Origin of the sequence: Paraburkholderia sp. CNPSo 3076 (genome assembly GCF_026343935.1) — a bacterium.
Lineage (GTDB): Bacteria > Pseudomonadota > Gammaproteobacteria > Burkholderiales > Burkholderiaceae > Paraburkholderia > Paraburkholderia nodosa.
In genome coordinates this window covers 1-114,606 of record NZ_JAPMAL010000011.1, presented here as the reverse complement: position 1 = coordinate 114,606, position 114,606 = coordinate 1, and the positions used below count along the sequence as shown (strand labels likewise).

General features: G+C 63.7%; 101 protein-coding genes and 5 pseudogenes (1 of these 106 only partly in view). 54 read left to right on the top strand and 52 right to left on the bottom strand.

Going from position 1 to position 114,606, the window contains the following annotated elements; genetic code table 11:
• Both M3A49_RS14715 and M3A49_RS14710 read left to right on the top strand, forming a co-directional pair.
• Positions 1-2,648 carry the 3' end of a trifunctional serine/threonine-protein kinase/ATP-binding protein/sensor histidine kinase gene (locus tag M3A49_RS14715; RefSeq protein ID WP_266229277.1) on the top strand. The gene continues 2,863 nt to the left of window position 1, outside the view, so only the last 2,648 of its 5,511 coding nucleotides appear in the window; its start codon lies off the left edge, out of view; it ends in the stop codon at positions 2,646-2,648.
• A gap of 269 nt (positions 2,649-2,917) precedes the next feature.
• Entirely contained in the window at positions 2,918-4,435 is a 1,518-nt protein-coding gene (locus tag M3A49_RS14710; RefSeq protein WP_266229276.1) for a CoA-acylating methylmalonate-semialdehyde dehydrogenase, read from the top strand.
• A gap of 105 nt (positions 4,436-4,540) precedes the next feature.
• Here the strand turns inward: M3A49_RS14710 and M3A49_RS14705 are convergent, their stop codons facing one another.
• From M3A49_RS14705 to M3A49_RS14690, 4 genes are all read right to left on the bottom strand, one after another.
• Positions 4,541-4,930 carry a nuclear transport factor 2 family protein gene (locus M3A49_RS14705; RefSeq protein WP_266229275.1) on the bottom strand — a complete coding sequence of 130 codons (390 nt, stop codon included), beginning with the start codon at positions 4,928-4,930 and terminating at the stop codon, positions 4,541-4,543.
• On the bottom strand, positions 4,908-5,942 hold the full coding sequence (locus M3A49_RS14700; protein ID WP_375541705.1) for an LLM class oxidoreductase: 1,035 nt from the start codon (positions 5,940-5,942) through the stop codon (positions 4,908-4,910). The genes M3A49_RS14705 and M3A49_RS14700 overlap by 23 nt, the downstream gene beginning before the upstream one ends.
• 102 nt (positions 5,943-6,044) lie before the next feature.
• Complete coding sequence (locus M3A49_RS14695) at positions 6,045-6,944, bottom strand: LysR family transcriptional regulator (RefSeq protein ID WP_266229274.1); 900 nt, start codon at positions 6,942-6,944, stop codon at positions 6,045-6,047.
• Positions 6,945-7,037: 93 nt separating this feature from the next.
• Entirely contained in the window at positions 7,038-7,958 is a 921-nt protein-coding gene (locus M3A49_RS14690; protein ID WP_266229273.1) for a LysR family transcriptional regulator, read from the bottom strand.
• A gap of 142 nt (positions 7,959-8,100) precedes the next feature.
• On the opposite strand from M3A49_RS14690, the gene M3A49_RS14685 reads away from it, so the two are divergent.
• The 9 genes from M3A49_RS14685 to M3A49_RS14645 all read left to right on the top strand — a co-directional run bounded on the left by M3A49_RS14685 (position 8,101) and on the right by M3A49_RS14645 (position 20,775).
• Complete coding sequence (locus M3A49_RS14685; RefSeq protein ID WP_266229272.1) at positions 8,101-9,330, top strand: MFS transporter; 1,230 nt, start codon at positions 8,101-8,103, stop codon at positions 9,328-9,330.
• 75 nt (positions 9,331-9,405) lie between these two features.
• Positions 9,406-12,594, top strand: a complete 3,189-nt coding sequence (locus tag M3A49_RS14680) for an efflux RND transporter permease subunit (protein ID WP_266229271.1) — start codon at positions 9,406-9,408, stop codon at positions 12,592-12,594.
• A complete protein-coding gene (locus M3A49_RS14675; RefSeq protein ID WP_266229270.1) occupies positions 12,584-13,762 on the top strand; it encodes an efflux RND transporter periplasmic adaptor subunit in 1,179 nt (392 codons plus the stop codon). The genes M3A49_RS14680 and M3A49_RS14675 overlap by 11 nt, the downstream gene beginning before the upstream one ends.
• Complete coding sequence (locus M3A49_RS14670; protein ID WP_266229269.1) at positions 13,755-15,179, top strand: efflux transporter outer membrane subunit; 1,425 nt, start codon at positions 13,755-13,757, stop codon at positions 15,177-15,179. Before M3A49_RS14675 ends, M3A49_RS14670 begins: the two co-directional genes overlap by 8 nt.
• Positions 15,180-15,206: 27 nt before the next feature.
• The gene (gene dxs / locus M3A49_RS14665; protein WP_266229268.1) at positions 15,207-17,000 is read left to right on the top strand and encodes a 1-deoxy-D-xylulose-5-phosphate synthase; all 1,794 of its coding nucleotides are present in this window, start codon (positions 15,207-15,209) and stop codon (positions 16,998-17,000) included.
• 123 nt (positions 17,001-17,123) lie between these two features.
• A complete protein-coding gene (locus tag M3A49_RS14660) occupies positions 17,124-17,324 on the top strand; it encodes a hypothetical protein (protein ID WP_028202259.1) in 201 nt (66 codons plus the stop codon).
• A 296-nt stretch (positions 17,325-17,620) separates the two neighbouring features.
• On the top strand, positions 17,621-19,486 hold the full coding sequence (ilvB, locus tag M3A49_RS14655) for a biosynthetic-type acetolactate synthase large subunit (protein WP_266229267.1): 1,866 nt from the start codon (positions 17,621-17,623) through the stop codon (positions 19,484-19,486).
• 183 nt (positions 19,487-19,669) lie between these two features.
• Positions 19,670-20,311 (top strand): DsbA family protein, encoded by a 642-nt coding sequence (locus M3A49_RS14650; RefSeq protein ID WP_266229266.1) that lies wholly within the window; start codon positions 19,670-19,672, stop codon positions 20,309-20,311.
• Positions 20,312-20,412: 101 nt separating this feature from the next.
• On the top strand, positions 20,413-20,775 hold the full coding sequence (locus M3A49_RS14645) for a nuclear transport factor 2 family protein (protein ID WP_266229265.1): 363 nt from the start codon (positions 20,413-20,415) through the stop codon (positions 20,773-20,775).
• Between the two features lie 66 nt (positions 20,776-20,841).
• Here the strand turns inward: M3A49_RS14645 and M3A49_RS14640 are convergent, their stop codons facing one another.
• Together M3A49_RS14640 and M3A49_RS14635 are read right to left on the bottom strand one after the other, a co-directional pair.
• Positions 20,842-21,549, bottom strand: coding sequence for an SDR family NAD(P)-dependent oxidoreductase (locus M3A49_RS14640; protein ID WP_266229264.1), 708 nt, complete (start codon positions 21,547-21,549; stop codon positions 20,842-20,844).
• A gap of 174 nt (positions 21,550-21,723) precedes the next feature.
• On the bottom strand, positions 21,724-22,686 hold the full coding sequence (locus M3A49_RS14635) for a GlxA family transcriptional regulator (protein WP_266229263.1): 963 nt from the start codon (positions 22,684-22,686) through the stop codon (positions 21,724-21,726).
• Between the two features lie 329 nt (positions 22,687-23,015).
• Here M3A49_RS14635 and M3A49_RS14630 point away from each other — a divergent pair, with 329 nt between their 5' ends.
• The 3 genes from M3A49_RS14630 to M3A49_RS14620 all read left to right on the top strand — a co-directional run bounded on the left by M3A49_RS14630 (position 23,016) and on the right by M3A49_RS14620 (position 25,398).
• On the top strand, positions 23,016-23,675 hold the full coding sequence (locus M3A49_RS14630; RefSeq protein WP_266229353.1) for a response regulator transcription factor: 660 nt from the start codon (positions 23,016-23,018) through the stop codon (positions 23,673-23,675).
• A gap of 204 nt (positions 23,676-23,879) precedes the next feature.
• Complete coding sequence (locus M3A49_RS14625; protein ID WP_266229262.1) at positions 23,880-24,224, top strand: response regulator; 345 nt, start codon at positions 23,880-23,882, stop codon at positions 24,222-24,224.
• Positions 24,225-24,423: 199 nt separating this feature from the next.
• The gene (locus tag M3A49_RS14620) at positions 24,424-25,398 is read left to right on the top strand and encodes a LysR family transcriptional regulator (protein ID WP_266229261.1); all 975 of its coding nucleotides are present in this window, start codon (positions 24,424-24,426) and stop codon (positions 25,396-25,398) included.
• A gap of 607 nt (positions 25,399-26,005) precedes the next feature.
• Here the strand turns inward: M3A49_RS14620 and M3A49_RS14610 are convergent.
• Positions 26,006-27,421, bottom strand: a complete 1,416-nt coding sequence (locus M3A49_RS14610; protein WP_266229352.1) for a PLP-dependent aminotransferase family protein — start codon at positions 27,419-27,421, stop codon at positions 26,006-26,008.
• Between the two features lie 451 nt (positions 27,422-27,872).
• On the opposite strand from M3A49_RS14610, the gene M3A49_RS14605 reads away from it, so the two are divergent.
• The 7 genes from M3A49_RS14605 to M3A49_RS14575 all read left to right on the top strand — a co-directional run bounded on the left by M3A49_RS14605 (position 27,873) and on the right by M3A49_RS14575 (position 32,433).
• The gene (locus M3A49_RS14605; RefSeq protein ID WP_028202250.1) at positions 27,873-28,076 is read left to right on the top strand and encodes a DUF2970 domain-containing protein; all 204 of its coding nucleotides are present in this window, start codon (positions 27,873-27,875) and stop codon (positions 28,074-28,076) included.
• Between the two features lie 187 nt (positions 28,077-28,263).
• The gene (locus M3A49_RS14600) at positions 28,264-28,428 is read left to right on the top strand and encodes a hypothetical protein (protein ID WP_266229259.1); all 165 of its coding nucleotides are present in this window, start codon (positions 28,264-28,266) and stop codon (positions 28,426-28,428) included.
• A 61-nt stretch (positions 28,429-28,489) separates the two neighbouring features.
• Positions 28,490-28,645 (top strand): hypothetical protein, encoded by a 156-nt coding sequence (locus M3A49_RS14595; RefSeq protein ID WP_266229258.1) that lies wholly within the window; start codon positions 28,490-28,492, stop codon positions 28,643-28,645.
• A gap of 190 nt (positions 28,646-28,835) precedes the next feature.
• Positions 28,836-29,147: a DUF485 domain-containing protein gene (locus M3A49_RS14590; protein ID WP_266229257.1), complete on the top strand. Its 312-nt coding sequence runs from the start codon at positions 28,836-28,838 to the stop codon at positions 29,145-29,147.
• Positions 29,144-30,814: a cation/acetate symporter ActP gene (actP, locus tag M3A49_RS14585; RefSeq protein ID WP_266229256.1), complete on the top strand. Its 1,671-nt coding sequence runs from the start codon at positions 29,144-29,146 to the stop codon at positions 30,812-30,814. The genes M3A49_RS14590 and actP overlap by 4 nt, the downstream gene beginning before the upstream one ends.
• Positions 30,815-30,837: 23 nt before the next feature.
• Positions 30,838-31,392 (top strand): cytochrome b, encoded by a 555-nt coding sequence (locus tag M3A49_RS14580; RefSeq protein WP_266229255.1) that lies wholly within the window; start codon positions 30,838-30,840, stop codon positions 31,390-31,392.
• A gap of 3 nt (positions 31,393-31,395) precedes the next feature.
• On the top strand, positions 31,396-32,433 hold the full coding sequence (locus M3A49_RS14575) for an NAD(P)H-dependent flavin oxidoreductase (RefSeq protein ID WP_266229254.1): 1,038 nt from the start codon (positions 31,396-31,398) through the stop codon (positions 32,431-32,433).
• Positions 32,434-32,457: 24 nt separating this feature from the next.
• Here the strand turns inward: M3A49_RS14575 and M3A49_RS14570 are convergent, their stop codons facing one another.
• Positions 32,458-33,408, bottom strand: a complete 951-nt coding sequence (locus M3A49_RS14570; RefSeq protein WP_266229253.1) for a LysR family transcriptional regulator — start codon at positions 33,406-33,408, stop codon at positions 32,458-32,460.
• A gap of 113 nt (positions 33,409-33,521) precedes the next feature.
• On the opposite strand from M3A49_RS14570, the gene M3A49_RS14565 reads away from it, so the two are divergent.
• The gene (locus M3A49_RS14565; protein WP_266229252.1) at positions 33,522-34,187 is read left to right on the top strand and encodes an MOSC domain-containing protein; all 666 of its coding nucleotides are present in this window, start codon (positions 33,522-33,524) and stop codon (positions 34,185-34,187) included.
• A 126-nt stretch (positions 34,188-34,313) separates the two neighbouring features.
• On the opposite strand, the gene M3A49_RS14560 is transcribed toward M3A49_RS14565, so the two are convergent.
• The 4 genes from M3A49_RS14560 to coxB all read right to left on the bottom strand — a co-directional run bounded on the left by M3A49_RS14560 (position 34,314) and on the right by coxB (position 39,302).
• Entirely contained in the window at positions 34,314-35,639 is a 1,326-nt protein-coding gene (locus M3A49_RS14560; RefSeq protein ID WP_266229251.1) for a ferric reductase-like transmembrane domain-containing protein, read from the bottom strand.
• Positions 35,640-35,737: 98 nt separating this feature from the next.
• On the bottom strand, positions 35,738-36,076 hold the full coding sequence (locus M3A49_RS14555; RefSeq protein ID WP_266229250.1) for a hypothetical protein: 339 nt from the start codon (positions 36,074-36,076) through the stop codon (positions 35,738-35,740).
• A complete protein-coding gene (gene ctaD, locus M3A49_RS14550) occupies positions 36,073-38,610 on the bottom strand; it encodes a cytochrome c oxidase subunit I (protein WP_266229249.1) in 2,538 nt (845 codons plus the stop codon). Before ctaD ends, M3A49_RS14555 begins: the two co-directional genes overlap by 4 nt.
• Positions 38,607-39,302 (bottom strand): cytochrome c oxidase subunit II, encoded by a 696-nt coding sequence (coxB, locus tag M3A49_RS14545; protein ID WP_266229248.1) that lies wholly within the window; start codon positions 39,300-39,302, stop codon positions 38,607-38,609. The genes ctaD and coxB overlap by 4 nt, the downstream gene beginning before the upstream one ends.
• A gap of 51 nt (positions 39,303-39,353) precedes the next feature.
• Here coxB and M3A49_RS14540 point away from each other — a divergent pair, with 51 nt between their 5' ends.
• Positions 39,354-39,866, top strand: a complete 513-nt coding sequence (locus M3A49_RS14540; protein WP_266229247.1) for a DUF2231 domain-containing protein — start codon at positions 39,354-39,356, stop codon at positions 39,864-39,866.
• Here M3A49_RS14540 and M3A49_RS14535 read toward each other — a convergent pair.
• Together M3A49_RS14535 and M3A49_RS14530 are read right to left on the bottom strand one after the other, a co-directional pair.
• Entirely contained in the window at positions 39,830-40,342 is a 513-nt protein-coding gene (locus tag M3A49_RS14535) for a CopD family protein (RefSeq protein WP_266229246.1), read from the bottom strand. The two genes, M3A49_RS14540 and M3A49_RS14535, sit on opposite strands and share 37 nt — an antisense overlap.
• Positions 40,339-40,995, bottom strand: coding sequence for a cytochrome c oxidase assembly protein (locus M3A49_RS14530; protein WP_266229245.1), 657 nt, complete (start codon positions 40,993-40,995; stop codon positions 40,339-40,341). Before M3A49_RS14530 ends, M3A49_RS14535 begins: the two co-directional genes overlap by 4 nt.
• Positions 40,996-41,798: 803 nt before the next feature.
• On the opposite strand from M3A49_RS14530, the gene M3A49_RS14525 reads away from it, so the two are divergent.
• The 12 genes and pseudogenes from M3A49_RS14525 to M3A49_RS14470 all read left to right on the top strand — a co-directional run bounded on the left by M3A49_RS14525 (position 41,799) and on the right by M3A49_RS14470 (position 55,945).
• The gene (locus tag M3A49_RS14525; RefSeq protein WP_266229244.1) at positions 41,799-42,911 is read left to right on the top strand and encodes an efflux RND transporter periplasmic adaptor subunit; all 1,113 of its coding nucleotides are present in this window, start codon (positions 41,799-41,801) and stop codon (positions 42,909-42,911) included.
• On the top strand, positions 42,908-45,979 hold the full coding sequence (locus M3A49_RS14520; protein WP_266229243.1) for an efflux RND transporter permease subunit: 3,072 nt from the start codon (positions 42,908-42,910) through the stop codon (positions 45,977-45,979). Before M3A49_RS14525 ends, M3A49_RS14520 begins: the two co-directional genes overlap by 4 nt.
• A complete protein-coding gene (locus tag M3A49_RS14515) occupies positions 45,979-46,506 on the top strand; it encodes a Na+/H+ antiporter subunit E (RefSeq protein WP_266229242.1) in 528 nt (175 codons plus the stop codon). Before M3A49_RS14520 ends, M3A49_RS14515 begins: the two co-directional genes overlap by 1 nt.
• Positions 46,499-46,723, top strand: a pseudogene (locus tag M3A49_RS14510) (monovalent cation/H+ antiporter complex subunit F); the annotation flags it as partial. The gene M3A49_RS14515 and the pseudogene M3A49_RS14510, both read left to right, overlap by 8 nt.
• Before the next feature lie 56 nt (positions 46,724-46,779).
• Positions 46,780-47,073, top strand: coding sequence for a monovalent cation/H(+) antiporter subunit G (gene mnhG, locus M3A49_RS14505; protein ID WP_028202235.1), 294 nt, complete (start codon positions 46,780-46,782; stop codon positions 47,071-47,073).
• Entirely contained in the window at positions 47,070-48,014 is a 945-nt protein-coding gene (locus M3A49_RS14500) for a hydrogenase subunit MbhD domain-containing protein (RefSeq protein WP_266229241.1), read from the top strand. The genes mnhG and M3A49_RS14500 overlap by 4 nt, the downstream gene beginning before the upstream one ends.
• Positions 48,011-48,361 (top strand): NADH-quinone oxidoreductase subunit K, encoded by a 351-nt coding sequence (locus M3A49_RS14495; RefSeq protein ID WP_266229240.1) that lies wholly within the window; start codon positions 48,011-48,013, stop codon positions 48,359-48,361. Before M3A49_RS14500 ends, M3A49_RS14495 begins: the two co-directional genes overlap by 4 nt.
• Positions 48,358-49,872 carry a complex I subunit 5 family protein gene (locus M3A49_RS14490; RefSeq protein ID WP_266229239.1) on the top strand — a complete coding sequence of 505 codons (1,515 nt, stop codon included), beginning with the start codon at positions 48,358-48,360 and terminating at the stop codon, positions 49,870-49,872. The genes M3A49_RS14495 and M3A49_RS14490 overlap by 4 nt, the downstream gene beginning before the upstream one ends.
• Positions 49,873-49,919: 47 nt before the next feature.
• Positions 49,920-51,521 carry a proton-conducting transporter membrane subunit gene (locus M3A49_RS14485; RefSeq protein ID WP_266229351.1) on the top strand — a complete coding sequence of 534 codons (1,602 nt, stop codon included), beginning with the start codon at positions 49,920-49,922 and terminating at the stop codon, positions 51,519-51,521.
• 70 nt (positions 51,522-51,591) lie between these two features.
• Positions 51,592-53,058: an efflux transporter outer membrane subunit gene (locus M3A49_RS14480; RefSeq protein ID WP_266229238.1), complete on the top strand. Its 1,467-nt coding sequence runs from the start codon at positions 51,592-51,594 to the stop codon at positions 53,056-53,058.
• Positions 53,059-53,244: 186 nt separating this feature from the next.
• Positions 53,245-53,751: a hypothetical protein gene (locus tag M3A49_RS14475; protein ID WP_266229237.1), complete on the top strand. Its 507-nt coding sequence runs from the start codon at positions 53,245-53,247 to the stop codon at positions 53,749-53,751.
• 508 nt (positions 53,752-54,259) lie between these two features.
• Entirely contained in the window at positions 54,260-55,945 is a 1,686-nt protein-coding gene (locus M3A49_RS14470) for a sialidase family protein (RefSeq protein WP_266229236.1), read from the top strand.
• Positions 55,946-56,050: 105 nt separating this feature from the next.
• Here the strand turns inward: M3A49_RS14470 and M3A49_RS14465 are convergent.
• Positions 56,051-56,224, bottom strand: a pseudogene (locus tag M3A49_RS14465) (DUF1289 domain-containing protein).
• Positions 56,225-56,402: 178 nt separating this feature from the next.
• Here M3A49_RS14465 and M3A49_RS14460 point away from each other — a divergent pair.
• Positions 56,403-56,813, top strand: a complete 411-nt coding sequence (locus tag M3A49_RS14460) for a hypothetical protein (RefSeq protein ID WP_266229235.1) — start codon at positions 56,403-56,405, stop codon at positions 56,811-56,813.
• 110 nt (positions 56,814-56,923) lie between these two features.
• Here M3A49_RS14460 and M3A49_RS14455 read toward each other — a convergent pair.
• Positions 56,924-57,164 (bottom strand): annotated as a pseudogene (locus M3A49_RS14455) (tyrosine-type recombinase/integrase); the annotation flags it as partial.
• Between M3A49_RS14455 and M3A49_RS14450 the strand changes: the two are divergent.
• Positions 57,129-57,439, top strand: a pseudogene (locus tag M3A49_RS14450) (hypothetical protein); the annotation flags it as partial. The pseudogenes M3A49_RS14455 and M3A49_RS14450 overlap by 36 nt on opposite strands.
• Positions 57,440-57,622: 183 nt before the next feature.
• Here the strand turns inward: M3A49_RS14450 and M3A49_RS14445 are convergent.
• Positions 57,623-58,747 (bottom strand): sensor histidine kinase, encoded by a 1,125-nt coding sequence (locus tag M3A49_RS14445; protein ID WP_266229234.1) that lies wholly within the window; start codon positions 58,745-58,747, stop codon positions 57,623-57,625.
• 575 nt (positions 58,748-59,322) lie between these two features.
• On the opposite strand from M3A49_RS14445, the gene M3A49_RS14440 reads away from it, so the two are divergent.
• Positions 59,323-59,775 (top strand): MarR family winged helix-turn-helix transcriptional regulator, encoded by a 453-nt coding sequence (locus M3A49_RS14440; RefSeq protein WP_266229233.1) that lies wholly within the window; start codon positions 59,323-59,325, stop codon positions 59,773-59,775.
• A 14-nt stretch (positions 59,776-59,789) separates the two neighbouring features.
• Positions 59,790-61,013, top strand: a complete 1,224-nt coding sequence (locus tag M3A49_RS14435) for an MFS transporter (RefSeq protein ID WP_266229232.1) — start codon at positions 59,790-59,792, stop codon at positions 61,011-61,013.
• 42 nt (positions 61,014-61,055) lie between these two features.
• Here M3A49_RS14435 and M3A49_RS14430 read toward each other — a convergent pair whose 3' ends face one another.
• Positions 61,056-62,411 carry an MFS transporter gene (locus M3A49_RS14430; RefSeq protein WP_266229231.1) on the bottom strand — a complete coding sequence of 452 codons (1,356 nt, stop codon included), beginning with the start codon at positions 62,409-62,411 and terminating at the stop codon, positions 61,056-61,058.
• A gap of 573 nt (positions 62,412-62,984) precedes the next feature.
• On the opposite strand from M3A49_RS14430, the gene M3A49_RS14425 reads away from it, so the two are divergent.
• Together M3A49_RS14425 and M3A49_RS14420 are read left to right on the top strand one after the other, a co-directional pair.
• On the top strand, positions 62,985-64,544 hold the full coding sequence (locus M3A49_RS14425) for a methyl-accepting chemotaxis protein (protein ID WP_266229230.1): 1,560 nt from the start codon (positions 62,985-62,987) through the stop codon (positions 64,542-64,544).
• 53 nt (positions 64,545-64,597) lie between these two features.
• Complete coding sequence (locus M3A49_RS14420) at positions 64,598-65,695, top strand: lactonase family protein (RefSeq protein ID WP_266229229.1); 1,098 nt, start codon at positions 64,598-64,600, stop codon at positions 65,693-65,695.
• A gap of 25 nt (positions 65,696-65,720) precedes the next feature.
• On the opposite strand, the gene M3A49_RS14415 is transcribed toward M3A49_RS14420, so the two are convergent.
• The 4 genes from M3A49_RS14415 to M3A49_RS14400 all read right to left on the bottom strand — a co-directional run bounded on the left by M3A49_RS14415 (position 65,721) and on the right by M3A49_RS14400 (position 70,313).
• Positions 65,721-67,016 (bottom strand): MFS transporter, encoded by a 1,296-nt coding sequence (locus M3A49_RS14415; protein ID WP_266229228.1) that lies wholly within the window; start codon positions 67,014-67,016, stop codon positions 65,721-65,723.
• Between the two features lie 133 nt (positions 67,017-67,149).
• Positions 67,150-68,388: an MFS transporter gene (locus tag M3A49_RS14410; RefSeq protein ID WP_266229227.1), complete on the bottom strand. Its 1,239-nt coding sequence runs from the start codon at positions 68,386-68,388 to the stop codon at positions 67,150-67,152.
• On the bottom strand, positions 68,361-69,152 hold the full coding sequence (locus M3A49_RS14405; protein WP_254353885.1) for a DeoR/GlpR family DNA-binding transcription regulator: 792 nt from the start codon (positions 69,150-69,152) through the stop codon (positions 68,361-68,363). Before M3A49_RS14405 ends, M3A49_RS14410 begins: the two co-directional genes overlap by 28 nt.
• A 126-nt stretch (positions 69,153-69,278) precedes the next feature.
• The gene (locus tag M3A49_RS14400) at positions 69,279-70,313 is read right to left on the bottom strand and encodes a LacI family DNA-binding transcriptional regulator (RefSeq protein WP_266229226.1); all 1,035 of its coding nucleotides are present in this window, start codon (positions 70,311-70,313) and stop codon (positions 69,279-69,281) included.
• 251 nt (positions 70,314-70,564) lie between these two features.
• Here M3A49_RS14400 and M3A49_RS14395 point away from each other — a divergent pair, with 251 nt between their 5' ends.
• From M3A49_RS14395 to M3A49_RS14380, 4 genes are read left to right on the top strand one after another with little or no spacing between them, the layout of a single operon-like run.
• Positions 70,565-71,623: a fatty acid desaturase gene (locus M3A49_RS14395; protein ID WP_254353889.1), complete on the top strand. Its 1,059-nt coding sequence runs from the start codon at positions 70,565-70,567 to the stop codon at positions 71,621-71,623.
• Positions 71,624-71,673: 50 nt separating this feature from the next.
• Entirely contained in the window at positions 71,674-71,997 is a 324-nt protein-coding gene (locus M3A49_RS14390; protein ID WP_254353891.1) for a Rieske 2Fe-2S domain-containing protein, read from the top strand.
• A 55-nt stretch (positions 71,998-72,052) separates the two neighbouring features.
• Complete coding sequence (locus M3A49_RS14385; protein ID WP_416338957.1) at positions 72,053-73,087, top strand: sugar ABC transporter substrate-binding protein; 1,035 nt, start codon at positions 72,053-72,055, stop codon at positions 73,085-73,087.
• A 17-nt stretch (positions 73,088-73,104) separates the two neighbouring features.
• Positions 73,105-74,352: an NAD(P)/FAD-dependent oxidoreductase gene (locus M3A49_RS14380; protein ID WP_266229225.1), complete on the top strand. Its 1,248-nt coding sequence runs from the start codon at positions 73,105-73,107 to the stop codon at positions 74,350-74,352.
• Between the two features lie 100 nt (positions 74,353-74,452).
• Here M3A49_RS14380 and M3A49_RS14375 read toward each other — a convergent pair whose 3' ends face one another.
• From M3A49_RS14375 to M3A49_RS14330, 10 genes are all read right to left on the bottom strand, one after another.
• Entirely contained in the window at positions 74,453-75,583 is a 1,131-nt protein-coding gene (locus M3A49_RS14375; RefSeq protein ID WP_266229224.1) for a patatin-like phospholipase family protein, read from the bottom strand.
• Between the two features lie 143 nt (positions 75,584-75,726).
• Positions 75,727-76,467, bottom strand: coding sequence for a GGDEF domain-containing protein (locus M3A49_RS14370; RefSeq protein WP_416338956.1), 741 nt, complete (start codon positions 76,465-76,467; stop codon positions 75,727-75,729).
• 22 nt (positions 76,468-76,489) lie between these two features.
• Complete coding sequence (locus tag M3A49_RS14365) at positions 76,490-76,876, bottom strand: DUF1987 domain-containing protein (protein WP_254353895.1); 387 nt, start codon at positions 76,874-76,876, stop codon at positions 76,490-76,492.
• A gap of 18 nt (positions 76,877-76,894) precedes the next feature.
• Positions 76,895-77,458: a SiaB family protein kinase gene (locus M3A49_RS14360; protein WP_254353897.1), complete on the bottom strand. Its 564-nt coding sequence runs from the start codon at positions 77,456-77,458 to the stop codon at positions 76,895-76,897.
• 14 nt (positions 77,459-77,472) lie between these two features.
• Positions 77,473-78,588, bottom strand: coding sequence for a SpoIIE family protein phosphatase (locus M3A49_RS14355; protein WP_416338958.1), 1,116 nt, complete (start codon positions 78,586-78,588; stop codon positions 77,473-77,475).
• 295 nt (positions 78,589-78,883) lie between these two features.
• On the bottom strand, positions 78,884-79,192 hold the full coding sequence (locus M3A49_RS14350) for a non-heme iron oxygenase ferredoxin subunit (protein ID WP_028202215.1): 309 nt from the start codon (positions 79,190-79,192) through the stop codon (positions 78,884-78,886).
• 43 nt (positions 79,193-79,235) lie between these two features.
• Positions 79,236-80,306 carry a fatty acid desaturase family protein gene (locus M3A49_RS14345; protein ID WP_266229222.1) on the bottom strand — a complete coding sequence of 357 codons (1,071 nt, stop codon included), beginning with the start codon at positions 80,304-80,306 and terminating at the stop codon, positions 79,236-79,238.
• A 131-nt stretch (positions 80,307-80,437) separates the two neighbouring features.
• On the bottom strand, positions 80,438-81,559 hold the full coding sequence (gene alr, locus M3A49_RS14340; RefSeq protein ID WP_266229221.1) for an alanine racemase: 1,122 nt from the start codon (positions 81,557-81,559) through the stop codon (positions 80,438-80,440).
• A 133-nt stretch (positions 81,560-81,692) separates the two neighbouring features.
• Complete coding sequence (locus tag M3A49_RS14335) at positions 81,693-82,295, bottom strand: alpha/beta fold hydrolase (protein WP_266229220.1); 603 nt, start codon at positions 82,293-82,295, stop codon at positions 81,693-81,695.
• A 37-nt stretch (positions 82,296-82,332) separates the two neighbouring features.
• Positions 82,333-83,226 carry a LysR family transcriptional regulator gene (locus M3A49_RS14330; protein WP_266229219.1) on the bottom strand — a complete coding sequence of 298 codons (894 nt, stop codon included), beginning with the start codon at positions 83,224-83,226 and terminating at the stop codon, positions 82,333-82,335.
• 102 nt (positions 83,227-83,328) lie between these two features.
• On the opposite strand from M3A49_RS14330, the gene M3A49_RS14325 reads away from it, so the two are divergent.
• The gene (locus tag M3A49_RS14325) at positions 83,329-83,754 is read left to right on the top strand and encodes a VOC family protein (RefSeq protein ID WP_266229218.1); all 426 of its coding nucleotides are present in this window, start codon (positions 83,329-83,331) and stop codon (positions 83,752-83,754) included.
• A gap of 21 nt (positions 83,755-83,775) precedes the next feature.
• Here M3A49_RS14325 and M3A49_RS14320 read toward each other — a convergent pair whose 3' ends face one another.
• Both M3A49_RS14320 and M3A49_RS14315 read right to left on the bottom strand, forming a co-directional pair.
• Positions 83,776-84,891 (bottom strand): linear amide C-N hydrolase, encoded by a 1,116-nt coding sequence (locus tag M3A49_RS14320; protein ID WP_266229217.1) that lies wholly within the window; start codon positions 84,889-84,891, stop codon positions 83,776-83,778.
• A 360-nt stretch (positions 84,892-85,251) separates the two neighbouring features.
• Positions 85,252-85,557 (bottom strand): hypothetical protein, encoded by a 306-nt coding sequence (locus M3A49_RS14315; RefSeq protein ID WP_266229216.1) that lies wholly within the window; start codon positions 85,555-85,557, stop codon positions 85,252-85,254.
• A gap of 351 nt (positions 85,558-85,908) precedes the next feature.
• On the opposite strand from M3A49_RS14315, the gene M3A49_RS14310 reads away from it, so the two are divergent.
• Positions 85,909-88,113 carry a TonB-dependent siderophore receptor gene (locus M3A49_RS14310; RefSeq protein WP_266229215.1) on the top strand — a complete coding sequence of 735 codons (2,205 nt, stop codon included), beginning with the start codon at positions 85,909-85,911 and terminating at the stop codon, positions 88,111-88,113.
• 62 nt (positions 88,114-88,175) lie between these two features.
• Here the strand turns inward: M3A49_RS14310 and M3A49_RS14305 are convergent, their stop codons facing one another.
• From M3A49_RS14305 to M3A49_RS14260, 10 genes are all read right to left on the bottom strand, one after another.
• Positions 88,176-88,841, bottom strand: coding sequence for a DUF2278 family protein (locus M3A49_RS14305; protein WP_266229214.1), 666 nt, complete (start codon positions 88,839-88,841; stop codon positions 88,176-88,178).
• 93 nt (positions 88,842-88,934) lie between these two features.
• On the bottom strand, positions 88,935-89,237 hold the full coding sequence (locus M3A49_RS14300) for a RidA family protein (protein WP_266229213.1): 303 nt from the start codon (positions 89,235-89,237) through the stop codon (positions 88,935-88,937).
• A gap of 55 nt (positions 89,238-89,292) precedes the next feature.
• Entirely contained in the window at positions 89,293-90,474 is a 1,182-nt protein-coding gene (locus tag M3A49_RS14295; RefSeq protein ID WP_266229212.1) for an NAD(P)/FAD-dependent oxidoreductase, read from the bottom strand.
• Positions 90,467-91,897, bottom strand: coding sequence for an FAD-dependent oxidoreductase (locus M3A49_RS14290; RefSeq protein ID WP_254353919.1), 1,431 nt, complete (start codon positions 91,895-91,897; stop codon positions 90,467-90,469). Before M3A49_RS14290 ends, M3A49_RS14295 begins: the two co-directional genes overlap by 8 nt.
• Positions 91,887-92,261 (bottom strand): (2Fe-2S)-binding protein, encoded by a 375-nt coding sequence (locus tag M3A49_RS14285; RefSeq protein WP_028202201.1) that lies wholly within the window; start codon positions 92,259-92,261, stop codon positions 91,887-91,889. Before M3A49_RS14285 ends, M3A49_RS14290 begins: the two co-directional genes overlap by 11 nt.
• 7 nt (positions 92,262-92,268) lie before the next feature.
• Positions 92,269-93,411 (bottom strand): NAD(P)/FAD-dependent oxidoreductase, encoded by a 1,143-nt coding sequence (locus M3A49_RS14280; protein ID WP_254353921.1) that lies wholly within the window; start codon positions 93,409-93,411, stop codon positions 92,269-92,271.
• Positions 93,408-94,205: an ABC transporter permease gene (locus M3A49_RS14275; protein ID WP_028202199.1), complete on the bottom strand. Its 798-nt coding sequence runs from the start codon at positions 94,203-94,205 to the stop codon at positions 93,408-93,410. The genes M3A49_RS14280 and M3A49_RS14275 overlap by 4 nt, the downstream gene beginning before the upstream one ends.
• 11 nt (positions 94,206-94,216) lie before the next feature.
• Positions 94,217-95,089: an ABC transporter permease gene (locus M3A49_RS14270; RefSeq protein WP_254353924.1), complete on the bottom strand. Its 873-nt coding sequence runs from the start codon at positions 95,087-95,089 to the stop codon at positions 94,217-94,219.
• A complete protein-coding gene (locus tag M3A49_RS14265) occupies positions 95,076-96,146 on the bottom strand; it encodes an ABC transporter ATP-binding protein (RefSeq protein WP_266229211.1) in 1,071 nt (356 codons plus the stop codon). Before M3A49_RS14265 ends, M3A49_RS14270 begins: the two co-directional genes overlap by 14 nt.
• A gap of 49 nt (positions 96,147-96,195) precedes the next feature.
• Entirely contained in the window at positions 96,196-97,263 is a 1,068-nt protein-coding gene (locus M3A49_RS14260) for an ABC transporter substrate-binding protein (protein WP_266229210.1), read from the bottom strand.
• A 180-nt stretch (positions 97,264-97,443) separates the two neighbouring features.
• Between M3A49_RS14260 and M3A49_RS14255 the strand changes: the two genes are divergently transcribed.
• Positions 97,444-98,391 carry a LysR substrate-binding domain-containing protein gene (locus M3A49_RS14255; protein ID WP_266229209.1) on the top strand — a complete coding sequence of 316 codons (948 nt, stop codon included), beginning with the start codon at positions 97,444-97,446 and terminating at the stop codon, positions 98,389-98,391.
• A 9-nt stretch (positions 98,392-98,400) separates the two neighbouring features.
• On the opposite strand, the gene M3A49_RS14250 is transcribed toward M3A49_RS14255, so the two are convergent.
• Entirely contained in the window at positions 98,401-99,330 is a 930-nt protein-coding gene (locus M3A49_RS14250) for a LysR family transcriptional regulator (protein ID WP_266229208.1), read from the bottom strand.
• A gap of 127 nt (positions 99,331-99,457) precedes the next feature.
• On the opposite strand from M3A49_RS14250, the gene M3A49_RS14245 reads away from it, so the two are divergent.
• From M3A49_RS14245 to M3A49_RS14235, 3 genes are all read left to right on the top strand, one after another.
• The gene (locus M3A49_RS14245) at positions 99,458-100,408 is read left to right on the top strand and encodes a hydroxymethylglutaryl-CoA lyase (RefSeq protein ID WP_266229207.1); all 951 of its coding nucleotides are present in this window, start codon (positions 99,458-99,460) and stop codon (positions 100,406-100,408) included.
• Between the two features lie 16 nt (positions 100,409-100,424).
• Complete coding sequence (locus tag M3A49_RS14240; RefSeq protein WP_266229206.1) at positions 100,425-101,576, top strand: CaiB/BaiF CoA transferase family protein; 1,152 nt, start codon at positions 100,425-100,427, stop codon at positions 101,574-101,576.
• 163 nt (positions 101,577-101,739) lie between these two features.
• Positions 101,740-103,179: an MFS transporter gene (locus M3A49_RS14235; RefSeq protein ID WP_266229205.1), complete on the top strand. Its 1,440-nt coding sequence runs from the start codon at positions 101,740-101,742 to the stop codon at positions 103,177-103,179.
• A gap of 43 nt (positions 103,180-103,222) precedes the next feature.
• Here M3A49_RS14235 and M3A49_RS14230 read toward each other — a convergent pair whose 3' ends face one another.
• The 7 genes from M3A49_RS14230 to tssK all read right to left on the bottom strand — a co-directional run bounded on the left by M3A49_RS14230 (position 103,223) and on the right by tssK (position 111,542).
• Positions 103,223-103,561: a DUF2322 family protein gene (locus tag M3A49_RS14230; RefSeq protein ID WP_266229348.1), complete on the bottom strand. Its 339-nt coding sequence runs from the start codon at positions 103,559-103,561 to the stop codon at positions 103,223-103,225.
• A 219-nt stretch (positions 103,562-103,780) separates the two neighbouring features.
• The gene (tssE, locus tag M3A49_RS14225; protein WP_266229204.1) at positions 103,781-104,212 is read right to left on the bottom strand and encodes a type VI secretion system baseplate subunit TssE; all 432 of its coding nucleotides are present in this window, start codon (positions 104,210-104,212) and stop codon (positions 103,781-103,783) included.
• 13 nt (positions 104,213-104,225) lie between these two features.
• On the bottom strand, positions 104,226-106,952 hold the full coding sequence (gene tssH / locus M3A49_RS14220; protein ID WP_266229203.1) for a type VI secretion system ATPase TssH: 2,727 nt from the start codon (positions 106,950-106,952) through the stop codon (positions 104,226-104,228).
• Positions 106,953-107,103: 151 nt separating this feature from the next.
• Positions 107,104-107,589, bottom strand: coding sequence for an Hcp family type VI secretion system effector (locus M3A49_RS14215; RefSeq protein ID WP_266229202.1), 486 nt, complete (start codon positions 107,587-107,589; stop codon positions 107,104-107,106).
• 100 nt (positions 107,590-107,689) lie between these two features.
• Positions 107,690-109,465, bottom strand: coding sequence for an OmpA family protein (locus M3A49_RS14210; protein ID WP_266229201.1), 1,776 nt, complete (start codon positions 109,463-109,465; stop codon positions 107,690-107,692).
• Positions 109,462-110,193: a DotU family type IV/VI secretion system protein gene (locus M3A49_RS14205; RefSeq protein ID WP_266229200.1), complete on the bottom strand. Its 732-nt coding sequence runs from the start codon at positions 110,191-110,193 to the stop codon at positions 109,462-109,464. Before M3A49_RS14205 ends, M3A49_RS14210 begins: the two co-directional genes overlap by 4 nt.
• Positions 110,190-111,542: a type VI secretion system baseplate subunit TssK gene (tssK, locus tag M3A49_RS14200; protein WP_266229199.1), complete on the bottom strand. Its 1,353-nt coding sequence runs from the start codon at positions 111,540-111,542 to the stop codon at positions 110,190-110,192. Before tssK ends, M3A49_RS14205 begins: the two co-directional genes overlap by 4 nt.
• Before the next feature lie 506 nt (positions 111,543-112,048).
• Here tssK and tssB point away from each other — a divergent pair.
• From tssB to M3A49_RS14185, 3 genes and pseudogenes are all read left to right on the top strand, one after another.
• Entirely contained in the window at positions 112,049-112,561 is a 513-nt protein-coding gene (tssB, locus tag M3A49_RS14195; protein WP_254353948.1) for a type VI secretion system contractile sheath small subunit, read from the top strand.
• 73 nt (positions 112,562-112,634) lie between these two features.
• Positions 112,635-114,167 carry a type VI secretion system contractile sheath large subunit gene (gene tssC / locus M3A49_RS14190; protein WP_266229198.1) on the top strand — a complete coding sequence of 511 codons (1,533 nt, stop codon included), beginning with the start codon at positions 112,635-112,637 and terminating at the stop codon, positions 114,165-114,167.
• A 96-nt stretch (positions 114,168-114,263) separates the two neighbouring features.
• Positions 114,264-114,606, top strand: a pseudogene (locus tag M3A49_RS14185) (type VI secretion system tip protein VgrG); the annotation flags it as partial.

Sequence of the window (114,606 nt, the reverse complement as noted above, 5' to 3'; positions counted from 1 at the left end):
ACGAGAGATTCGGCAATCGGCACCTGAATGGAAAGCTGCTTCATCTGTATGGCGCCCACGTCAATTTCTGGCGCCGCCATATCGCTGCGAATCTCCCGGTGCTGGAACGGGCGACAGCCGAGTGCATGGAAGTGGGCGATTTCGTTTTTGCCGGCAACGTGGCGTTCAATGCCGTCTGGCAGTCGCTCGAGAGCGGCGCCGCGCTCGAAGACGTGCAGGCGATAGCCGAAAAGTACGCGGCGCTCATGCGGCAGAGCCACAACGACGCGGTCTACGAACTGATTCGAGTCGAACGGCAATGCGTCATCAGTCTGCGGGGCAGGACGCCTAAACCGTTCGATCTGAATGACGAGACGTTCGACGAAGCCGCCTGTTTCGAGGCGATCGTCAAGTCGAATTTCGGTTGCGCCATTGGCGTCTATCGAATCATCAAGGTCATACTCGCGTTTCTCGATGGCCGCTATGTCGAAGCGCTGGCGGCTGTGCAGCAGGCGCAGGCCGTGCTGAGTTCGGTGATGGCGCTGGCGATCGAACCGACCTTTCACTTTTTTCATATGCTCACCTTGACGGCGCTTTATCCCGAGTCTTCTCCCGAGCAGCAGGAAATTGACAAACGCCTGCTCGCAGAGACACTCGAGAAGTTTGAAACGTGGGCCGGACATTGTCCGGAAAACTATCAGAACCGCCATGCGTTGCTCAGCGCGGAACTCGCGCGTCTGGAGGGGCGCGAACTCGACGCCATGCGCCTGTACGAGGAGGCCATTCGCTGCGCTCGCGAGAATGGCTTTGCGCATCACGAAGGCATGGCCAGCGAACTGGCTGGCCGTTTCTATTTGCGCATGGGCCTCGCGACGAGCGCCGAAGGTCATTTACGCAATGCGCGCCGGTGTTTCGGCGCCTGGGGCGCGCAAAGCAAGGTCGTGCAGCTCGACAGCGAATTCTCGCGCCTGGCCGATCTGGAAGGGAGCACGCTGACGTCGACGCTCAGCTTCGACTGGCGTCAGTTCGACGCAGCAACGCTGCTCAAGGCCTCTCACGCGCTTTCCAGTGAGATCGAACTGAAGCGCCTGATCGAGCGCCTGATGACGATCGCGCTGGAAGCCGCAGGCGCGGACCGTGGTCTGCTGATCGTGCCCGAGCAGCCGGACGGCTACCGCATCGAGGCGGAAGCGCGTGTCGACGGCAACGGGATCGAGGTGAAGCGCTCGCCGGACACCGGCGCGGCCACGCCCGCGGCGCTGCTGCGTTACGTCATGCACACGGGCAAGCGCGTCATCATCGACGATGCCGTGACGTCCAGTCTCTTTCCCGAAGACGGGTATCTGGCGAGCGGCGCCACGCGGTCCGTATTCTGCCTGCCGCTGGTCAGGCAGGGCAAACTCAGTGGGCTGCTGTATCTGGAGAACACCGAGACCTCGCATGTGTTCACCGCACGCCGCTCGGCACTGCTCGACTTGCTCGCCTCGCAGGCCGCCATTTCACTGGAGAATACGCGCCTGTATGCCGATCTTCAGGAACGCGAAGCAAAGGTCCGACGCCTGGTGGACTCCAATATCATCGGCATCCACATCTGGGACTTCGAAGGCAATGTCGTCGAGGCCAACGACGCATTTCTGCGCATTGTTGGCTACACCGCGGCAGATCTGCGATCCGGGCAGATTCGCTGGCCCGATCTGACTCCGCCCGAATGGCATGAGCGCGACGAACGGGTGAAGGCGGAATTGCAGGCCACGGGTAGCGCCAAACCGTTCGAGAAGGAATACTTTCGCAAGGACGGCAGCCGGGTTTCCGTCATGGTTGGTGCAGCGGCGTTTGGCGACCGCGCGGGGCAGGGCGTCGCGTTCATACTCGACCTGACCGAGCAGAAGCGCGCGCAACAGGACGTGCAAGACAGCGAACGACGCTACCGCGAACTCCAGACTGTGCTGGCGCATTCGAACCGCGTGGCGACGATGGGGCAGCTATCGGCATCGATCGCGCATGAGGTGAAGCAGCCGATCACCGCCATCGCGGCGTACGCGAGTGCGGCCTCGCGCTGGCTCGCGGCCCGCCCGCCGAATTTCGACGAAGCGCGTCTCGCGCTCACCCGGATCGTCGCGGACAGCGATCGCGCCAACGGCATTGTCGACAGAACCCGTGCCTACTTCAAGAAAGAGCCGCTGCGCACCGACGGGCTCGATGTGAACGACATGATTCGCGAACTGATCGCGCTCGTGCGCGACGAAGCCAGCAAGTCCGGGGTCGAACTCACGGTGCAACTCGCCGAGGGGTTGCCGCGCGTTCAGGGCGACCGGGTGCAATTGCAACAGGTCATGCTCAATCTGATGATCAACGCCCTCGAAGCGATGAGCGAAGTGAAAGCCGGCGAGCGCACGCTACTGATCCGAACCGGCAGGAGCGACGAAAGCGAACTTTGCATTACCGTGCAGGATTCCGGACCGGGACTCGCCGCCGGCAATCCCGAGGGCGTATTCGAGGCCTTTTTCACGACCAAGCCCGACGGTCTGGGCATGGGGCTACCCATCTGTCGATCGATCGTGCAAAGCCACGGCGGGCGCCTATGGGTGACGCCGAACGTCCCCGGTGGCGCAAGCTTCCATTTCACGCTTCCCGCACAAGGCAACGCCTCGCTGCCAGCGCGTAGTTAGCGCCGCCCCGCCAAGTCATACGACCCTTCAGATCGCCACGATTTCCGCGTTGTCGCCATGGCCGGAAACGCGCCGGGAATGTCCCCAAACCGTCGCAGCTAGCCCCTCGGCCAGGAGCCGCAAAACGTAGACTGTTCTGGTCGGCGGTCAATGACTGCCGGTCCTGGCGGGGAGTCGTGGAGATACCCGGCCACTTGACTTGACGCGCGCTACAACGCGGGCTCTCTTCGATCCGCGCGCAGCGCCCAAACCCCCTAAAGGAAGGACGTATGAGCGAAGCAAACCAGGGCGCGGTGCGCCAACTGAAACATTTCATCGACGGTCAAAACACGGCTGGCGTGAGCGGCCGGTTCAACGACGTCTACGATCCCGCGCAGGGCCGCATTACGGCGCGCGTGCCGGTTGCGAATCCCACTGAGGTTGCCGCCGCCGTCGCGGCCGCGAAAACCGCGTTTGCAGCCTGGAGCGAAACCCCGCCGCTCAAGCGCGCGCGCTTGATGTTCAAGTTCAAGGAACTGCTCGAGGCGAACCAGGACGAGGTTGCCGAACTCATTACACGCGACCACGGCAAGCTCTTCTCGGACGCTAAGGGCGAGGTGATGCGCGGCATCGAAATCGTCGAATTCGCGTGCGGCATTCCGAACCTGCTCAAGACCGATTTTACCGACCAAAGCAGCAGCGGCGTCGACAGCTGGAATTTGCGTCAGCCCGTGGGCGTGATTGCAGGCGTCACACCGTTCAATTTTCCGGTGGTGGTGCCGTGCTGGATGTTCGTCATGGCCGCCGCGACCGGCAACACATTCATCCTCAAGCCTTCGGAGCGCACGCCGTCGTCGTCGATCCGGCTGGCGGAACTCTTTATCGAGGCAGGCTTTCCCAAAGGTGTGTTCAACGTGGTGAACGGAGACAAGGGCACCGTCGATGCGCTGATTCAGCATCCCGACGTGGCCGCGATGTCCGTCGTCGCCTCCACGCCGGTGGCCGAATATATCTATGCAGAGGGCGCCAAACGCGGCAAGCGCGTGCAGGCGTTGGGCAGTGCGAAGAATCATCTCGTCGTCATGCCCGACGCGAATCTCGATCAAGCCGTCGATGCGCTGATCAATTCGGCGTATGGCTCGGCGGGCGAGCGCTGCATGGCGACCTCGGTCGCGGTGGCGGTAGGCAGCATTGGCGACGAACTGATCGAGCGTCTCGCGCCGCGCGTGCGTGCGCTGCGCATCGGCGCGGGCATGGAGCCCGATCTGGACATGGGGCCGCTCATCAGCGCCGCGCACCGCACCAAGGTGCTGGGTTATATCGATGCGGGCGTCGCCGCTGGCGCGAAGCTCGTGGTGGACGGGCGCGGCCATACCGTGGCCGGGCACGAAGAGGGCTTCTTCCTCGGCGGCTCGCTCTTCGACGACGTGCAACCCGATATGAAGATCTATCGGGAAGAGATTTTCGGGCCGGTGCTTTCGGTGGTGCGCCTGCCCGATCTCGCCAGCGCAATCGAGCTTGTCAACGCGCACGAACTCGGCAATTGCGTCACCCTGTTCACGGCCGATGGCGCCGCGGCACGCACGTTTACACGGCAGATTCAGATCGGCATGGTGGGCATCAACGTGCCGAGTCCGGTGCCGTCGGCGTGGCATTCGTTCGGGGGCTGGAAGCGCTCGCTGTTCGGCGATCATCACGCTTACGGCGAGGAAGCCGTGCGCTTCTACACGCGCTACAAGAGCGTGACGCAGCGCTGGCCCGACAGCATCGACAAGGGCGCGGAATTCGCCATGCCCGCGTCGAAATAAGGTAAGCGCGGCGTGAAAACGCCGCGCGTTTGAAGATAGCCGGCGCGGGTATGGCCGGCTATCAGTCGCTTTTCAGCTTGCGCAATCGATCTTTCGATGCGGATGTTAGCTGGTCGTGATCTTCTGAACCCATTGGCTGCGCCAGCCGGGCGCTTCAAAGGATTCCGAAAAGTATTGGGTCTCGTGAACGACCTTGCCGTCACGGAATTCCATGATGCTCACGGTGAAAGCGGATCGCCCCTGGTAAGCGATGGTGTATTCGGTCACCCAGAGATTGCCTTCGCCCTGCATGCGTCTGATTTCGAAACCGGACGGCTTGCCGGGATGATGTCCCCGCAGGGCCTGCAGATTCCTGCGCCCGAGAATGCGTTCGCCCGACTGAGGGTAGTCGCAGATGGCGTCGTCGGCGTAGATGTCGTGTTCGGCTTCGAGATCGCCGGCCGCCGACGCCTGCCAGTGCGCATTCAGCGCGTCACGTATGTTCGCGTGTTGCATGAAAAACCTCCGGGATAAAGTACGGCAGCACTTCGCTGTGCAACTCGTCGAGTACGTCGGCATACGGGCGCGGCGTGACTTTCGGATTCAGCGCGACGTGGCTGACACCCGCTTCGCGTGCCTGCTCGAGGAAATGCCTGAGCGAGCGGCTGCCGATAGCGAAGCCGCCCTTGATGGCGCGGAACGGGTAGTCGGGCCGCGGGTGCAGATAGAGGTAGCCGCCAAAGGCAATCGGCCTGAAGGCTTGGCGGCCCATCGACTGGGCGACCTGGTCTTTCCAGCTCTGCACGAACGCGTCGAGCGCGGCGGGGCCGGGCACGAAGCCGAGGTAACCGTCCATGTGCGCGGCAATCCATTCGAGACTCTGCTGTGCCCGGCCGACGGCAATGGCCGGGGTACGTCCATAAGGCGGCTTGGGCAGCATGTCGAGCGTGCCGCCCGATTTGCCGAAGCGCGGCGAGGAGAACACCGGAAAAGGCTGCTCGCTGACCGTGCGGTAAGTCTCGAACGCGTCGCGAAACCGCTCGCCACGCGTATCGAAGTCGATGCCGAAGACAGGATACTCGGAAGGTCGATCTCCCGAAGACATCCCTAACAGCAGCCTTCCATTCGTCAACTGGTCGAGCGAATTCACCTGCTTGGCCAGCAAAAGCGGCTCGCGCATCGGCAAGACGATGCCGGTCGTGCCGAGGGCGATCTCGCTCGTCACTGCCGCGAGGCTCGCGATATACACCAGCGGTTCGAAGATCTGGCCCGCATCGCCGTACGCAGGGTCGTAGAACGGGATGTCGCGCATCCACAATGCGGCCACGCCCATCGCCTCGGCGCGCTGCGCCATGGCGACATGATCGCGCATGGTCGGGACGGGCGAGTCCGGATGCGTTTCGAGCGGCAGGATCAGGCCGACCGTGAGCGCGTCCTCGCGAAACACGCGGCGCCACGCGGGCTGCTCCGAAAGCGCGTGTTCGACGGGCGCGGAAGCCTTCATTGCATTGATTGCTGACATATCCATTGCGTTTCCCCTATTACCAAGCAAGGTTACGCACGATCGACGCTGGCAAAAACCACCTGAGATGAACAACAGTTGATACTCGCGGTCAATAACGCGGCAAATTCAGACGGCGGACATGCGCGTCTTGAGGCGCGGCGACATGAAGTCGAGAAACGCGCGCAGCTTGAGCGGCAGCGGCGTTTGGCCGGCATGAACGAGATGGATCGGCATGGGCGCCAGCTCAAAGGTTTCCAGAACCAGCTGCAAGCGGCCTTGCTGCACGGCGCTCGCGACCTGATAAGACAGAACCCGCGTCAAGCCGGTCCCGAGCGTCGCGGCGTCGATGGCCGATTCCGCCGTGTTCGTCACGAGCCGCGCGTGGATCGGCACGTTCTGTTCCGATTTCCCGCCGGAAAACGTCCACGCGCGCGACGAATTGATTCCCTCGAAACCGATGCACGCATGCTTCGCGAGATCGGCCGGCTCTTGCGGCGTGCCGCGCTCGGCGAGATACGCGGGGCTCGCGCACACCACGGGGCGCGTTTCGCCCAGCCGTATCGCCACGAGGCTGCTGTCCGGCAACTGGCCGATGCGCACCGCAACGTCCACGTGGTCTTCGAGAAAATTGACGTTGCGATCGGTCAGCACGAGACGCGCGTCGATCTCCGGATAGTGCGCGAGAAAGGCCGCCATCACAGGGACGACGTGCAGCCGCCCGAAGACCACGGGCGCCGTGGCCACGAGCGAGCCCTTCGGCGCCGCGTATTCGCCCGTCACGGCGCGTTCGATTTCGCCAATGTCCTCGAGAATGCGCCGGCACGAAGCGACATAGGCCTCGCCGGCCTCGGTGAGCGAGAGGTGCCGCGTGGTGCGGTGGAGCAGGCGGGTCTTCAGGTGCGCTTCGAGATCGCCGACCTTGCGGCTGACGGTCGCCAGCGGCTGGCCGAGCTGCCGGGCCGCGGCTGACAAACTGCCTGCATCGACGACTGCGATCAGGATGGACATCCCTTCGAGACGGTCCATGATCTTCTCGATAACTGGAAGGGAGATTCCCGATGCTAACGGATTCTCTTCCGGCGCGAGCGCGCAGGGCCTTGGCGTGGGCGGCTCAGGCGGTCACGCGCTAACGGCGCTGACGAGTTCGCCCGCCGTGCGCTCGCGCAGGCGCGGCGACGCGAAGTCGAGGAACGCGCGCAGCTTCAGCGGCAGGGGTGCTTGCCCCGCATGCACGAGATTGACGGGCAGCGGCGCGGCTTCAAACGCGTCGAGCACGACGCGAAGCTCGTTGGCGCGAACGGCGCGTGCAACCTGGTAGGACAGCACGCGTATCAGCCCCACGCCGAGGATCGCGGCTTCGATAGCGGCGTCCGCCGTATTCACGGCAAGCCGCGAATGAACGGGCACGGACTGCTCCGACTTGCCGGAGCCGAACGCCCACGCGCGCAGGGAAGCGAGCGCCTCGAAGGTGATGCATTGATGGCCGGTGAGGTCCGCGGGTTCGGCGGGCACGCCATGCTTCGCGAGATAGGCGGGGCTGGCGCAAATGACCCGGCGCACCATGCCCACGCGCGTCGCGATCAACGTGCTATCGGGCAATTCGCCGATGCGGACCGCGACGTCCGCGTGTTCATCCATCAGATGAACTACGCGATCCGTCAGCAGGAGATTGATGTCGATCTCCGGATAGTGCGCGAGGAATTCCGCCACCACCGGCACCACGTGCAAGCGGCCAAACGCAACGGGCGCGGTGACCACGAGCTCGCCTTTGGGCGCGGCGTATTCCCCCGTTGCGGCGCGCTCGGCTTCGCCGATGTCTTCGAGAATGCGCCGGCACGCGGCGACGTATGCGCTCCCGGCTTCCGTCAATGAAAGCTTTCGTGTCGTGCGGTGAAAGAGACGCGTCTTCAGGTGCGACTCGAGTTCCCCAACCTTGCGGCTGACCGTGGCGAGCGGCATGTCGAGGCGCCGAGCGGCAGCCGAGAGACTGCCGGCGTCGGCGACCGAAACGAGGATGGCCATGGCTTCGAGGCGATTCATGGACCCTATCAAATAGTGGAAGGATGAATCTTGATCGTGAGGGATTCTCTTCGTAAATGCAAGCGCGTAACGTTCGACCTCAATCTGGATCGCGGCAATTCGCTGCGAAGACCGGAGAAATTCAACGAATAAGGAGGTTGTCTTGAGCGGCTTACCCAGCACCCCAGAACGTGCAGCTACGCCCGCCGTCGCATCGCGCGGCAAGATCGTCATGATGGCGATCATCGCAGGAGCAGTGATCACCAACATCTATTGCACGCAGCCGATCCTGCCGCTGATCGCCGCGGGCCTGCGGGTCAACATCACAACAGTCGATTTCGTCGCGGGAGCGGCGCTGCTCGGCTTCTCAACCGGCCTCGCGCTGCTGTTGCCGCTTGGCGACCGCTTCGACCGGCGCAAGCTCGTGCTCGCCCAGATCGCGCTCGCACTCGTTTTCGCAGCGACGGCGGCGGTTGTGCCCGGCATCTGGGCGCTGATCGCGGCTTCGTTTGCGCTTGGTATCGTGAGCTGCGTGCCACAGCAGCTCGTGCCCTTTGCCGCCGTCATGTCGTTGCCGAGCGAGCGGGGGCGTAACGTCGGCACCGTCGTGAGCGGCATCATGGTCGGCATCCTGGTCGGCCGCACGATCGCCGGTGTGATCGGCGCGGCGTGGGGTTGGCGTGCGGTCTACGGCGCGGAAGCCGCGTTCATGGTGCCGGTCTTTATCGCCGCCGCGACGCTTCTGCCGAAGGGCGTGCCGTCCACGAATCTTTCGTATGGGCGTCTGCTCGCTTCGTTGTGGCCGCTCGTTCGCGACAATCGTCCGATTCGTGAATCGATGATTATCCAGGCGTTGCTGTGGGCCTGTTTCAACGCCTTCTGGGTCAATCTTGCGGCGCTGCTCAAAAGCGGGCCGTGGCACCTCGGCAGCGCCTGGGCGGGCGGCTTCGGCATCATCGGCGCAGCCGGCGCGTTCGCCGCATCGTTGGGTGGTAATGCCACCGACCGGGTGGGATTTCGCAAGGTCATCGGCGCGAGTATCGGCATTGCAACGCTTGCCTACCTGCTTCTTTCCGGCGCGGCCACGTCGCTCACGCTGCTGATCGTGGGCGTGATCGTGCTCGATATCGGCGTGCAGTCCGGTCTCGTTTCTAACCAGACTCGCGCTTTCTCAGTCGATCCGAAAGCACAAGGCCGGATCAACAGCCTCTATATGACGGCCACCTTCTTCGGCGGCGCCTTCGGTGCGACGGTCAGCGGCTGGCTCATGAGCCGCTTTGGCTGGTCGGGCATCGTCGCCTTCGGAGTCGCACTCGGCATCGTGGCTTCCGCCATCCACTGGATCGGTGCGCCTCGCGAGTCCGCGGGCCGGGTCCCATCAAACACAGATTGATTCAAGGCATCGGGAATCTGCTTGCTGGAATCCGCCGCGGTTAGGGGCGATGCCAGCTTCAATACTGGAATTATCATGATTGGCATCGTGCGCGTTGCGCTGAATCGGCCTTATACCTTCGTCGTTCTGGCCGTGTTTATCCTGATCGTTGGCGTTCTGTCGGCGTTTCGTACCCCTACGGATATTTTTCCTCCGATCAATATCCCGGTGATTAGCGTGGTATGGCAGTACACGGGGCTTTCGCCCGACCAGATGGAAGGTCGTGTGATGGCTCCGTACGAGCGGGTGTTGACGACCACCGTGAACGGTGTTCAACACATCGAGGGCACGTCGCTGACCGGCTACGGCATCGTCAAAATCTTCTTTCAGCCGGGCACCAATATCGGTACCGCGAATGCGCAGGTGACGGCCATTTCGCAGGAGATCTTGAAGCAGTTGCCGCCCTCGGCGACGCCGCCGTTCATCATCAATTACAACGCTTCGACTGTTCCGATCATTCAGCTCGCGCTTTCGGGCAAGGGCCTCTCGGAGCAGAACCTGGCGGACCTCGGCAAGAACCAGTTGCGCCCGATTCTCGCGACGGTAAACGGCGCTGCGATCCCGTTTCCGTTTGGCGGCAAGGACCGGCAGGTTCAGATCAACATCAAGCCGTCCGAACTCGAGGCGCGCTCCTTGTCGGCCGAGGATGTGCTCAATGCGTTGACGGCGCAGAACCTGGTCACGCCGGTCGGCACCGAAAAGATCGGCAACTACGAGTACACGCTGCAACTGAACGATGCGCCGGCGACGATCGCGGCCATTGCGAACCTGCCCATCAAGTCCGCCAATGGCACCGTTGTGCACATGCACGACGTCGCCGACGTGACCGACGGCAGCCCGCCGCAGCCCAATATCGTTCACGTGGAAGGCAAGCGTTCGGTGCTGCTCACCGTGTTCAAGAACGGTTCGGCATCCACCTTGTCGATTATCGGCGGCATTCGTCAGAAGGTTGCCGATGCGAAGGCCTCCTTGCCCGACGCGCTTCAGATCGACGCGATTGGCGACCAGTCGATCTTCGTCCGGTCTGCGATCAAGGGCGTGGCGCGCGAGGGCATGATTGCCGCCTTGCTCACGAGCGTCATGATCCTGCTGTTCCTGGGTAGCTGGCGCTCGACGATCATTATCGCGACTTCCATACCGCTCGCGATTCTCGGCTCGATCTCCGTGCTTTCGGTGCTCGGCGAAACGCTCAATATCATGACGCTCGGCGGCCTCGCGTTAGCGGTGGGTATTCTCGTGGACGACGCCACCGTGACCATCGAGAACATCAACTGGCACCTGGAGCAAGGCAAGGACGTCGAAAGCGCCATTCTCGATGGCGCGGCACAAATCGTAACGCCCGCGTTCGTCTCGCTGCTTTGCATCTGCATCGTATTCGTGCCGATGTTCTTCCTGAATGGCGTGGCGAGGTTCCTGTTCGTGCCGATGGCCGAGTCTGTGATCTTCGCGATGATTTCGTCGTTCATTCTGTCGCGCACCCTCGTGCCGACGATGGCGAAGTACCTGCTGAAGACCCAGGCGCATGAGCAGGGACATCGCGAGTCTGCCAACGGGTGGGCGCGCTTTCACCGTGGATTCGAGCAGCGCTTCGAGCGCGTGCGCGCGAACTACGCCGCGATGCTCGAACGGGTGCTGGAACGTCGCCGCACGTTCGTGATCGGCTTCTTTGCGTTCGTCGTGGTGTCGTTCGCGTTGATGCCGCTGCTCGGGCGCAACTTCTTCCCGGATGTCGACGCCGGCCAGATCCTGCTGCACGTGCGTGCGCCCGTGGGTACGCGCGTGGAGCGAACCGCCGAGGTTTTCGCCGAAGTGGAAGCCCAGGTTCGCGCCACGATTCCGCCGTCCGAACTGGGCACCGTGGTGGACAACATTGGACTTTCCACCAGCTCCATCAATACGGCCTACAACAACACGGGCACGATCGGCCCGCAGGACGGCGACATTCAGATCTCGCTGAAGGAAGGCCATGGGCCGACGGCCGCCTACGTGCGCAAGTTGCGTGAATCGCTGCCGCGCGCGTTTCCAGGCGTGACGTTCTCGTTCCCGCCGGCGGACATCGTGAGCCAGATCCTGAACTTCGGCTCGCCCGCACCGATTGACCTGCAGATTCGCGGCAACAATCTGCCGGCCGACTTTGCCTACGCCAACTCGCTGCTGCGTCAGATCCGCCACGTGCCCGGCGTCGTCGATGCGCGCATCGAGCAGTCGCAGGCCAATCCGCAATTCAATATCGACGTCGATCGCGACCGCGCGTCGCTTCAGGGCCTCACCGAACGCGATGTGACCAATAGCCTCGTGGTGCACATGGCGGGATCGAGCCAGATCGACCCCACCTACTGGCTGAATGCGGCCAATGGTGTGGAGTATTCGATCGTGCTCCAGACGCCGCAGTACAGCGTCGATTCGCTTTCGTCGCTCGTGAATCTCCCGGTGAGCGGCGGGGCCGAGGCCAACGATGGGCAAATTCTCGGCGGGGTCGCGAGCATTCACCGCACGGCGAGCAACGAAGTGGTGAGCAACTACAACGTGCAGCCGATGGTCGAGGTGTTCGCCACGACCCAGGGCCGCGATCTCGGCGCCGTCGCCGCCGACATTCGCCACATCGTTTCAGCCAACGCCAAGGACGCGCCCAAGGGGGCGAAGGTCGTGCTGCTCGGCCAGGCGCAGACGATGAACAACGCCTTCGGCGGTCTGTCGTTCGGGATTCTGGGCGCCGTGGTGCTGATTTACCTGCTCATCGTCGTCAATTTCCAGTCGTGGTCCGATCCGCTCGTGATCGTGGCGGCCTTGCCTGGTGCGTTGGCCGGCATCGTCTGGATGCTGTTTGCGACGGACACCACGCTCTCGGTGCCCGCACTGACGGGCGCAATCATGTGCATGGGCGTGGCCACGGCCAATTCCATTCTGGTGGTGAGTTTCAGCCGCGAACGTCTGGCCGGGCACGGCGATGCGTTCAAAGCAGCATTGGAAGCCGGTACGACCCGGTTTCGGCCGGTCCTCATGACGGCGCTCTCGATGATCATCGGCATGGCGCCGATGGCATTGAGCCTTGGCGAGGGCGGAGAGCAAAACGCGCCGTTGGGCCGCGCGGTGATTGGCGGACTGGTGTTCGCCACTGCCGCAACGCTTTTTCTCGTGCCCGCTATTTTTTGCATGATCCACTCGCGTCGGGGTCGCACATCGACGGCCGCGCAGATTACCGGAGATTCGATCCATGTCCTCTGAACCCACAACGCGCGCCGCGCTCGCGCAACGTCAGCTTTCTTTTACCGGCATTGTCGGCGGTGCGCTCGCCGTCCTCATCGTGGTGGGTGGCGTCTCGCTTCGCATGAAGCATGAGCACCAACTCAAAGACTGGACCGAGGCACAAGCTGTTCCATCCGTGAATGTTGTCGTGCCTGCCCCGGAGGCGCCAGGTGGATCGCTGGACCTGCCTGGCAGACTGGAGGCCTTCGAAAGCGCGCCCATCTATGCACGGGTGAGCGGATACCTGAAATCGTGGAGCGTCGACATCGGCACACCGGTGAAGGCCGGCCAGACGCTCGCCGAGATCGAGACGCCCGAACTCGATCAGCAGTTGATTCAGGCGAAAGCCGACCTCACGAGCGCGCAAGCCGATGCCGCGCTTGCAAAAACGACCGCCGCACGCTGGCAAAGTCTTTTGGACTCCGATTCAGTGTCGCGCCAGGAGGTCGATGACCGCACGCAGGACTATGTGGCGAAGCAGGCTCGCGTAGCGGCGGCGCAGGCCAATCTGGACCGCCTGGTCGCGACCAGGAGCTTCGCGCGGATCGTCGCCCCGTTCGACGGCGTGATCACCGCGCGCAACACCGACGTCGGCGCATTGATCAATGCGGGTGGCGGGACGGGGCCGCAACTTTTCTCCGTATCGAGCGTGGACAAGCTGCGCGTGTACGTGCGCGTGCCGCAGGAATACGTGCCGGCGGTCAAGCCGGGCGGAACCGGCACCTTCACCGTGCCGGAGTATCCCGGCAAGACGTTCACCGCCACGGTCGTGGGTCTGGCCGACTCGGTGAACGCCGCATCGGGCACGTCGCTCGTCCAGTTGATGGTCGATAACCCAGGTCATGTGCTGTTGCCGGGCGACTTCGTGAATCTGCACTTTGCGCTGCCGGCACGCGCCGACGCGTTGCGGGTGCCGGCCAGTGCACTGATATTCGACAATCGCGGGCTGCGGCTCGCCACCGTCGATCGCAGCGATACCGTTCACTTCAAACCCGTTTCGATCGTGCAGGACCTCGGCAACGCGGTCGATATCGGCTCGGGGCTGGCGCAAAGCGACCGCGTGATCGATGCGCCGCCCGATGGTCTCGTCGAAGGCGACCATGTCCAGGTGATCGCGTCTACGGCCAAAGGTGGCAAGCATGACTAAGTATCTAAAACTGGCCACGCTGGTGAGTGCCGTGGCGCTCGCTGCGTGCTCGCTCGCGCCGCATTACGAGGCGCCCGAAACGCCCGTCGCGGCGCAGTACCAGACCCAGGGGCCGTGGACCGTGGCGAGCCCTGCTGACGAGCTGGACCGTGCGGGATGGTGGAAGCTGTACAAGGAGCCCGAACTCGACGACCTAGAGCAGCGGCTGATCGCGAATAACCCCGACCTGAGCGCGGCGCTGTTTCACTATGAGCAGTCGCAGGCGTATATCAGGCAGGTCAAGTCGCAGATGTACCCGCAGGTTTCTGCTGCCGGCAATGTCCAGCGCGAGCGCGAGTCGGACACGCGGCCGTTGCGCAGCCCGACTGGGCCGACCGATTACAACTCGGCCACGCTGGGTGTCGAAGTCGACTACGAAGTGGACCTTTGGGGGCGCGTGCGCGACTCCGTTGCCGCAAGCAAGGACGAAGGGCAGGCGTCGAAAGCGGATCTCGCGTCGACGCAGTTGAGCCTGGAAATCGAGCTGGCCCGAAGCTATATCGACCTGCGGGGTCTCGATCAGCAGATTCAGCTGACCGAGGGGACCCAGGACGCGTACCAGAAGGCGCTCGACTTGACCCGCAACCGCCATGGCGCGGGCATCGTGTCGGGTCTCGACGTGGCGCGCGCCAGCAACCAGTTGTCATCGGTCCAGTCCGAACTCACTCAGATCAGGGCCAGGCGCGCATTGCTCGAGCACGCGGTGGCGGTGCTGGTCGGCGCGTCGCCTTCGGAGTTCCAGCTTGCTCCGAGTACCGATTCGATCGCGTTGCCCTTGATTCCGGTCGGAGTGCCGTCGACCCTGTTGCAAAGGCGGCCTGACGTCGCCGCAGCCGAGCGGCGCATCGCGGCGGCCAATTCAAAAATTGGCGTGGCACGCGCGGCGTACTTCCCGACGCTCACGCTCAGCGCGCAAGGCGGCGTGCAAAGCTCGGTGCTCGGGAATCTGCTCAGCCTTTCCAGTTCGTACTGGGCGATCGGACCGTCGCTGGCGGTGTATCTGCTGGACGGCGGCAAGCGCCACGCGCAGCTGGATTCCGCGAAGGAGGCCACGGCCGAGGCGGGCGCACGCTATCGCAGCGTGGTGCTGGGTTCGTTCAGGCAGGTGGAGGACAACCTCACGTTGCTCGACGATCTGGGCACCGCAACGAATCAGCAGCAGGACGCCGCCAGTGCCGCCCAAACCGCGCTCGACCTGGCGCTCGCGCGCTATCAGCGCGGCGCGGTGAGCTACCTGGATGTGGTCGAGGCGCAATCCGCCGAGCTTGAGGCGCAACGCAGCGTAATCGCGCTGCGCACGCGGCAACTCGATGCGAATGTCGACCTCATTCACGCGCTCGGCGGCGGCTGGACCACGGACGACCTGAAGGCCGGTTGAACTCAATACATCAAGGACAGCAACGTCATGAACCTGCTTGACATGATCGATTTCCCGAACCATCTGCGCGATCTGGAGGAGCGTGAGCTTCAGCGCCTCGTTGACGAGGTTCGGGAATTCGTGATCGAAAGTGTGTCGAGCACCGGCGGCCACCTGGCATCGAACCTCGGTGTGGTGGAGTTGTCGGTTGCGCTTCACTATGTATTCAACACGCCGCACGACCGCCTGGTGTGGGACGTGGGGCATCAATGCTACCCGCACAAGATCCTGACCGGCCGAAAGGCGGCCATGGCAAGCGTGCGGAAAGTGGGCGGGATGGCCGGTTTTCCCGCGCGCGAAGAGTCGCCTTACGACGCGTTCGGTGTCGGGCATGCCGGCACGTCCATATCGGCGGCAGTCGGCATGGCCCTGGGGCTGCGCGGTCGGGACGCCCGCGTCGTTGCGGTGATCGGCGATGGCTCATTGTCCGCGGGGATGGCGTATGAAGCGCTGAATCACGCGGGGTCCTGCGAAGCGCTGCCGCTGACGATTATTCTGAATGACAACCGCATGTCGATCTCACCGGCAGTAGGCGGACTCAATGATCATCTCGAGTCGCTGGTTACGCGTTGGCGCGAGGAAGCGAATGTTCCTCTAGCCAACCTGTTCGAAACACTGGGTCTGGATTACGTCGGTCCCGTCGATGGCCACGATATGGCGAGACTACTCGCCGCACTGCGGGAGGTGAAGACACGTAACCGGCCGCACGTCATTCACGTGGTGACGAAGAAAGGAAGGGGGTATCGACCCGCGGAACTGGAGCCCGTTGCCTACCACGGGCCCAGTCCGTTCGAACCCGAAACAGGGCTGGTGCGCAAGACAGGCGGCAAGCTGACCTATAGCCAGGTATTCGGCCAATGGCTGTGCGACGCGGCGGCGACGGATGAACGAATCTTCGGCATCACGCCCGCGATGAGCGAAGGCTCGTGTTTGACCGGATTCGAGGGGCGTTATCCGGATCGCTACATCGACGTGGGTATCGCGGAACAGCACGCTGTCACGCTGGCGGCCGGCCTCGCCGTTGAGGGAATGCGGCCCGTGGTCGCCATCTATTCGACGTTTCTTCAGCGCGGGTATGACCAGCTGATTCACGATGTCGCCCTGCAGAATCTGCCGGTGCTGTTCGCGCTGGATCGCGCGGGGATTGCCGGGGGCGATGGCGCCACGCACCTGGGTGCGTTCGACATTGCGGCCCTGCGTTGCGTGCCGAATATGGTGGTGATGACCCCGTCCGATGAAAAGGAATGCTATCGCATGCTGAACACCGGCCTGGCGTGGGCTGGACCGTGCGCCGTGCGATATCCGCGCGCGACAACCGGAGCCGAAGTCATTGAGCAGACGAAAGAGACGCTGCCGCTCGGCAGAGGCGTGATTTGCCGCGTGTCCGGCAAGCAGGGCGGCGCGCGGGTGGCGTTTCTGGCGTTTGGGCCCTTGCTCTCGGTCGCGATGGAAGTCGCAAAGGAGATCGATGCGACCGTGGTCGACATGCGTTTCGTCAAGCCGCTCGATGAAGACTTGTTGCTGACGGTTGCAAACGAGCACGAGGTGATCGTGACACTCGAAGAAGGCACCGTGATTGGCGGAGCGGGTGCCGCATGCGCCGAACGGATCGCGGCGGAAGGGTGGGCCGTACGCATGCTGCGGCTCGGACTTCCCGACGCGTTCGTCCAGCACGGCGACCGTTCCGAACTGCTCCGGTTGAATGGCCTGGGTGTCGCAGGCGTGCGGGAAGCCGTTCTGGCGTTTACCGAGGCGGTAGACGTACTCGACCAGGTTGAATGACCGCCCGGTGCCGCCGGTTTGGGTTACGCGATGTAAAGAGTGAATTGAGGCGGACCTGGTTGGTGGCATGGGGCGTTGATCCTATAGTTATCGACACTGGTTATCCAGACAGAGAGGTGAAACATGAAGTTCGCGATGAAAACCGAAATCCGCACGGACGATCTTGCGACGATCGTGCATGCGATGAAGTCCGTGGACGCCGACGCGAAGGTCGATGTCGATGTGGGCGCGCAAACCGTGAGCGTCGACTCGTGGCTGATGCCCGAAGAGTTTCTGGTTGCGTTCTACGACGAGAACATGGACGTGGGCATTGCCGAATGGTAGGAACGGTCAGCCGTCAGCCGTGGTGGCCCGGATGCGACGCATCCTGGCACATAAACAACCGTATTGCTGACGCGCGCCGCTTCAATCGTTGTCAGAATTCTTGAAACCCTTTCTCACGGTATTTCCAGGCGCACGTCAAAAGAGTGCCGGGTGGACTGTGCTTCTTGCGGAGAACCCGCTGAAGCCGTCGTCCACGAGCTGGTAGGGGACATACGCTGTTCTTGAGTCGGAAGGGAAATGATTTCCGTTGTGTTGGCCGCTGATCGCATCAGCGCCCGTTTCCGTGCGAGTCAGGTATGACCCAGAACCCGAAAATTGATCCAGAAAGCCCCCAGAAAGCGCCGCTGCCCGGCGAACCGATGTCGGGTGCCGACATCATCTTGCGCGTACTCAGCGAACAGGGTGTCGATACCGTGTTCGGCTATAGCGGCGGCGCGATCCTGCCGACCTACGACGCGGTGTTTCGTTTCAACGAGCTGCACGCCGACGAGCCCGAGCGTCAGATCAATCTCGTCGTGCCCGCCAACGAACAGACCGCCGGTTTCATGGCCGCGGGGTACGCGCGCGCGAGCGGAAAGGTCGGCGTGTTCATGGTGACGTCGGGTCCCGGCGCGACCAATGCGGTAACGCCGATTGCCGACTGCAATGGCGATTCGGTCCCGGTGGTCCTCATCTGCGGGCAGGTGCCGCGTGCCGCGATCGGCAGCGACGCGTTCCAGGAAGCGCCCGTGTTCAATATCATGTCGGCGTGCGCCAAGCAGGTGTTTCTCGTTACCGACCCGGACAAGCTCGAACAGACGCTGCGCACGGCGTTCGAAGTCGCGCGCACCGGTCGCCCCGGCCCGGTGGTCGTGGATGTGCCCAAAGACATCCAGAACTGGACCGGCACGTGGCAGGGGCACGGCACGCTGGCGTTTCGCGGCTACTCCGACCGTCTTCGCAAGGTGGCGAAGGGAGCACGTCTCGAAGCGACCAGGCGTGACGAATTCTTCGCTCTGTTGGCGCAAAGCAAGCGCCCGCTGCTGTATGCGGGCGGGGGCGTCATGACGGCCGGCGCCACGGCGGAGTTGCGCCAGTTCGCCGAGCGCTTCCGCATTCCCGTGGTGAACACGTTGATGGGGCTCGGCACGATATCCGTGAAGCACGAGCTGGGGCTCGGCATGCTGGGCATGCACGGCGCGGCCTGCGCGAACTACGCGGTGGAAGATTGCGACTTCCTGATTGCCGTGGGCGCGCGATTCGACGATCGCGTCGCCGGCGGCCGCCCTCACGCCTTTGCGCCGCGAGCGCGCTTTGTCGCGCACATCGATATCGACGAAGCGGAGATCAACAAGGTAAAGCGCGCGCACTGGACTCATGTGGGCGACGCGAAGGACGCTCTGCTTTCGCTGATGCAACACGAAGCGCACGTGCAGGCGCCGTTGGCGTGGCTCGACCAAATCAGGGAGCTGAAGCAGCGCTACGGCATGAATTATGACCGCGCCAGCCCGCTCATTCAGCCGCAGTTCGTGGTGGAAAAGTTGAGCGAAATTACCGGCGGGCGGGCTATCGTCACCACGGGCGTGGGTCAGCATCAGATGTGGGCCGCGCAGTTCTTCGACTTCGTCGAGCCGCGCAGTTTTCTCACCTCGGGCAGCATGGGGACGATGGGCTTTGGCCTGCCCGCTGCGATCGGCGCGCAGATGGGACGCCCGGATGCCCTTGTGATCGACATCGACGGTGACGGCAGCATGCGCATGAATATCGGCGATCTGGAGACCGCGACCACGTATGGCGTGCCGGTCAAAGTGCTGCTGTTCAACAATGTCGGCGACGGGATGATCCGGCAGTGGCAGCGTCTCTTTTACGACGGGCGCCTGTGCGTGAGCGACAAGTCGCTGCATCGAAAGGACTTCGTCATGGCCGCGCGTGCCGACGGGTTCGAGTTCGCGCAGCGCGTCGAGGTCCTGAGCGAAGTCGAGGAAAAACTCAGGGCGTTCGTCGCGTTCGACGGTCCGGCTTTCCTCGAAGTGATGATCGATCAGGATGCCGATGTGTTTCCGATGGTCGGGCCGGGCATGAGCTATTCGGACATGATCACCGGCCCGTTCATCCCGTCGAGGGATGGTGAGGAGTCGGGGAGCCCGCGTGCAGGGCATCAATCCGCTTCGGACATGTTCTAGCCAGCACAACCGCGCCAGTCTGCTCGCGGGGCGCATGGCGTCTTTCCGCCATGTAACAAAAGAAGTTCTGGCTACGGCGTTTATCGAGTCAGGCCGCAACCCTATAGTCATTCCGATGGCTGGGAGCGATGCGGGGCATGGGGTCCTGCGGGCCCCGCATTGTCTCTTCATGAGCGAGCAAGAATGAAACTGATCTATGTTGGCGATCCGATGTGTTCGTGGTGCTATGGCTTTGGCAAGGAGCTTTCGGCGCTCGTCGCGCGCGTGCCGGACCTGAAACTGGAAATCGTGGTCGGCGGGATTCGCGCTGGCGCGACCGATGTTCTTGACGCGACCGGCAAGCGTTTCCGGCTGCAGCACTGGCAGCGCGTAGAAGCGCTGAGCGGCTTGCCGTTCAACCGCGAAGCGTTCATGGGGCGCGAGGGGTTCGTCTACGATACCGAGCCCGTGTGCCGTGCCGTCGTGGCGGCGCGCCGCTTCGCCAGTGGCGACGCCTTGCTCTCGGTGTTCCGCGCGCTCCAGAATGGGTTCTATGTGCAAGGGCTGGATACGACCGACGGACGCGTGTTGAGTGAAATCGCCGCAACGGCGCTGGACGCCGTGGGCGTTCAGGTCCGTGCCGACGCGTTCTACCGGGCATGGGCGGCAGCAGAAACGAAAGAAGAGACGCAGCGCGATTTCGCCCGCGCGCGAGCGCTTGGCGTCGCGTCGTTCCCGACCTTGCTGCTTGAAGAACAGGGCCGGACGTACGCCGTGCATTCGGGCTATGCGAGCGTCAACGCGCTCGAAGAAAGACTCAACGAGATCGAGGGGCCGCTTGCCTGACCGTGTTTGATCCAGGTTGTTCGAAGCGGGCTGCGCGAGCGATTGCGCAGCCCGCTTCGACTTCCCGGACCGAGGCTTGAATCCATAAGGAGAGTGATGCAATGAACGATAGCAACGAAATCGTCGAACTCGTCCAGCGCTATTTCGACGCCACCTGGCGCGGCGATGTGGAGCAGTTGAGAACGGTGTTCGATGCGCGCGCGATCGTGGTGGGGGAGGTGAACGGCGAGCCCTACTACAAGACGATCGACGAGTATCTTGCGGGTGTCGCAAACAGGAAATCGCCGGCCGAATTAGGCGAGCCGGTCGAAACGGAACTGCTGATGCTCGATGTTCAGAAGAACATCGCGACGGCGAAATTGCACGTACGCATGCTGGGTTTCAACTACTACAATTATTTTTCGATCATGCGCCAGCGCGACACATGGCTCGTCATTACGAAGACGCTAACCAACGTGGCATAAGCGGCCGCCTCGCACCCACGCCCCGACGGCCCATCCAGGCCGGGGGCGCGGGCGATGCTCAAGCGCTTATTGGCCTGCGCTCTGGCCGCCGTCCACGTGCAGGATTTCGCCCGTCACGAACGGTGCCGAGTCGAGATAGAGAATGGCATTGACGATGTCGCTCATTTCGCCCATGCGACCGACCGGATGCATCGCGCCGAGCGTGGCGTGCGTTTCGGGCGCATGCATCGGCGACTTGATCACCCCAGGCGAAACCGCGTTGGCACGGATGCCCGCACGCGCATACTCGATTGCGAGCGACCGCGTCGCAGCGTTCAGGCCGCCCTTGGTGAGCGACGCAAGAACGGACGGGACTTTACTGTTCGCCTTGTCGGCAAGCGTGGTGGTGACGCTCACCACGTGGCCGCTGCCGTGCTTCTGCATCGCTTCGATCGCATATTGCGTGATGTGGAAGAAGCCGTTCAGGTTGACGTTGAGGATCGCGGCGTAGTCGTCGGCGGTGTACTGCGTGAAGGGCTTCGCAATGAAAATGCCCGCGTTGTTGACGAGCGTATCGACACGGCCGAAGTGCTCGATGGCGGCGTTCACCACGCGGCGAGCCGTGGCGGCGTCGCCGATGTCGCCGGCCACGGCGACATAGTTGGCCTCGGCGGCCGGCGTGATGGAACGGGCCGTGGCAACCACGCGATGGCCTTGCGCCCGGAACGCCTTGACGGTTTCCGCGCCGATGCCTTGCGATGCTCCGGTGACGATGACGACCTTGGAAGTGCTCATTGTGTGTCTCGCAGTATGGGTAAGCTGGCCGGTTGGCCGTTCGAATCGACGGATCCGATGGGGATGCACTGTAGGCGCATCCGTTGCGAGTGCGAACACACACCATGGACAAAGAGTCTTGCGCCGCGAGAACAAATCGCGGCGGGATCGCGAGGCTGTGCACGCGGCGATCACTCAGGCGGCGGCCTCGGTAGTGTGGGACTGTTGGCGGTATTGCCGGGGAGTGAGCTTGAGGCGCCGTTGAAACACCATGCGCATGTGCGTAGCGTTATGAAAGCCACAGTCGAACGCAACCGTTTTCATCGGGATGTTGCGCTCCTGCAATAGCCGCTTTGCAGCACCGACGCGGACCTGATCCACGAATGCGGAAGGTGTCGTGTGGAGATACTTCGCAAAGATTCTCGATAGCGTGCGCCGGCTCACGTAGACCGCCTCGGCGAGTTGCTCTATCGAAAGCACATCGGAAAGATGGTCGTCGATATGGCGCCGTACTTTGCCGATAATCGAACTTTCATCGGTGAGCGGCACATCGTCAGGATTTCGTTGGTAGGGCTCGCTCTGCAGATTGGCGCCAAGACGTCTTGCCACCTGTTCGGCGAGCTTCTGGCCCCAGTCTTGCGCGATGAGCGCGAGGCCAAGATCGAGTCCGGCGACCGCCCCGGCAGACGAAATCAGGCGTCCATCGCGAATCAGGTTCTTGTCGGGACGGATGCGGGCACGCGGGAATTCGCTGGCCATCCGGCTCGCGTCGCTCCAGCGCGCGGCAATCTCCTTGCCATCGAGCAGACCGGCACGCCCGAGCAGCCATGCGCCGTTGCAAACGCAGCCGTATCGGTTCGACTCGAATGCACGGCGCCGCAGCCAGTCCAGAAAATCCTGTTTCGGCCGGGCGTGCGTTGCGTGGGCGGCGCCTGTTACCAGCAGCACATCGATGTTTGCGCGAAAGTCGGCATAGGCCCATGGCACGCAAAGCTGCATGGCGTTCGAACAGGCAACCTCGCCTGCGTGTACGCCAATGAGGAGCACCTGATACTGGCGCGTCTCGCCGAGCAACCGGTTCGCTTCGGAGAACACGTCGAGCAGGCCCGCCATATCCATGGCCTGTACACCATCCAGCACCACAATAGCGACTTTCATTTTGCGCACCCAACCTGACCGATGATCCCGATGGCGCGATGACCCGCTGGAACAAGGTTAAGCGTGCAGCGTCAGGCTGACCATTCTCCGAATGGCTGAAGCTGCATCTTGCTGGCATGTGGTCCCTCATACGCAGGGATGAGCCATGTAGTTCCCAGGCGTGGTGCGCCAAAAGCCGCCGGGCTACCGCGCATGATTTATGGGGGCGCCTGCTTCAAAGGAAGACACGGCTTACCGTGCGCAAGCGGTGGCGATACGTCTTGCTATTGCTTACCATATGGCGAGCATCGGCACTTTTTCGCCATCACGAACTTTTCGAAGATCGAGCGATGACACACGATAGCGTTGGGACGCGAAGTGAACAACTACCGGACTCGCTCGTGTACGTGATCGACGACGACGAGTCTATTCGAGGCGCGCTGACCAGTCTGCTCATGTCCGTGGGCATCAAGGTGCGGGCGTTCGAATCGGCTGACGAATTCCTCGCCGGGGAAATGCCGGACGTGCCGAGCTGTCTCATTCTCGACATCCGGTTGCGCGGCGAGAGCGGTCTCACGCTGCAGCAGGAAGCTTTTAAAGAGAGTATTCGATTTCCCATCGTCTTCCTGACGGGACATGGCGATATCGGCATGACGGTCAAGGCGATGAAAGCGGGCGCTTTCGATTTCATGACAAAGCCATTCAAGGATCAGGATCTGCTTGATACGGTCGCCGCGGCGCTCAAACGCGATGGCGAATTGCGGCGCCAGGCGAGGCTCGTTGCGGGCATCCGTCAAGCGTACGATTCGCTCACCGCACGCGAGCGCGAAGTGATCGGGCTGGTGACGGAAGGTCTGCTAAACAAACAGATTGCCGACCTCCTGTGCCTGAGCGAAGTCACGGTCAAGATCCATCGGGCCCAGGCCATGCACAAGCTCAATGCGCGCTCCGTGGCCGAACTCATCAAGAAGTTGCAACAGGTGCAGGCGGCTCCTCAGAGCGCCAGATAGGCATTTGCCCACGCTGCGCGATGGCTGCCTGCGTCAGCGCGCGGATCTCGCCCCGCTAATACGGACTGTCGCAAGAATCATCCGAAGGTGTGATTGCTGGCCACTCGGCGGGCTTGTATTTTGCAGAAAGATTCAACCTCTCTGCATCTTTCGATGGCCACCGGACCCCAGATAACACCCGCGCGCTCGTCTGCAACCATCGCCATGGTGGACGACGATGAATCCGTCCGGATGGCGCTGTCCAGTTCGCTGCGTTCGGCGAGCTGGAACGTCGTCGACTACGCGTCCGCCGGCCAGCTTCTGGGCGATACGCGCCGTTCGAAACTGAAACTCGTCGTTGCCGATATCCATATGCCGGGCATGGACGGCTTTGCGCTGCTCGAGTCGATCAAGCGATGGAAGCGTCCGATCCCCGTCATTTTCGTGACCGCGTATGTGACCGAGGACGTGCGCGAGCGGGCAAAACGTAACGGCGCCGCCGGCTTCTTTTCGAAGCCCGTGGATGACGCACGACTTCTCACACTGGTGAGTGAATTGCTGAAAAAGTGACGTGGCCGCAGGTCCGGAATTCGTGCGCTGCCGGGTCTGACGCAAGCGCCGCTATGCCGGCCGCCCGTTCAGGCCATCCGAATGGATTAAACGCGCACGCGCGTGCATAAGGCATCACACCATATCGGACGATACCGCCGCACGGCTTGCGCGCCTACGCTTGACTCGTCGGCCAGGCAATAAACTTGTGAGGTGCGAGATGGATCAGCTCTACATGTTGCGTGCATTCGTCGCCGCTGCGCGGTATCAGAGTTTCAGCAAGGCCGCCGAATCGTTGAACGTGACCACCGGTTCCGTTTCGAAAGCGATCGCCAGGCTCGAAGAATGCGTCCAGACGAGAGTCTTGCTCAGGACAACGCGGTCGGTTTCCTTGACGGACGCCGCGCAATCGTACTACCTGATTTGCTGCCGTTTGCTCGAAGAGCTCGACGAGGCGAACCGGCGCATTGCGATGGAGCATGAGGTCAACGGCGGAAAGTTGCGGCTTGTCGTACATCCCATGCTGGTAGGCGGAACATTCTCGCGCCTGGTACGACGTTATCGCGCCATCGCGCCTCATGTGAGTCTGGTAGTTTCCGTTCAGGATCACGCCACGAACCTGTTCGACGGCCGGTTCGATATCGCCATGCTTCCGCCTCAGCTCGTGGAGCAGTCCACGGTGATTCGCCGGACGCTATTGCGGTCGCCTCGCATTCTCGTGGCCGCTCCCGCGTATCTCGAACAATACGGTGCACCGGAATCCGCTGCGAAGCTCGCCAGTCATTTTCTGCTGATCGATCCGGAAACGAGAAAGAAGAGTGCGGACTCCATCGATCTGCATGAGGGCGGCCGGAAAGTGAGCATAGCGCCCATGTCGTCGATGGAAGGCAACGAGGCGCTGCTGCGCGCGGCAGCGCTCGACGGCACCGGCATTGCCACGCTGCCTGAAGCCATGGTTCGCGAAGATATCGATATGGGGGATCTCGTGCACGTCCTGCCGGAGTGCACGGTATCGGATAGCAGCGTTGAAATTTGCCTTTTCTATTCTCACCGGGAGCTGATCCCGGCACGGCTCAGGATGTTCGTCGACTTCTGCACCGAGTTCTATCGGGCGCCTGCGAAGGCGGGTGCCGATGACGTGATACGCGTACCGCAACCGATCAAGCGAAGCGAAGCGCTCGCGATGATGGCATGACGGCTTCCCGCGAGAGGCAAGCGAGGGCGTTCAGCGCCGAAGAGGTAGCGAAGTCTTACGTATTGCACAACTGGATATTCGTTGGCAGTACTGCTTATGACGAATACACCTTCGTTCCCTGGCTCAACAGGAACGTCTACCGCCGCACGGTGGATTTGAGCCGTGTTTGCCTGCTGTGAGCATCCGCGCGCACAGCGCAGGCCGGCTTCCCGATACTCCCATGGAATGGAAGGATCATTCCCGCGGTTACGGGATTCTCTTGACTAGTGAAAGTCATTAATCTGGCCAGGCTGTTTCCCCGGAGGCATCGCCTCCCTCACCTTGCTAGAGAGATTGAAATGAAATTGCTTACTGCTGTCCTTTTTGCTTGCTCGCTGTCGGCCAGCTTCGCTGTCCACGCCGAATCCCCCGCTCCCGCGCGTACGGAAGCTCAACAAACGGCCCAGGCCGATACGTCCCGGGCGAATACGTATCAGGCGCCGCGGCGTCCGGCTACGACGCCGGCGCGGGACGCCAATACGTGTGTAGGCCCGGCAAGCTTCTGCAACCTGTTCTTTGGCAGTTAAGGCTGCCATGGGTTGGCGCCGCGCGCATCGATCGAACGCGATCAGGCACACACATCGGGATGAAGGAGCAGTTCACCGAGCGTGCGAATTGCCTCATCGATGCGCGGCGACCAGGGATGCCCATAGTTAAGACGTATGCAATTTTCGAATGCACGTGACGCGGAAAAGAGCGGGCCGGGCGCGACACTGATCCCGCGTTCGATCGCAAGACGATGGAGCGCCATGGCGTCGATGCGCTCGCGGAACGTGAGCCACAGAAAATAGCCGCCCTCGGGCCGCGTGTACTGCGTGCCTTCAGGCAGCCATCGGCGGATCGCCTCGATCATCGCATCGCGCTGCGTCTGCATGGCTAGCCGGATCTTCTTCAAATGACGCTCGTAGCCGCCATGCTCCAGGTAGTCGGCAATGCCGGCCTGGGCGGGAATGCTCGCCGAGATCGTCGTCATGAGCTTCAGGCGCTGCACGCGTTCTGCGAAGCGCCCAGCGCTCGCCCAGCCCACGCGATAACCCGGCGCCAGATTCTTCGAAAACGAGCCGCAGTGCATGACGAGGCCACGCCGGTCGAACGCGATGGCCGGCGGCGGATAGTTTGGCGCGTAGTGCAGCTCGCCGTACACATCGTCTTCGATGAGCGGGACCTCATGTTTCGCGAGCAGTTCGACTAGCGCTTCTTTCTTTGCCGCCGACAGCGTGACGCCCGTGGGGTTCTGGAAATTCGTCATGAACCAGCAGGCGCGGATGGGGTGCTTGTCCAGCGCTTGCGCCAGCGCGTCGAGGTCGAGCCCCGTGGCGGTATCGACGGGAATTTCGACCGCGCGCAGGCCGAGCCGCTCGATCGCCTGAAGCGCGGCATAAAAGCCCGGCGACTCCACGGCGACGATATCGCCGGGCTGCGTGACCGCCATCAGACAAAGATTGAGCGCTTCCAGCGCGCCGTTGGTGATGATGATGTCCTCGGCCGGCTGCGAGATGCCGACCCGCATGTAGCGCAGCGCGATTTGCCGCCGCAGGTTCTCGTTGCCGGGCGGCAGATCGACCACCGTGCTCCACGGGCTCACGCTGCGCGCGGCTTGGCCGAGCGATTTCGCCAGGCGCGACAGCGGAAACAGCAACGGGGAAGGGAAGGCGGAGCCGAGCGGCACGATGCCGGGGCGCTTGGCGGCGTCGAGCACCGAGAACACCAGCTCGCTGATATCGACGGTGGCGGACTCGCCCGTCGTTGCGCGTGATTCCGCGTTGCTGGGCTTCGAGGGCGGCGCGACGTAGTAGCCCGAACGTTCTTCGGCGCGCACGAGGCCCCACTGTTCGAGCACGTAGTAAGCACGCGCCGCCGTGGACTGACTCACGCCGTGTTGCGCAATGATTTGCCGCAGCGACGGCATGCGTGAACCCGGCTTCAGGTTGCCGGAGCGAATCTCGGCGGCCATGCTCTGCGCGAGGCGTTCATAGCGTGTCATGCGTCCGGGGTCTTCCAGAGAGGTCATGGGTGGACTCGTGCTTCGATCGATTTTCTCATGGCGCACCGGACGGGAAATCCGGTCTGCTACGCTCAATTATGCGTCGACTGCTTCTATACGTGCTTGCGCCGGGGGCGGATCATTGCGGCCAGTGCGTATCGCAGTCCGGGTCTGTTCTCCCGGGATGCGCCGGGATTACTGCGCGAGTGCCTGGATCATCACCTAAACCCGCAGAGCTTGCGGCTCTTTTTGCCTGTAGCGTGGCAAGCCTTTCGCCCCGGTGCGCGAGTACCGGGGCGTTTCTTTTTCTGTTTGTTCGTTGCGCACAGGCAGCCAGCGCCTGCATCGGCTGCATCGCTCGAATCGTTCGTAACTGCTGCTTTTTTTGTGAGTGCGCAAGGTTGAAGATCAGGGTATCCGATCGACCTGATCGACGTAACCGGAGTCAATGATGGAACTCGTTCGAATGATGCGCATGGTTCTGTGGAGCTTCTTCGGCGTGCGCAAGAGCGCGTCGCACGAAGCCGATCTCGCCAGCGTGAACTTCAAGTGGCTGCCGTTCGTGGCGGTTGTGCTGGCCGCGATGATTGGGGCTTGCATACTGGGTGTCGTGCTGCTGGTCGCGCATTCTACGGGAACCGCACAAGGCTTCTGAGCATCCGGTGCCGCCGAAAACTGGGGGCGCCGGCGAATCATCGTGAGACGTGTGATTGTTCGGCGTTTCATAACGGTGATTTCGTCCGCGCCGCGTTGATCTTTGTGGTGCTGCGCGTAATCTGACTATCAGGAAGCGCTGCATTCACGCGACGCGATTCACCCAGTTTTCAGGCAAGGAGTGTGAGATGGATATCCTCAATCTCGCCCGACAATCCGGCATGACGGTTGTGCTCGACGCACGTATCGGCCAACAGGAATACCACTCCGTTCACAGCAGCGTGGCCGCGCTGGAACGGTTCGCCGCGCTGCTCGAGGCGCACAGGCAAGCCGAATCCGGCAAGCGTATCTGATTGGCTTCATGACCGATTTCAATGGAGCCATATCGTGAAAGATGACGCACGGGACTTTCGTATGATCGAAACTGAGCGCAGCGCAGGCGACGCAACAGCAGGCCGGCAAACGCGCCATGCTGCACCGTCGCGCAACTGGGCCTGGTCTCACCATGGCGAGTCGTATGACTGGATGGATTCGGCGGGACCCTTCCCGCTCGAGGACCTGCTGGAGTAGGCGTTCGGGAATCGTGACGGGAAGCGCCACGCTTCACTAAAACAGATTGCTGCCATCACGAAACATCATTTGAGGAGATTTTTGGTTCGACCTATTGTGAAGTTCACGAGAAGCGGCAGCCCCCGGTGGATCGACGGCGATATCACGGGAGAGGGCAAGCCGGATACCTTCCATGAACGGAGACAATCGGATGAACCCCACGACCCTGCACGGGATTCGTAGCAATCCCCTGTTCGCCACGCTGGTCAAACGCCGGCGCAGATACATTGCCTGGCTGACGGCTATCACGCTGATTCCCTATTGCGGCTTCATCGTGCTGGTCGGATTCGCCCCCGCTTTGCTGGCCATCCGGCTTTCCGCAGACAGTATCGTCAATATCGGCTGGCCGATCGGCGTCGCGCTGATCGTCGGCAGCTGGTGCCTCACGGGCTTGTACGTTCGCCGCGCCAATGGCGAATTCGACGCGCTCACTGCCCAGATCCTGGCGGGAGCGAAACCATGAAGCGCGCCGGTCTTGCTCTCGTCTTCCCGCTGCTGCTGGGCGTCGCGACTCACGCGGCGGCCGCGGAGATCCTGCACGACGTTGAACAGCGTCCCCTCAATCTCCCGGCGATTGCGATGTTCCTGGTCTTCGCCGTGGCGACGCTGGGCATCACGTACTGGGCGGCGTCGCGCACCCGTTCCATGGACGACTTCTACACCGCCGGGGGAGGCATCACCGGATTCCAGAACGGCATGGCGCTGGCCGGCGACTATATGTCGGCGGCGGCGTTGCTGGGCGTGACCAGCATGATCTTTTTCCACGGCTACGACGGTGTGATCTACGCGATCAGCTTTTTCGTCGCCTGGCCGCTGCTGCTGTTCCTGTTCGCGGAGCGCATCCGCAATCTGGGCCGGGTCACGATTGCCGACATCGCATCGTACCGGCTCGACCAGAACCGGATTCGCACGATGACCGCCTTCGGTTCGTTGACCGTAGTCTGCTTTTACCTGGTTGTCCAGATGGTCGGCGCGGGGCAATTGATCCAGTTGCTGTTCGGTCTCCCCTACAACGACGCGATTGTCGTGGTCGGCCTGCTGATGGTGGTCTATGTGACCTTCGGCGGCATGGTGGCCACCACATGGGTGCAGATCATCAAGGCCGCGCTGATGCTGTTCGGCGGCACGCTGCTGGCCGTTCTCGCACTGTACCGGTTCGGTTTTTCGCTGAACGCGCTGTTCGAGCAGGCTGTCGCCGCGCACAGGAACGGCATGCACATCCTGCTGCCGAGCAAGCTGGTGTCCGATCCCGTTGCGCTGATTTCGCTTGCGATCGGACTGGTGTTCGGCACCGCGGGGTTGCCCCACATCCTCATGCGCTTTTTCACCGTGCCGGATGCGAAAGAAGCGCGCAAGTCGGTGTTCGTTGCCACGGGCTTCATCGGCTTCTTTTATCTGGTCATCATGGTGCTCGGCGTGGCGGCGATCGCGATTGTCGGCCGCAACCCGTCGTTCTATGTAGGTGGCCTGACCGGAGGCAAGCTGATCGGCGGCAGCAATATGCCGGTCATGCATCTCGCCCAGGCGCTCGGCGGCAATTTGCTGCTGGGTTTCCTGTCGGCCGTTGCGTTCGCGACCATCCTTGCCGTCGTGTCCGGGCTCACGATGGCGGGTACGTCCGCCATCTCGCACGACCTCTATGTGATGGTGCTCAAGAAGAACCGGGCCGATCCCGCGAGCGAGCGGCGGGTGTCCAGAATCGCGTCGGTTGGCATTGGCGCGGTGGCGGTGCTGCTGGGCATCGTGTTCAAGGATCAGAACATCGCCTTCCTCGTTGCACTGACGTTCGGCGTCGCCGCCTCGGTGAATTTTCCGGTTCTCGCGCTTTCGATGTACTGGAAGGGGCTGACGACGCGCGGCGCGCTTACCGGAGGCATCGCGGGCCTCGTGAGCGCCGTCACGCTCGTCATTCTGTCGCCCGCCATCTGGGTCACGGTGCTGGGCCATGCGAAGGCGATCTTTCCCTACGATTATCCGGCCATCGTGTCGATGACCATCGCGTTCCTGTTCGCCTGGCTGGGCTCTGCAACGGACCGCAGCGAGCAGGCGCAGCGCGAGCGCGACGACTTCGGCGGGCAGGCCATCCGCGCGCAGACCGGGTTCGGCGCGTCCGGAGCGATCAGCCACTAGAGAACGCCAACAAGGAGACAATCATGCAAATGCGTGACAACGGTCTGGGTTTTTCGCCCATCACGATCGCGCTGCACTGGATCGTCGCAGCGCTGCTGCTGTCGATCGTCGGATGCGGCATCGCGCTCATCCTTAGCGCGGACGACGCGCAACGAACGAGCCTCGTGCGTATGCAGAATCTGCTGGGCACTGTGCTGTTCGTCGTGTCGATCTATCGGCTCTGGGCACGGCTTTCTTCGTATCATCCGCTGCCCGTGGGCTCGCCGAACCCCGTCGAAGTGATCGTCAGCCGCTCCGTGGCGGTGGGCCTCGTGCTCGCCATGGTGCTGTTGCCGGTGGCCGTATGGCTTTCCAGGGCGGCAGCCGGTGTCGCCGTCGAGTTGCCGGGGGGATTGACGATCCCCACGCTCATTGAACCCAGCGTGGCAGTGCAACGGGTCGTGGACATTCTCTTCGATATCGGGGAGACGGCTTTTCTGCTGGGCCTCGCGTTGCATCTGTTCGGAGCACTGAAGAATCATTTCGCGCTGGGAAATGACGCCCTCAAGCGGATGCTTGGCAAACACGTGGAGCTTTGAGCGATGAGCGAATTCAAATCGGCCTTTGGCGGCAACGCGGTCACGCAGCTGTGCGGCGTCCGGTATCCCGTCTTTCTCGGCGGCATGGCGGCGATTTCCGGCCCGAAGCTGGTTGCCGCGGTGGCGAATGCCGGCGGCATGGGGACGCTTGGCGGGCTGCGTTTGCCGCCGCTCGCGCTGCGCAGGTGGATACAGGAAACGCGGGAGCTGACGGACAAGCCCTTCGGCGTGAATCTCGTGCCGAAGTTCGGCGGCCCGACCGTGTTCGAAGCCCAGTTTCGGGTCGTGTTGCAGGAGCGGCCGCGTATGCTGTCGTTGTTCTACGCCGAAGAGTATACGGCCGACATGATCCCGCGCGCCAAGGATGCCGGCATGGTCGTCATGGTCCAGGTGGGCTCGGTTGCGCTCGCCCGGCACGCGATCCGGCACGGCGCAGATATCGTCGTCGCGCAGGGTAGCGAAAGCGGCGGCCACCTCAACCGCGGGACGATCGGCGTCATGTCGCTGTTGCCAGCGATCTGCGAGGTCGCGCAGGGGCGTCCCGTGCTGGCGGCCGGGGGCATGACGACGCGCGACGACGTCCGGGCCGCGATGCTGCTTGGCGCCTCGGGGGTGCTCGTGGGCACCGCGTTCGTTGCGACCGACGAATCGAATGCGCATCCGCTCTACAAGCAAAAGATCGTCGAAGCCAGCGTGGACGACATCGAGTATCGCACCGGATATTCGTTCGGTTGGCCGTACGGCACGCCCCATTGTGTGATTCCGAATCGCGACAGGTGGAACCTGCTGCGCTTCGTTGGCGGCGGCGCACGCTTGATCGACAAACCGCGCATGGCGCAGAAGCTCTCGCTCTATGCGGGGCAGGGCGTCAGCAAGATCGGCAGCGTGGTGCCGGCGGCCGAGCGCATGGCAGAACTGGTGGCGGGCCTGCCGGCCTCGGCGGTTGCGGCGCATGCCCGCGCGATGTCCGATGGCCTGGTAGACGTCGCAAGCCGTGCGTTGGCGCAGGGGGAGCCGGCCGAGTGCCGCGCCGCATACTGACCCTGACGCGGTGTTCGGCGGCGCTCAGGCGGCCGCCGTCGAACGCCGCGTGCTCTTGCGATTCGTCGTACTCGCGCGCTTCGCTTTCGGGTTGTCAGTGGAAAGCGCGAGCTGGTCGCGCGCGAGCGCGACAAACGCGCTCAATGCCGGTGTCGCCAATGTGTCGTTGCGGCGGATGAATACCGTCTTGACGTTGGCGAACTCGCGCGGAAGCGCGTGGAGGGCGATGGCCTGGCGCGCTGCGTAGTTTTGCGCAACGGCCTTTGGCAACAGCGTCACGCCCATGCCCGCGGCCACGCACGAAAGGATGCCGTCGAGCGTCCCCAGTTCGAGCACCTGGTTGGGCACGAGTCCGACCTGATAGAACCAGTGTTCGAGCGTGGAGCGATAGAAGCAGCCCGTGCGGAAGACCAGCACCGTCTGCTGTGGCATGACATGGATGAGGTCGTCGAGCGAGGCGAACTCGCAGCTGCTCACGAGGACCAGTTCCTCCTGGAAGACCTCGTCTTGCGCGAGCACCGGATTCTGGTGAAGACCGCCGACGAATGCGCCATCGAGGCGATGACTCGCGACGGCCTTGATCAGCTCGGCGGTCGTGCCGGTGAGTAGCGACAAGTGGACCTGAGGATACTTCTCGCGGTATTTGGCCAATACCTGGGGCAGGCGTATTGCCGCGGTCGTCTCCATCGAGCCGAGCCGTAACGTGCCTGCCGGCGTTGCGGTGTCGAGCAGCGCGTTGCGGCTCTCTTCCGTGAGCTGGAGGATGCGCTGGGCGTAGCCCAGAAACGTTTGCCCGGCCGAAGTGAGCACCACGCCGCTCTTTTGCCGGACAAACAGTGGCTGACCGAGTTCGGCTTCGAGTTCCTTGACGCGCATCGTGACGTTGGACTGCACGGTGTGCACTTTCTCGGCCGCCGCTGTGAAGCTGCCGTGCTCCGCCACCGCACAGAAAATCTTCAGTTGACGCATCTCCATGGCGAATTCCAGAAATCACAAATAATGATGGATTTCATCATTTACCATCACTTTACTGGATCGAACGGCGCGAGCACAGTGTCGTAAACGCGAACGGGAGGATGCGTGTGGCGATGACGACGACTACGAACGTTGAGTGGTTGTTCGCCGGGGGGATGGGTTATCTGGACCACGAAGGGCAGCGCAGCGGCATTTTCAAGCGGCGCATGGCCGGGCCGGTGCGCGTGGAAGCGCTGGGGATTGTCGGCGACGAACATGGCGATCCGCGCGTGCACGGCGGCCCGGAAAAGGCCGTTCATCACTACGCGGCGGAGAATTACGCACGCATCGCGCAGGCGTTCGCGGCGTGCGCCCAGGCCTTGGTGCCCGGCAGTCTCGGCGAAAACATCTCGGCTTGGGGGCTGTCCGAGCGCGACGTGCGCATTGGCGATATCTACCAGGTCGGCAGCGCCATGCTGCAAGTTTCGCAACCGCGCAGCCCGTGCTGGAAGATCAATCATCGCTTCGGCGTCGAGCGCATGTCGATGCAGATTGCCGAGGGGCGAATCACCGGCTGGTATTACCGTGTCCTAAGCCCGGGCGTGATTGCGCCGGGCGACGCCATCACGCTCATCGAACGGCAAACCGAACGTTTCTCCATCGACGAGTTCTGGAAGGTGCAGTTGTCGCATCGTCCGTCCATCGATACGTTGGTCGAGCTGATTGCCATTCCGGGCCTTGCGCCCGACTGGAAGCGGCGCCTGGGCGAGCGGGAAAAATGGCTGCGTGCGCGTCGATGACCCGTTCGGTCAAGCTAGTGCATAGAGGTCACCCGCAGATACGCAAACAGCAGCGACAGCACAACCACAATGATGCCCGTCGCAACCACAAGGCGATTGGCTAACAGTCGACGCATCGCAAATCTCCTAGACGAAGCTGTAGCGTTCGGAATGGTATCGGGAAAGCGGCACTTTCATTTCGCCGAGCGCAGACTCGATTGCATCCATCATCGGATCGGGCCCACAAATGAAATATTCATGATCGGCATACTCAGGGGGAAGATGACGCCGGAACAATTGCGCGTCAATGCGACCGGTGTCTCCGTCCCAGTCATTGGGCGGATTTGCCAGCACGTAGGCAATCCGCAGATCGAGGCGAGTCTTCAGAGTGTCCAGTTCCTCGCGGAACGTGAGCGAGTCCCAGGTCTTCGCGCCGTATATCAGCACGAGTGGACGCTTGTCGCCGCGATCGGCGAGCGTACGGATCATGCTCATCATCGGCGTGATGCCGATGCCGCCCGCAATCAGCACATGCATATCGGTTGGATTGCCGATCGTGAAAGCGCCATACGGTCCATCGAGATACACACGCTTGCCAACGGGTATCTCGTTCACGGTACTCGTGAAGTCGCCGAGATTCCGAATTGTCATTTCGACGCGGCCGTCCGGCGCCTCCGCGCTCGACGAAAAAGAGAAGGGGTGTCCCGTGACCCTGAATGGTCCGCTCCACACGGTTAGCCAGCCAAACTGACCCGGCTTGAAGCGCCAGCCTGCATGGCCGTCGGGCAGCATCACGAGCGTCGTTGTGTCGCCGCGTTCCGTGCGCACCTCCGAGATCCGGTAGGGGCGTCGCAGCATAAAAAGCGGCTTGAAGAGACGCACGTAGAGCAGCAGGCAGATCCAGGAGATCGCAACGCAGATCCAAAGCGCCCGCTTGAATGGATCGGTCAGATAGAAGCCCCAGCCGATCATGTGAAGCATCCCCGCGCCGATTGCCGTCAGCGCGAGCACGATATGAGACAGGTGCCATATCTCATAGCGGATTTTCAGTTGTTTGCGCCATAGAGCGGTGATCACCAGAACGATGAGCGAGCCAATCGAGAGGACAGCGAACCAGGCACCCCACGGAACCTCACTGAGCGATTCTGGCATTGCGACTGATTCGGAACGAATGGCGACCAGAATAAGCGGATGAACGATGACGAGGCCGACTGCCAGCAGCGACACCCGTCGATGAAAGTGATAAATGACGTCCTCGCCCCACGGCTCGGTCACATGACGAAAGCGCGCGGTCAGACCAAATTGCAGGCCCATTATGGCAAGCCCGGAGTAACCGAGCGCAACCGAAAACTCGGTGCCGAAGTTTCGAGCGGGCGGCAGTGTGCCTGCAAGCAACGCGAAGAGCGGGGCGAGTATGAAGAGCAGATAGATGGCGGACCAGATGGCCCTGCGTATGAGATCACGAGACTGCATGAAATGCCTCTCTATCTCTGCAGCGAAATAAGCGGACGTCTCGCTGTCCGGGGCGCCGTCCCTCGCATGCAAGAGGCCGCGCGTCGCTCGCCTGCCGCTCAGATGCACGTGGTGAGCAGAAGTGCGGGGCCAAAGGTAATGGCGGTCGCAGCCAACGCCGAAATCAGGGTCCAGATAACAACCGAGTGCATGAACGTGCTGATGCGCTCGGGACCAGGATCACGGCGCGCGGCGGCACGATAGCGCCATAGCCAGCCGATCGCAACCAGGTGCAGGAGCAGTACGATTGCGAGACTCACGCGCAGCGGGCCGGCGGCCCAGCCGAATGCGCAGCCGATCGCATGCAGCGCGTAAAGAACGGCAAGCGCGAGGCACCAGACAGTGAAGCCCGCAGCTAGCCACCACAAGCGCCGGGGCGGAAGCGGACGCGCATTCATGGTCTGGCTCCGAGCATGCCCACGAGGCCGGGCAGCGCGAGCACGAGGCCCAAAGCGATGATGGCCGTCGCCAGCGTGTAGTCGACCCAGAGGCGCGTGAGGCGCAGGTCCGTGAGCCGTCGTGCGGAAATGAAGCCGGCGCCGAGGCGCAGCAGATTGCTGATGAGGAACAGCAGGCCGATGCCCGCGTGTACCGCGACATACGCGAGCAGTGCCGCAGCCGTCGCGCCGAGTGCATGTTCGCGAGGGTTCGGCATGACACCGTTGATTAGCGCGACGGCCGAGGCCAGCGCGACGGCGAGCGCCAGCACAGTGAGGCCGATCGCCGTGTATGGCTTGCGTTCGCTGGCGGCGGCGCGCAGCGAGCCCCGCGCCGCCGCCGCCCCGATGGCCAGCGCGGCAACCGTGACGAACGCGAGCAGGCGGCTGGGTTGCGGCGTCACCGCAGCCGGCCAGTTTGGCGCGGCGATCCACAAATAGAATGTGCCGAACACGAGCGACGTAAAGAGCGTGCCGTTCGCGACCAGCGTGCAGGTCAGCGCGAGCCAGGCTGGCGCGCCCGAAACTTCGGTATGCGGCGGAACGCTCACGCCACGGCCAACCGGCAGCGCACCATAGTCGCGTGCGAGCCCTGCGCTTTGTCCTGCATAGATGAACAGGCCGAACGTCACGAACGCGAACGCGATCGACACCAGATAGAACTTGAACAGCATCGCGAGCACGGCCGCGCAGGTCACGAGCGCGGTGACGAGCGGCAGATAGGTCGCGCGCGGCAACACGATCAACTGCTCGGGTTCGCCTGAAGTCATGTGTACGCCGAGCGTTTCCTGCCAGCCGTTGCGCGTGAAGCCGAGATAGCCTTCGCCGCGCGCGAGCGAGCTCGCCAGCAGGCCGGGGGCGACACCTTCCGTTTCTGCATCGATACGCGGGATCGACGCAAATGCATATGGTGCGGGCGGAATCGGCATGGCCCATTCGAGCGTGGTCGACTCCCATGGGTTGCGGCGCACGCGCCGGCCGAAGCGCACCTGCACGACGATGTCGATCACGACCAGCGCGAAGCCGATCGTCATCACGAAGCTGCCCACCGACGACAGCAGATTGAGCCAGTTCCAGCCTTCATCGCCGCTATACGTATAGATGCGCCGCGGCATGCCGAGCAGGCCGGTCAGGTGCATCATGAAGAATGTCATGTTGAAGCCGATGAAGACCAGCCAGAAGGCCGGTACGGACAGCCTGTACACTGCCGTGCGTCCGGTTAGCAAAGGCAGCCAGTAGTAGAACGCGGCGAGCATCGGAAACGCGAGCGCACCTGCCACCACGTAATGCATGTGTGCGACGACGAAGTACGTATCGTGCGCTTGCCAGTCGAATGGCACGATCGCGAGCATCACACCGGTTAGCCCGCCTGCCGTGAACACGAAGAAGAAGCCGAAGATGTACAGCATCGGCACGTCCCAGCGCGGCCTGCCGTGCGACAGAGTGGCGAGCCAGGCGAAGAACTGGATCGCAGTCGGCACCGCGACGATCGCGGAGCCGGCCGAGAAGAACGCCAGCGCGAGATGCGGTATTCCCACCGTAAACATGTGGTGAACCCAGATGCCGAAGCTCAGGAACGCGAGTGCGATGATCGCGACGACGATAACGCGGTAGCCGACGAGTGGACGTCCCGCAAAAACCGGAATGATGGTCGACAGCACGCCTGCCATCGGCAGGAAGATGATGTACACGTCCGGGTGGCCGAACAGCCAGAACAGATGTTGCCAGAGCAACGGGTCGCCACCACGGGTCGGATCAAAGAACGGCAGATTGAACGCGCGTTCCACCTCGAGCAGGATCGAGCCGAGAATGAGCGGGGGAAAGGCCACGATCATCATCATCGCGGTCACGAGGATATACCACGCGAAGATCGGCATGCGGTCGAGCGACATGCCCGGCGCCCGCATCTTGAGGATCGACACGACGATTTCCATTGCGAGCGACAGCGCCGAGATTTCGACAAACGTGATCCCGAGCAGCCAGACGTCCGCGTTGATGCCGGGCGTGTAGACGTTCGAGCTGAGCGGCGTGTACATGAACCAGCCGCCGTCCGGCGCGCTACGCAGGATCAGCGAGATCGCCAGGATCGTGCCTCCCAGCAGATAGCACCAGTAGCCGTACGCGGTCAGCCGCGGAAACGCGAAGTCGCGCGTGCCGAGAATCTTAGGCGTGAGGTAGACCGCGAAGCTCTCCACCATGGGAATGGCGAACAGGAACAGCATCATGGACCCATGCATCGTAAAGACCTGGTTGTAGGTCTCCACGTCCATGAAGGCCGCATGCGGCGTGGCGAGCTGGACGCGCGTGAGCATGCCGAGAACGCCAGCGATCGCGAAGAACACGAACGAGGTGATCATCATGCGCATACCGAGGACCGTGTGATTCACGGCGGCAAGCTTCTGCACACCCGGCCCGGTAGCCCAGATCGCGGTGAGCTGGCGATGCAGCCGTAGCGCGCTCATGCCCTCTGAAGGCGGCTCGACGGGCACACTCATTTCTTCACCTCCGCGGCGGTGGCGGCGCTTTTGACGGCAGCAGAAAAATCTTCAGGACGGTCGACGACCACGGCGAAATGCATCTCAGCATGGCCGATGCCGCAAAACTGGTTGCATTGTCCAGCGTATTGGCCCGGCTGATCGGCCTGGATTCGAAGCCGGGTTTCATGACCCGGCACGGCATCGATCTTGCCGGCAAGGCGCGGAATCCAGAATGCGTGCACGACGTCCTTGCTGGTGACGACGATGTCGACCGGCACTCCCGCCGGTATATGCAGCACGTTCTCCATTTCGAGTCCGCCCTGGTCCGGGTAGCGGAAGGTCCAGCGCCATTGCTGCGCAATCGCCTCGATGCGCACCGGTGCCAGCGCTGGCAGCGGCAGCAGCCGTTCACCCGCGAGCAGTGCATAGCAGATCAGCGGGATGAGGATGACGGCAGGCAGCACAAGGCCGCCGAGCACGATCCAGCGCATGGGCGACACCCGCGAACCCCAGCCCGGACGCCAGATCACCATGCAGAACAGGATGAGCACCATCGCGAATAGCACCGCCGCCCCGGCGAGCATGACCCACCACAACCCGGCGATGGACCTCGCCGAGCGGCCTGACGGGTCCAGTGCCGAAAGTGGACCGGCGCAGCCGGAGATGCCGACTGCCGCCAGGAGCAATCCTGCTTGGACCGATGCGCTCAAGAAGCTATGATGGTTTGCGGCGTCCCTCATTCGACGCGAGGAGCTTCCGTCATGGCAAAGCAAGGCGATACCGGAGCCGAAACCAGGAGCGAAGTGCTCCTGGAACTGCTGCGTCTCGATGCGGGTTCCGCCGTTGCACTCGTTGGTCATCCGGTTCACGTGATGATGGTGCATTTTCCGATCGCGTTCGTCGTCGCTACCCTGGGGGTGGACGTGATCTACTGGTGGACGGGCGATCCGTTCTGGGTGCGGGCGGGTCTGTGGGCCGCCGGATTCGCGTTCTGGAGCGGCGTGGGCGCAAGCGCCGTCGGCACGGCTGAATTGTTGCTCGTGCGCGGCATCCGGCTGCGCGAGGCGAGCTGGTCCCATGCGGTCGCCGCCATGACGCTCGTTGCCATCGCGGGCGCCAACTGGGGCGTGCGTCTCTTTTTCCCCAGCGAGGTTCTGCCGCATGGGCTTGCACTGTCGGCACTGGCCTCGGTGATGACGGGCTTCGCCGGCTGGCATGGGGGCAAGCTCGTCTTCGATCATGGCGTGGGCATTCTCGTATCGCCGAAGGACTGATGCAGCCACCGGCCGAGCCCGCCGGGTTCGAACAGATGCGGGGCGATCAGGGTCGAGTCGATGTGCGGCTTGGCCAGCACGACCCAGATGATCGCTAAGATGACGACGACGTAGGCCGTGGTCAGCCCGATCTCCGAGAACCGGCTGAAATGTCCGTCGGGCGAATAAAGTTGATGCAGCACGAGGCCGGCCACCACGTGCAGCATTGCCATGATGCCGACCAGCACCATCTTCGCGGAAAACCATTCCACGAACGTAGCCTGCAGAAAGATCAACGCGGTGCCGCTGGCGATCGCCACGAAAGCGGCAGGCGAGGTCAGTTCCACGTACACCAGCCGCGTGACACGGTGCAGCCGGTCGAGATCGGCGGTGGCCGTGAGCGCGCGGCGCTGCCCGAACAGGAAGGGCAACGCGATGAGGCCGCCCGACCAAATGGCAATCGCGCCCAGATGGATGAATTTGAGAACGGTCGTCACAGATGAGGCTCACTGACGCGCAGGCCTGACCAGGCGATCCGCAACCCCGCGACGAGATAGGGGACCATCGCCAGCACCCACATCAATAGAGCGGCTAGTTGCTGATCGGCGAGCGGAGTCAGTCCCCAGGCGGCCGTGGTATCGAAATGCACGGCATACAACGGCACGGGCGCGAATACGATCAGCGCGCCGAGTAGACCCATGTGTCCGATCGTTGCGACGAGCGCCATCAATGCGGCGCCTGTCTGCACGGACGCCGCGAAGATGCCGCGCCACATCAGCCAGGCGCTACCAAGCAGCGTGATCTGCATTAGCCAGTAAGCAGGTGCCGTAGAAAGTCCCCATGCGTAGAGCCCTGGCGCATGCCAGAGCCAGATGAAGCACGCATGCGCGGCGACCACCGGCGCGAGCGGGGGATAGACGAGGCGCGGCATCGGAAAGGCAATGGCGAGCAGCGGCGCGACAGCCGCGATCAGAATGATGTGATGAGTCACGCGTGCCGAGAACAATGCCGAAGACAGGGCGCAGAGTGGAGAAACGAATACGACGGCCAACAGTGCGATCGCTGCCCAGCCTGCTCGCGCATTCGCCGACCAGCCACGCCCAACGACGAACGCGAGCGCAGCAAGCGACGCGAGTAGCAGCGGGTCCATATTCCAGCGTATCCAGAAGCTGTCGGGGACACTCGCAGGGCCACAGTAAGCGACCGGAAAATATGGCATGGCGCAATATCTTCGGCTAGTCCGGGTTCAGTACCATGCGCTGAAGCGCAAAGGAAGAGAAACCTGGAGCGTTTGGCGGGACGGCAACGATCGTGTCGACTGCAGAAGCACTGTAGCTCAAATAACTCGCTCGGGCCTCCCAATATGCTTACGCTGCCCTTGAGGATTGCGAATAGATTACGATTCCCATCGGAAAACGTTCGTATCCGCCAGGCAAAGTCCCGCTACGGGCGTAAGCCCGATACCAGGGATGCGTGCCAGATGTTTGCAGCGCTCACGTTCCGCTCGCGTGGCCCCAATTTCGTGAAATGCAGTGCAGGGAGGGCGTCCGTGCCGTCTTCGCTGACCCATGAGTGCTTCATGAGAAGGCTGTTTTTGCAGTTTCGTCGCCAACATTACAGTGGATATTGTGAAGGGAAAGACCGGTTCCCTTATCGATGGCGGATCAAAATACGGCTTTTAAAAAAATCGGCTAGTCTCTACGCCTATACGACCGGAATACAGGGGCGACGGCAGGTTCGAGAATAAAGCACCAATAGCGCGGCGCGAATCTGGTTTGCATATTGCCGCTCAGCGTCGTGTTTTCCTGCGACCGTAACACCCGTGCGAATTCACCCCTTCGTAAGTTGTTTGCGGGGGAGTGCACCCGCGCGCCCAGCGGGGCTGCTACAGGGCGCGCTATCAGATCAGGGTGGATTCTGGCAGCCTGTTCAGGAATCCAGAGGAAAACGCCAGTGTTTGCGAACCATGCAACGGGTCGAGCGGTATCCCTGCCTTTCGCCGTGACGCTGTGTGTATTGGCAGCAGGTGCACTGTTGGCGGGCTGTCGCAAGGGCGAAGAGGCGCCGGTGGCAGAAGTGCGTCCGGTACGTGTAATCCGGATAGAGAAGCAGGAGGCGGGGAGTACCATCGCCTTGACCGGCCGGCTGCAGGCACAGGCCGAGATCAATCAGTCGTTCCGTATCGACGGAAGAATGGTCTCGCGCAACGTCGATGTCGGAGACCGCGTCAGGGCTGGCCAGGTGCTGGCGCGGCTCGACCGGATGAACGAAGAAAGCAGCCTGGAGTCCGCTCGCGCACAACTGGCCGCAGCTCAGGCGCAAGCCCTGGAGGCGCGCACCATGTTCACCCGCATGCGCGATCTGCTTGCGGAACATGCGGTGTCGCGTGCTTCCTTTGAGCAGTCCGAAGCGATGGCCAAGATCACACAGTCGCAAGTCGATTCGGCGCAGTCACTGGTGAGCATCGCACAGAACCGCCTGAGCTATACCGATCTGGTTTCAGATGTCGCGGGCGTGGTGACGGCGCGCGGTGCGGAGCAGGGGGAGGTGGTTCCGGCGGGCCGCATGATCGTGCAGATCGCTCGCGAAGGCGCGGTGGATGCCGTGTTCGACGTCCCCGCCGCAATCAAGGACGCCGCCCCGGAAAACCCCGACATTGTCGTCGCGCTCGCCAGCAACCCGGAGGTGACCGCCATTGGTAAAGTGCGCGAAGTATCGCCCCGCGCCGATCCGGTGACCGGGACTTTTGCGGTCAGGGTGCGATTGATCAATCCACCCGCGACCATGCGCCTGGGCAGCACGGTCATTGGCCACATGAAGGTCCAGCGGCCGCCCGCCATCGAAATTCCCTCGAGTGCCTTAATCCAGCCCGGCGGCAAACCGGCGGTCTGGGTGGTCGATACGAAGACGGGCACGGTTTCGGCGCGTGAGGTGCAGCTTCAGGCGTATGGCGAGGACCGCGTTCAGGTATCGCAAGGCCTGGCCACAGGCGACGTGGTCGTGACTGCCGGCGTGCAGGCATTACGGCCGGGACAAAAAATTCACTGGACCGAGGCAGCCAGGTGATTGGCCCGAATCTATCCGAGTGGGCGCTTTCGAAGCGCCCCCTGGTCGTGTTCCTCATGATCGCTGCGCTCGCCGCGGGAACCCTGTCATTTTTTCGGTTGGGGCGCGCCGAAGATCCGCTCTTCACATTCCGCACCATGGTGGTGTCCGCCGTGTGGCCGGGTGCCACGGTCGACGACACGCTCTCACAGGTGACCGAGCGGCTCGAACGCACGCTACAGGAGACCCGTCACCTGGATCGCATACGCAGCTATACGACCGCGGGTCAGACGACGATCTTTGTCGATCTCCTGCAATCCACGCCGCCTTCCGAAGTGCAGGACATCTGGTATCAGGTTCGCAAGAACGTGGGCGATATGCGCCAGACGCTCCCGGCCGGAACGCTCGGGCCGTTCTTCAACGACGACTTCGGCGACACCTTCGGCATCATCTACGGATTTACTGCCGACGGCTACAACATGCGGGAGTTGCGCGATCGCGTTGAGGCGATCCGCTCGCGTCTGCTGCTGGTGCCGGACGTTTCGAAGATCGAGGTGCTGGGCGCGCAGGACGAGCAGATCTACATTGAATTCTCGACCACGCGTCTGGCGGGTTTGCGTCTGGATTACCCGTCCATCGTCGCGGCGTTGCGATCGCAGAATGTCATCAGGCCGACTGGCGTCCTGCAAACCGGTCAGGAGCGGGTGTTCTTCAGGGTCACGGGCGCCTTCGATTCCGAACGCGATATCGAAAATGTCAATCTGGTGTTGGGAGGACGCATCGTCCGCCTGGGCGACATTGCCACCGTGAGACGCGGCTTCGCCGACCCCCCACAGCCGATGTTCCGCGTCAACGGCAAGCCTGCCATCGGCCTCGCCATCGCCATGCGCGATTCGGGCGACATCCTCGCACTCGGCCATAACCTGAAGGCCGAGATGGCTGACGCGACCGCGAACCTGCCTGCCGGCATCGAGCCATTCCTGGTCGCCAATCAGTCAGAGACCGTCGATGTTGCCATCAGCGACTTCATGGCGTCCCTCTGGCAGGCCATCATCATCATCCTCGCGTGCAGCTTCGTGAGTCTGGGCATCAGGCCTGGGACGGTGGTGGCGTTGTCGATTCCGCTCACGCTGGCGATCGTATTCGCGATCATGGACGTCGTGCATATCGACCTGCACCGCGTGTCGCTGGGGGCGCTGATCATCGCGTTGACGCTGATGGTCGACGACGCCATGACCACGGTCGACGCCATGATCAACCGGCTCGCCGCGGGGGACAGCAAAGATCAGGCAGCGACGTTCGCATACCGGACCCTGGCCGCGCCGATGCTGATCGGCACGCTCGTGTCGATTTCGAGTTTCGTGCCGATTGGCTTCGCAAAGAGTTCGGCTGGTGAGTATACGTTTTCCATTTTCGCGGTGGTCGCGATCGCACTGCTCGTGTCGTGGTTCGGCGCCGTGATTTTCTCGCCGTTGGTTGGTCAGGCAATCCTGAAGGCACCCAAGGCAGGCAAGGAGCCGCAGAAGCCCGGCAAGATGCTCATGGCGTATGACCGCTTCCTGCGCGGCGCGCTGCGCATGAGGTGGTTGACCATTGCCGTTACGCTGGCTGCGTTCGTGGTATCGATTTTCCTGGTTCGCTTCGTCCCGCAGCAGTTTTTCCCGGCGTCGGATCGTCCCGAGTTGACGGTGGATCTGACCTTGCGCCAGAACGCGTCGATCCACGCCACCGAGGCGCAGGTCGAGCGCATCGAAGCGATTTTGAAAAGCGATCCCGATGTCGATCACTTCAGCAGCTATGTAGGTCGTGGCGCGGTGCGCTTTATTCTCACGCTGAATGTCCAGTTGCCCAATCCGTTTTTCGCGCAGATCATCGTGGTGGCGAAAAATCTGGAGGCGCGCGACCGGCTGCAACTGAAGCTGGAGAAGGTACTGAGCGACCAGTTTCCCGGCATCGTGGCTCGGGTGTCGCCGCTGGAACTGGGGCCGCCGGTGGGTTGGCCGCTGCAGTATCGCGTCTCGGGACCCGATCCGGCACAGGTGCGCAGAGTCGCACTCGATCTCGCCGGTATCGTGGGTGCGGACCAGCGCACGCGCCACATCAACTTCGACTGGATGGAGCCGGCCCGGCAGATCCGCATTCACATCAACCAGGATGAAGCGCGCCAACTCGGCGTGAGCAGCGCTGCGCTGGCCGCCATCATGAACACCGTCATTACCGGCACGCCGATCACGCAGATACGCGACGATATTTATCTCGTCAATGTCGTGGCGCGCGCGCAGGAGGAACAGCCACTGACGGTGCAGTCATTAGGCACTTTGCAGGTGCCCACGCCGAGCGGCCGGATGGTTCCGCTCAGCCAGTTCGCGACGTTCACGGAGGAACAGGAATCGCCGCTGGTATGGCGGCGAAACCGCGTACCGACGCTCACGGTTCGAGCCGACGTGATGCATGGCGGGCTGCCCGACGAAGTCGTCGCGACCCTGGCGCCGAAACTCGTCGAGTTCAATGCGAAGCTGCCCAAGGGCTATCGGGTCGAGACTGGCGGCATATTCGAGGAAAGCGCGATCTCGCAGGCATCGGTGTTTGCCGTGGTCCCGGTCATGATCGTGTTGATGCTCACGACCATGATGGTGCTGCTGGTGAGCTTCCGACGCCTGGCCATGGTGGTCTCGGTCATGCCATTGGGCCTGATAGGCGTGGTGCTCGCGCTGCTGGTCTTCAACCGGCCGCTTGGCTTCGTCGCCATTCTGGGCATTCTCGCGTTGATCGGCATGATCGCCAAAAATGGGCTGATCCTGATCGTCCAGATCGAGACCTATCGCCACGAGGGCATGGGTGTGCTGGAGGCCGTGGTCGCGTCGGGCACTTCGCGCATACGGCCCATGATATTGACCTCGATCTCGACCGTGCTCGGCCTGATCCCGATTGCGCCCACGGTGTTCTGGGGCGCGATGGCCTTCGCGATCATGGGCGGATTGCTGGTGGCGACGCTGTTGACGCTGGTGTTTCTGCCCGCCCTGTACATGGTGGTGTTCAGCAAGGAAGACCGGCGCGGCGGGTCTTCCCTGAAGGAGGCGCCTCTTTGATGAGCGCATCATCGCTGCGTGCTTTCCTGCTCGACTGGCGTTCGCACTGGCGCGTCGGGCTGGCCCGCGCGCTGTGTTTTCTGGCGATATGGTTCATCCTGATGCCGAGCGTGAAGCCGGCCGATCTCGCATGCGGCCTGATCGCGACGATCGTCGCGACGCAGATGAGCCTGCGTCTGCTTCCTCCCGCCGCTGGACGGTTGCGCCTGGGTGCTTTACTCGTTTTCGCGCCGCATTTTCTCGCGCAGTCCGTGCTGGCGGGCATCGACGTGGCGCGCCGCGCATTGGACCCGCGCCTGCCTTTGCAGCCGGGGATCGTCGTCTATCGAACCGGCTTTCCGCCGGGGACGGCGCGCAACGGTTTCGCCATCATCACGAGCCTCTTGCCGGGCTCGCTCCCGGTAGACGAGACCGCGGACGGGCTCGTCTACCACTGCCTCGACATCTCGCAGCCGATCGCCGAGCAACTGGCGGACGAGGAGCGGCGCCTCGCCGGCGCGCTGGTCAGTGGTGAACGTCATGGCTGACGTGCTCATCGCCGTCTGCGCATTGGTGCTGTTAATGGTGGCCGTGGGGTTGCTGAGCGTGCTGCGCGGGCCCACGCGCGCCGACCGCATGATGGCCGCGCAACTGTTCGGCACGGGCGGGATTGCGGCGCTGCTGCTGGTCGGCACGGCAACCGGCGTGGATTCGGTAGTGGATGTCGCGTTGACGCTTGCCGTGCTCGCGGCGTTCGCTTCGGTCGCCTTCGTGAAGGCCGATCTCCAGTCAGAAGGCGATAGCGCGAATGAGGACCGGAAATGAAAACCGCAGCCGACGTCTTTACGATCATTGCCATGCTGGCCGGCCTGTTCTTCTTCGTGGCGGGCACGGTTGGGCTGTTGCGGTTCCCGGACACGTACACGCGGCTGCATGCGCTCACCAAGGCCGATAATCTGGGCCTCGGCATGGTGGTGGTGGGGCTGTTGCCCCAGGCCGGTCATATCGTGGTCGCCCTCAAGCTGATCGTGGTCTGGCTGCTGGTGATGCTGACGTCGTCCGATGTGTCGCAACTCATCGCGCGCGCCGCGCGCCGGCAGGAGAAACGCACGTGATCTCCGCCATCTCCGTCGGCATCGGGATTCTGTTGCTGGCGCTCGCGCTCTGGACTGTCGTTGTGCGCGATACGTTCGCTGCGGTCGCCGGGTTCATTCCTTACGGCCTGCTGCTCACGCTCGCCTGGCTGGTGCTTCGCGCAGTCGACGTGGCGTTGACCGAGGCGGCCATCGGCGCGGGCTTGACCGGCGCGCTGCTGATCCGCGCGGCTTCGCGGCTGCGTCCAACCGAAGCGGCTGCCCAAGCCGAAACGCCGGGCCTCGGAATGCGTGTTGCGGCCGGCGTCGCCGCCGCGGCTGTGGCCGTCGTGATCGCCTTGTGCCTGCTGCGCTTGCCGGACCCCGCGCCGACACTCGCGCCCGAGGTGGCGCGGCACATTCAGGCAACGGGCGTCGGCAACCCGATCACAGCGGTCCTGCTGTCGTTTCGCGCGATCGACACGCTGCTCGAAGCGATCGTGCTGCTGTTCGGCGTGGTCGGCGTCTGGTCGCTCGCGCCGGACCGCTGTTGGGGCGGCAGGCCGGGACTGGCGCAGGCGGTCAGCCCCAACGACATTCTGGTGTACCTGGCGCGAGTATTGCCGCCGATAGGCGTCGTAATAGGCATCTACATTTTCTGGGTCGGCGCCGATCATCCGGGCGGCAAATTTCAGGGCGCCACGGTGATTGCGGCAATGTGGCTGCTCGTCATGATGTCCGGTCTGCGCGACGCGCCTGCGGTCAGCCGGCGCTGGTTGCGCGCCGTGCTGATTCTCGGACCGGCTGTCTTCATCGCGCTGGGCCTGCTTGGCGCGGTCATGGCCGGGGCGTTTCTGGCGTACCCCGATGGGTGGGCGAAGCTGTGGATCATCATCATCGAAGCCGCGCTGCTCCCTTCGCTTGCCGTGACCCTGGTACTCCTGCTTGTCGGGCCGCCGCAGCGGCCGGAGGTGCGCCCATGAACGTCTCGCACCTGTTCGGCTTGACCGCCGCCGCTCTGGTGGGTTTGGGCGTGTATGGCCTGATCGTCAACCCGCAGCCCTTGCGCAAGGTGCTGGCTTTCAACCTCATAGGCAATGGCGTTTTTCTGGCCTGTGCCGTGATCGCGCAGCGTGGCGCGGGCGTCGGCATGTCCGGTGATCCGGTGCCGCAGGCGCTGTTGATCACGGCGATCGTCGTATCGTTCGCCGCTTCCGCACTCGCGGTCGGACTCATGCTGCGCCGGTTTGCGGAAACCGGCACGAATTCGCTTTCGGCGGACGGCGATGCAGCGCCGGGCGAGGCGCGCACCAATGCGGAGGCCAGGTGACGACGCTGGCGCTCACAGGGCAATCGACGCCGGGCGGCCTGCTGCTGGCGCTCGCCGTGCTATTGCCTTTTGCCGGCATGCTGGCCGGGTTGACGCCAGGTGGCCGCCACGCGCAACGTGTAGCGTGGGTAACGATCGTCTTCGGCATAGGCATCGTGCTGGAGATCGCGGCCAGGCTGCTGGTCTCGGGCGACGCATTGCGCTATGCGCTCGGCGGCTGGGCGCCGCCGCTCGGCGTCATGCTCCGCGCGGACGGCCTATCGGTCTGCATGATGCTGGTGGTTGCCGTGGTGGTTGGCGCGGTGGCCATCTACGCCAACGGCGATTTCGGCACGCCGGCCGGCACGCGCGAGGCGCGCGCGCCGCTGGCCTTCTGGCTACTGCTGCTAGCGGTATGGGGCGCGCTCAATCTGGTGTTCGTGAGCGGCGACATCTTTACGCTCTACGTCGCGCTCGAACTGCTGACTTTTGCCGGCGTCCCTTTGGTGTCACTGGACGGTCGCGCCGAAACCTTGCAAGCGGCGTTGCGTTATCTGCTATATGCGCTGATCGGCTCGATGCTGTATCTGCTGGGCGTATTCCTGCTTTACGGCGCGTATGGCACGCTGGACATCGCGCTGCTGGCCCGGAGGATCGCTCCCGGCCCGCTAGCGTGGACGGCGGCGGCCTTGATGACCGCTGGCATGCTTGCCAAGACCGCGCTGTTCCCGCTGCATCTGTGGTTGCCGCCTGCCCACGCGAGTGCGCCTGCCGCCGCGAGCGCGCTGCTGTCGGCATTGGTCATCAAGGGATCGTGGTTCGTGGTGGTGCGGTTGTGGGTCGATGTCTTCGGTGGCATGGTGAGCGGGTCCGTCGCGCAACTGCTTGCGGGCCTGGGCGCCATGGCTATCCTCTTCGGCAACGTCGTGGCGCTGCGCCAGGTGCGCCTGAAGCTCCTGATCGCGTATTCAACGGTTGCCCAGATCGGCTATCTGTTCCTGCTGTTTCCGCTCGCCGCGCAGCATGAGAGCGCCCGAGCCGTCACGGGCGGCTTGTTGCAGGCCGTCTCGCATGCGAGCGCGAAAGCGGCCATGTTCCTCGCGGCCGGTCTGATCTATAGCACGTTGGGTCACGACCGTCTGGCCGACCTGCGTGGCGCGGCGCGCGCCTTGCCTATGACGCTGACCGCATTCGCGCTGGCCGGGGCCACGTTGATCGGCTTGCCGCCTTCGGGAGGCTTTCTGGCCAAGTGGCTGTTGATATCGGCGGCGCTGGCGACCGGGCAATGGTGGTGGGCGCTGGTGATGCTGATCGGCGGCCTGCTCACGAGCGTCTACGTCTTCATGGTGGTCGTGCGTGCGATGGAGCCCGCCGCATCCGGCTGGTCGCCGAAGAAGCAGGTGCCCCATTACCAGCAGCTTGCGGTGCTCGGCCTCGCCACGGGCTCCTTCCTGCTGGGACTGGCCGTGCTGCTGCCCGTCGACGTGGCGCAGATTGGCCGCACCGTGATACTGCCGGCGGGGACGCCATGAGCCTGTCCCAGAGTCTGCTGGCCACAGCCGTTGGCTTGCCGTTGCTGATGCTGCTGCTTTGTGCGTCGGCGACTATTCGCCGACGCTTGCCGTCATGGTTCGCGATCGCTCCGCTGCCCGCGTTGGCGGCGGCCGTCGGCGCTAGCCCGAGCGAAATGTTCGTGCTCGGCAACAGCCGTTTCGCTCTGCGTTTCGCAATCGATATGCCGGGCGCGTTGTTGCTCGGCACGGCGGCGCTGTTGTGGCTCTTCGCTGGCATCTATGCCGCGCGCTTCGTGCGCGACCGGGAAGTCGAAGGCGAGGGCGTCGCTGGATTCGTCGTCTGCTGGTTCATGGCGATGACCGGCAGCGTAGGCGTGTTCCTGGCGGCGGATCTGATCGGCTTCTATCTGATGCTGGCGGTGTTGAGCGTCGGCGCCAGCGGGTTGGTGCTCCAGGGAGGGGCGCCCGATGCGCGGTATGCGGGCGGCTTCTATCTGGGCATTGCCCTGCTGGCCGAAGCGTTCGTGCTGGGGGCGCTGATCCTGCTGGCACAGGCCGCGCCCGGCGGCAGCCTGCTGATTCGCGATGCGGCAGCGGCGTTGCCGGGCTCGCCCTGGCGCGACACCACGCTGCTCTTGCTGCTCGTTGGTCTCGGCATGAAGGCCGGGCTGGTGCCGCTGCACTTCTGGATGCCATATGCCTATCGCGCGGCGCCAGTTCCCGCGGCGGCGGTCATGAGCGGCGCGGTGGTCAAGGCCAGCGTAATCGCCTTGGTTCGCTTTCTGCCATTCACGCTCAACGACGCGACGCCGCACTTCGGCATTCCACTGGCGGCGCTGGGCATGTTGGGCGCGTTCTACGGCGTGGCGATTGGCATCACGCAGTCTGAGCCGAAGGTCGTGCTGGCCTACTCGAGCGTCAGCCAGATGGGATTTCTGATCGCGGTGATCGGCATGGGGCTGGCCGCAGGAGACCCCGCTACCGTCGTGGCGGCCGCCTACTATGCCGCGCATCATCTGCTGGTGAAAGGCACGCTGTTTCTGGCCGTGGGCGTGGTCGCGTTGACGGGCGCCGGATCGCTGCGCTGGGTCCTGGCGCCTACGGCAGTTGTCGCGCTCGGGCTGGGCGGCTTGCCGTTGACTGGCGGCGCACTGGCAAAATACGCGGCCAAGGATCTGCTGGGCGGGGATCTCGCAGGCTCGTTGGCCGTGGCGTCTTCCGTCGCGACGACACTGCTGATGCTTCATTTCGTGCGCTGTCTGAGTGCCACCGCAGCGGCGCATCGCAATGCCTGCGCTCCCACACCGATCACAGCCGCATGGCTGGCCATGGTGCTGGCCTCGCTGATCGGGCCCTGGGTGTTGTATCTGCATATCCCTGTTGGCACGTTGCCTGAGGCGCTCGCGCCCGCGGCGTTGTGGTCGGCGCTCTGGCCTGCCCTCGCTGGCGCGGCGCTGGCCATTGGCTGGGATCGATGGAGGAAGAACGCCCCCACAATACCGGTAGGGGATGTGGGTGTGATCCTGCGCGAACTCCAGCGGGCCGCAGCGGCGGCAGGGCGGTTCGCTCAGTCTACGGATGCATTCGTGCGGGGATGGTCCGTGTCGTGTCTGACGCTGTTGCTTGCTGCGCTGCTGTTCGGTGGCCTGCTCGCCCTGGCGGCCTGATGTGTGTGTCGCAAGCGACTGCGGCGCCGGCGCATAGCGTACGCGGTCGAAGCAGAACCTGGAGTCCGTCATGAGAACGCTGACGCGTGCTGCACTATTTGCCGCCGCTACCAGTTGCCTGGCCGGCTGCATTACCGTGGGACCCGATTACAGTCGCCCCGAAGTCCAGGTGCCGGCAACGTGGCGAATCGACTTGCCACAGGCTGAAGAGGTCGTGAACACGGCGTGGTGGGAGCAGTTCGACGATCCGGTGCTGAACGACCTGATTCAATCCGCGCTGCAGGGCAATCTGGACGTGCGCATCGCGGCGGCGCGCGTCGACCAGTTCATCGGCGTGCTGCGCTCCGCGCGCTCACAGGGCCTTCCGCAGATCGGCTACGGCGCCAGCGTGAGCCGCAACCGGGCCAGCCAGGTCGGCATGCCACCGCTGCCACCCACGCTCGACCCCGTATTCAATCTCTATCAGGGCATGCTGTCCGCCTCATGGCAAATCGATTTGTTCGGGCGCGTAAGGCGCCTGACCGAAGCCGCACAGGCGCAGGTCTATGCCAGCGAACAGGCTCAGCGGGGCGTCGTGCTTTCGCTCGTGACAGGCGTGGCGACCAGCTACATCACGTTGCGCGGGCTCGACCGGCAACTCGAAGTCGCGCGGGCCACTGCGAGCAATTTCAGCGAAACACTCCGCATATTCGAGTTGCGCTATCGGGACGGCCTCGTTTCCCAGACGGAGCTTTCGCAGGTGCGCTCCCAGTACAAGCTGGCACAAACTGCGATCCCGGCGATCGAGCAGCAGATTGACATCGTGGAAAACGGCATCTCCATTCTGCTTGGGCGCAATCCTGGGCCGATTCCGCGAGGCAAGTCGGTGAACGAGCTCGTGCTCCCCGTGATCCCGGCGGATCTGCCTTCAACACTGCTCGAGCGCCGTCCCGATATTTTGCAGGCCGAACAGAATCTGGTGGCGGCGAACGCGAATGTAGGCGCTGCCCGCGCACTTTACTATCCGACGATCTCGCTGACGGGGGCGCTTGGCTCGGTCAGCACCGCATTCGGCGACTTCCTTTCCGGCCCGGCGCAGGTCTGGTCGCTCGCGGCGGGGCTGACCGGGCCGATCTTCACGTCGGGCGCCATCGGTGGTCAGGTGCAGTCGGCCGAGGCACAAAAGAGCCAGGCCGAACTGGTCTACCGGCAGACGGTGCTGGGTGCGTTCGGCGATGCCAACAATGCGCTCGTCAGCTCGCAGAAGACCATCGAGCAGGCCGAGCTTCAACAACAGCGCGTCGATGCGTTGCGTGAATATGCGAGATTTTCGCGGCTCAAGTTCGAAGACGGTCTCATCGGCTATCTGGAAGTGCTGGTTTCCGAAAACGACCTGTTCTCAGCCGAGCTTGCCCTCGCGAGCTTGCAGGCCGCGCGCTATAACCAGGTGATCGGTGTGTATCAGGCAATGGGCGGCGGCTGGGTGGATGTCGCTGATTCGCGTACGCCCGTGTCCCTGGGCGCCGAGCGAAAGGGTGTTGCCCCGCAGGGAAGGTGATTTTACGCTCGCCTTTAAGGACATCTTCGTGCGTTCATGGAAGGACTCCGTAATACTTTCGGCCTCGCTGTTGATATTGCCTGGCGGATGTGCGACGCGGCCCGTGAACCCACCGATCATTCGATACAACCCGCAACAGCTGAGCCCGTTTGACCGGCTGGAGGTAAACTCTTTCTCAAGCGCAATGTGCAGGGGCAACTCATTGCCCGGACCCTCAATCCTGCGAACTGGCCCGCGCTGGCTTCCGCGCGCTGGAGCCGCTCCGAGATTGCGGCGAAGCGGTATGACGAAGTCCTGTTCAACAATGCAACATTCGCCGAACTCGAGGACAAGGGCGGTCCGATGATCGCAGTCAGCGCAACAGAACTGACGACGGGATCGCGTATCGCGTTTCTCCAGCAAAACTTCGATGTCATGTGCGCGGATCTCGGGCCAATCAAGCTTTCGCGTGCGGTGGCGGCATCCTCTGCGGTGCCGGTCGCTCTGGCTCCGATTACGATCAACAACTACGGCGGTACGTGTGGTTACCAGGAACCCCAATGGAGCCATGCGCTTGCCCAATCCGACCGCGTGCTGAGATCCGCGAGTCGCATCCTCAATCGACTGGCGGAAATTGTCGACGCGCAGCAGAACGCGTATTTCCACCTTGTAGATGGCGGGGTCGCGCCGCACGGCTGCTCTGACAACGGATGAGCGCTCATACCCGAGGCCGCTTTTCCGCGACCACGAACGCCAGGTTTCAATGCCATCCGTTCGTCACCCTCGGCAGCAAAAACGCCGATGCTACCGCAGAACGTCATGTGTCGAGGTCGCGGAGGTCGGAGCTGTAATCGAAGTCACAATCATCTACAACCGAGCCGCAGTCGAAATGAACCATTCAATGCGGAACTCTTCGATTCAATATTAAATAAGTATTCCGAATAAAATATCAGTGCAAGTAAGCCCTGTAAATATTAAGCGGCATGCTTCTGCAAGCGCATACATGTTTTGACGGTTGTTCTGCAATCCTCGTACCACGCCAATCGTAGCGGGGGCGCCATGTGATGAACTGGAATCCGTAATGAATTTTTCACACAAATGCGGCTATCGCGACCTAGTGTGTTTTGGTAGATGCATCGCTGCATGTCCTGGTGGACGGTAGCAAGCGTTGGTTTTGCGGTGGGCAATGCACAGGCGTTTTCCCCTTTTCGCGAGGCTCAGAATGAAAATCAATATCAGGCGCTTATCCCGGTCTACTTTCAATGGCATGGCAGGCGATTGCGTAATTGCGTTGGTGTGCTTGATCGGCCCAGGCGCACATGCGCAAACGCTGAGTTCGCTAGTACAGGTAGCTGCGGGCGACCCATTTAGCGGATGCACGGCAGACAAGGTGAACGCGCAGCAGTCGGCATTCGGCAGCGTCCTGTATCCTGCGACCTCAATCGAGCCATGGATTGCGGTCGATCCGACCGACCCATCTCGCCTCCTCGTCGGCCACCAGCAGGATCGCTGGATCGACGGCGGATCACGCGGGCTTGTCGGCGTCGTCTCCAGCGATGCGGGCAGCACCTGGTCGAATTCGATTCCGTCCGGCGTGACTGCGTGCACCGGAGGCAAATTCCGGCGAGCTTCCGATCCCTGGGTAGATTTTGCGCAAGACGGAACGGCCTTCTTCTTCTCTCTGGTACTGGACCCCGCGCAGCCGACGACTCCTTTCGGAGCCCGAAATAGCGGGATGCTGGTCAGCCGCTCCGCTGACCACGGCGCGACGTGGCAGCCTCCCGTTACGCTGATCCGCACCAACTCGCCGCACGTGCTCAATGACAAGAACTCGCTCACTGCGGATCCGACCGCGAACAAATACGTCTATGCGGTCTGGGATCAGTTGAGCGTGTTCCCGCCAACGAAGGAAGGCGCCCAACTGCTCGCGCAAAATGACGGTGTTGAGATCGCGCGCCAATTGGCGGGCCTTTCTTCGACATGTGGGACGCCGCCGTGCGCGGGTGGTGCCCCCCTCTCAAAATTTAGTTTCACCGGCCCGAGCTTCTTCTCACGGTCCACCGACAATGGCGTGACGTGGAGCACAGCCGCACCGATCTACCAGCCGGGCACGAACGCGCAGACAATCGACAACATGGTGCGCGTGCTGCCTGATGGAACCCTGCTCGACTTCTTCACAGCGATCAACGTCACGCCATCGCCCCTGAGCATCGGCTATATCAAGTCGACGGACAAAGGCGCCAACTGGTCGGGGCCGACGTTCACCAACGATATTCATACGGTGCGTGGCGTGGTCACCAGCGTGGTCACACCTGACAGCGGTCAGCCGATACGCGACGCCGCCATTCTCTACAGTGTCGCTGTGAACCCGGTCTCGGGGGCTATCTATCTTGCCTGGCAGGACGATCGCTTTTCGTCCGGGACCTGCATCACACCCACCGGATCGATTCCGATTGTCGGGATCGTCTTCAGCGAGTCGGATGACGGCGGGGCGACCTGGTCAGCACCCGTGATGATCAACAAGACGCCGTCGAACGGTACGAACCCCTGCCGTCAGCAGGCTTACATTCCGGCGATAGTGCCGTCGGGCGACGGCAATACGATCGTGGTGACCTACTACGACTTTCGTAATGACACGAACACGCCTGTCGGCTTCGAGGGCAGCGACTATTTCGCGGTGTTCTGCTCGACGGCCACCGCGTGCACGAACTCCGCCAGTTGGGGTAACGAACGGAAACTGACTGACGCCTCGTTCAACATCCTTAACGCACCCGTGGCGGGTGGCCATTTCCTCGGCGACTACATGGGTCTGGCCGCTAGCGGACCCAAAACTATTTACCCCTTATTCGGCGTCGCCACAAGTGCCAACGTGACGGCCGAATTCACCCGCAAGATCACATTGCCGTGAGCGCAAACGGCGGCGACTAAAGCAGAGGTCGCCGCCCAGTCTTCCAGGACAATCAGGTTGCCGGCATTCACGCATGGGGGGGCGAGGACGCGCGAATTTCTGCGCTCATGTTGGCGGTGCCTCATGCCGAAGCTTTGCTGCACGACTAGACTTCTCATTGAGGATCTGGTGCCGCCGATGGTCCGTCATCTTTTTCCAACCGCTGGCTTCCTCGCGCGTTCGCTAACAGCCGGTGCAGAACCCGGTCTTGCCAATCCGCTCCGGGTCGAGAGTACGCATCCGATCGCAGTGAGGACTGACATTCATAGTCGCGCAGGTGTGATTGACTGAAGAGCGACCTGATGCGGTCGTACGAGCGGCGACACCTGAGCGTCCGCAATGGCCGATGACGCGACGCAGGCACACGGCGATCGGATGGCCGTTTGCGGAGTGGAGCGGCCGTCTGAATGTCTTGGCGATGCGTCAAACGAAGGTCCCTTCGTGGCCGGCCAGCGCGCCATGGCTGAACGTGACGATCGTCCCGGCCGCGCATGTTAAGGAGAAGGCGAGAGGCCGCCCCGAATCCGCCGTTCGCCGTTTCCCCTTTCTACGACGTCTACGCTATGAACCGACCTTCACGCTCATCCTGCCGTCTGCCATCACGACCGATGCAACCATGAAGCTGGCTCGCGCGGAGGCAAGAAACAGCACCACGCGCCACGAGCAGTTCCGTGATTGCGCGCCCAATGCCACTTGCCGCGCCAGTGACGATGGCGACCTTGATGAAGGCGTCGTTCGCATGGTCAGAGCCGATGCTCGACGAGATCGGACACATCTCAACCCGGTGAATATCGCCGCGGCGTTTGACCGGCTGCGCCTGACCGTATAGTCCCGCGCAGGTCTGTGCTTGTGGTTGTCATCGGGTCCGAAGCGGACACTCCCAGCGTGCGTATGAATGACTGCATCTGGCGAGCAAGCGTCCTCTCGCCGGCCGTCGCGTTAGACCTCTGTTTGCTCTGCCATTTCGAGAGCGTCGTCGACCTCAATGCCGAGGTATCGAACGGTACTCTCGACCTTGGTATGACCAGGCAACAACTGCACTGCCCGAAGGTTCTTCGTCCGCCGGTAAATCAACGAAGCTTTCGTGCGACGCATTGTGTGTGCCATAGGTGGTATCGTCACGCCCGATGGAGGCGATCCATCGATGGACAGTCCGGGTATTTTGTCGCGTCGAAATCGAACTAGGCTCCAGATGGCTGCGAACACCCGCGAACTGGCGATGTTTAATCTCGCGATTGATAGCAAACTTCGGGCATGTGATCTGACGCGGCTACTTGTGCAGGATATCTGTCAGGGCTTCACGTCGGGTCACGGACAATGGTCATGCAGCAGAAGACGCAGCGACCGGTTCAGTTCGAAATCACGGAGCAGACTCGTCAAAGCATTGAAGCCTGAATAGTGGCCCGCAGGTTGAAGCCCACCGACTACTTGTTCCCGAGTCGGCTGCATGCGTCGCTGCCTGATGAGCTTGCCTTTGTTCCACGGAACCCGGATGCCTACCGCGCCTTTCTGCGTCTCCATGACGATCTCCTTCCAAGGTTGAATGGAGATCCAGTGTGCGCGGCGTGCCAGTGGACGCTGACCGACCCTCAAGCGCCATTTCGACTCGGCGGACGAAGGGCGGGTGTTGGCGCCGAGTTACGATTTCGCACGCGGGAGTGACACCGAAAAGGTGGTCTCCGTCTCATCCGAGCGCGTTTCGATGGCGCCGTGATGGGCCCTGGCGATCTCACTCGCGATATACAAACCCAGTCCGAGGTTCCCCGCCCTCTCGTCCTGGTTCTGTTGGTCTCGTCCTCGCTCCAGGGGATCGAAGATGCGGGCGAGCGTTGCGGGTTCGATCGCAGCGCCGCAGTTGCTGACGTCGATCCGGACATGAGTTACATCGCCCGTCACCATCACGCGCACAGGTGTGTCCTGTGCCCCGTACTTCATGGCGTTGATCACGAGATTCCCCAGCAATTGCTGCAGGCGCCGGCTGTCCCAGATTCCCTGCAGATCACCCGTCACGTGCAACTCAATCTGTCTGTCCGGATGAATAGCACGCAACGCGTCCAGCTCCTCAGCAAGCACATCCGCCAGATTGGTATGCGTAGGCGACACGTTGATACCCAACCCCAGTTTTGTCCGGTTGAATTCCGTCAGATCATCAAGCAAGGCCTGCATCCGGGCCCCGCTGCGTATCAGGCGGCCGGCGGCCTTCGATACGGATTCTCCGGCATTCAGTGCTGCCAGATACGATGAGGTCACCTGAATCGCCTGAAGGGGGCTGCGCATGTCGTGCCCCAACGTGCCAAGCAGAAGGTTCCGGTTCTGCTCGATCTGCATATTGAACGAGATGACCGATTCGGCAAGCGCCTGATCGATCGCCTCGTTGAAGCGAATGATGTCGTCGAGGTCAGGTGCTTCCGGCGCGCAGTCGTCCATCCACAGACGAAGCACGCTCGCGCGTAACGCGCGATATTCGGCGGCGAGTTGGTTGACAGTGAAGCCGCCTCGAGCCCTCAGAAAGCCATGCGTTCGTGCCGCTGTTTCGGATGTCCCGACCCGCGTGGGACCTTGGTCTAACGATTTTTTGCGTTGGGCTTCTTTGGTCTGCGGGGTTCGCAAGTCTGCGGCTACGGCGTGCAGCATTTGCTCCGCCTCTTCGCGCAACTCTACCGAGCCCATATCTGACGCCGCCGGCAGCAGGGTGGCTGCGAATGCCTCCCATGTCGCAAGTATCGCCTCCATGTCTCGCAAGATAAAGTCTGCAAGCCGCATGTCCGCCTCCCCAAACGGTAAGTGGGCTACTGCTGGGGCAATCAGCGTAGCTATGTTACGCGCATATTGGTTACGGCCTCCAATCGAAGGAGTGCCCGGCACCTTGGTGACAAGGGAACAAGTTTTTTGTCTGCGGTATGCCGCAAACTCGTGCGCGGCGGCAATCGAAAGCGGTCGTTCGCGTGGCGCGATCGAACGTCTCAAGATGGCCGTTTACTGCTATACCGAAGAGAGACTACGTAGCATCGCTCAACGAGCCGCCGCGCTATTCTAGGCTGCTCCCGCCGGGCCGTATCCGGGATGCCTGCAACAATCTTCCCGACAATGGGGCAGACGTTGGGTTCCTTCCCTTTCCGACGGGAAGTAACAGAGCATCGACCGTTGACTATAAGAGGCTACCTTGCGTCCTTGAGTCTTGCAAATGGCCGACAGCAGTCCACCGACTTAATTGCTTCGCGACAGACTTGATTGTTTCGCATCAGGGTCTGTTGTGCAGGGGCAGTCATGCCTGCCGCGTCGCCAAATATATGAAGGTTATCTTTGCAGTTTACCTTCATATCTCCTGGAATGCGGGGATGACCGATCGCGCCCAAACTCCCCCTCCCGACCTCGCCGCGGCGCTTGCCGGCGACCTGCGCGCACTGGTCGGGCAGCTGCGCCGCCGTTTTCGCGAGCAGGCGATCCTCGGCGACTTCACGCCTTCCCAGATGGCCGTGCTGCAGCGGCTCGAACGCGAGGGGCCGTCCACGGTGTCGAGCCTCGCGCGCGCGGAGGGCATGCGCCCGCAGTCCATGGGCACGCTCATCGCGCCGCTCGAAGCGGCGGGCCATATCAGCGGCGCGCCGGACCCCAATGACGGGCGCCAAACGCTCTGGTCGCTCACTCATGCCTTTCGGGAGTGGCTCAAGGATGGGCGGGCGGCTCGCCAGGACTGGCTCTCGCGCAGGATCGACACGCGCCTTTCGGCCGCCGAGCAACAGCAGCTAGCCGCGGCAGTCGAACTGCCCAAGCGGCTCGTGGCCGACTAAGGCGAGGCGGGCACATGGGCGCTCCAGCTTCCGGGTTCTTTCGTTCGCTCAGGACTTACAACTATCGCGTGTGGTCCGCGGGCGCGCTCGTCTCGAACGTCGGCACGTGGATGCAGCGCACGGCGCAAGACTGGCTCGTGCTCACCGGGCTCACGCATCACAGCGCGGCCGCAGTGGGCATCGTGATGGGCTTGCAGTTCGGCCCGCAAATGTTGTTCATGCCCTGGTCGGGCTTCGCCGCCGATCACTTCGACCAGCGCAAGCTGCTCATGGTCACGCAGGCCACGCTCGGCGCGCTGGCCATTGCACTGGGCGTGCTCACGGCAACGGGGCTCGTGCAGCTTTGGCACGTGTACGTGTTCGCGTTCCTGTTCGGCTGCACGACGGCATTCGATTCGCCGGTGCGCCAAACCTTTGTCTCGGAGCTGGTGGGCGACCCCGATCTCTCCAACGCCGTCGCGCTCAATTCCACCTCGTTCAACGCCGCGCGCATGATCGGCCCGGCGGTGGCGGGAGTCGTCATTGCATCGGTGGGCGTGGGCTGGGCCTTCCTGCTCAACGGCCTGTCGTTCGTCGCCGTGCTGATCTCGCTCACGCGTTTGCGCGTGGACGAACTGCGTTCGGCGAGGCGTGCGCAACCTGCGAAGGGCGGCATTGCCGCGGGGTTCCACTACGTGTGGGCGCGACCGGACCTGCGGGCCATTCTCGTCATGCTGTTCCTGATCGGCACCTTCGGGCTGAACTTTCCGATCTTCATCGCGACGATGGCCGTAAACGTCTTTCACGCCGACGCGGGACGCTACGGACTCCTGTCTTCCATGATGGCGGTGGGCACCATGAGCGGCGCTTTCTTCGGCGCGGGGCGCAGCCATCCGCGTTTCGTCTCGCTGCTGTTCGCGGCGGCGGCGTTCGGGGTGGGATGCGTGCTGGCGTCGGTTGCGCCGGGCTACTGGTGGTTCGGCGGCGCGCTCGTGATGATCGGCATCGCGGCGCTCACGTTCACCACCGAAACCAACAGCCTCATGCAGCTTTCCACCGAGCCTGGCATGCGTGGCCGCGTGCTGGCGATCCGCCTCGCCGTGGCGCTGGGCGGCACGCCCATCGGCGCGCCGATCGTCGGGTGGGTCGCCGACCACTGGGGGCCGCGCTGGGCCTTGCTGGTGGGCGCGGCTTCCGGCTTCGCGGCGGCGATCGTCGCGGCCCGCACGCTCGCGCGGCGGGCCCACGAGAAGCCATAGCGCGCCGCACGATTACTCACAAGCACGCACAATCACACACGATCAGGCGGGCTTCAACTCCACACGCTTGATGTCCTTCACGATCACGAGATAGCTGATCACCGTAACGATCGCGTTGATGCCGACAAAGGCGAGCGCGCCGTTGAACGAGCCGGTTTCCGCCACGAGATAGCCGATCACGATCGGCGTGACGATGCCGGCCACATTGCCGAACATGTTGAAGATCGAGCCCGAAAGGCCGATCGCTTCGCGCGGCGCGGTATCGGCGATCACGGCCCAGCCGAGCGCGCCCAGGCCCTTGCCGAAGAACGCGAGCGACATGAGCGCGACCACGATCCAGTCGCTGTTCACGTAGTTGCAGCCGACGATGCACGACGACAGCACCATGCCGCCGACGATCGGCACCTTGCGCGCCATGGTGAGCGAGCGGCCCGAGCGGATCAGGGCGTCCGAAGCCACGCCGCCCAGCACCCCGCCCAGGAAGCCGCAGATTGCCGGCAGCGAAGCGATCAGCCCCGCCTTCAGGATGGTCATGTGGCGCGCCTGCACGAGGTAGATCGGGAACCACGTGAGGAAGAAGTACGTGAGCACGTTGATGCAGTACTGCGCGAGATAGACGCCCAGCAGCATGCGGTTGCCGAGCAGCTGGCGGATGACTGCCCAGTTCGCGCCCTTGCGTTCTTTATGCTCGGCGCGCGCTGCGCGTTGATGCCCGCTTACGATGCCGCCGCCCGCCTCGATGTATTCGAGTTCCTGCGGGTTCACGCCCGGGTGATCGGCCGGATTCTTCATGAACCTGATCCACGCGAAGGCGAGCACGAGGCCGCCCGCACCCATCACGATATAGACGTGATGCCAGCCATACGCGTGCGTGAGCCACGCCATGAGCGGCGTGAACACCACGGCCGCGAAATACTGCGCCGAATTGAAAATCGCCGAGGCCGTGCCGCGCTCCTTCGCCGGGAACCAGCTCGCCACCACTTTCGCGTTGGCGGGGAAGGCGGGCGCTTCGGCCGCGCCCATCGCGAAGCGCAGTGCGAAGAGGCCCGCAATCGCAGCGCCCGCGCCGCCGAGCAGGCCGATCGAGCTTTGCAGCAGCGTGAAGAGCGACCACAGGAAGATGCTGCCCGCATACACGCGGCGCGCGCCGAAGCGATCGAGCACCCAGCCCGCGGGCACCTGCGCGAGCACATAGGCCCAGCTGAACGCCGAGAAGATGTAGCCCATGTGGATGGCGTCGAGACCGAACTCGGTGCGCATGGCCGAACCCGTGACCGAGAGCGTGGCGCGGTCCGCGTAGTTGAGCGTGGTGATGATGAAGATCAGCGAGAGGATCAGGTAGCGCACCCTCGTGCGCCTGGCGACATCGGACTGCGTGGCAGTGCGGCTCAACGACATGTGGATCGACCTCTCTCGTGCGCGAGACGCAGGCCGCCTAGCAGGTTGCTGAAATACCTTCCGGGAGGGCTTCACAAAAAATTCCCGACCTCATAGGAAGTCCTGCATGCCGCTCGCGCGACTCCGGTAAGGGGTAGGTCACCCCTGAAAACTGCTTCTAAGCACCCTGCAAAACGGTATTTCAGCAACCTGCTAGGTCACGCCGCGGCCTGAATCTGCTGTCTCCGGACGGCGCGCTTCGTGCACGCCGCATCTACTTACGCAAGAACGCGCCTGACTCGCGTCAAGCGCGTTCTGTTTGCGGACCTGATTCGCTGCTTGTTCAGCCAGTTGTCAGTAAGTTGTTTGACATCATGGCTGGTTGTCTGAGCTAATCTTACAACGCCCGCGAAGCCGAAGCAACCAGACTGTATGCCCCTTGAGTCGGGATCAGGGTAAACTCGAATTTCAGGATCACCGCGCGATTGTGGGATGATGCGGCCAAGTTGTTGGACAACATGGCGACAGGACCCTCAAGACTCCGGCGTTTGAGCCGTAAAGAAGAACACCATGGAAACCGGGGATTGAAGCAACATGCGCAACACGACGGTACGAGCCAGCCTCCTTGCGGTGCTGGTGATCTTTGGCGTAATGATCCTGATCGGCGGCTTCGCGGGCGTGTTCTCGCTCAGGGAGTCGAACGCCAGCGCCCAACGCCTGCACGAAATCGCGCGTCAGACCATTCTGGTCAACGACGCCTATAAGGACACCACGCGCACGCGTTCGGCGCTTGTGCGCGGCTACAGCGCGCTCAAGGAACGCAACGACACGGCCACGCGCGACTCCGCGTTGAAGAGCGCGGCCCATAGCTTCGAGCTTTCGGCGGGCGAGACCCAGGCCTTCGCCAATGCTCCGGCTTTCGAGGGCATGGACGCAGACCTCAAGCGCCAGTTGCTCGATTCGGCGGCGCAACTCTCGAACACGCTCATGCGCGCCACCGATGCGCTGCGCAACGGCGACACGGCCGCCTACGTGGCGGTCAACGACACCGACATCACCGCTGCGGGCGCGGCCTATTCCGTGAACGTGGAGAAGTTCCAGAAGCTCGCCAACGCGCTCGCCGAGGCCACGCTCGACGACGGCAACGCGCGCTATGCCTGGATCGTCACGCTCGTGGGCGTGGGTGTGGCCATCGCACTGGCGCTTGTCGTCGTCACGCATTTCGCCTTGCAGCGCATCGTGTCGCGCCCGCTGGCCGACGCCGCGGCGGTGCTCGACCGCATCGCTTCGAACGATCTCACCGTGCGCGTGCCCGAAGCGGGCCGCAACGAAATCGGCCTGCTGTTCGCGGCCATGCGACGGATGCAGGCGGGGCTCTCGCACACCGTGGCCGGCGTGCGCGACAGTTGCGACGCGATTCACACGGCCGCGCGCGAGATCGCAGCGGGCAATCTCGATCTGTCGAGCCGCACGGAAGAGCAGTCGGCCTCGCTCGAAGAAACCGCCGCGAGCATGGAGGAACTCACCTCCACGGTGAAGCAGAACTCCGCGAACGCATCCGAGGCCAGCACGCTCGCCACGGGTGCGGCCGAACTCGCGCAGCGCGGCGGCGACGTGGTGGGACGCGCCGTGCAGACCATGCAGGACATCAGCGCCAGCTCGCAGAAGATCGCCGAGATCACGAGCATGATCGACAGCATCGCGTTCCAGACCAATATTCTCGCGCTCAACGCCGCCGTGGAATCGGCGCGCGCGGGCGAGCAGGGACGCGGCTTCGCCGTGGTCGCGGGCGAGGTGCGCACACTCGCGCAACGCAGCGCGGGCGCCGCACGCGAGATCAAGGAACTGATTGGCGCTTCGATGGAAGACGTGCGCAGCGGCAACGCGCTCGTCGCGCAGGCCGGCGAGGCGATGAACGAGATCGTCAACTCGGTGCGCAATGTCGCCACCATCATGGCTGAGATCACCACGGCCACCGCCGAACAGAGCACGGGCATTCAGCAGGTGGGCATGGCCGTGAGCCAGATGGATCAGGTCACCCAGCAGAACGCCGCGCTCGTGGAGCAGGCGGCCGCCGCTGCGAGCGCGCTGGAGCACCAGGCGCAATCGATGAAGGAAGCGGTTTCGGTGTTCCGCGTCGGCGCGCTTGCGTGAAGCCTGAAACGCGCAAGACCATTCAATAGAACTAACAAACCAGAAAGGACGACATGAAGAAGAAGGCAATGGTGCGCAGCGTGGTGGGTGCCGTTTTCGGGTTCGCGGCATCGGTGGCCGTGCATGCAGCTAGCTATGTGTATGTGTCGAACGCCGATAGCCAGGACATTTCGGTGTTTCGCCTCGATGCGCAAAGCGGCGCGCTGGCCGCGGTCGAGACCGTGCCGGTGGGCGGCACGGTGATGCCGATGGCGTTCTCGCCCGACCATCACCACCTGTATGCGGCGCTGCGCTCGAAGCCGTATCGCGTGGTGAGCTTCGCCGTGAATCCGCTCGACGGCCGTCTCGTCGAACTGGGCCGCGCGCCGCTTGCGGAGAGCATGGCCTATGTTTCCACCGACGGCACGGGGCGCTATCTGCTTTCCGCGTCGTACGGCGGCAATCTGCTGGCGGTGAACCGCATCGGCAAAAACGGCGTGGCCGCCGACGTGCAGCAAACCGTGAAGACGGGCCCGATGGCGCACATCATTCGCACCTCGCCGGACAACCGCTATGCGTTCGCCTCGGTGCTCGGCGCCGACGCCTGGCTGCGCCTGAAGTTCGACGCCTCGACGGGCGCGCTCACCGAAGACGCGAAGCCCGCTTACTCGCTGCCCAAGGATTCCGGCCCGCGCCACTTCCAGTTCTCGCCGGACCAGCGCTTCGTCTATCTGATCGACGAACTCGACGGCAAGCTGCACGTGCTCGCCTTCAACGCGGCGAACGACTCGGTCAAGCCGATCCAGACGATTTCGATCCTGCCCGCCGGTTTCTCCGGCGACAAGCCATGGGGCGCCGACGTCCACCTCACGCCCGATGGCCGCCACCTGTATATCTCGGAGCGCACGTCGAGCACGCTCGGCGCGTACCGCGTGAACCAGGAAACGGGCAAGCTCACGCGCGTCGGCACGTACGCCACCGAGAAGCAGCCGCGCGGCTTCAATATCGATCCGTCGGGCCAGTATCTGTTTGCCGTGGGCCAGCTCTCGCCCACGCTGAGCGCGTACCGCATCGAGGCGAAGAGCGGTGCGCTGCATGAGCTTGGCAAGTACCCGGTGGGCAAGGGTGCGAACTGGGTCGAAGCAGTGGATTTCGACGGTTCGAATGACTAGGTAATGAGGGGCGACTTCGGTCGCCTCACTCCTGCCGGTTCTCAGCCGCGAAGCGCATTGCCTGCATGTTGCGCGGTTCGGCCCGCGCGGCATCGAGACCTTCGATCGTGCGCAGCCGCGCGGGCGCCGAGCACACGATGATCGCGAGCTGAAGGGCGAAACCGCACGCGGCGCCGACAAGGCAGCTTGTCATGCCAAGGCGCGTGCTCAGGAACGCGCCGAGCAGGGCGCCGAGCGGGCGCGCGCCGAACGTCGCCATCATGATGACCGACGAGACGCGCGCGATCAGATCGTGAGGCGTGACGACCTGGCGCAACGCCGTGGTCGAGATGGTCCAGACGATCGGCCCGAAGCCAAACAGAAAGAAAGCCAGAAACACGCTGGCGCGCGAATGCGTGAGGGCGGTGCTCGCCATGAGCAGCGAGGCAAGCGCGGCGCTTGCCGGGCCTAGCAGGATTTGCCGCCCGAAGACGAGCCGCTTTGCGATGATCTTGTAGAGAAACGCGCCGCCCACCATCCCGAAGCCATATACGCCGAGCGCAACGCCTACCGCCGATGGCGCGAACGCGAGCCGGTGTATCGCGTACCACGCGAACACGGCGAGCAGCAGATACCACGACGTGTTGAAGACGAAGGCCGTCGCCACGATGGGCCGCAGATGCGTGCTGCGCGCGATGAACTGCACGCCGTCGAAGAGTTCGCGTGCAAGCGCGCGACGCGAACGCGGGCGTGGCGCCTCGGCGGGCAGGCGTGCGAGACACCATGCGCTGGCGAGCGACAAGGCGAACGCCGCGAGAAACGCGAACACGCCCGACGCCCAGCCCGCAAAAATACCGCCCACGGAAGGCCCCGCCGTATAGGCGATGCTGCGCGCGATTTCGAGCCGCCGGTTGGCGGCGAGCAGATCGCCCGTTTCGACCATGGTCGCGACGAGCGAGGGCGCGGTCACGCTGAACACCACGGTGCCGGTCGCGATGGCGAAGCCCAGTGTGCCGAGCGTGTAGAGCGACAGCACGCGCGCATGGAACAACGCGAACAGCACGAAGAGGGCGGCCGCGCGCAGCAGTTCGGTTGCGATCATGAGCGGCTTGCGCCGGCTGCGATCGGCAATGAGGCCGGCGGGCAGCGAGAGCAGCAGGAAGGGCAGGGTATTGATGGCCTGCAGCGAGGCGCTTTGCTGTGCCGTAGCGCCCAATGCCACCACAGCGACGATCGGGATGACCGCAATGGCCATCTGCTCGCTGAATTGCGCGGCGAGACTCGCGTGCGAAAGATTGACGACGACGCGCTGTGGCGCGGCGATTCCTGTTGTGATGCCCATTGTCGATTCCCGAAGATCGATCCGGCGCGGGCCGGATGCGGTGGTTTGAGCTTCGGGATCGAGTCTACGCAGGGCGATTGGGTGGAGATATCCGGATCTTGTGGTGATATTCGATGCGCCGGGCGACCGCAGGTCAGTCCGCCTCGATACGATCCGCGTCGCGCGTATCGCTTCGCACCGGCGCATGCGTCGCCGATTCGCCGCGCGATGCATCGACATCGCGAACCGCGCGACTACCCGCAAGGCACACCGCGAGCGTCGCGAGCACCAGCACGCCGAGCGCGAGTTGCAATCCAACGAGCCCCGCGCCAAAGCCGATGATCGGCGGTCCCACGAGAAAGCCCGCATACCCCGCAGTGGCCGCCATCGACACACCGGTAACGGGCGGATCGGTCGTGCGCCCGGCTGCGCTGAAAATCACCGGGACCACATTGGCAAGCCCAATGCCCACGCAGATGAACCCCACCACCGCCGTAGCGAGCGCCGGCGCAGCGAGCACGGCGGCAAGACCCGCAGCCGAAAGCAGGCCGCCCAGCGCGACCACGCGCACCGCGCCGAGCCGCCGCACGAACGCGTCGCCCACCACACGGCACGCCGCCATGGCGAACGCGAACGAGGTATAGCCGATGCCCGCGCTATCCGCATGAGCGGGCAAGGCGGTTCGCAGGTACACGGCGCTCCAGTCGGCAATGGCGCCCTCGGTCATCATGCAAAGGAACGCGAGCGCGGCGAGCTTCACGACGCCTGCCTGCGGCCACGCGAAGCCGCCGCCCGACGCAGCCTCCGGGCGCGTGCCCACGTCGCGCAGCGAGAACAGCGCCGCACCGACGATCAGCACGGCGATGGGAATGGCCGGCAGCGCGAGACCGCTTAGCACACCGAACCCTGCTTTCTGCAGCACCGTGCCAACGGCCGCGCCCGCCAGACCGCCCGCGCTCCATGCCGCGTGGAACGACGACATGATCGGCGCATGCCACACTTTTTCGATCGCGCTGGCGTGGCCGTTCATGGAAACGTCGAGCGCGCCGTTGAGCGCGCCGAGCAGCAGCAACGCGGCACACAGCAGCGGCGCGTTGGGCGCGAGCGCGGGCATTGGAAACGCGGCGACGAACAGCACGCCGAGCAGGGCGGTCGCGCGGCCGCTGCCGATCTTCGGCGCGAGACGCCCCGCGAGCGGCATGGCGACGATGGCGCCCAGCGCGAAGGCAAAGAGCGCGACGCCGAGCAGGGAGTCGCCAAGGAGCAGCTTGTCCTTCACGCGCGGCACCTCGACGGCCCACGCGCCGATGCCGAAGCCGTTCGCCAGAAAGATCGCCGTGGTGGCGTAGCGTTCGCGCAGGGGCATCATCGCGCCACCGCCACGTCGCCGCATGCGGCTTTCAGCTGCTTCAGATGGAGTTTCGGTACGTCGGTATCGACGACCAGATAGTCGAGCGAAGCGCACGGCGCAATGACGAACGGCGCGGACGTCATGAGCTTTTCCGTGGTGACCGCCGCCGCGATCTGGCCGCTTGCTGCGACCATCGCGCGTTTCATTTCGGCATCCTCCGCATCGAAGGCTGCAATGCCTTCGGACGGATCGAGTGCGCATGCGCCGAGAAAGCAGAGATCGGCCTTGATCTGCTGAATCTGCACGAGCGCGGTCGCTCCGAGCGCGCCCGCGGCCTGCGCGCTCACGCGGCCGCCGATCAGGATGACTTCGATGCCTGGGCGCTCGAGCAGGCGCACACAGGCCTGCGGCGAAGTGGTGACCACCGTGAGGCCGGCGTTCTCGGGCAGTGCGGCCGCGATCTCGACGTTCGTGGAGCCCGCGTCGAGCAGGATCACCTGGTTGGGCTTGACGAGCGCAGCGGCGGCGCGCGCAAGGCGCACCTTGGCCGGCAGTTGCTCGCGCATGCGCACGGAGGCGGGCTTGTTGGCGGGCGAGGTGAGCAGCGCCCCGCCATACACGCGCTTGCAGTGGCCTGCCTCGGCCAGGTCGCGCAAATGGCGCCGGATCGTGTGCTCCGAGGTGTCGAGCTGCGCGGCGAGTTCGGCGGCCAGCACACGGCCCTCGGCGCGCAGTTTTTCGAGGATCAGGCGCTCGCGCTCGTCTGGGAGCAGGCCTTCACTGGCCTCCTGGCGTGTTCGTTGCATGGGTTCGGCTCCCGCTTGCTCGTTGGCTTGCCCGTCGAATCGAGCAAAAACGAGCATAAAGTATCGTAAACGGGTGATGCATGCAACCGGTGGCGCAAGGCTGGTTGCGCAGCCGCTTCAGGCGCTTCAGGGTAGGGAGTAGCGCGAATACGTCTCGATCGGCACGAGCGCCTGCGCAGGCGGCGCGCCGCCTGCCGCCGCGTGGCGCATCTGTTCGACGGCTGTGCGCAGCAGCAGACGCAAGTCTTGAGAGAGCAGATAGTCGATCACGTCCGCCCGCAACAGCGGCTCCGTCACGGCGTTCACCTCATGCGTCACATAGAGCGTGTGGCCCGCAAGCCCGCGCTCGCGCAGCGCCGCTGCGAGTCCTTCGTTGCCGCCCGCCACGTTGTAGATGCCGTCGAGCGCGCCGTGCATTTCCATGCAGCGCCGCGTGGCCTCGTAGGTCGCCGGACCCGAGTCGGCGCCCTTGATCACTTCGACCACGTTCACGCGGGGAAAGCGCTGGCGCAACAGCGAACGAAAGCCGATCTCGCGGTCTTCGTGACAGGTGTACGAGAACGTTGCGACCACAACGGCCACGGAAGGCGAGGGCCGTCCCTCCAGGTGCCGGCCCACGAGGAACGCGGCCGACTGGCCCGCGGCGCGGTTGTTCACGCCCACGTAGGTGTGGCGCGCATCGGCGTCGACGTCGGTGATGAGCGTCACCACGCCCAGGCCCCGCGCCATGCATTCGCGCAGCGCCGAGGTAATCGGCGGTGTGTTCGTGCAGATGATGCCGATGGCGTCGGCAGCGCCTTGCGCCGCATCGCGCACGCGCAGCGCGACGTCTTCGTCGCTGGCGCCCACGCAATTGACGACCTCGACCGTCACGCCCGCCGCAGCGAACTCGGCTTCGAGGCTCGTTGCCGTGCGCGTGAGTTCCGCGCTGAAGGCGTCGCCGGCCTGGAGGAGCAGGCGCACGCGCAGCGCATTGGACGAAGTACGCGATGCGGGGGGCAGCGCCTCGCGGTCGCCCGCGCCCAGTTGTCTGAGCGCCGCATCCACGGCGCTGCGCGTGCGCGGGTGCACGCCGGGGCGGTCGTTGAGCGCCCGGTCGATGGTCGCGCGGCTCAGCTGCGTGAGTTCCATTAACTGCTTGAGCGTGGGGCGGCTCTTCATCGGGGTTCCGCAGCGAGTGAGGATGATCTCATTTTGCCTCAAAATGAGCCTTTCGTCGCACATATTTGGATTTTATCTCCACGTGGAGAACGTTTTCAGATGAAGATATCTTAGGTAAAAACCCTCTAATGCTCAAAATGAGTCATTTTAGTCTTTGACGATGGCTCATTTAGAGCCTGTAATGCGACTCAAGGATGAGCGAAGCCAAAGCGGCTCATCAGCGTTCAATGTCATGCACGGGAGTTCGATTCATGTCCGCACAGCCAGGCTCGCCGCAGGTCATCACGATGGACGATTGGTACCGTTGTCCGCTCGACCGCAAGGTGCTCAAGGAGGTCACGCGGCGCAACGACCGGGTTGCCCTGACGTATTTCGGCGGCTTCATGGCACTCGTGCTCGCCACCGGCACGCTCGCCTGGCTTTCGTTGGGCACCCTCTGGTGCGTTCCGGCCTTTGTGCTGTACGGCACGATTTACGCGTTCGCCGAGGCGATGGAGCACGAGCTGCGCCACCGCACGCCGTTCAGGAGCGAATGGCTCAACGAGTCCGTGCACTGGGTCATCTGCTTCATGACCTGGCGCGAGCAGATCTATAGCCGCTGGTCGCATGCGCAGCATCACACCTATACGCACCTCACGGCCACGGTGCCCGCCGACGTTGAAATCGCCGTCAAGCGGCCGCCCAATTACTTCAAGCTCGCCACCGACTTCCTGCGTGTCTCCCATGGCATTCATCATCTCGGCAACATCGTGCTGCATAGCCTTGGCATCGTGACGCGGAGCGCGAAGGCCGTCGTACCGGTGGTCGAATATCGGGCGATGCGTCGCAATTCGCGGGTCATGCTCGCGCTCTACGTGGCCGTTGGCGTGTGGGCCTTCGCGGCGCATAGCTGGCTGCCCGTGGTGTTCATGCTGCTGCCCCGCGCATACGGCGCCTGGCTGCACGAACTGCTGGCCATGACCCAGCACACCGGCCTGCGCGAGAACGAACTCGATCACCGCTTCTCCACCCGCACGCTGCGGCTGAACCCCGTGCTGCAGTTTCTCTACTGGAACATGAACTATCACGTCGAACACCATATGTTCCCCAACGTGCCGTTTCATGCGCTGCCCAGATTGCGCAAAGCGATCGAGGCCGACTTGCCGCCCGCTTATGACGGTCTGTTCGACGCGTGGGCCGAGATCGTGCACGTGTTGCGCAGGCAGCGCCGCGACCCGGACTACACGATCACACCGCAGGTGCCCGGCAAGACGGCGGGCGCGATGCGCGAGGCCGCCGGTTCGAACGCCTTTGCCGCCGATACGCAATGACGCCTGGGCCACCCGCTAATTTTCGAAAGATGAAGACGCAGGAGACGACCATGAACATTCTTCAATGGCACGAGGTGTGCGCGAGCGACGAACTCGAAGAAGAGGACGTGATGGAGTTCGAGCACGAAGGCGAGCTTTACGCGATCTACCACACGCCCACGGGCTACTACGCGTCCGCGGGGGTCTGCACACACGAAACGGCGCGTCTCGCGCAAGGTCTCGTGTTCGGCGACATCATCGAATGTCCGATGCATATGGGGCGCTTCCACATTCCATCGGGCGCGGCCAAAGGGGCGCCGGTCTGCGTGAACCTCGCCACGCACCCGGTCAAGGTGGAGGCCGGCACGATCTACCTCGGGCTCGCAACGGATTGATTTGGCATACGAATCGTTGAATCACCACGATAACGACGCAATTTAGGAGACAGCCGTGAATGTTCCTTTCCTGAAGGTATTGCCGCTGGCGGCTACGGCGTTCGCACTCGCGCTGAGTCCTGCGGCGCACGCGGACCCCGTCGCGCATTTCGACTTCATTTCGCACGCGCCCGATTCGGACGCATGGTGGAACACCGTCAAGAACGGCATCAAGCAGGCGGATCAGGACTTCAATGTCCAGACCGATTACCGGAATCCGCCCAATGGCGATATCGCCGACATGGTGCAGCTCGTGAATCAGGCGGCCGCGCGCAATTACGACGGCGTGGTCACGACCATTGCGGATTTCGATCTGCTCAAGGGCGCCGTGGCGCGCCTGAAAGCGAAGAACATTCCCTTCATCACCGCGAATACGGGCACCGAGCAGCAGAGCGCCGAGCTTGGCGCGCTCATGCACGTGGGCCAGCCCGAGTATCTCGCGGGCAAGGAGGCGGGGCTGCGCGCGAAGGCGGACGGCGTGAAGACGTTCCTGTGCGTGAACCACTACGCCACGAATCCGCTCTCGTTCGAACGCTGCCGCGGCTTTGCCGATGCCATCGGCGCGAACATGAAAACCTCGGTGCTCGATGCGGGCACCGACCCCACGGGCATAGAATCGAAGGTGAGTGCGTATCTGCGCAACCATCCGGACACGCAGGCCGTGCTCACGCTCGGTCCGACCTCGGCCGATCCGACGATACGCGCGGTGAAGAGCCTCGGGCTTGCTGGCAAGATCTGGTTTGCGACCTTCGATATCGACTCGGACGTCGCGAAGGGCATCAAGGACGGCACGATCAAGTTCTGCACCGACCAGCAGCCGTATTTGCAGGGGTATATCCCGGTAGCCCTGCTGGCGATCATGCATCAGAACCACAACAACGATGTGCTGCAGGCGCGCACGACACTCGAGCAGAACCCGAAGTTCCAGCAGCGGCTAAAGGACTATGGGCTCAAGCCCGTGTATGAGGCACGCAATATCAGCTCCGGGCCGGGCTTCATCACGCCGCAGAACATTCAGCAGGTGTCTGCGCTCGCGGGGCAGTATCGTTGAGCGCGCAAGGAGTCAGCATGAGCGCGGGCGATGCCATGGTGGTGATAGGCGGCGGGCAGTGCGGTGCACGCGCCGTGCAGGTTCTGCGCGAAGGCGGCTGGCAAGGCGCAATTTCGCTGATCGCCGGCGAAGCCGCAGCACCGTACGAACGGCCGCCGCTTTCCAAGGCGGTGCTGCTGGGCGAGCGCACGCCGGAACAGGGCGCGATACACCGCGAGGCGTTTTATCGGGAGCAGGGTGTCGACCTGCGCAGCGGTTGCGCTGCGCGCGCGATCGATTGCGCCGCGCACACGGTAACGCTCGCGAACGGCGCGACGCTTGCGTACCGCCGCCTGCTGATCGCGACCGGTGCCGAGCCTCGCCGCATGAGCGTGCCCGGCGCCGGTCTCGCGGGCGTGCACGTGTTGCGCACTGCCGGCGACGCGCTCGCCATCGCGGGAGAACTCGGGCCGGGGCGGCGCATTGCGGTGGTCGGCGCGGGTTTCATCGGGCTCGAAGTCGCGGCCTCGGCGGTGCAGCGCGGCTGCGAAGTCGTCGTGTTCGAAGCCGCGCCGCGCGCGTTGATGCGCGCGGTGCCTGCGGAGGTGGCGCAGTGCCTCGTGGACCTTCATCGCGAGCGCGGCGTGGACCTGCGCTTCGACGTGCAGGTGGCACGCTTCGAGGGCGAAGGGCGCGTCAATGCCGTCGTGCTCGGCGACGCAACCGTCGTGCCTTGCGATGCGGTCGTGGTCGGCATTGGCGTCGCGCCGCGTGTGGCGCTCGCACAGGAAGCGGGTCTCGCGATCGACAACGGCATTGCAGTCGATCCCATGCTGCGGACCAGCGACCCGGATATCTACGCCGCGGGCGACGTGTGTTCGTTCGTGCATCCGCTGTACGGACGGCGCATTCGTCTCGAATGCTGGCGCAACGCCGAGGATCAGGCGCGTGTGGCCGCGCTCAACATGCTCGGCCGTGACGAGGCGCACCGCGCCGTGCCGTGGTTCTGGTCCGATCAATACGACATGACGATCCAGATCGCGGGCTTGCCCGCGTTCGGCTCGACCAGGGCCGTGCGTGCAACGGGCGCGGCATCGAAGGTGTTCTTCGCGTTCGACGACGCGGGCGTGCTGGTGAGCGCGAGCGGCGTGGGGCAAACGGGCGAAATCGCCCGCGACGTACGCATTGCGCAGGAACTGATTGTGCGCCGTGCGCGCATCGAACCCGAGCGTCTTGCCGACAGTGCGACCAAACTCAAATCGCTGCTCGCCGCTGCCGTGCACTGAACGAACGGACCGATCTGCTCGGCCGGTGGCTCCACCCGCCGGCTCTTTTCCACTGTGGTTCGAGTGGGGCGATATGGGCTTGATGCCCTATCGCTTTCTTTTATTCTTCGTCCGCGCTGTAGACGCTGAGTCCTTCTATCGGGTCCATCGGGGCGTCCCAGGGTCTCGCTTCGATCGCGCGCATGGCGGCCGCGTAGCCCGCGCGCCGGCGCGCGGCAATGCCCGACGGGGTGAAGTCGATGTCCTTCAACTGGTCGTCGCCGTCGAGTCGTGGCGCCGCGAGCTTGATAAGCCGCATGGTGGTCTCGCAGCCCCAGGCTGCCAGCTCCCGCACATCGATTGTGTCGCGTTCGGACTCGGGTACGCGCTTCGCCAGTTCGCGGATCACGTGGCGCAAGCGGTGGATCTGCTGTTGGCGCGCGATATGGCTTTCGGTGCGGCTGGCGTACTGAATATCCTTTTGCCGCTCTGCGATCTGCCAGAGGCTTTCCGGCTCCGGGCCCGCTGGATTCCACACCTGCACCGAGAAGATGACCGAACTGTTGCGCGGCTTGTCGTCCAGCACGACCTCCACCGGCGTGTTGGAATAGATGCCGCCGTCCCAGTACGGCTCGCCGTCGATGCGCACCGCCGGGAACGCGGGCGGCAGCGCGCCCGAACTCATGATGTGTTCGACGTTCAGGCGCTGGTCGCGCGAATCGAAATAGCGCATCGCACCCGTGCGTGCGTTCACCGCGCCCACGGTGAGGCGCGGGTGCCCGGCGTTCAGCAATTCGAAGTCGACCAGTGAAACGAGCGTATCGCGCAGCGGTGCAATCCTGTAGTAAGACGCGCGATCGACGCCGAGGTGCGCGAGCGGACCGAACCACGATGCCGGGTTGGGCTGAAAGAACCCCGCAATGCCGCCGCCGATGATCATCAGTTTTGCAAACGTCTTGTCCCAGCCGGGCGCGAAGCCTGGCCACGCTGCCGCCACGTCGAGGCGGGTGCGGTCCGTGACGCGGTGCCAGAATTCGTCCAGGCGCTCGAAGCGGTGCTCCGGTGGGTTGCCGGCGATCAACGCAGCGTTGATGGCGCCGATGGAGGTGCCGATCACCCAGTCCACATGGATGCCGGCTTCGTGCATCGCCTCATAAACGCCGAGTTGATAGGCGCCCAACGCGCCGCCGCCCTGCAACACGAGTACGACTTGCCCTGGCAACGCCAGGCTTGCCGGCTGCTTTGCTGTCATCGATCGCCTCGCTGTTTTGCTCTGCCGACGCGCGCTTTCGTGACCTGCATTCTTCATACGCGTCGGCGTTTTCTCCGCACCATTGTAGTGGCGTTCGGAAAAGACGAGCGTTGCGTGGCAACGGCCCAATCAGCCGCCGTCCCTCAACCTGCTGAGGCGATTTGCCCTTCGAACGTCACGCAGTTGCGGCCGCCGCGCTTGGCGGTGTAAAGCGCGGAATCGGCGAGTCCGTACGCCGTGTCGAAATCGGTGCCGGCCGGATTGTCGCTGACGCCGAAACTGGCGGTAATGAGGCGGCACACCGGCGCGGGGAACGCGTGATTCGCAATGGCCGCGCGCATGCGCTCGGCGAGTTGCAAGGCATCGGAAATCTCGAAGCCCGGCAATACGACCGTGAACTCTTCGCCGCCCACGCGTCCGATGATGCCGGTCTCGCCGAGAATGCGCCGCAGGCAGTTCACGATGCCCGAGATCACGCTGTCGCCGGCCGGGTGCCCGAAGTCGTCGTTGACCTTCTTGAAGTCGTCGATGTCGAGCAGGATCATCACCGCCCGATTCGCGCGCAGCGCCTTCACCGTGCGTTCGATCACGGCGCTGCGATTCAGGACGCCGGTCAGCGCGTCGTGCGTCGCACGATATTGCAGTTGCTGCGTGAGCGCCTGCATTTCGCGCTCGGCGCGATCGCTACGCCCGATCAGGCGGCGGGTTTCGCGCATCAGGCGCTCGTAATGCTGGATCAGCTCGATGAGCGCCTCGCGATGACTGTGCGCGTGCGACTCCGGAGCCTCGGCAATCGCGCGGGCCCGCTCCAGCGCCTCGCTTTCGCTGCGGAACAGGTCGAGGTAATGATCCTTCATGGTGTCCCGCAAGCCAGTCGTTTCCACGCGCATCGTCCTCAAAGCGTCCTCACGTTGCAACCGGGCAATCATTGAACTTGATTGCGGTGAAGTCGGTTTGCAGTTCCTCGCCGAATTCGAGGATCGTTTCGTCTTCTTCGTCGCGATACCAGTTCACCTGCACCTGGTTGCCCGCCGCTGCGGCGCGGTCCAGTGCGTCGAACACGCTGAACAGCATTTTCGTGCTCGAGCTGTTGAAGTAGGTGAGCGTGACCTCGACCGTGATCGCGGCGTTTTCGCAAGCCTTGAGCCAGAGATTGAGCCGCTCGATGATGGGCGCATAAAACGCGGCGGCATTCTCGGGATACGATTCGCCTCGCAGTGACAGCACGTTTTCGTCGAAGCGGAAGTCGATTTCCGGCGACGTTGCCGTGGCGGCGATAAAAAGGTTTTCCATTTTGTGCGCGTGCCCTGGTCAGATGATGGTCTTGAGGCAAAACAGTGTGGTGCCCGTATCGTCTTCGCGTGGATGAAACGCGAATTCGAGCGGCGCACTGGCGTCGCGCGCCATCGTCAGAAAACCCAGTCCCGCGCCTTTGCTGTCGGCAGGCGTGTCCGCGCGCAGGGACATCTTGTAGGCTTGCTTGATTTCTTCGATCGACATGTTGCGCAGCGGCTCCAGCTTCTCGCGCAAGTCGTTCACGGCCGCCGTGGCGATGGGATTCACGCAGACCATGAGGTGGCGCTCGCCTTCGGCGGAAATGCACATCGCGCCTTCGCGTATTGCACCGCCCTGGCCTTGATCTTCTGAGAGCGCGTCGCACGAGTAGTGCACGATATTGTGCGAAAGCTCGATGAACGAGGAGAAGATCCTCCTGCGCGTGGACGAGCTCAATCCCGCCACTTCCAGTTGCAGCTTGACGACCTCGCTCATCGCCGCGACGATGCTGTGCGAGAAATAGCCTTTGTGATAGAAGAGCAAATTGCGCTTCTGTGCGATTTCGAAGAAGCAGCAGTTTTGATCCAGAATTCCAGACATATTGGTGAACTACCTCAAACTCGTGCAAAGAAAAGCGTGACATCGTCGCGGCGCGCCTGTGAGCCCTGCCATTCGGCGAAGGTTTCGAGCAGGCGTGCGCAGATGAATGAAGAAGCGTTCTCGCGCTCGGCGAGAATCCGGTCGAGCGTGCGGAGTTTGCCGAAGGCGATCTTGCGCGGGCCGCCGATCTGATCGGTCAGGCCATCGGTAGAAACGAACAGCAGGCTGCCGTGCGGCACGGCGACGGCGTGCTGGGTCCACGTGTAGTCGGCGAGGCTGTCGACATAGCCCACGCCCATGCGATCGCCGGCAATGCTTTCGAACTGTGGTGCGTCGGCACGCAAGACATGCAGCGCGACCCGTGCGCCCGCAAAGTGCAGCACCTGGCTGGCGGCGTCGAACCAGAAGAACGCGGCGTCCAGACCGTCGTTGGACTGCGGGGCGTCGCCTGCGCCGTTGATTTGCCCGAGCAGGCCTTTCACATTGCGATTGACGGCTGCGAGCAGCGCGGAGGGGTTGCGCGGTCCGATCTGTTCGAGCGCCTGCGAAAGCGACGCCGAGGCGAGCAAGGTCATGAACGCGCCGGGCACGCCGTGCCCCGTGCAATCGGCCACTGCGCCAAACCAGCCGTCGGCGAACGCCGCGAAATGGTAGAAGTCGCCGCCCACCACGTCGCGCGGCTCCCATACGAGAGCGGCATCGGGCAGCATGGTCGCGAGCGTTTCGCGCGAGGCGCGCAGCATGGCTTGCTGGATCACGCTCGCATACTCGATGCTCTGCATGATCTGACGATTCTTTTCCGCCTGCATTTCCGCCACGACGGAAAGCAACCTCAAGCCGTTGCCCACGCCAGCGAAACGGCCCTCGCGCGTCACGATGAAACCGTCGACCAGCGCCTTTTCGCCGACTTCAACGGTTTTGAATGTGAGCGCCTCGATGCTCATGGCCGCGTCGACGATCAATGGCTCCTTGTCCATGAACGCGATGCAGCTCTTCTTGTCGTATAGCTCGCGATGAAACGGCTTGCTCATTTGCGACAGAAAAATATCGCGGTTGATGAGCCCGACGGGGCGATCGTTTTCGATCACCGCGAGACTGGCCATGTCGCGCCTCGAATAGAAAATCTCCATGACGAGAGAGTTCGAATCCGAGGCGTCGATGGCCGGCACTTCCAGAGCCAGTTCTCCGGCGCTGCGCGGGCCTGCGGGAAGACCCGGACGACGAAACTGCGCGAGCGCGGGATGCATGACTATCCATTCCGATTAATATGGAGATTCAGCACGCTAATGGCTATTTGTGTCATTCTCGTTACATGGACGAGAGTAAGCGCTCAAGTTCGCTTGTTTAATACACCGTAATGATCGGCGAACGCCGCGCTAACGTTTGCGCGTTTTCTTCGCTTCCCTCGCGCAGGGTTTCGGTGCATCACACTTCAATATAGATCCGTCCACCTTCGACCTTGGCCGCATACGTTGCGAGCTTCTCACATACTGGTGCACAAAGCGGCTTGCCGTCACGCACGTCGAAGCGGCCATTGTGCTTCGGACATTCGATCACATGGCCCATGACGAGCCCGTCGCTCAGGTGAACGTGTTCGTGCGTGCAAAGCCCGTCGCTCGCGTAGACCTTGTCTTCCACGCGATAGATCGCAAAGGTGCGTGCGCCGTGGTCGAAGCGCATGACGTCTTCGTCTTCGATATCGTCGAGTGCGGCTGCGTCGATCCATTGGGTCATGGGGTGTCTCCCGATTGGTATTGAAAGTTGTGTGCGCAACGGGTCAGGCTTCGGCGTGGCCCGGAACCGGGCGCGCCACGTGATAGGAGGGATCGCGTGTTTGCCGCACGAGCGCGGGAATGATTTCCGCGTAGGCGGCAACGCTGCTGCGATAGGGCGGCGGCATATCCGGTTTCACGACTTCGTGCAGGCGCGGCAGCGCGTGAAACGGAACCATCGGAAACATGTGATGCTCGACGTGATAATTCATGTTCCAGTAGAGAAAGCGGAACACGGGATTCATCATCACCGTGCGGCAGTTGCGCCGGTGGTCGAGCACGTTCTCGGGCATGCCCGCGTGCTGCGTGAGGCCGAAGTAGAGATAAAGCCACGCGCCGTAGAGGCTCGGCAGGCCGATATACAGCAGCGGCAGGAGGGTGCGAAAGCCGATGCACGCGCCAATCACCATCGCGTACACGAGCAGGCTCAGGCGCGCTTCGCGAATGGCCTTGGGCCATTCGGAGGCGGGCACGAAGCTTCGTTCTTCCGCGCCGAGGCGGCCGCACGCCGCGGAGATCATGCGCGGCAGCTCGCGCGAGGCGTGCTTGAGCGCGAAGAGGTTGAGGGCGAGCGAGAGCCAGTCGGTGGGGCGCGGCGCGGCGATCTCGGGATCGCGGCCCACCACCAGCGTGTCGGTGTGATGGCGCGCGTGGCTCCAGCGCCAGATCGTCGCGCAGCGGAACACCTGGAATGACGCGATCTGATAGAGCACGTCGTTCATCCAGCGCGTCTTGAATGCGGTGCCGTGACCCGCTTCGTGCCAGCGCGAATCGGCGGGGCTGCAATAGAGCGTGCCGTAGAGCAGGAACGCGGGCACCGCCCACCACGAATGCGCGTGCCAGAGGAAGCCGGCGAGCACGCCGCTCGCGACGATGGCCGCATACCAGATCGCGGTGTCGCGTATGGCGCGCGCGTCGCTGCGCTGCATCAGCTGCTTCATCACGGGGCGCGGCACGGCGCACCGGTACCAGTCCGCATTGACGAGGCCCGCTGCGCGCGCGCGTTCGCCTGCACCGCCGATGAGCCGGTAGTCCGCATGATGCGGCGCGTAGGCGTGAGTCTCCTGGTCGGCCACGAGTGTCTCCTTGAAGTGTTGGCAGCGCGCGGTGTGCAATGCGCCGCGCGTGTCAACACAAAAATAGGTGACGCAAGGCCGGGGCTCAACCGGAAGTTTGACGAAATTTCGTCAGCGAGCTTTCGGCGTAGTCAGGCTGCCGCGCACTCGCCGTGCGTTTGCGCGGCGCGGGACGTATCCGTGCCATCGGCCACGACCACCGGCACGCGCAGCGCGAGTGCGCACATCAGCTCATAGCCAATGGTGCCTGACGCTTCGGCCACTTCGTCCACGCGCACCTGGCCGCCCCACAGCTCGACGCTCGAACCGATGCCGGCCTGCGGGCACGGCGTGAGATCGACGGTGAGCATGTCCATCGAGACGCGCCCGACCACGCGCGTGCGCACGCCATCCACGGCAATCGGCGTGCCGGTGGGCGCGTGGCGCGGATAGCCGTCCGCATAGCCGCACGCCACCACGCCGACGCGCATGGGCCGGTCGACCGCGAAGGTGCGGCCGTAGCCGATGGTTTCCTGCGGTGCGAGCGTTTGCACGCCGATGATGCGGCTCGTGAGCGTCATGGCCGCGCGCAGCCCGAAGCCTTCCACGTGCCGCGCCACGCCCGTGGGCGACGCGCCATAGAGAATCGTGCCGGGCCGCACCCAGTCGCGATGCGCGCGAGGGTGCCAGAGCACGCCCGCCGAATTCGACACCGACTGCTCGCCGGGAATGTCCTGCAGTGCCGCGTCGAAGGTGTCGAGCTGCCAGTCGATGTGGCCGTCATCGGCGTTCGCGAAGTGCGTCATAAGGCCGATCGCGCCGATCGACGCAATGCCGCGTGCGCGCTCCCACGCGGCGCGATAAGCATGGGGGCGGAATCCCAGGCGGTTCATGCCCGAGTTCATCTTCAGCTGGATATCGATGGGATGCTGCGGCTTCGCTGCCGCGAGCAGATCGAGTTGCTCGTCGCAGTGCACGGCCACGGTGAGCCGGTGCGCTGCGGCCAGCTCGACGTCGGCGGGTTCGAACACGCCTTCGAGCAGCAGCAGCGGTTTGGTCCAGCCCAGTTCGCGCACGCGCACGGCTTCATCGAGGTCGAGCAGGGCGATGCCGTCGGCGCCCGCGAGCGCCGGATAGATGCGCTCGATGCCGTGACCGTACGCGTTGGCCTTGATCACGGCGAAGGCGCGCGAGCCGGCCGCGATCTGCTTCACGAGCTGCAGGTTGTGACGGATGGCGTCGGGCTGAATGCGGGCGGCGATGGGGCGCGGCATAGGCGTTCCTGTGGGTTTGATGGCGATGGTCTAGTGGTTTGTGCAATCGTATTGATTTTCGTCCAGTTATTTTTAATGTATTTTCCGACGAATTTGGTCGAAACGACTGTCGTCCGTCCCGCGGGGCAACGGGTCAATGCGCCGTCAAATGTGCCTCCACGAGCGGCGCCAACGCCTCTGCATGGACGCTCGCGAGATCGTGCTCGCCGCCGCGCACCACGTGCAGCGTGGAATTGGCGAGCAGGGCGTTGAGCCGCTCGCCGACCGCGACAGGGCTCAACGGATCGTTGTCGCCCCAAAGCAGCAGGGCCGGCTGGTTGATGCGGGCGATCGGGTTCGAAAGATCCGTCTGGAACGAGACGAACCACTCGGGGAACGCGCTCGTGTCGCCCGCGAGCCAGTTCTGCGCGCCGAGCGCCGCGGTGTCGATGCCGCCCGACGTGACCGAGAGGACCAGATGCGTGACGAACTGCGGCTTCTCGAGCGCCGCGCGCACGGCGATGACGCCGCCCATCGACTGGGCGATCAGCGCCGTGGACCGATCGAGCATGGCCAGCACGCGCCGCACGATGTCGTCGATGCTGGCGACTGCCGGGTCCGCCGGTTCGCCGCCAAAACCGGGATAGCCCACGAAGCGACGCGCCGCCGGCGTGGCGAGGCGATCGGACAGCGGTTGCCAGAAGGCCTTGTTGCCCGAAGCGCCGGGCAGGAAAAGCAATTGTTCGGGAGTGCTCACGTGTGCTTCTCCGGTGGGCCTGCAAGGCATGATGGGTTCATTGCGCCTCGCCCGCCGGCTGTTGCTCACGAGCGCGCGATTCGAGCAGCTGGATCAGCAGGCGCGCGGGCTCGCTCAGTGTGCCCGGCGCGCGATGCACGAGGCCGACGTCGCGGTGGAACGTGTGCTGCCCGAGATCGATCGCGCGCACTTTGGCGGGCCAGCGCCGCCACGCCGACGTTTGCGGCACGAGCGCGACGCCCACGCCGTTCGCAACGAGCCCGACGATGGCCTCGAGTTCGTCGAGTTCGCTCAGGTCCTGCACGGTGTAGTGCATGCGGCGCAGGAAGCGGTCTACCTGGCGTCCGCCGAACGATGCCCGATCGTAGCGGATGAAAGGTTGCGTCGCCAGCAGTTCGGCCCAGTCGTGGCCTTTCACGTGACGCGGCACGATGAGCCGGAACGGCTCGCGTGCGAGCGTGGTCCAGCGCAAATCGCTTTGCAGTGCGAAGGGTGGCCGGATGATGGCCGCCATGTCGATTTCGCCCGCATCGACGAGATTGTGAAGCTCCATCGAAACGCCCGGGATCACGCGCGTGCGGCAGCCGGCACAACGGCGGTGGAATTCGGCGAGCGCCTCGGGCACCAGTGCGCGCTGCACGGAAGCGATCGCGCCGAGCGTGACGCGCCCGGTCGCCGCGGGGCCGGCCGCGCTCGAACTCAGGTTTTCATAGAGCCGGATGACTTCGTGCGCCTGGGCGAGGATCTGCTGGCCCATCGCGTTCAGGCGCGCGGCGCGCCCCTCGCGGTCGAACAGCGCGAAACCCAGCTCTGCCTCGAGTCGTTGCATTTGCGCGCTCACGGCAGCTTGAGTCAGGCCGATCTTCTGTCCCGCCGCGGCGAACGTGCCTTCTCTCGCCACCGCAACGAGGGTTCTGAGTTCGCGTATCATTCATCAAGAATATTTGTGTATCAGAAAATTATATATTGATTTTGTTTTTGATTCGGCCTGTCTACCATGAAGGAATCGCTTTCGAAGACAGTGGAGACACGCATGTCGCTTTCCCCCTTTCACCTCGCCATTCCCGTCTATGACCTCGCCGCCGCGCGCGACTTCTACGGCCGCGTGTTCGGCCTCGCGGAAGGGCGCTCCAGCGCGCAGTGGGTCGACTTCGACTTTTTCGGCCATCAGCTCGTGATTCACGAGCACCCGAAAACGGCCTCGCAGGACCATGCGCACACGAACCCCGTGGACGGCCACGACGTGCCGGTGCCGCATTTCGGCGTCGTGCTGAGCTGGGGCGACTGGGAGGCGCTGGCCGAGCGCCTCAAGACCTTTGGCGTGAAGTTCGTGATCGAACCTTACGTGCGCTTCAAGGGGCAGGTGGGCGAGCAAGCCACGATGTTCTTCCTCGACCCGTGCGGCAACGCGCTCGAATTCAAGGCATTCAAGGACATCGGCCAGCTGTTCGCCATATAAACGTGAACCGCCGCGCGGCGATCAAGACGCCGGCGCGGGCATGAATTTGAACGACGGCGTCGCCACGAAATTGCCCGACGCCTCGCCTGAATACACCTGGCCCGAATCGATCGCGAGCTTCATCACGGGCGCGCCGGGCTTGAGGTCGAGCTTGCTCAGCGAGATCCAGAACGTGTCGGGGCGCGTGGCGGAATCGAAGTAATAGACGCGGTTCGTCTGATCCGCGACCGTGCGCCAGATCGTCGACGAAAGATTAGGCATGTTGGGCGTGGTAATGCCGAGCGGCACGCTCACCGAGCGCATGAGGCTCATCACGCTCGCCACGGCCTGATAGTTGGGGTTCTGCTGCGGCACGCCCGCCATATAGGCAGGGTCGGGCTTCCTGGGAATGGCGTCGAGCAGAAACGAGGTGCGCACGAAACGGTCGGCCGCGCGGTTCGTGCCGGGCAGAAAGGCGAGACCGCCCACGCCTTTCCAGTACGTGTCGAGCGCGAGCTGTTCGGGGTAGATCGGTGAGTTGGTCATCACCTTGTACGCCTTGTCGTGCATGATCACGAGCTTGCCGTCGATATATTCGAGGATGGCCGAGTCGCCTTGCGAATCGGAAAGCGCGAGGTGGATCGAGATCGGTTTGCCGTCGGGCAGCGGCGGCGCAATGATCTGGAACGGCTCATGACCAAGCGCAGCGACGGCTTCGCCAACGGTGGCGAAATTGTCGAGCGCGTATTGCGCCCACAGGCTGATGGCGAGCGGCGGCCGCCCCGAGTTGGACTTGCCGTAATCGGTTTCGGCCAGATAGAGCGCGTTGGCCACGAGGCCGCGCTCGTTCATGCCGTCCACACTGCCGATGTCGTAGCCCGAGACCACCACGCTGCCGTATTTCGAGCGCCAGTGCGGCGAGCGCGGGCCTGCGTTGCCGTCGCGCGCGATGCCGGCCGGAAAGACCCAGAGGTTCGAGCGCATGTCCTCGGACCAGTCCATCGAACGCCCCGTGATGACGAGACCGCTGTCGCTCACGTAGAGCGCGCGCGTGCAGGCAAGCGCGGGGTCGATGACGAGCGGCGCAACCAGCAAGGCGAGCGACGCGGCAAGCACACAGGCTTTCAGGCGCAGAGCCGAACGAACCAGACGGGACATGATGGCGTTCCAGTTGCAGGACGCGCCGATCATGTCATGGAACGCCTTTTGGGCCGTTCGAACGTGGCACGAGGTGCAAGCATGCTCCCGTGCGCATTATGCGGCGCGGATATTCAGGTGCGGTTGTCGCTGGCCGGCTGGCGGTTTGTCGGCGGCTCAGTGGTGCAGATAAAGCGCGGCGCGTGTTCGCCGCGATGCCGCCGGCGAAGGACCTGGCGGCTCGCAAGACGAGCATAGGAGCGGATTCTTAACCGTAGATTAATGCTGGCGCCGGCGTGGCAAACAGCGGATTCTGGCGGCTCACACAAATAATCAGTAAAGCTGATTATCTGGCAGGTGCAGTGCAGCAGGATGCAGGCGCTAAGGCTGCTGCCAGTGGAAACGATCACCGCGCAGGGGCGCGCCGTTATCGTCGAGGTTTTCATCGCCGCCCGGGAGCGTTTCGAAATACGACTTGTCGTCTTTCTGGGTCCCCGTATGCAACGCCGCGCGCGAAATGCCCGGCGGGATGGACGAGGGCGAGGCGGGCGGCCAATGCAGCGTGGCAGGCGCCGCGCTCTGGGGAGAGGGCAGATCCGTGTATTCGTTCGCCGCGGCGAGGCCCATGGCCCATGCGGCCGGGACCGAAGCCAGAACGATCAGCACGGGGAACGTAGCGTGTCTCATACGCGGTCACCACGTGAATGCACTAACTGGGCCTGTATTTTATGTCGCGGCTTAGCGTATTTCCAGGCGCCGGCATCGCGCAAAGCAGCAAGCCGGGCGCGAGCGCGCTACCTTTCGCGCGGCTGTCCAATCCAGACGATTTCCGGTGATTCTTGCGCCAGATAGACATTATCCGGCCGCCTTGAGTCCGTTTTGAGCAGTATTTCGCGGGAATCCATCAAATCTGACGAATGAGCCGCGGATTCTTGGAAAAGTCGTAAGGGTTTGTTAATATCGCCCGCCAGTGATAATGAGAATGCGTCTCATTGACATATCCGGCAAGCACTGGCGAGACGACCCTTCCAAAACGACATGAACAACCGAGAACACGCGCGGCACGCGCGACGCACGCTGCCGCGGCCGTTGCAAATTGCGGCCTGGCTTACTTTCGCAGCGGCTCAGGCCGCTGTTGCCCAAACGTCGACGCAGGACAGCGCCGCGACGAGCGCAAAGGCGCCGCCTCAGGCCGCCGCCACCGGTACGGCCGGCACGGACCAGGCGCTGCCCGCCGTGAAGGTGAGCGCGAGCCAGGTCGCCGATTCGCCGCTGAACCTGAACACGCCGGTGAACAGCGGCGCGCTCGGCACGCGCTCGCAACTCGACACGCCGTTCTCGACCACCGTCGTGACGGGCGAGAATCTGGCCGAGCGCCAGGTCTACAAGCTCGGCGATGTGTTCGCCGGCGACGCCTCGGTCACCAACAACAGCAACGCCTATAACGCGTGGGCCACCTACATCACCATTCGCGGTCTCCCCATGGACTGGCAAAACGGCTTTCGCATCGACGGCAATCCGTTCATTTCGTACGGCATCACCATGCCCTACGAGCAACTGGAGCGCGTGGAGCTGCTCAAGGGCCTGGGCGGCTTCATGTACGGCTTCGCGCAGCCGGGCGGCCTCGTCAACTACGTGACGAAGCGGCCGGAGAAGGACCCTGTCACGAGCCTCGACGTGGGCTATCGCATGGACGGCGTGCTGAGCACGCACGTCGACCTGAGCCGCCGCTTCGGCCCGGACGACATGTTCGGCGCGCGCCTGAACTACACGAAGGAAGCGGGCAAGACCTATAACGCCGGCGATATCAACCGCAACTCGGTTTCGCTCGCGCTCGACGGGCAGCTTACGCGTGACCTGCAGGTGTGGTTCAACGCGCTCTACCAGACGATCCGTTCCAGCGGCCAGACGCCCGCGATCTACACGGGCAGCTACACGGCGTCGAGCCTGCCGGCGGTGATCAGCGGCGGCAGCAACCTGCTCGGCGGCACTGATCAGCATATCAACACGAACCTGCAGCTTTACACGGCGGGCGTGCGTTACCAGATCACGCCCGACTGGTCGTTCACCACCTCGGGCAGTTACAGCAAGTCGGCGCGCGACCGCAACGAGAGCACGCTCACGCTGCTCAACCAGGAAGGCGACTACACCGACGCGCGCTGGAACGGCGACGAAGGCCATCAGGACGTCTACTGGCAGGGCATGTTCGAGGGCAAGGTGAAGACCGGGCCGTTCACGCATCAACTCGTGATTGGCGGCGCATACCAGCATCAGACCAACAACTACGCGTTGAACTCGATCTATACGGTGCTCGGCAACGGCAACCTGTATCAGCCCAACCCGTGGCGCTTCTATTCGGGCGGCGGGCTCGAAACGTACCGCACGAGCGACATCACGCAGGCTTCGGCGTTCGTGAGCGACACGATGCAGATCACGAGCCGCTGGTCGGTGCTCGCGGGCCTGCGTTACACGAACTATAGTCAGAACAACTACGCAACCACGGGTGAGAAGACGTCCCAGTACAGCCAGAACGGCGTGCTCACGCCGACCTTCGCGCTCATGTACAAGCTCGAGCCGAATACCACGCTGTACGCGAGCTACGTCGAGGCGCTGGAGCAGGGCGCGATCGTGGACAGCATCTATGCGAACGGCGGCGCGATGCTGCGCCCGCTGCGCTCGCGTCAGTATGAAATCGGCATCAAGAGCGAGCACGAGCGCTGGAGCACAACGGCGGCGCTGTTCCGCATCGAGCGCGGCGCGGCTTACGCGAACAGCGACAACGTCTACGTGCAGGACGGCAACGCGATCTACGAAGGGGTCGAGGCGGCCGGCAGCGTACGGCTTGGCCGCAGCTGGCAGGTGGCAGGCAGCGTCACGCTGCTCGATACGTGGTACGCGAAGGGCCAGTCGTATAACGGCAATCGTGTAGCCGGCGCGCCGACGTTCGTCGCCGCGGGCCGCGTGACTTACGACGTGCCTTACGTGCAAGGCCTGCAGCTGGCCGCGGATGCGAAGTTCACGGGCAGCACCCAGGTACGTCCCGCAAACAATCTGGAAACGGGCGGCTACATGCTCGTGAACGTGGGCGCGAACTACTTCACCCGCATTGGCGGCCACGACGTGACGCTGCGGGCGGCCATCGACAACATCACGAATCGCCGCTACTGGATGTACCAGTACTCCGACTACATTGCGCCAGGCGATCCGCGCACAGTCAGCCTCAACGCGAAGATCGACTTCTAAACCTTCGATCCGTTTCAACGAGCGGGCGCATGGCGGGATTCCGGCATGCGCCCGCGCGCCGTTTACGAAATCGGCTGTGAATCCGGCGTGGGGTTGCCGAGATTGTCGGTGGGCACGTATTGCTGATCGAACGCCGCCACATACAGGGCCCATTCAGGGTCGCCCAGATCCACAAGCAGCGCGCCGTCCTGCCAGATGTCGTTGTGGTCGTTCGCGTCGTTGCCCGCCTTGTGGATGAACTCGCCCTTCGAGCCCTGGTTCATGTGGACGTCGTGGATGCCGTCGCCTTCGCTGTAGAAGCGGCCAAACACGTAGACGTCGAGCGACGCTTGTTGCGCACGCAACAGCAGGCGCTGCAGCGAGGCGACGGGCTCCACCTGGTCGGAGCCGTCCATCACGTCGCTGTTGCGCCACGCGCCCGTATTGGCGAGGAAGTCGCTGCGCTCGAAGTCGATGGCCGGCAGCGCTTCGGTGCCCGTGAGATCGGTTGAGCCTTCGGCCGCGCCCTCGAGCGTGGTGAGCATGTTATGGTTGAAGTCGAACACGAGCTTGTACTTGAGCAGGTCGTCCGCGTCCGTGGTGCCCACGTTCACAGCGATGTCCCAGCGTGCGCCGTTGACCGTCACGCCGAAGTGCAGGTGATACTGGACTTCGTGCGGCCGCCGCGTGGCCTTCAATTGCGGCGCGGAAACAATTTTCGCCTTGACGTAGCCGTAAGGAAGGGCCATCGCGCGCTCCTCTAAGTTCGGGTGGGTTCGCCATTGTGCCGCGCGAACGTGAACTTGCGCTTACAGCGTGCGCGCGATGCCCCGCCCATCGCTTTACGGTTGCTCGACTGCGGCTGTCGGCGCGCAGCCTTCGGGCACCCATGCGTCCCATACCTCGTTCATGCCGGCGAAGTCGCGCGCGATATCGGCGAGCCAGACCTGCGCGGAGACGAGCCGCGTCTTGTCGATGCCGGCTTTGGCGAGAAAGCCGTCGATTTTCGCGAGCACGGCGGCGGTCTGGATCTTCACGTCGGGCGACGGGTCGGCCGACGTTTGGCCGCCCACGAACACGAGTCCCGCGGCCTTCACGACGCGGCTCATGCGCTGATTGGTTTCGATGCGAACGATAGCGTTCATGTGTCTGCAAGCTCCTTCGCCGCAATGGCGATACGGGGTGAGGGATTCGATGGCGTCAATGCGCGGCAACGCCGGCCAGCGGCGCCTGCACCGCGGCGCGCGCGAAGCGGTCGATCGCGAACGCATCGAGCGAAAGCGAAGGCGCGCCGTCGAGCACGAGTTCGGCAACGAGCCGCCCGCACGCGGGCCCAAGTTGAAAGCCGCTGCCGCAATAGCCGAACGAGTAGTAGAGATTCGCGGCGCGCCGGCTCGCCGAAATGATCGGCAGCGAGTCGGCCGTGAACGCTTCCACGCCGGCCCACGCGCGGTTCACGCCCAGATGGCGCAGATGCGGAAACAGATCGACGACGGTCTGCGCGCTTTTCACGAGCCGCATGAAATCGACTTCGCCGTGGCGCTCCGGCAGATCCGCGATGCCGATCAGCTTGCCGCCGATCACCACCGTGCCGTTGTCGAACTGCTTGAACGAAAGCGGGCGGCCCGTCGCGCCGAGCGTCGCGCGGCAGAAGGGCGCCACGCGGTGCGTGACCATCAGCATGAGCCCTTCGGGGTGCACGGGCACGGGCTCGCCGGCCTGGCGCGCCAGCTCGCCCGACCACGCGCCTGCGGTGACGAGCAGCCTGCGCGCGGCAAAGGTGCCGCGCGGGGTTTGCGCGAGCCAGCGCTCGCCGCGCGGCTCGATGTGCGTGACCGCCGTGCCTTCGTAAAAGCGCGCGCCGTGCTTTTGCGCGGCGAGTCGAAACGCCGTGGTGGTGCGAAACGGCAGCGCATAGCCGTCGCGCTCGACCCAGATGCCGCCCGTCACGTGCTTCGCCAGTGCCGGTTCGAGTTCGAGCACGGTCTCGCGGTCGATCAGCTTTTCATGCGTGAAGCCGAGCGATTCGAGCAGCGCGACGCGCTCGCGGCACGCTTCCAGTTCGGCCTCGGTTTCGGCAATCTTCAGTTGCCCGGAAGGAACGAAACCGCCGTCGTCGCCGATGGTGTCGGGCAGCGCGTGCCAGATTTCGCGCGACATGAGGGCGAGCGGGATCTCGGGGAGCGGGCGGCCGAGCGTGCGCACGCCGCCCGCGTTCACGCCCGACGAGTGGCGGCCCACGTAGTCGGCTTCGAGCACGATCACGCTCGCGCCGCGCCGCGCCATGTGAAAGGCGCTGCTCGAACCATGCAGGCCGCCGCCGATCACGAGCACGTCCGCTTCCTGGATGGCGCTCGCGGGAGGAGTTCGGGCGTCATTCACCGGCGAGTTCTCCGAGCGTAAGCGGCTTGATCGGCGGGCGGATGCGGTAGTAGCCCACCTCGGCAGGTGGCACCTTGCGTGCCTCGGCGATCACTTCGGTCACGGTGAGGCCGCACATGCGGCCCTGACACGGCCCCATGCCGCAGCGGCCGAACGACTTCGCCTGGTTCGGGCCGAGGCAGCCCAGGCCGACGAAGCCGCGCAGCTCGCCCGCCGTCACCTCTTCGCAGCGGCAGACGATGGTGCTGTCGGCGGGGATGCGGTTCGCGTCGCGCGGGCGGTAGAGGCTGTCGAGGAACGGGCGGATGCGCATTACGCGGTCGAGTTCCGCGCGATGGGGCGCGGCCTCGCGATCGCGCGCGGCTGCGTCGATCGAGCCTAGCTGTGCTGCGGCGGCAAGCGCCGCGAGCACGCCCTGTTGCGCTGCGGCCAGGGCTCCGCCGATGCCCGCGCCGTCGCCGGCCACGAAGATGCCGGGCACATCCAGCTCGCCCCATGCATCCGTTTGCGGTGTGAAGCAAAGCTGCCCGTTGTCCCAGCGATGCGCGGCGCGCAGCGCCTGCGTGAACTGCGTGTTCGGCACCACGCCCTGGTGCAGTAGGATCACATCGGCCTCGATACGGTGTGCGCGGCCTTGCGACGTGAACGTGAGCGCGGCTGCGCGCTGCACGCCGTCGCTGCCCTGGCGGCCTTCCACCGCGAGGTCGTCGGCGGCTTCGAAAATGGGCACCCTGGCCTCGCGCAGCGTGCGGATCAAATGCAGGCCCTTGCTCAGGAAAGGCCACGAGCGCAGCGCCGCAAGCAGGTGGCGTTTCGCGCGCCAGCGGTCTTCGTGGCGCGTGGTGTCGACGAGCGCGCGAATCGGCACGCCTGCCCGTACGTATTGCCAGCCGAGCAGGTAGAGCAGCGGCCCGCACCCCGCGAGCACGGGCGGCGAGGCGGGCACTTCGCCCGCGCTCTTCAGCAGGATTTGCGCCGCGCCCGCGGTGAGCACGCCGGGCAGGGTCCAGCCCGGAATGGGAAACGGCCGCTCCAGCGCGCCGCTCGCGAGAATCACGCGCTTCGCCTGGAAGCTGCCCACCTTGCCGTCCTTGAGGTAGTGAACGGCATGTTCGCGCGTGACCTGCCATACCGAGGCGTGGGCGACATGGCGCGCGCCGGAATGCGTGAGCGCCTGGGCGATGGCGTCGCCCGCCGCGTAGTCGGGGCCGAGTATCTCTTTGCGGCGCGCGTCGGCGCGGCCTATCGCGCGATAGATCTGGCCGCCCACGGCGTCCTGCTCATCGATCAGGACCACTGAGAGTCCGGCTCGCGCCGAACGGGTGGCCGCGCTCATCCCGGCAGGACCCGCGCCGACCACGACGACATCGACGGCTTGCGCATTGAAATCGGCTTTGGCATCGCCTTGATAATCACCGGGCATGAGCGTTCTCCTCGAGCGTGTCGGCATTCGTGCCGGGTTCGGGCGGCAGGTCGCGCGCGCCTTCCTGCGAGCGGATCTGCATGCCCGCGCGCACGGGCACCATGCAGCTCTGGCGGCTCGGCACGCCGTCTATCTCGACAAGGCATTCGAAACACGCGCCCATCATGCAGAACGGCGCGCGCGGTGCACCCGAAACGGGCGTCGCGCGAAAGCGCGATACACCCGCGGCGAGCAGCGCAGCCGCGACGGAGCGGTCGGCGGGCACGGACAGCGGCTGGCCGTTGAACCAGATATCGACGCGCGTTTCGGCGTCGGAGAGCGTCTTGAACAGCGGCGCGGCCGCCTGGGTGGATTGGGCTGTCATGGCGGAATTAGTGAGCGAGGATCGGTTCGGCCGCCGCGTCGGTGGCGAAGCGGCGCGCGGAAAAAGCGGGCAGTTCAGCGGGCATCGGGCCTCCCGTGATCCACGGCGCGATGCGCAGCGCGTGGGCCGCGGCGAGCGTCACGCCGCTATGGCAGGTGACGACGAAGGCACCCGGATGCGCCTCGGACTGGTCGTAGATCGGAAAGCCATCGGGGCTGTACACGCGCAGTGCGGCCCACATGCGCACGAGCCGGACATGGGCGAGCATGGGAAACGCCCGCACGCCGCGCGCGGCGATCTGGCGCAGGATCGGCGTGGTGGTGAAGTCGTTGAAGCCGGCTTCTTCCATCGAGTCGCCGAACTGCACCGTGCCTTCGTCGGTCTGCCGCACGTTGATGGTCGGGTAGCGCAGAAACGGCTCGACGCGCTCGCTTACGAGCACCTGGCCGCGATTGGGCGCAACGGGGGCGTTGAGGCCCACGTGCGGTGCGAGCGCGCGATTGCCGAGGCCGGCCGCGAGCACGACGCGCGCAGCGTGATACACGCCGCGCCGGCCTTGCACGCTGAACCCTCCCGGCCCGGCGGCGATACGCTCGGCGCGTTCGCCCGAGACGAGCCGTACGCCGCGCCGTTGCATCGCGACATGCAGCGCGCGCAGCAGCTTGAGCGGGTTGACGTGGCCATCCATCGGCGTATAGCTCGCGCCAACGACCGCCGGGCCGATGCCGGGCAACTGCTCGCGCAGCTCGCGATGATTTAGCAGTTCGAACGGATAATCGCCGATCTCGGCCTGCAAGGTGGAGAGCCGTTTATGGCGCTCGGCGAGTTCTTCGTCCGAGAAGCAGATATGAAAGCCGCCAGGCTGGCGCAGCGCGACGTCCACACGCGCCTCGTCGGCCAGGCTTTGCGCGAGCAGCGGCCAGCGCTGTGCCGAACTGCGCGACCAGCGCGCGTAGGGCGAAAGGCCGTAACCCTTGCCCTGAATCCAGACGAGGCCGAAGTTGCCGCGCGAGGCGCGAAAGCCGCCGTCGTCCTCGTCGAGCACGGTCACACGCGCGCCTTCTCGGGCGAGCCCATAGGCCACGGCGGAGCCCACGAGGCCGCCGCCGATCACGAGCACGTCGGGGCTCGCGGTGGAGTTCTGTGTCATCGGGCTTCTCCGATCAGGATGCGGTCCAGCCCGACCATGCGATCGAGCAGTAGCATCAGCAGGATCGTGCCGACGATCAGCACCGCCGAGACCGAGGTGACGAGCGGATCGATCGTCTGCGCGATCTGGTTGTACATGGCGACGGGCAGCGTGGTGGTGCCGGGGGTCGCGACGAAAATGGTCATGGTGAGCTCATCAAAGCTCTGGATGAACGACAGCACCCAGCCGCCCGCCACGCCGGTGCGGATCATCGGCAGCACCACGCGGCGGAATGCCGTGAAGCGGCTCGCGCCACACGAAAGCGCTGCGCGCTCGGCGTCGCGATCGAGGCCGACCGCAGAAGAAAGCGCGAGACGCAGCGCATACGGCAGCACGATCACCACGTGCGCGGCGACGAGTGCCCAGAACGAGCCGTTCAGGTTCAGCAGCGAGAGAAAGCGCAGGAACGCGATGCCGAGCACCACGGCGGGAATCATCATCGGCGAGAGGAAGAAACTCACCAGCGCACCGCGGCCCGCGAAGCGGTAGCGTGCGATGGCGAGCGCGGCGGGCACCGCGAGCGCCACGCCGATGGTCGCCGCGGCGAACGCGAGGCGCACGGAGAGCCAGAAGGCCGAGACGATGTCGCCGTTCTGCAGGATCGCGCGAAACCAGCGCAGCGAGGCGCCGTCGAACGGCATCGAGATATAGCCCTTGTCCGTGAATGCCACGAGCAGCACCACGACGATGGGCGCGAGCATGAAGGCGAGAAAGAGCGCGTTGAACGCGAGCCCGAGGCATCCGTTGCGTTTCATGGAATGGCTCCTCAGTCGAAGATGTGCTTGAAACGGCGTTCGGCGAGACGGCTGCAGCCCATCACGATCGCCACGTTGGCGATCAGCAGCAGCACGGCAATGCTCGCGCCCAGCGGCCAGTTCAGGGTGCCGAGGAACTCGTCGTACGCGGCCGTGGCGACGACCTTCAGACGTCGTCCGCCGATCAGCGCGGGCGTGGCGAACGCGGAGGCCGAAAGCGCGAACACGATGATCGAGCCCGAGAGCACGCCCGGCATGATCTGCGGCAGGATCACGCGGCGGAACACGCGCAGCGGCGAGGCGCCGAGCGAGCGCCCAGCCCATTCCACCTGCGGATCGAGCTTTTGCAGCGTCGCCCAGACCGACATCACCATGAACGGCACGAGCACGTGCGTGAGCGCGATGATGGTGCCCGTCATGGTAAAGACGAGACGAATGGGCTCGTCGGTGATGTGCAGGGCTTGCAGCGCGTGGTTGAGCACCCCGTTGTTGCCCAGCAGGATTTGCCAGCCGAGCGTGCGCACCACCACCGAGATCAGCAGCGGGCCGAGCACGATCAACAGGCAAACGGATTGCCATGGCCGGCGCATGCGCGCGAGCACCAGCGTCTCCGGTACGCCCAGCACAATGGAAAGCAGCGTGACGGCGAATGCGAGTCCTGCGGTGCGCAGGAAGATTTCGCCGTAGTAGGGATCACTCAGGACTTCCAGGTAATTGGTGACGGTCCAGCCGCGTTGCACACCCGCGAGGTCGCTGAATACGTGAAAGGACAGCACGAAGGTGAGAATGAGCGGCACCAGCAGCAGCGCGAGGAACAGCAAAAGCGCGGGCGCGGAGAGCAGCCACGGCGCGGCGCCCGGGCGCGAGTCGTCAAGCGTTGCCATGAGCGCTCTCCCGCGTGAGCACGCGCAGATCGTCGTCGGTCCAGGCGAGTCCGACTTCGTGGCCTTCCTCGGGCGGCGGTGCGCCGTGGTTGGGCTGCGCGACATGAAACTTGCCGAGCGAGGTTTCCACGACGAGCAACCATTGATTGCCCACGAACACGCGCGTCGTCACGCGCCCCATGAGGCGCGCGTCGCCGTTGGCCAGATGCACTTTTTCGGGGCGGATGTACACGTTCACCGCGCCCGCCACCTCGCGGCCTTCGTGCGGCACGTGCAGCATCGTCCCGCCTACCTCGACCTCGGCGCAACGCGGATTGCGGCGCAGCACTTCGCCCACGAGCGTATTGGTGCGGCCAAGGAAGGTGGAGGCGAAGGGCGTGGCGGGGCGCTCATAAGCGTCGAACGGCGTGCTCAGCTGCGCGATGGTGCCGCGGTGCATGACGGCGATGCGATCGCTCATCGTCATGGCTTCCACCTGGTCGTGCGTGACGAGAAGGGTCGTGATGCCAAGGCGTTTCTGGATGGCGCGCAGTTCGATATGCATCTCTTCGCGCAGCTTGGCGTCGAGGTTCGACATCGGCTCGTCGAGCAGCAACAGTTCGGGCTGCATGGCCAGTGCGCGGGCGATCGCCACGCGCTGGCGCTGGCCGCCCGAAAGCTCCTTCGGGTAGCGCGCGTCGAGCCCGCGCAAACGCACGAGTTCCAGCGCCTCGGCGACGCGCTCTGCGCGTTGCGCGCGCTTCATCTTCTGCATCTCCAGACCGAAGCCCACGTTACCGGCCACGGTCATGTGCGGAAAGAGCGCATAGCTTTGAAACACCACGCCAATGCCGCGCTTCTCCGGCCGCTCGTGGGTGATGTCGCGTCCATCGAGCGTGATGCGGCCCGTGCTCGGCGTGATGAAGCCCGCGATCATCTGCAGCGTGGTCGTCTTGCCGCAACCCGAGGGACCGAGCAGCGAGAGAAACTCGCCGCGCTCGACCGTGAGGTCGAGCTGCTCGATCGCCGTGAAGTCGCCGTAGCGCTTCGAGATGCCTTGCAGGGTGAGGAAGCTCATGAGCGTCGGTCCTCGCTTTGCGTTGGGTGCGGGGCAGGGAGCGGGCGCATCAGCGCTCGACCGAACGGTTCCAGCGCTCGGTCCACTCGGTGCGATGCTCGTTGATGGTGGTCCAGTCCATCGCCGTGAGCTTCGCGATCTGGTCAGGCCCGTAAGGCACGCGCGCGGCCACTTCGGGCATGAGCTTGACGGTCTTGTTGACGGGGCCGAGACCGATGTCCGCTGCCTGCTGCGCCTGCACTTCGGGGCTCAGCAGGAACTGGATGAACAGCTGCGAGAGTTGCGGCTGTGCGTTCTGCGCAATGGAGCACGCAGCTACCTGCAGCGCCACGCCGCCTTCCTTCGGGTAGATGAACTTGAACGGGAAGCCGGTGTTTTGCAGCGCCACCGCGCGGCCGCTGCCGTAAGGCGCGATGATCACGTCGCCGGACTGCATGAGGCCGTCCATTTCTCCGGGCGTGGGCGCCCACGAAAGCACGTTGGGCGCGACCTGCTTCGTCATGGCCTTGAAGCCCGGGTCGATGTCCTTCTCGCCGCCGCCGTTCAGGCGCGCGAGCATCACGAGCGTATGCAGCCCGTAGGTGTTGGTGATGGGCGGCACGCCGAGCTTGCCCTTCACGCGCGCGTCTTCGAGCGACTTCCACGAATCGGGCGCCGGCAGGCCGAGCTTTTTGAACGCCTGTTCGTTATAGCCGATGCCGGTTGCCACCATGCCCACGCCCACCGCGGTCGGGCCAATGTGCGCGAGCGGATAGAGGTCCTTCATGACGGGGGCGTCGTCGAGCTTGCCGCACAGGCCGAGTTGCATCGCCTGATACATCGGGCCGTCGTCCATCACGGCGACGTTGATCTGCTCGTGGCCCTTTTGCGCCTGGAGCTTGGCGAGCGTGTCGCTCGAATTGCCCGCCACGTAGACGATCTTGACGTCATGCGCCTTTTCGAACGCCGGGATGATCTTCTGACGATAGAGCTGCTCGTTGGAGCCGCCGACGTTGGCGACGTACAGCGTGGTTTCGGCCTGGGCGAGCGAGGCTGCAGCGAGCGTGCCGGCGACGGCGAGTGCGACGAATGCGGTTTTGTGGGGGAAGGTTGAACGACGGCGCATCGCGGCTTTCATGACGACGATCTCCATTCGATTGTGGGGAGCGGCGAACCGGACAGTGCGCCGATGCATCGCAGTCTGTGCCGGGCTGGCCATATCGTCCAATACGAATAAAATGCCAACCTATACGGGAATGATATGGACCAGGGTTAGGCCCTGGCGCGGGAATCAGGGTTACGCCCAGGAGAGATCATCTTGAATCTGAAGCACGTCGAGGCGTTTCGCGCGGTGATGGTGTCGGGCTCGATGACGGCCGCCGCGAAGGCGCTCTACACCTCCCAGCCCAACGTGAGCCGCCTGATCGGGCAACTGGAGCGCGAGACCGGGCTCACGCTGTTTCAGCGCGTGGGCATCCGCCTCATTCCCACGAGCGAGGGCAATGCGTTTTTCCGCGAAGTCGAGCGCGCGTATGTGGGCCTGCAAGGACTCAGCAATGCCGCCGCGCAAATCCGCAATCTCGGCAGCGGGCGTCTGCGCATTGCCGCCATGCCGTCCGCGGGGCTCACGCTCGTGCCGCACGCCATTGACAAGTTCCGCCGCCTCTTTCCGGGCGTAACGATCTCGCTGCATGTGAATACATCGGGCACGGTGAACCACTGGACCGGTTCGCAGTTCTGCGATCTGGGCGTCGCGGTGTACATCAGCGAAGCGTCGAACTGCGAGGTCGAACTGCTTTCGAAGGTCGCGGCCGTCTGCGTGATGCCGGCCTCGCACCCTCTCGCGAAAAAGGCCATGATCCGGCCTGCCGATCTGGAGGGGGAATCGTTCATCTCGCTGTGCCACGGCGACGGCACACGCACGCAAATGGATGAAGTGTTCCAGCGCGCGGGCGTGGAGCGCGTGCTCGCCATCGAGGCGCAGTACACGGCGATCTGCTGCGAGATGGTCCGCTGCGGCATGGGTGTGACGCTCGCGCATCCCATCGTCGCGCGTGATTTCGCGGGGCCGGACATTGCGATCCGGCCGTTCTCGCCGGCTGTGCTGTTCCCGACGTACTTGCTGTTTCCGCCGAACCGGCCGCGCGAGCGTCTCGTGGCCGAATTCGTCGAGGTGCTGCGCGAACACCACGACGGTTTGATTGCGCAGGTGAAAGCGGCCGACCGCGCACCCGCGCGCAAACGCGCGAAGAATGCGGCGGCTTGAGGCGCGCGATCAAGCGTCGTTTTTCGCGCCGCGCTTTTTCTGTGCCGCGCGCTCCACGAGATGCTCGACCATGCGCTGCACCGCGGGCTGCAGCGTGTCGAACGCACGGAAGCAGACGATGAAACGCCGCCGCGCCCAGGCATCGGTGAGGGCTATGGTGTGCACGTCCATGATGCGCCGGTAAGTGTTGCTCACCTCCTGGGGCACGACGCTGATGCCGAGGTTGGCGGCCACCACGCGAAACGCCGCATCGAGCGTCGACACCACCGCGCGATAGGCGACCGTGCGTCCGCTGCGCGCCGCCGACTGCCGCAGCATCGTATGCACGGCCGTGGAGGTCGGCAGGCCCACGTGCTCGTAATCGAGCGTCTCCTCGAAGGCGATGGTGCGGCGTTTCGCGAGCGGGTGCTCGGGATGCACGGCGAGTACGAGCCGGTCTTCGCGCCAGGGGCGCGATTGCAGTCCCCCGAGTTCCACGTTGTCCCAGCACACGCCTAGCGAGGCCGCGCCGTCGCGCACGCGCTCCACGAGTTCGTGCGAGGTGCGCTCTTCCACGTTCACGCGGATGTTCTTGTACTCGGGCAAGCGCATGAACGATGCGAGATCGTCGAGCAGCGCCTCGGCGATTGCGGAAGCCGAGGCGCAGACGCTCACGCTGCCCGAGAGGCCGCTGCCGAGCGCGGCGACGTCGCTGGCCGCGCGTTCGAGCGTGAAGATCACGCTGCGCGCATGCTCGAGCAGCGCGAGACCCGCCGCGGTGGGCTGCACGCCGCGGCGTGAGCGCGTGAGTAGCGGCACGCCGAATTCGCTTTCGAGCTGGGCGATGCGCTTGCTGATGGCGGAGGGTTCGATGTGCTCCTCGCGCGCCGCGCGCCCCATGTTGCCGTGCTCGCACACGCTCACGAGAAGGCGTAAGGTCTTGAGGTCGATGTCGTGCACGGTGTCTCCTGACTGCGTTTTGTGTGTTTCCGGATTGGAATTTTGAAGCTTCCAAAATACCGCTTTATGTATTTTGCGGAATGACTAAAGTTAGCACATCGCTGGAGACAAAAACGGAGACACCTTCATGCCCCCATTACCTCAGTGGGCCCAGACGCGTGCCGTGATACGCGAAGTCGGCCTGCGCGACGGCCTGCAGAGCATCCGGACGGTGCTGCCTACCGCGCACAAGATCGAATGGATCCGCGCAGCGCACGAAGCCGGTCAGCGCGAGATCGAAGTGGGTTCGTTCGTGCCTGCGCGCCTCCTGCCGCAACTCGCCGATACGGCGGAACTCGTCGCTTACGCCAAGACGCTGCTGGGTCTCTTCGTCTCGGTGCTCGTGCCGAACCTGAAGGGCGCCGAGCGTGCGCTGGAGGCGCAAGCGGACCTGATGCTCGTGCCCCTTTCCGCGAGTGAGGCGCACAGCCTCGCGAACCTGCGCAAGACGCCCGATGAAGTCGTGGCCGAAGTGGCGCGCATACGCGCCGCGCGCGACGCGAGCGGCGCGAAGACGCTGATCGAAGGCGGCATCGGCACGGCGTTCGGCTGCACGCTGCAAGGGCGCGTCGAGCCCGCCGAGGTGCTGCGCTGCATGCAGGCGCTGCTCGACGCGGGCGCGGACCGCGTGAGCCTCGCCGACACCGTGGGCTACGCGAACCCCGCCGCCGTGCGGGAACTCTTCGAAGCCGCGCGCGAGATCGCGGGCGAGCGGCTGTGCTGCGCGCACTTTCACGACACGCGCGGCCTCGCGCTCGCCAACGTCTATGCGGCACTGGAGGCGGGCGTCACCCGCTTCGACGCCACGCTCGGCGGCATCGGCGGCTGTCCGCATGCGCCGGGCGCGAGTGGCAATGCATCGAGCGAAGACCTCGCGTTCATGCTCGCCGACATGGGCATCGACACTGGCATCGACATCGAACGGCTGCTGGCGCTGCGCGCGCGCGTCGCCCAGTGGCTGGAGGGCGAAACGCTGCACGGCACGCTCTGGCGCGCCGGCCTGCCGAAGACCTTTGGCGCAATCGCGCATCACGCCTGACTAGTTTGAGATCCTTATGAATACGCAAAACCGTTTGCCGCTCGAAGGCGTGCGCGTCGTCGAATTCACGCACATGGTCATGGGCCCGACCTGCGGGATGATCCTCGCGGACCTGGGCGCCGAAGTCATCAAGATCGAACCGCCCGGCGGCGACAAGACGCGCAACTTGCCGGGCCTCGGCATCGGCTTTTTCCGCTCGTTCAACCGCAACAAGAAGAGCGTGGTGCTCGATATCAACACCGAATCGGGCCGTGCGGCAGCCGTCGAGCTGATCGGCGAGTGCGACGTGATGCTGGAAAACTTCCGGCCCGGCCTCATGGAAAAGCTCGGCCTCGATTACGCCACGCTCTCGCAGCAGTATCCGCGCCTCATCTACGTCTCGCACAAGGGCTTTTTGCCGGGCCCCTATGAAAAGCGTCTCGCGCTCGACGAAGTCGTGCAGATGATGGGCGGCCTCTCGTACATGACCGGGCCTGCGGGGCGGCCGCTGCGCGCGGGGACGTCGGTGAACGACATCATGGGCGGCATGTTCGGCGCGATCGGCGTGCTGGCCGCGCTGCGCGAGCGCGACGCGACCGGGCGCGGCCAGGAGGTGCAGAGCGCGTTGTTCGAGAACTGCGTGTTCCTGAGCGCGCAGCACATGCAGCAATACGCCATGACGCACGAAGCGCCACCGCCCATGCCTTCGCGCGTATCGGCCTGGAGCGTGTACGACGTGTTCACGCTCGCCGAGGGCGAACAGCTTTTTATCGGCGCGGTGAGCGACAAGCAGTTCGTGACGCTGTGCGACGTGATCGGCTGCCCGCAGCTTGCCGACGAGCCGCACTTCGCGACCAACGCATTGCGCGTGGAGGTGCGGCCCGAATTGCTCGAACGCCTCGGCGCCGTGCTTGCCACGCAGCAGGTGGGCGAACTCATGCCGCGTCTCGAGGCGGCCGGCATTCCGTACGCGCCGATCGTGCGCCCCGACCAGTTGCTCGACGACCCGCACCTCAAGGCGAGCGGCGGACTCGTGCCGATGCAGACCGACGACGGCGGCACGACCGAAGTCGTGCTGCTGCCGCTCATGATGGGCGGCCGCCGTCCCGGCGTGCGTCAGCCGCTAGCAAAGGTGGGCGAGCATACCGAAGAGGTGCTGGCGGGCCTGAAGTCGCACGCAGCGCCCTGAGCCAGCGGCAGACGAAGTAGAAGCAGCACGTTCGCGGTTCCCCCGCCGGTCTGCCATACGGTTGCGCGTGCCACGAGCCGCCAGAAGCTCGCACGCGCCGCGCGCTCGCACGCCCGGCGTTCACAAGAATGACGCCCGGCGAGGCGTCGTCACGGAGACAAGCATGCAACGAACCCTCGGCGCGGACGCCCCGCTCGACGCCGTCACGGCCCCACCCGCAGGCAATCGCGTGGCGGCAGCGCTTTCCGCGCGGCTCGACCGCCTGCCCGCCACGCGGCAGCTCTGGATGCTGGTCATGTTGATTTCGCTGGGCGGCTTCTTCGAGGTCTACGATCTCATCTTCACGGGCTATATCGCGCCGGGCATGGCAAAAAGCGGCATGCTGCAAACCACCACGCACGCATTCTTCGGCTTCAACGGCATCGGGGCCTTCGTGGCCGCGACTTTCGCGGGTCTGTTCATCGGCACATTCTGCTTCGGCTGGCTGCCCGACCGCTTCGGACGACGAAGCGTCTTCACCTTCTCGCTGCTCTGGTATTCGGTGGGCTCGGTGGCGATGGCGTTCCAGCATACCTCGCAGGGGCTGATCCTGTGGCGCTTCATCACCGGTATCGGCGTGGGCATCGAGATAGTCACCATCGACAGCTACGTCACGGAGATGGTCCCGCAGCAGATGCGCGGCCGCGCCATGGCGCTGAATCAGGCGATCATGTTTTCGGCAGCGCCCATTTCGGCGTTGCTTTCGTGGTGGCTCGTGCCGCAGGCGCCGCTCGGTCTCGACGGCTGGCGCTGGGTCGTGCTCGTCGGCTCGCTCGGGGCGGCGATCGTGTGGTTCGTGCGCCGCGCCGTGCCGGAAAGTCCGCGCTGGCTCGTCACGCACGGTCATACCGGGGCGGCCGAACGCGTGATCGCGCAGATGGAGCAACGCGCCGTGCGCGAAAGCGGCAGGCTCTTGCCCGAGCCTTCGCCCACGCTCGTGCTGCCCGCGCATCGGCGCGCTTCACTCGCGGAGCTCTGGAAGCCGCCATACCGTGCGCGCCTCATCATGCTGATCGCGTTCAACCTGTGCCAGGCGGTGGGCTATTACGGTTTCGCAAACTGGGTGCCCACGCTCCTGATCGGGCAGGGCGTGACCGTGACGAAGAGCCTGCTCTACGCGGTCGTGATCGCCATTGCGCTGCCGTGCGGGCCGCTGCTCGCGATGCTCGTGGCCGATCGCATCGAGCGCAAGTGGCTCATCGTCGGCTCGGCGTTCGCGGTGATCGTGTTCGGCTTGCTATTCTCGCAGGCGCGCGGGCCGCTCGCGCTTATTTCGCTCGGTATCCTGATCAGTCTTGCGGGGCAGACTATTTCCGTGTGCTATCACGCATACCAGGCCGAGCTCTTCCCGACAGCGGTACGTTGCAGCGCCAACGGTATCGTCTATTCCGCGAGCCGCGTGGGCGCGATGATGTCGGGTTTCATCATCGCCGCGTTGTTGCGCGATTTTGGCGTGAGCGGTGTGTTCGCCGGCATCACCGTGTGCATGCTCGCGGTGATGATTTCGATCGGCGGGTTCGGGCCCCGCACGAATGGCGTGCGGCTCGAAGAGCTTTCGGCGTGACGTGGAAGAGACGTGCCGGCCGGCACGCCCGCTAATGCAACGCTCAGGCCGCGGCGATCACGTCGATGCGCAGCGTCGGGCCACCTGCCGCGATTTCGAGCAGATGATCGACGTTCGGGTGCGCGCCCGGGCGGTTGCGCGCGTCGGCGGTGTGCTCGGCGAACACGGCGAGGCCATGCTCGGCCGCGTTGGTGTCGAGCGTGCCGAAGGCTTCGCGCAGATAGTGGTAGACCGCGAGCGAGCCCTGCTTGCCGGGCTTGTTTTCGATGCTCGCGGCCACGTTGCCCTGAGCGTCCACGAGATCGATGCGCTCGATGCCGTCGATGCCCGGCAGCAGTGCGAGATTGTCCTTGAAGACGGCGCCCGGTTGAATTGCCTGAATCACTGAAAACACTCCGTTGGTTCGATAAATGGCGTTTGTGGAGCCGTATCTTAGCCGATCGGGGCGTTAGGCAGGTCGATGTAGTCGGCTGCAGTGCGTCGCGTAGGCTTCGATCGGCGAGGGCGTGAGCGTTGCCGACCGCGAATTGTGGTCGATAGACGCGCGTCGAATGCCAATTCGGATTCGAGGCGCTGTCGCATGGAAAGGATCGGAAACGGACTAGCGCTCACGCTCGCGATTGACGAGCCGCTCGACACGCATGCGCCCCGGCGGCTCGAAATAGGTTCCGAAGCGAACCAGCCCGGCCTTCCTCAGATGGCAGACCATCGTGAAGCTCACGAGGAGTCCCGGATCGGGCTTGTCGCTGATCTCGATGTCGATCGAACGCAACCGTGGCTCGAACTTGAGCAGGGTGTTTTCCATCTGGTTGCGCAAATCGTGAACTGACGCTGGCAGGTTCTTGTAGACGTCGGTCAGGTCCGGCAATCCAAAGTCGGGCACATGCTTGAGCGCACCCGCCCGCACATTCAGGACTCGCCCAATGTTTGCCTGGACGCTCAGGATTTCGAGCGTGTTGTCATCGTGGTTTTCGAGCGCCTCGCCATTGATGTGGCCAAGCAGCATGTCGTAGAGGGACGGGCCTGTCGGCATGGCGAAGTCTCCCTTACCCGGATGTTGTTTCGTTCGTGGCTGCGACCGGCTCGGCATGATCCACGAAATCAATCGTGAGACTGCCTTCAGCCGAACTCGACAGGACAATCTGCGCCGGCGTTGTGCCGCTCGCCATGCGAGTGAGCAGCTCACGCGACACCGTCGGGAGTACGCGCTGGTTCAGGAAGGCATCGACGTTGCGTGCGCCAGAATCACGGGCAAGGCAAAGCTCGGCCATTGCCGCAACCAGGGAATTGTCGCAAACCAGTTCGACACCGTGCTGACGTTTCAGGCGCTCCGCAACGTTGTCGAGCTTCAGGCTCACGATGGCGCCGAGTGCGACGGAGTCGAGCGGCTTGTACACCAGCGTCTGGAAACGCGCGAGCAGCGCCGGCTGGAAGTGCTCGACGAGCTGTGGGCGGATGGCCTCGAGTAGCGCGGGTTGCGCGCTGTCCGGATTGTCGGCAGTGAACTCGTCGATCTGCGCACTGCCGAGGTTGGAGGTCATCAGGATCACGCAGTTGCGAAAATCAATCTCGCGTCCTTCGCCGTCGCGCATCGCGCCTCGATCGAATACCTGGTAGAACAGGTCCAGTACGTCGCGATGGGCCTTTTCGACTTCGTCGAGCAGCACGACGCTGTACGGGCGCTGTCGCACCGCCTCCGTGAGCACGCCGCCGCGGCCATAACCGACATAGCCCGGAGGCGAGCCCTTGAGCTGCGAAACCGTGTGGGCTTCCTGGTACTCCGACATGTTGATCGTGGTAAGTGCCGCCTCGCCGCCGAACACCAGGTCGGCCAATGCCAGTGCGGTCTCGGTCTTGCCCACACCGGACGGACCCGCGAGCAGGAACACGCCGAGCGGTGCGTGTTCGTTCTTCAATCCGACCTTGGCGGTGCGCAGGCTTTCCGCGAGCGTGGCGAGCGCGTCGTCCTGGGCGACAACCCGTTTCGCGAGCTGCGCCTCGAGCGTGAGAAGGCTCTGCAGTTCGTCCTCGACGAGATTCCCAACGGGCACGCCTGTCCATTCGGCGACGACGCGCGCAACCGCCTGCGCATCCACGTCCGCGAAAATCAGGGGCGTTTTGCCCTGGATACGCTGGAGCGCTTCCTGTGCTTGCATGAGAAATCCGGGCTCGCTAACCGATGCAGAGGCCCGTTGTTCATGCAGTGCGCGCACGAACGCAAGTTCCTGGTCATAGCGCTGCTGTAACTCATCGAGCGCGGCCTGTGCCTCGACGAGTGCCGCGCGAACTTCTGCCTGACGCGTCTTCATCTCTGCGATGCCCGCCCGGGCGTCGTCTTCCATCGTCGAGCGTTCCAGCTCCAGCGCTGAGACGGCAGCGCGTGCGCGCTGCAGGTCGGCCGGGGGCGATTCGAGACCCATCCGTACGCGTGCTGCAGCCGTGTCGATCAGGTCGACCGCCTTGTCCGGTAATTGGCGCGCCGGGATGTAACGGCGCGAGAGCTTGACTGCCGCCACGAGCGCTTCATCGCGAATGTGCACGTTGTGGTATTGCGCGTAGCGACTCTTGAGCCCGCGCAGTATCAGGCACGCTGCGTTGTCATCTGGCTCCTCCACCTTGATCATCTGGAAGCGCCGTTCGAGCGCAGCGTCGCGCTCGAAGTATTCCTTGTATTCCGACCAGGTCGTCGCCGCAATCGTGCGCAACTCGCCGCGCGCGAGCGCGGGTTTGAGCAGGTTGGCCGCATTGGCGCCGCCGGCGGCATTGCCGGCGCCGATGAGCGTATGCGCCTCGTCGATGAAGAGCAGGATCGGCACGCTCGATGCCTGCACCTCGTCGATCACGTTCTTCAGACGCTGCTCGAATTCGCCTTTTACGCCGGCGCCCGCCTGAAGCAGGCCAAGGTCGAGCGTGAGGATACGCACGTCGCGGATCACGTTGGGCACCGTGCCTTCGGCCACACGAAGCGCGAGGCCTTCGACGAGCGCCGTTTTTCCCACACCCGGCTCGCCCACGAGGATGGGGTTGTTCTTGCGCCGGCGCGCGAGCACGTCGACCGTCTGCTGGATCTCGCGATCGCGGCCAAAGACCGGATCGATCTTGCCGTCTCGCGCCTTAGCGGTGATGTCGATCGCAAAGCGGGCCAGTGCGTCACCCTCAATGCTGCGCACGACCGTCGACGTTGCCTTTGCCGACTTCGCATCATCTGCACTGCCGGCCGCTGTCGCCGCGGTTACAGCGGCCGTTTGCGGTTCTGGCCGTTCGGGCGGGTTCTCGCTCGAACGCGATCCCAGGCGCGGCAGCAGGCGCTGGATCTGCGCGCTGCTCACGGACAGCAGCGGCCACGTGGCGCGTGTGCGCAGCACGTGCGGCGCATCGACGATGGCTTGCAGTACATGTCCCGAGCGGATCGTCGTCTCATGTGCATCGACGAGGTTGAGCGCATGAGACCAGGCGTCCTGCAGGACGGCGGCCAGTTGCGGGGAGAGTCCCGGCCGGCCGCGCAGGTTGCGCGGGGTGTGCTCGATGGCGCCAAGCAACGCGTTCCATATTGGGTCCACGTCCAGATCGTAGTGGTCCAGGATAGCGGGGATATCACCGTCGCCGGCTTCGAGCAGTTTGAGTAGCCAGTGCTCGACCGTGATTTCATCCGCAAGCCGTGTCTGACAGAGACTTGCTGCTGCCTCGAGCGCCGCCGTGCAATGTGGATTGAGCCTGCGCAGGAGCTGGCTGATATCGCGGGAATGTGTGCTTCGATCGTTGTACAGGGTCATGTCGTGGCTGCCTGTGCGGGCGCAGGGGGAAGGGGGCGGACACTGGAAATGGCCGACCGGTGCAGCAAGAAGCACCAGTCCGCGTGCGCGGACTGGTAAAAGGGGGCCGTCACGCGGTGACGGCCGCCAGACCAGCGTCGGGAAGCAGGGCTTAGGAGCGCTCGTTCCAGGTGTCCTTGTGGATGATGTTGCCGTCCTTGTAGGACCACGTGATGGTCTCGTAACGCAACTCGACTTCCTCGAGGTGGTTGTGCTTCTCGTAGTCGGGGATCTTGATGTCGAGCATCTTCGGACGGACCGCCACGACCTTCACGTTCTCGAGCTTCGTGTTGAAGTATTCCTTCTCCTTGCCGGCGTCGTCGATCTTGTACCACTTGATCTCGGCCGACTTGAGCGTCTGACCGCTCGTTACCGCCTTGTAGAGATACGGCGTCGACGCGTCGGTTTCCTTCACGAGTGTGATCGGCGCGTGCACGCGCGTGCCGGTCAGCTTGCCGGTGTTGCCGTCGGTCGGAATATGCAGGTCGTGATTGAACTGCGTGATCTCGATGCTGCCCTCGCGCCCCTGAACAGTCACGGAACCCTTGATGTCAGCGCCACCATCGTCCTTGAGCCACATGTATGACGGAATTGCCATTCCCTAACTCCCATTTCTCGTACTACGACAATCGCCCGGAGACAGTCAAAGTGACCGGGCTCACGAAACCCGAAGCGTGGGCTTCGGGGACAAACGCTCCCTACCTGGGCGCCGCTGCAGGCGCTGCCGTTTGCGAGGTGTCAGCCGCCGGGGCGGGCTGCGCCGCGTCGGGGACGAGCGTGATCTCTACCCGTCGATTCCTCGCACGCCCGGCGATTGTGTCGTTCTCCGCAAGCGGCCGCGTGTCGCCGTAGCCTTGGATCGCGAATTGCGTGGCTGGGATGCCGGAGGCATCAACCAGCCAGTTGCGCACAGCCTGGGCGCGAGCGGTTGAAAGCAGCAGATTGCTATCGGGCTTACCGACGTTGTCCGTGTGGCCCGCCACGAGAATCCGCTTGTCCGGATGTGCCTTGATCATCTCGAGCGCATTGACCATGATCCGCGTCGAGCCGTCTTTGAGTTGGGCCTTGCCGCTGTCGAACAGCGACATGCTGTCAAGCGTGAGCACGGCCGGCGGCGGGGGAGGCTGATAGGAGGCGATCGCGTTGTTGAGCGCCGGGATCAGTCGCGCGCCGCGGTACAGTCCGAACGACAGATTGAGCGGGACCCCCGTTCGTGCGTAGCGGTCGAGTTCGTCGCGATCGTTCACGAGGGTCCTAAGCGCTTCGCGCCGTGCCGCGTCGTGGTCGGCCGGAATCATCGAGTAACGCCCAAGATCTACTTGAATGCGCGAGAGCAGCGTTTGATTGTTTTTTCCGGCACAGCTAAACGCAATGCCGGCCGCGCACGCGAACATCGCAAGGGCATGGATCAGCGCCACGAGGCGGGGCGATCTCCAGTGCCGCACAGGCAGGGCCTCGATCAGCGGCTGCGGTAGCGGCCATGGCGCAGGTGACACCGGCGCCGTGTTGCGCACGACGCTCGTTTGCATTTCCACATCCACGTTCCATGGGCTGCCTGCACGGCCCGCGGGGCCGCAGTCGATCCAGCCGGCACCGAACAGCGCCAAGGGCATAGCCGGTTGCCGCGGGTCGGTAAGCGCGTGAAGCACGACGCGTTGCGTCCAGCCAATGAGCGACGCAAGTGCCGCGGCGCGCGTGGCCGCCACATGGCGGTTAGCCGCGCTCATGATCTCGTCTTCCGCTGCCCGTATCACGGTCTCGAACCGCTGCGCCTCAACCATGCGGGTAGCCGAAGAAACACCGTGCCATTGCGGCCCGGCAAGCCCCGCGGCTTCGGTTGTCAGTCGCTGATACACCGCGACATAGCCGGGAAGGGCGCGCGCGCCGAGCATGCGCGTGGCGTCGGCGACTGCCTGACGTGCCGCGCGCAATGACTGGGTTAGAAGATCGACATCCGTGTATCTTGCCGGCACAACCGAGACCACGACGCCATCAGGAGCGCGCCCGTCACGCCACTGCTTCACGGCGATGGCCAGACGTGCCAGATCTTTGGGGCTGTCCACGCGTAGCCAGATTGCGCCCTCGCCAACATAGGCGAAACGCTCGCCCTCATTCCTGTTGAACAGTGCGGGCAGATCATCACCTGTCACCAGCACGAGCGGCATTCGGGTACGGAGGTCGACCGGTATGCCGGCCGTTGCTTGTCCAAGTGCGCAGAGTACCTGCGCGCCCTGCCTGCGCGCGATGGAAATTCGCCGGGTATACAGGACCACGAGCAGCATGGCGACAAACACGACCGCGCAGGAGAGCAGCCACGCAAGCACCGGTCCGATGCGCGCCACGAACGAGACCAGGACGAGCGCCAGAGCGCTTGCAAGAAGAACCTGCAGCCGGAACGGATAATCGAGTCCTTCGTGGCCGCAAAGCTGCGCATCGTTGGGCGCAGAAGTCAGCAGGGGCAGGTCTGACTTCACGGCTGCGCAACCTTTGCCGATGGAATGTGTGTGACCTGCGCGTTGAGTGCGACGGCCCACGTGCTCCAGATCACCGCTGCAACCACGCAGACGCCGGCGGCTACGACCCATGGCGAAAGCCTATGGAACCAGTCGGAAAATTGGCGTCCGGCACGGTCTGAGATAAACGACCGCGTCTCATGTGGGCGAAGCGTTTTCAGGCGGGTGTTGAGCGCATCCATGAGCTCGACGAGCCTGTTTTCGCCATCGAGCGCGTAGCGCCCCTGAAAGCCCATGCCGAGGATCGCGGCGTAACCTTCGAGCAGGTCGGCATTCGGTGTCGCTTCGCGCAGGCGCGCCTCGATCCGGCTAATGACGAACTCGCCGGCGTCGTGCACCTTGAACCGCTCGACCTGAAACGGATTGAGTGCCCACGCTGCCCGGCTGCTTTCGGGGAGATGGCGCAGCGCCGTTTCATCGATCAGGCCGCACTGCGCGAGCAAGACTTCGCGCTTGACGTCTTCGGGATTGCCATACTGCGTGAGGGCGTCCGAGAACTTCTGGATCAGCTTTCGGCAGTCGTTGCGGAACTGCTCCGCGTTTTTTACGGTTCCGTCGTCGCCGAGTGATGTGACGAGCAATCCGGTATCACGCAGCAGGTCGCGGATGCCCGGTGTGCTCGCGCGACCAAAGTCGGGATCAGACGCAAGATGCGCGGGCGTGTCGTGGCGATCGGTCAGGACTTTCATGAGCGCAGCACCGCGTAAAGTTCAAGCGAGGCATCGGCAACCGACCCCGGCAAATAGATCTGACACGCTCTCGCTGCGAGCATCCTCTCGTATGCGGGGCTGCTGGAGTCGAGCGAAAAATACTGGTTGTCCAGTCGCACCGGAATGGCGCCGGGCACGCGTTGGACCGCCTTGAGCGGAATGCCAGGCAGTGCAGAATTGACGATGTGTTCGACATCATCCGGTGCGCCGATCTTGCACAGACGCGGAAACTGTTCGACCAGATCAAATGCAGTCATGCGCGCATTGACCGACAGGTACCAGTCGGGCACACCATCGAAGATGCGCTCGTCAAGGAACTGTCCAGTCCATGTCGTCGGGGTTTTGCGCGTGAGGCCAATTGGGATCACGCGGGACGGAATGATTGCATCGAGCAGTTCCCGGATCATCGATTCCAGCTTCGTGAACACGTGATCGGCGTGCTCATGTTCCCACGCGGGAATATCGGCAAGCTGCACGGCGGTGGAGAATGTCGTCAGGGCACTGACCAGCTGGGTGAGCGTGACATAAAGCTGCTCGGGTGGCCGCGCGGGATGCGACAAGAAGAGCCGCATTTGTGGCCACGCCGTGTGGATGCAGTGCAGCAGCCAGAACAGTTGCACGTCGGCCACGCCGTATTCGGTAACCTGCTCGACGCGTTCGCTGCGACGCGCGCCAAGCGCGAGGCTCTTTGCCTGGAGGATGTCCGCGAGGCGGTTGAGGCGCTCGATGTGCAGCGGATGACTGCCCAGCGTGAGGCACGGCGGTACGAAGCGGTGATCGACCTGGAACTGACCGTTCGCTGCGCGCGTGAGACGCGCTATTGCGCAGACAGTGTCATCGGCATGCGGCTCGAAATCGAAGAGCAGGCGCAGCGCGTGGCGTTCGACCGCAATCTCGATCTCGGTCGTGCCGTTCAGATCCACGACCTTCACGAACTCGCGATAGGAGCGCCGCGGCCGCGCGAGCGCGGTCTCGTCAAAACGACAGTTGTTCCCATTGGCGTCGGGCAGCGCAAGCGCGGCGTAGACGATCAAGCTCTGGCGATCCGCGGGGATACCCTGCGTGAGATCGCGTCCTCCGGGTATCGCGTCGCGGACCGTCGAGTCGAATGGGGTTCCGTCCGGCAGGCGCAGTTTGAGTTGCTCGAGTTTCAGCCGGCCCGTCTTGAGCGCTTCTTCATCCACGACGACACCCAGCGTGCCCCAAGGCTCAGCAAAAGCCGCGGCCACGAACTGCTGTACGGCGAATTCGGTCGCGCGCTCCATCTGCTGGAAGTGTTGCTGCGAAAGGATCAGGCCGTCGTGCCAGAGAGGTTTATGGATCCGCATAGATGTTGGTCTCTTGTGGTTCATACTTATCTTCTTTCAGACAGTGACTTCAATCGGAGATGTCGAACGGCTTTATACAAGGTAAACCGGAGTCTGTATTGAATTGAGTTTGAGATCTGACAAACGTTAACAACTCGCACAAAAATAATATGCTGATCGCGTATCTCGATATTTGCGGCGGCAAAATAACATGATGGATGTCAATTTAGAATGGCGATATTGGCTGGTGGGTTTTTCGCCAAAAATTTGCGAAATTTATTCAAAAATTAACAATTGAGTATTTATAGATAAGAGCGAAAAGAAATTCCAATTGACGGCATGCATGCAATCGGATTTAATGGGCCGTCGCAAACAGGTCGCACGAATGGAGACCACGCCATGGGGTGCCTTCAGTACTAGATCCTTGCGAGCATGCATGTAGGGGAGGACCGCACGTGCAGTACGCGACACCGCATCGCGACCGTCAAGTTCTGCGGAATCTTGAATCTTAATTAATTAGGCATACTATGGATAGCTTTCAGCGAGAAATCCCAAAAAGCCGCGTGTCGATTACTCTGGATCTTCACACGGGCGGAGCCCAGAAGAAGGTTGAGCTGCCACTCAAATTGCTTGTCGCCGCTAATTTTAGCGCGGGCGCGGAAAATGCACCGCTTGCCACCCGAAAGAAGGTCAACATCGAAAAAAACAATTTCGATGCCGTGCTCGGCGACTATGCGCCGAATTTGAAGTTTGGCGTCGAAAATACGCTGGCGGGAGATGGCGGCGAATTGCCCGTGAATCTCTCGTTCCGCTCATTGAAGGACTTCGATCCGGAGCAGGTGGCCCGGCAGATTCCCGAACTCCAGGCGCTGCTCGCCATGCGCAACCTGCTGCGCGACCTTAAATCGAATCTGCTGGATAACGGGACATTCCGCCGCGAATTCGAGAAGGTCCTGAAGGACAAGCGTCTGTCCGACAAACTGCGCGGCGAACTGGCGCAGGTCGCGACGGCTGCTACCCAGCCGGAAGGGCATGCCTGAACGGCGCCGCGCCAAAGCGGCATTCACCGCTTTCCGCAATCAGCTTGTGTTTCAAACGCAGACAGGAAAAGCAATGAGCCAGAACAAAGCCGCCACGGGTGCAACCGAGACCGTTGTGCTCGAGGGAGACAGCGTGTACGCCGCGCTGTGCAGCAAGATCAATCTCAAACCCGTCGCCGAGGCGCGCCCGCTTGAAGCGTTCCGCGACGGCGACACGCTCTCCGAAGCTTCGGCCGACGAGCGCATCGCGCGCGGCATGGGCGCGTTTCTCGAGCTGGTGGCGAAGTCGAGCCAACCGGTCGATCGTCTCGACAAGTCGCTGCTCGACTTCCATATCGGGCAGCTCGATCGCCAGATCAGTCGCCAGCTTGACGCGGTGATGCATGCGCCCGAATTCCAGGCGCTCGAAGGTCGCTGGCGCGGCGTGAAGATGCTGGTCTCGCGCACCGACTTCCGCCGCAACGCGCGCATCGAACTGCTCGACGTCTCGAAAGAAGCACTGCAACGCGATTTCGAGGACGCGTCAGAACTCATCCAGAGCGGCCTCTATCGCCTCACGTACATCGAGGAATACGACACGCCAGGCGGCCAGCCGGTCAGCGCGATGATCAGCGACTTCGAATTCGAGAATTCGCCGCAGGACATCGCCCTGTTGCGCAACGTCTCGAAGGTCGCGGCGGCAGCCCACATGCCGTTCATCGGCTCGGTCGGCCCGGCGTTCTTCGGCAAGAAGACGATGGAAGAAGTCGCTGCCATCCAGGATATCGGCAACTACTTCGACCGCGCCGAGTACATCAAGTGGAAGAGCTTCCGTGACACCGATGACGCCCGTTACGTAGGCTTGACCATGCCGCGCGTGCTCGGCCGCCTGCCGTACGGCAAGGATACGGTGCCGGTGCGCGCCTTCAACTACGAAGAAGCGGTGAAAGGCCCGGATCACAACCGGTATCTCTGGGTGAATGCCTCCTTCGCGTTTGCAGCCAACATGACGCGCAGCTTCGTGAACAACGGCTGGTGTGTCCAGATCCGTGGACCGCAGGCGGGCGGCAAGGTCGAAGACCTGCCGGTCCATCTGTATGACCTCGGGACCGGCGCCCAGCCGAAGATTCCCACGGAGGTGCTCATTCCGGAGACGCGCGAGTTCGAGTTCGCGAACCTGGGTTTCATTCCGCTCTCGTTCTACAAAAACCACGACTTCGCCTGCTTCTTTTCGGCGAACTCGGCGCAAAAGCCTGCGCTCTACGAAACGAAGGAAGCCACGGCCAATAGCCGCATCAACGCGCGCCTGCCGTACATCTTCCTGCTCTCGCGCATTGCGCACTACCTGAAGCTTATCCAGCGCGAAAACATCGGGACGACGAAGGATCGCCGTCTGCTCGAGCTGGAGCTGAACAACTGGATCAAGGGTCTGGTGACCGAGATGAAGGACCCGGGCGACGAACTGCAGGCGTCGCACCCGCTGCGCGAGGCAAAGGTCACGGTCGAGGACATCGAGGACAACCCGGGGTTCTTCCGCATCAAGCTCTTCATCATCCCGCACTTCCAGGTGGAAGGCATGGACATCGGCCTGTCGCTGGTGTCGCAGATGCCGAAGGCCAAGGGGTGAACTCGGCGCTGATCTGACGTTTTCTGTGCAAGCCGCCGGGGTGCCCGTGGGTGCCTCGGCGGTGCTTTTGCGTTTTGCGTCTCCGGGAGGTTTTCGATGTCGTGGCTCATGCCGTTACAGGCTTATGAATTGAAGCTGGCGCCGCATCCGGCGCCGTTCTCGATCGTGAAATTTGCTGGCCATGACCGGATCAGCCAGCTCTACGAGTACGAGATCGAATTCACAAGCCCGATAGCGGGTATTGCGATGGATCAGGTGCTCGGGCGGCCGGCCCGGTTCATCGTCGATCCAGTCGACCCGAACATGGGTCACCTGCAGCGTATGTTTGGCGAGAACGCTGCGAAGTTCAGCAAGAAGCCGCCCGCACAGACCGTCCACGGCATCATCACGAAGTTCGATGAGCACGAGACCTCCGCCGACGAGACGCGTTACCGCGTGA

Excerpts from the sequence above, each read along its gene's own strand:
- M3A49_RS14710 (WP_266229276.1), top strand. The coding sequence starts at position 2,918 with ATGAGCGAAGCAAACCAGGGCGCGGTGCGCCAACTGAAACATTTCATC.
- M3A49_RS14705 (WP_266229275.1), bottom strand. The coding sequence starts at position 4,930 with ATGCAACACGCGAACATACGTGACGCGCTGAATGCGCACTGGCAGGCG.
- M3A49_RS14700 (WP_375541705.1), bottom strand. The coding sequence starts at position 5,942 with ATGGATATGTCAGCAATCAATGCAATGAAGGCTTCCGCGCCCGTCGAA.
- M3A49_RS14695 (WP_266229274.1), bottom strand. The coding sequence starts at position 6,944 with ATGGACCGTCTCGAAGGGATGTCCATCCTGATCGCAGTCGTCGATGCA.
- M3A49_RS14690 (WP_266229273.1), bottom strand. The coding sequence starts at position 7,958 with ATGAATCGCCTCGAAGCCATGGCCATCCTCGTTTCGGTCGCCGACGCC.
- M3A49_RS14680 (WP_266229271.1), top strand. The coding sequence starts at position 9,406 with ATGATTGGCATCGTGCGCGTTGCGCTGAATCGGCCTTATACCTTCGTC.
- M3A49_RS14675 (WP_266229270.1), top strand. The coding sequence starts at position 12,584 with ATGTCCTCTGAACCCACAACGCGCGCCGCGCTCGCGCAACGTCAGCTT.
- M3A49_RS14670 (WP_266229269.1), top strand. The coding sequence starts at position 13,755 with ATGACTAAGTATCTAAAACTGGCCACGCTGGTGAGTGCCGTGGCGCTC.
- dxs (WP_266229268.1), top strand. The coding sequence starts at position 15,207 with ATGAACCTGCTTGACATGATCGATTTCCCGAACCATCTGCGCGATCTG.
- M3A49_RS14660 (WP_028202259.1), top strand. The coding sequence starts at position 17,124 with ATGAAGTTCGCGATGAAAACCGAAATCCGCACGGACGATCTTGCGACG.
- ilvB (WP_266229267.1), top strand. The coding sequence starts at position 17,621 with ATGACCCAGAACCCGAAAATTGATCCAGAAAGCCCCCAGAAAGCGCCG.
- M3A49_RS14650 (WP_266229266.1), top strand. The coding sequence starts at position 19,670 with ATGAAACTGATCTATGTTGGCGATCCGATGTGTTCGTGGTGCTATGGC.
- M3A49_RS14645 (WP_266229265.1), top strand. The coding sequence starts at position 20,413 with ATGAACGATAGCAACGAAATCGTCGAACTCGTCCAGCGCTATTTCGAC.
- M3A49_RS14640 (WP_266229264.1), bottom strand. The coding sequence starts at position 21,549 with ATGAGCACTTCCAAGGTCGTCATCGTCACCGGAGCATCGCAAGGCATC.
- M3A49_RS14635 (WP_266229263.1), bottom strand. The coding sequence starts at position 22,686 with ATGAAAGTCGCTATTGTGGTGCTGGATGGTGTACAGGCCATGGATATG.
- M3A49_RS14630 (WP_266229353.1), top strand. The coding sequence starts at position 23,016 with ATGACACACGATAGCGTTGGGACGCGAAGTGAACAACTACCGGACTCG.
- M3A49_RS14625 (WP_266229262.1), top strand. The coding sequence starts at position 23,880 with ATGGTGGACGACGATGAATCCGTCCGGATGGCGCTGTCCAGTTCGCTG.
- M3A49_RS14620 (WP_266229261.1), top strand. The coding sequence starts at position 24,424 with ATGGATCAGCTCTACATGTTGCGTGCATTCGTCGCCGCTGCGCGGTAT.
- M3A49_RS14610 (WP_266229352.1), bottom strand. The coding sequence starts at position 27,421 with ATGACACGCTATGAACGCCTCGCGCAGAGCATGGCCGCCGAGATTCGC.
- M3A49_RS14605 (WP_028202250.1), top strand. The coding sequence starts at position 27,873 with ATGGAACTCGTTCGAATGATGCGCATGGTTCTGTGGAGCTTCTTCGGC.
- M3A49_RS14600 (WP_266229259.1), top strand. The coding sequence starts at position 28,264 with ATGGATATCCTCAATCTCGCCCGACAATCCGGCATGACGGTTGTGCTC.
- M3A49_RS14595 (WP_266229258.1), top strand. The coding sequence starts at position 28,490 with ATGATCGAAACTGAGCGCAGCGCAGGCGACGCAACAGCAGGCCGGCAA.
- M3A49_RS14590 (WP_266229257.1), top strand. The coding sequence starts at position 28,836 with ATGAACCCCACGACCCTGCACGGGATTCGTAGCAATCCCCTGTTCGCC.
- actP (WP_266229256.1), top strand. The coding sequence starts at position 29,144 with ATGAAGCGCGCCGGTCTTGCTCTCGTCTTCCCGCTGCTGCTGGGCGTC.
- M3A49_RS14580 (WP_266229255.1), top strand. The coding sequence starts at position 30,838 with ATGCAAATGCGTGACAACGGTCTGGGTTTTTCGCCCATCACGATCGCG.
- M3A49_RS14575 (WP_266229254.1), top strand. The coding sequence starts at position 31,396 with ATGAGCGAATTCAAATCGGCCTTTGGCGGCAACGCGGTCACGCAGCTG.
- M3A49_RS14570 (WP_266229253.1), bottom strand. The coding sequence starts at position 33,408 with ATGGAGATGCGTCAACTGAAGATTTTCTGTGCGGTGGCGGAGCACGGC.
- M3A49_RS14565 (WP_266229252.1), top strand. The coding sequence starts at position 33,522 with ATGACGACGACTACGAACGTTGAGTGGTTGTTCGCCGGGGGGATGGGT.
- M3A49_RS14560 (WP_266229251.1), bottom strand. The coding sequence starts at position 35,639 with ATGCAGTCTCGTGATCTCATACGCAGGGCCATCTGGTCCGCCATCTAT.
- M3A49_RS14555 (WP_266229250.1), bottom strand. The coding sequence starts at position 36,076 with ATGAATGCGCGTCCGCTTCCGCCCCGGCGCTTGTGGTGGCTAGCTGCG.
- ctaD (WP_266229249.1), bottom strand. The coding sequence starts at position 38,610 with ATGAGTGTGCCCGTCGAGCCGCCTTCAGAGGGCATGAGCGCGCTACGG.
- M3A49_RS14540 (WP_266229247.1), top strand. The coding sequence starts at position 39,354 with ATGGCAAAGCAAGGCGATACCGGAGCCGAAACCAGGAGCGAAGTGCTC.
- M3A49_RS14530 (WP_266229245.1), bottom strand. The coding sequence starts at position 40,995 with ATGGACCCGCTGCTACTCGCGTCGCTTGCTGCGCTCGCGTTCGTCGTT.
- M3A49_RS14515 (WP_266229242.1), top strand. The coding sequence starts at position 45,979 with ATGAGCGCATCATCGCTGCGTGCTTTCCTGCTCGACTGGCGTTCGCAC.
- mnhG (WP_028202235.1), top strand. The coding sequence starts at position 46,780 with ATGAAAACCGCAGCCGACGTCTTTACGATCATTGCCATGCTGGCCGGC.
- M3A49_RS14495 (WP_266229240.1), top strand. The coding sequence starts at position 48,011 with ATGAACGTCTCGCACCTGTTCGGCTTGACCGCCGCCGCTCTGGTGGGT.
- M3A49_RS14485 (WP_266229351.1), top strand. The coding sequence starts at position 49,920 with ATGCTGCTGCTTTGTGCGTCGGCGACTATTCGCCGACGCTTGCCGTCA.
- M3A49_RS14480 (WP_266229238.1), top strand. The coding sequence starts at position 51,592 with ATGAGAACGCTGACGCGTGCTGCACTATTTGCCGCCGCTACCAGTTGC.
- M3A49_RS14470 (WP_266229236.1), top strand. The coding sequence starts at position 54,260 with ATGAAAATCAATATCAGGCGCTTATCCCGGTCTACTTTCAATGGCATG.
- M3A49_RS14460 (WP_266229235.1), top strand. The coding sequence starts at position 56,403 with ATGCGTCAAACGAAGGTCCCTTCGTGGCCGGCCAGCGCGCCATGGCTG.
- M3A49_RS14445 (WP_266229234.1), bottom strand. The coding sequence starts at position 58,747 with ATGCGGCTTGCAGACTTTATCTTGCGAGACATGGAGGCGATACTTGCG.
- M3A49_RS14440 (WP_266229233.1), top strand. The coding sequence starts at position 59,323 with ATGACCGATCGCGCCCAAACTCCCCCTCCCGACCTCGCCGCGGCGCTT.
- M3A49_RS14435 (WP_266229232.1), top strand. The coding sequence starts at position 59,790 with ATGGGCGCTCCAGCTTCCGGGTTCTTTCGTTCGCTCAGGACTTACAAC.
- M3A49_RS14430 (WP_266229231.1), bottom strand. The coding sequence starts at position 62,411 with ATGTCGTTGAGCCGCACTGCCACGCAGTCCGATGTCGCCAGGCGCACG.
- M3A49_RS14425 (WP_266229230.1), top strand. The coding sequence starts at position 62,985 with ATGCGCAACACGACGGTACGAGCCAGCCTCCTTGCGGTGCTGGTGATC.
- M3A49_RS14420 (WP_266229229.1), top strand. The coding sequence starts at position 64,598 with ATGAAGAAGAAGGCAATGGTGCGCAGCGTGGTGGGTGCCGTTTTCGGG.
- M3A49_RS14415 (WP_266229228.1), bottom strand. The coding sequence starts at position 67,016 with ATGGGCATCACAACAGGAATCGCCGCGCCACAGCGCGTCGTCGTCAAT.
- M3A49_RS14410 (WP_266229227.1), bottom strand. The coding sequence starts at position 68,388 with ATGCGGCGACGTGGCGGTGGCGCGATGATGCCCCTGCGCGAACGCTAC.
- M3A49_RS14405 (WP_254353885.1), bottom strand. The coding sequence starts at position 69,152 with ATGCAACGAACACGCCAGGAGGCCAGTGAAGGCCTGCTCCCAGACGAG.
- M3A49_RS14400 (WP_266229226.1), bottom strand. The coding sequence starts at position 70,313 with ATGAAGAGCCGCCCCACGCTCAAGCAGTTAATGGAACTCACGCAGCTG.
- M3A49_RS14395 (WP_254353889.1), top strand. The coding sequence starts at position 70,565 with ATGTCCGCACAGCCAGGCTCGCCGCAGGTCATCACGATGGACGATTGG.
- M3A49_RS14390 (WP_254353891.1), top strand. The coding sequence starts at position 71,674 with ATGAACATTCTTCAATGGCACGAGGTGTGCGCGAGCGACGAACTCGAA.
- M3A49_RS14380 (WP_266229225.1), top strand. The coding sequence starts at position 73,105 with ATGAGCGCGGGCGATGCCATGGTGGTGATAGGCGGCGGGCAGTGCGGT.
- M3A49_RS14375 (WP_266229224.1), bottom strand. The coding sequence starts at position 75,583 with ATGACAGCAAAGCAGCCGGCAAGCCTGGCGTTGCCAGGGCAAGTCGTA.
- M3A49_RS14365 (WP_254353895.1), bottom strand. The coding sequence starts at position 76,876 with ATGGAAAACCTTTTTATCGCCGCCACGGCAACGTCGCCGGAAATCGAC.
- M3A49_RS14360 (WP_254353897.1), bottom strand. The coding sequence starts at position 77,458 with ATGTCTGGAATTCTGGATCAAAACTGCTGCTTCTTCGAAATCGCACAG.
- M3A49_RS14355 (WP_416338958.1), bottom strand. The coding sequence starts at position 78,588 with ATGGAGATTTTCTATTCGAGGCGCGACATGGCCAGTCTCGCGGTGATC.
- M3A49_RS14350 (WP_028202215.1), bottom strand. The coding sequence starts at position 79,192 with ATGACCCAATGGATCGACGCAGCCGCACTCGACGATATCGAAGACGAA.
- alr (WP_266229221.1), bottom strand. The coding sequence starts at position 81,559 with ATGCCGCGCCCCATCGCCGCCCGCATTCAGCCCGACGCCATCCGTCAC.
- M3A49_RS14330 (WP_266229219.1), bottom strand. The coding sequence starts at position 83,226 with ATGATACGCGAACTCAGAACCCTCGTTGCGGTGGCGAGAGAAGGCACG.
- M3A49_RS14325 (WP_266229218.1), top strand. The coding sequence starts at position 83,329 with ATGTCGCTTTCCCCCTTTCACCTCGCCATTCCCGTCTATGACCTCGCC.
- M3A49_RS14320 (WP_266229217.1), bottom strand. The coding sequence starts at position 84,891 with ATGTCCCGTCTGGTTCGTTCGGCTCTGCGCCTGAAAGCCTGTGTGCTT.
- M3A49_RS14315 (WP_266229216.1), bottom strand. The coding sequence starts at position 85,557 with ATGAGACACGCTACGTTCCCCGTGCTGATCGTTCTGGCTTCGGTCCCG.
- M3A49_RS14310 (WP_266229215.1), top strand. The coding sequence starts at position 85,909 with ATGAACAACCGAGAACACGCGCGGCACGCGCGACGCACGCTGCCGCGG.
- M3A49_RS14305 (WP_266229214.1), bottom strand. The coding sequence starts at position 88,841 with ATGGCCCTTCCTTACGGCTACGTCAAGGCGAAAATTGTTTCCGCGCCG.
- M3A49_RS14300 (WP_266229213.1), bottom strand. The coding sequence starts at position 89,237 with ATGAACGCTATCGTTCGCATCGAAACCAATCAGCGCATGAGCCGCGTC.
- M3A49_RS14290 (WP_254353919.1), bottom strand. The coding sequence starts at position 91,897 with ATGCCCGGTGATTATCAAGGCGATGCCAAAGCCGATTTCAATGCGCAA.
- M3A49_RS14285 (WP_028202201.1), bottom strand. The coding sequence starts at position 92,261 with ATGACAGCCCAATCCACCCAGGCGGCCGCGCCGCTGTTCAAGACGCTC.
- M3A49_RS14280 (WP_254353921.1), bottom strand. The coding sequence starts at position 93,411 with ATGACACAGAACTCCACCGCGAGCCCCGACGTGCTCGTGATCGGCGGC.
- M3A49_RS14275 (WP_028202199.1), bottom strand. The coding sequence starts at position 94,205 with ATGAAACGCAACGGATGCCTCGGGCTCGCGTTCAACGCGCTCTTTCTC.
- M3A49_RS14270 (WP_254353924.1), bottom strand. The coding sequence starts at position 95,089 with ATGGCAACGCTTGACGACTCGCGCCCGGGCGCCGCGCCGTGGCTGCTC.
- M3A49_RS14265 (WP_266229211.1), bottom strand. The coding sequence starts at position 96,146 with ATGAGCTTCCTCACCCTGCAAGGCATCTCGAAGCGCTACGGCGACTTC.
- M3A49_RS14260 (WP_266229210.1), bottom strand. The coding sequence starts at position 97,263 with ATGAAAGCCGCGATGCGCCGTCGTTCAACCTTCCCCCACAAAACCGCA.
- M3A49_RS14245 (WP_266229207.1), top strand. The coding sequence starts at position 99,458 with ATGCCCCCATTACCTCAGTGGGCCCAGACGCGTGCCGTGATACGCGAA.
- M3A49_RS14240 (WP_266229206.1), top strand. The coding sequence starts at position 100,425 with ATGAATACGCAAAACCGTTTGCCGCTCGAAGGCGTGCGCGTCGTCGAA.
- M3A49_RS14235 (WP_266229205.1), top strand. The coding sequence starts at position 101,740 with ATGCAACGAACCCTCGGCGCGGACGCCCCGCTCGACGCCGTCACGGCC.
- tssE (WP_266229204.1), bottom strand. The coding sequence starts at position 104,212 with ATGCCGACAGGCCCGTCCCTCTACGACATGCTGCTTGGCCACATCAAT.
- tssH (WP_266229203.1), bottom strand. The coding sequence starts at position 106,952 with ATGACCCTGTACAACGATCGAAGCACACATTCCCGCGATATCAGCCAG.
- M3A49_RS14215 (WP_266229202.1), bottom strand. The coding sequence starts at position 107,589 with ATGGCAATTCCGTCATACATGTGGCTCAAGGACGATGGTGGCGCTGAC.
- M3A49_RS14205 (WP_266229200.1), bottom strand. The coding sequence starts at position 110,193 with ATGAAAGTCCTGACCGATCGCCACGACACGCCCGCGCATCTTGCGTCT.
- tssK (WP_266229199.1), bottom strand. The coding sequence starts at position 111,542 with ATGCGGATCCATAAACCTCTCTGGCACGACGGCCTGATCCTTTCGCAG.
- tssB (WP_254353948.1), top strand. The coding sequence starts at position 112,049 with ATGGATAGCTTTCAGCGAGAAATCCCAAAAAGCCGCGTGTCGATTACT.
- tssC (WP_266229198.1), top strand. The coding sequence starts at position 112,635 with ATGAGCCAGAACAAAGCCGCCACGGGTGCAACCGAGACCGTTGTGCTC.